The 114,747-nt window shown below is 60.7% G+C and carries 104 protein-coding genes, 1 pseudogene and 1 riboswitch (1 of these 106 only partly in view); of the genes and pseudogenes, 79 read left to right on the top strand and 26 right to left on the bottom strand.

Features of this window, described 5'->3' with window-relative positions; all coding sequences use genetic code 11:
- The 3 genes from BFP92_RS13120 to BFP92_RS13115 form a co-directional block, all read left to right on the top strand.
- Window positions 1-420: the 3' portion of a putrescine utilization regulator PtrR gene (locus tag BFP92_RS13120; protein WP_056861481.1), read on the top strand. The gene continues 474 nt to the left of window position 1, outside the view; 420 of the gene's 894 nt are visible here — the last part of the coding sequence; its start codon lies beyond the left edge, outside the window; its stop codon occupies window positions 418-420.
- A 142-nt stretch (window positions 421-562) separates the two neighbouring features.
- The gene (locus BFP92_RS32280) at window positions 563-685 is read left to right on the top strand and encodes a PA1414 family protein (protein ID WP_017134862.1); all 123 of its coding nucleotides are present in this window, start codon (window positions 563-565) and stop codon (window positions 683-685) included.
- 318 nt (window positions 686-1,003) lie between these two features.
- Window positions 1,004-3,088 (top strand): FAD-dependent oxidoreductase, encoded by a 2,085-nt coding sequence (locus BFP92_RS13115; protein WP_065929803.1) that lies wholly within the window; start codon window positions 1,004-1,006, stop codon window positions 3,086-3,088.
- A 70-nt stretch (window positions 3,089-3,158) separates the two neighbouring features.
- On the opposite strand, the gene BFP92_RS13110 is transcribed toward BFP92_RS13115, so the two are convergent.
- Genes BFP92_RS13110 through speB form a run of 4 tightly spaced genes read right to left on the bottom strand, consistent with a single transcriptional unit; the run spans window position 3,159 to window position 7,479 of the window.
- Entirely contained in the window at window positions 3,159-4,541 is a 1,383-nt protein-coding gene (locus BFP92_RS13110; protein ID WP_056861480.1) for a sodium:solute symporter family protein, read from the bottom strand.
- A gap of 35 nt (window positions 4,542-4,576) precedes the next feature.
- Window positions 4,577-6,088 (bottom strand): purine-cytosine permease family protein, encoded by a 1,512-nt coding sequence (locus BFP92_RS13105; RefSeq protein ID WP_065929802.1) that lies wholly within the window; start codon window positions 6,086-6,088, stop codon window positions 4,577-4,579.
- 21 nt (window positions 6,089-6,109) lie between these two features.
- The gene (locus BFP92_RS13100; protein ID WP_065929801.1) at window positions 6,110-6,529 is read right to left on the bottom strand and encodes a YybH family protein; all 420 of its coding nucleotides are present in this window, start codon (window positions 6,527-6,529) and stop codon (window positions 6,110-6,112) included.
- Window positions 6,529-7,479 (bottom strand): agmatinase, encoded by a 951-nt coding sequence (gene speB / locus BFP92_RS13095; RefSeq protein WP_056861477.1) that lies wholly within the window; start codon window positions 7,477-7,479, stop codon window positions 6,529-6,531. Before speB ends, BFP92_RS13100 begins: the two co-directional genes overlap by 1 nt.
- A 280-nt stretch (window positions 7,480-7,759) precedes the next feature.
- Between speB and BFP92_RS13090 the strand changes: the two genes are divergently transcribed.
- The 8 genes from BFP92_RS13090 (at window position 7,760) to BFP92_RS13055 (ending at window position 21,423) form a co-directional block, all read left to right on the top strand.
- A complete protein-coding gene (locus BFP92_RS13090; protein ID WP_065929800.1) occupies window positions 7,760-8,653 on the top strand; it encodes a LysR family transcriptional regulator in 894 nt (297 codons plus the stop codon).
- A 6-nt stretch (window positions 8,654-8,659) separates the two neighbouring features.
- Entirely contained in the window at window positions 8,660-9,259 is a 600-nt protein-coding gene (locus BFP92_RS13085; RefSeq protein WP_065929799.1) for a tRNA-uridine aminocarboxypropyltransferase, read from the top strand.
- 164 nt (window positions 9,260-9,423) lie between these two features.
- The gene (locus BFP92_RS13080; RefSeq protein WP_239694262.1) at window positions 9,424-15,261 is read left to right on the top strand and encodes an NEL-type E3 ubiquitin ligase domain-containing protein; all 5,838 of its coding nucleotides are present in this window, start codon (window positions 9,424-9,426) and stop codon (window positions 15,259-15,261) included.
- Window positions 15,262-15,368: 107 nt separating this feature from the next.
- The gene (gene cysM / locus BFP92_RS13075) at window positions 15,369-16,271 is read left to right on the top strand and encodes a cysteine synthase CysM (RefSeq protein WP_056861474.1); all 903 of its coding nucleotides are present in this window, start codon (window positions 15,369-15,371) and stop codon (window positions 16,269-16,271) included.
- Entirely contained in the window at window positions 16,271-17,623 is a 1,353-nt protein-coding gene (rlmD, locus tag BFP92_RS13070) for a 23S rRNA (uracil(1939)-C(5))-methyltransferase RlmD (protein ID WP_065929797.1), read from the top strand. The genes cysM and rlmD overlap by 1 nt, the downstream gene beginning before the upstream one ends.
- Before the next feature lie 152 nt (window positions 17,624-17,775).
- Entirely contained in the window at window positions 17,776-20,019 is a 2,244-nt protein-coding gene (gene relA, locus BFP92_RS13065) for a GTP diphosphokinase (RefSeq protein ID WP_017134872.1), read from the top strand.
- Window positions 20,019-20,852, top strand: a complete 834-nt coding sequence (mazG, locus tag BFP92_RS13060; protein WP_065929796.1) for a nucleoside triphosphate pyrophosphohydrolase — start codon at window positions 20,019-20,021, stop codon at window positions 20,850-20,852. Before relA ends, mazG begins: the two co-directional genes overlap by 1 nt.
- A 25-nt stretch (window positions 20,853-20,877) precedes the next feature.
- Window positions 20,878-21,423, top strand: a complete 546-nt coding sequence (locus BFP92_RS13055) for a DUF2058 domain-containing protein (RefSeq protein WP_017134874.1) — start codon at window positions 20,878-20,880, stop codon at window positions 21,421-21,423.
- 67 nt (window positions 21,424-21,490) lie between these two features.
- On the opposite strand, the gene BFP92_RS13050 is transcribed toward BFP92_RS13055, so the two are convergent.
- From BFP92_RS13050 to purM, 7 genes are all read right to left on the bottom strand, one after another.
- Window positions 21,491-23,611: a TonB-dependent receptor gene (locus BFP92_RS13050; protein WP_065929795.1), complete on the bottom strand. Its 2,121-nt coding sequence runs from the start codon at window positions 23,609-23,611 to the stop codon at window positions 21,491-21,493.
- Window positions 23,608-24,834 (bottom strand): MFS transporter, encoded by a 1,227-nt coding sequence (locus tag BFP92_RS13045; RefSeq protein ID WP_065929794.1) that lies wholly within the window; start codon window positions 24,832-24,834, stop codon window positions 23,608-23,610. The genes BFP92_RS13050 and BFP92_RS13045 overlap by 4 nt, the downstream gene beginning before the upstream one ends.
- Window positions 24,824-26,749 carry an IucA/IucC family protein gene (locus BFP92_RS13040; protein ID WP_065929793.1) on the bottom strand — a complete coding sequence of 642 codons (1,926 nt, stop codon included), beginning with the start codon at window positions 26,747-26,749 and terminating at the stop codon, window positions 24,824-24,826. The genes BFP92_RS13045 and BFP92_RS13040 overlap by 11 nt, the downstream gene beginning before the upstream one ends.
- Before the next feature lie 385 nt (window positions 26,750-27,134).
- Window positions 27,135-27,323 (bottom strand): hypothetical protein, encoded by a 189-nt coding sequence (locus BFP92_RS13035; protein ID WP_065929792.1) that lies wholly within the window; start codon window positions 27,321-27,323, stop codon window positions 27,135-27,137.
- Between the two features lie 376 nt (window positions 27,324-27,699).
- On the bottom strand, window positions 27,700-28,413 hold the full coding sequence (locus BFP92_RS13030; protein WP_065929791.1) for a DUF3108 domain-containing protein: 714 nt from the start codon (window positions 28,411-28,413) through the stop codon (window positions 27,700-27,702).
- Between the two features lie 8 nt (window positions 28,414-28,421).
- Window positions 28,422-29,072 carry a phosphoribosylglycinamide formyltransferase gene (gene purN, locus BFP92_RS13025; protein WP_065929790.1) on the bottom strand — a complete coding sequence of 217 codons (651 nt, stop codon included), beginning with the start codon at window positions 29,070-29,072 and terminating at the stop codon, window positions 28,422-28,424.
- Entirely contained in the window at window positions 29,072-30,130 is a 1,059-nt protein-coding gene (gene purM, locus BFP92_RS13020; protein WP_065929789.1) for a phosphoribosylformylglycinamidine cyclo-ligase, read from the bottom strand. The genes purN and purM overlap by 1 nt, the downstream gene beginning before the upstream one ends.
- Window positions 30,131-30,485: 355 nt before the next feature.
- On the opposite strand from purM, the gene BFP92_RS13015 reads away from it, so the two are divergent.
- The 5 genes from BFP92_RS13015 to BFP92_RS12995 all read left to right on the top strand — a co-directional run bounded on the left by BFP92_RS13015 (window position 30,486) and on the right by BFP92_RS12995 (window position 35,103).
- Window positions 30,486-31,526, top strand: a complete 1,041-nt coding sequence (locus tag BFP92_RS13015; RefSeq protein ID WP_065929788.1) for a DUF2066 domain-containing protein — start codon at window positions 30,486-30,488, stop codon at window positions 31,524-31,526.
- Window positions 31,527-31,579: 53 nt separating this feature from the next.
- Window positions 31,580-32,653, top strand: a complete 1,074-nt coding sequence (locus BFP92_RS13010) for an AI-2E family transporter (RefSeq protein ID WP_056861686.1) — start codon at window positions 31,580-31,582, stop codon at window positions 32,651-32,653.
- 203 nt (window positions 32,654-32,856) lie between these two features.
- Window positions 32,857-33,561, top strand: coding sequence for a DnaA regulatory inactivator Hda (hda, locus tag BFP92_RS13005; protein WP_065929787.1), 705 nt, complete (start codon window positions 32,857-32,859; stop codon window positions 33,559-33,561).
- 213 nt (window positions 33,562-33,774) lie between these two features.
- Complete coding sequence (locus tag BFP92_RS13000; RefSeq protein WP_065929786.1) at window positions 33,775-34,419, top strand: C40 family peptidase; 645 nt, start codon at window positions 33,775-33,777, stop codon at window positions 34,417-34,419.
- A gap of 144 nt (window positions 34,420-34,563) precedes the next feature.
- Complete coding sequence (locus BFP92_RS12995; RefSeq protein WP_065929785.1) at window positions 34,564-35,103, top strand: C40 family peptidase; 540 nt, start codon at window positions 34,564-34,566, stop codon at window positions 35,101-35,103.
- Between the two features lie 136 nt (window positions 35,104-35,239).
- Here BFP92_RS12995 and BFP92_RS12990 read toward each other — a convergent pair whose 3' ends face one another.
- A complete protein-coding gene (locus tag BFP92_RS12990; protein WP_065929784.1) occupies window positions 35,240-36,553 on the bottom strand; it encodes a PQQ-dependent sugar dehydrogenase in 1,314 nt (437 codons plus the stop codon).
- A gap of 99 nt (window positions 36,554-36,652) precedes the next feature.
- Window positions 36,653-36,904: riboswitch (cobalamin riboswitch) on the top strand.
- 78 nt (window positions 36,905-36,982) lie between these two features.
- Between BFP92_RS12990 and cobO the strand changes: the two genes are divergently transcribed.
- The 13 genes from cobO (at window position 36,983) to BFP92_RS12925 (ending at window position 48,734) form a co-directional block, all read left to right on the top strand.
- Window positions 36,983-37,594 (top strand): cob(I)yrinic acid a,c-diamide adenosyltransferase, encoded by a 612-nt coding sequence (gene cobO / locus BFP92_RS12985; RefSeq protein WP_010208674.1) that lies wholly within the window; start codon window positions 36,983-36,985, stop codon window positions 37,592-37,594.
- Window positions 37,591-38,988 (top strand): cobyrinic acid a,c-diamide synthase CobB, encoded by a 1,398-nt coding sequence (locus tag BFP92_RS12980; protein ID WP_065929783.1) that lies wholly within the window; start codon window positions 37,591-37,593, stop codon window positions 38,986-38,988. The genes cobO and BFP92_RS12980 overlap by 4 nt, the downstream gene beginning before the upstream one ends.
- A complete protein-coding gene (gene bluB / locus BFP92_RS12975; RefSeq protein WP_065929782.1) occupies window positions 38,985-39,635 on the top strand; it encodes a 5,6-dimethylbenzimidazole synthase in 651 nt (216 codons plus the stop codon). The genes BFP92_RS12980 and bluB overlap by 4 nt, the downstream gene beginning before the upstream one ends.
- Complete coding sequence (gene cbiB / locus BFP92_RS12970) at window positions 39,632-40,540, top strand: adenosylcobinamide-phosphate synthase CbiB (protein ID WP_065929781.1); 909 nt, start codon at window positions 39,632-39,634, stop codon at window positions 40,538-40,540. The genes bluB and cbiB overlap by 4 nt, the downstream gene beginning before the upstream one ends.
- Window positions 40,533-41,522 (top strand): threonine-phosphate decarboxylase CobD, encoded by a 990-nt coding sequence (gene cobD, locus BFP92_RS12965; protein WP_065929780.1) that lies wholly within the window; start codon window positions 40,533-40,535, stop codon window positions 41,520-41,522. The genes cbiB and cobD overlap by 8 nt, the downstream gene beginning before the upstream one ends.
- Window positions 41,519-42,970 (top strand): cobyric acid synthase, encoded by a 1,452-nt coding sequence (locus BFP92_RS12960; protein WP_065929779.1) that lies wholly within the window; start codon window positions 41,519-41,521, stop codon window positions 42,968-42,970. Before cobD ends, BFP92_RS12960 begins: the two co-directional genes overlap by 4 nt.
- Window positions 42,971-43,448: 478 nt before the next feature.
- Window positions 43,449-43,970, top strand: coding sequence for a bifunctional adenosylcobinamide kinase/adenosylcobinamide-phosphate guanylyltransferase (cobU, locus tag BFP92_RS12955; RefSeq protein WP_065929778.1), 522 nt, complete (start codon window positions 43,449-43,451; stop codon window positions 43,968-43,970).
- Window positions 43,967-45,022: a nicotinate-nucleotide--dimethylbenzimidazole phosphoribosyltransferase gene (gene cobT / locus BFP92_RS12950; RefSeq protein ID WP_065929777.1), complete on the top strand. Its 1,056-nt coding sequence runs from the start codon at window positions 43,967-43,969 to the stop codon at window positions 45,020-45,022. The genes cobU and cobT overlap by 4 nt, the downstream gene beginning before the upstream one ends.
- Window positions 45,019-45,594 (top strand): alpha-ribazole phosphatase family protein, encoded by a 576-nt coding sequence (gene cobC, locus BFP92_RS12945; RefSeq protein ID WP_065929776.1) that lies wholly within the window; start codon window positions 45,019-45,021, stop codon window positions 45,592-45,594. The genes cobT and cobC overlap by 4 nt, the downstream gene beginning before the upstream one ends.
- A 2-nt stretch (window positions 45,595-45,596) precedes the next feature.
- Window positions 45,597-46,325, top strand: a complete 729-nt coding sequence (locus BFP92_RS12940) for an adenosylcobinamide-GDP ribazoletransferase (RefSeq protein ID WP_065929775.1) — start codon at window positions 45,597-45,599, stop codon at window positions 46,323-46,325.
- Between the two features lie 42 nt (window positions 46,326-46,367).
- Complete coding sequence (locus BFP92_RS12935) at window positions 46,368-46,772, top strand: MarR family winged helix-turn-helix transcriptional regulator (protein WP_017134898.1); 405 nt, start codon at window positions 46,368-46,370, stop codon at window positions 46,770-46,772.
- Between the two features lie 64 nt (window positions 46,773-46,836).
- Window positions 46,837-48,036, top strand: a complete 1,200-nt coding sequence (locus tag BFP92_RS12930) for an MFS transporter (protein WP_170875838.1) — start codon at window positions 46,837-46,839, stop codon at window positions 48,034-48,036.
- A 149-nt stretch (window positions 48,037-48,185) separates the two neighbouring features.
- Entirely contained in the window at window positions 48,186-48,734 is a 549-nt protein-coding gene (locus tag BFP92_RS12925) for a glutathione peroxidase (RefSeq protein WP_065929773.1), read from the top strand.
- 63 nt (window positions 48,735-48,797) lie between these two features.
- Here the strand turns inward: BFP92_RS12925 and BFP92_RS12920 are convergent, their stop codons facing one another.
- From BFP92_RS12920 to BFP92_RS12905, 4 genes are all read right to left on the bottom strand, one after another.
- Window positions 48,798-50,099: an OmpP1/FadL family transporter gene (locus tag BFP92_RS12920; RefSeq protein WP_056861448.1), complete on the bottom strand. Its 1,302-nt coding sequence runs from the start codon at window positions 50,097-50,099 to the stop codon at window positions 48,798-48,800.
- A gap of 146 nt (window positions 50,100-50,245) precedes the next feature.
- Window positions 50,246-50,728, bottom strand: coding sequence for a hypothetical protein (locus BFP92_RS12915; protein ID WP_065929772.1), 483 nt, complete (start codon window positions 50,726-50,728; stop codon window positions 50,246-50,248).
- A 276-nt stretch (window positions 50,729-51,004) separates the two neighbouring features.
- Entirely contained in the window at window positions 51,005-51,229 is a 225-nt protein-coding gene (locus BFP92_RS12910) for a hypothetical protein (protein ID WP_005790139.1), read from the bottom strand.
- 441 nt (window positions 51,230-51,670) lie between these two features.
- Entirely contained in the window at window positions 51,671-51,976 is a 306-nt protein-coding gene (locus BFP92_RS12905) for a hypothetical protein (RefSeq protein WP_065929771.1), read from the bottom strand.
- Between the two features lie 461 nt (window positions 51,977-52,437).
- On the opposite strand from BFP92_RS12905, the gene BFP92_RS12900 reads away from it, so the two are divergent.
- Entirely contained in the window at window positions 52,438-52,761 is a 324-nt protein-coding gene (locus BFP92_RS12900) for an SEL1-like repeat protein (protein WP_056861445.1), read from the top strand.
- A gap of 175 nt (window positions 52,762-52,936) precedes the next feature.
- On the top strand, window positions 52,937-54,301 hold the full coding sequence (gene rmuC / locus BFP92_RS12895) for a DNA recombination protein RmuC (RefSeq protein WP_163005473.1): 1,365 nt from the start codon (window positions 52,937-52,939) through the stop codon (window positions 54,299-54,301).
- A gap of 123 nt (window positions 54,302-54,424) precedes the next feature.
- On the opposite strand, the gene BFP92_RS12890 is transcribed toward rmuC, so the two are convergent.
- From BFP92_RS12890 to BFP92_RS12880, 3 genes are all read right to left on the bottom strand, one after another.
- Window positions 54,425-57,895, bottom strand: coding sequence for a hybrid sensor histidine kinase/response regulator (locus tag BFP92_RS12890; protein ID WP_065929769.1), 3,471 nt, complete (start codon window positions 57,893-57,895; stop codon window positions 54,425-54,427).
- Between the two features lie 119 nt (window positions 57,896-58,014).
- A complete protein-coding gene (locus tag BFP92_RS12885) occupies window positions 58,015-58,407 on the bottom strand; it encodes a YbaN family protein (protein ID WP_170875837.1) in 393 nt (130 codons plus the stop codon).
- 11 nt (window positions 58,408-58,418) lie between these two features.
- The gene (locus BFP92_RS12880; protein WP_017134909.1) at window positions 58,419-59,006 is read right to left on the bottom strand and encodes a UPF0149 family protein; all 588 of its coding nucleotides are present in this window, start codon (window positions 59,004-59,006) and stop codon (window positions 58,419-58,421) included.
- A gap of 276 nt (window positions 59,007-59,282) precedes the next feature.
- Here BFP92_RS12880 and recQ point away from each other — a divergent pair, with 276 nt between their 5' ends.
- Window positions 59,283-61,412: a DNA helicase RecQ gene (recQ, locus tag BFP92_RS12875; RefSeq protein ID WP_065929768.1), complete on the top strand. Its 2,130-nt coding sequence runs from the start codon at window positions 59,283-59,285 to the stop codon at window positions 61,410-61,412.
- Between the two features lie 121 nt (window positions 61,413-61,533).
- On the top strand, window positions 61,534-61,968 hold the full coding sequence (locus tag BFP92_RS12870) for a MarR family transcriptional regulator (protein ID WP_056861440.1): 435 nt from the start codon (window positions 61,534-61,536) through the stop codon (window positions 61,966-61,968).
- Between the two features lie 49 nt (window positions 61,969-62,017).
- Here the strand turns inward: BFP92_RS12870 and BFP92_RS12865 are convergent, their stop codons facing one another.
- Window positions 62,018-64,207 (bottom strand): patatin-like phospholipase family protein, encoded by a 2,190-nt coding sequence (locus tag BFP92_RS12865; RefSeq protein WP_065929767.1) that lies wholly within the window; start codon window positions 64,205-64,207, stop codon window positions 62,018-62,020.
- Window positions 64,208-64,291: 84 nt separating this feature from the next.
- Here BFP92_RS12865 and BFP92_RS12860 point away from each other — a divergent pair, with 84 nt between their 5' ends.
- A complete protein-coding gene (locus tag BFP92_RS12860) occupies window positions 64,292-64,579 on the top strand; it encodes an Rdx family protein (RefSeq protein ID WP_065929766.1) in 288 nt (95 codons plus the stop codon).
- Window positions 64,580-64,582: 3 nt separating this feature from the next.
- Here BFP92_RS12860 and BFP92_RS12855 read toward each other — a convergent pair whose 3' ends face one another.
- Together BFP92_RS12855 and BFP92_RS12850 are read right to left on the bottom strand one after the other, a co-directional pair.
- Complete coding sequence (locus tag BFP92_RS12855; protein WP_065929765.1) at window positions 64,583-65,467, bottom strand: DMT family transporter; 885 nt, start codon at window positions 65,465-65,467, stop codon at window positions 64,583-64,585.
- 145 nt (window positions 65,468-65,612) lie between these two features.
- Window positions 65,613-65,909: pseudogene (locus BFP92_RS12850) on the bottom strand (hypothetical protein); the annotation flags it as partial.
- Between the two features lie 138 nt (window positions 65,910-66,047).
- Between BFP92_RS12850 and BFP92_RS12845 the strand changes: the two are divergent.
- On the top strand, window positions 66,048-66,857 hold the full coding sequence (locus BFP92_RS12845) for a UDP-2,3-diacylglucosamine diphosphatase (protein ID WP_065929763.1): 810 nt from the start codon (window positions 66,048-66,050) through the stop codon (window positions 66,855-66,857).
- A gap of 130 nt (window positions 66,858-66,987) precedes the next feature.
- On the opposite strand, the gene BFP92_RS12840 is transcribed toward BFP92_RS12845, so the two are convergent.
- From BFP92_RS12840 to phhA, 3 genes are all read right to left on the bottom strand, one after another.
- Window positions 66,988-68,181 carry an amino acid aminotransferase gene (locus tag BFP92_RS12840; RefSeq protein WP_065929762.1) on the bottom strand — a complete coding sequence of 398 codons (1,194 nt, stop codon included), beginning with the start codon at window positions 68,179-68,181 and terminating at the stop codon, window positions 66,988-66,990.
- Window positions 68,181-68,537 (bottom strand): 4a-hydroxytetrahydrobiopterin dehydratase, encoded by a 357-nt coding sequence (locus tag BFP92_RS12835; protein WP_017134918.1) that lies wholly within the window; start codon window positions 68,535-68,537, stop codon window positions 68,181-68,183. The genes BFP92_RS12840 and BFP92_RS12835 overlap by 1 nt, the downstream gene beginning before the upstream one ends.
- Window positions 68,538-68,634: 97 nt before the next feature.
- Complete coding sequence (phhA, locus tag BFP92_RS12830; protein WP_065929761.1) at window positions 68,635-69,441, bottom strand: phenylalanine 4-monooxygenase; 807 nt, start codon at window positions 69,439-69,441, stop codon at window positions 68,635-68,637.
- A gap of 257 nt (window positions 69,442-69,698) precedes the next feature.
- Here phhA and BFP92_RS12825 point away from each other — a divergent pair, with 257 nt between their 5' ends.
- The 37 genes from BFP92_RS12825 to BFP92_RS12645 all read left to right on the top strand — a co-directional run bounded on the left by BFP92_RS12825 (window position 69,699) and on the right by BFP92_RS12645 (window position 106,325).
- Window positions 69,699-71,261, top strand: coding sequence for a sigma-54-dependent transcriptional regulator (locus tag BFP92_RS12825; RefSeq protein ID WP_065929760.1), 1,563 nt, complete (start codon window positions 69,699-69,701; stop codon window positions 71,259-71,261).
- Between the two features lie 328 nt (window positions 71,262-71,589).
- Window positions 71,590-72,330, top strand: coding sequence for a flagellar basal body rod protein FlgF (locus tag BFP92_RS12820; protein WP_017134921.1), 741 nt, complete (start codon window positions 71,590-71,592; stop codon window positions 72,328-72,330).
- A gap of 67 nt (window positions 72,331-72,397) precedes the next feature.
- Window positions 72,398-73,183, top strand: a complete 786-nt coding sequence (gene flgG / locus BFP92_RS12815) for a flagellar basal-body rod protein FlgG (protein WP_056859743.1) — start codon at window positions 72,398-72,400, stop codon at window positions 73,181-73,183.
- 53 nt (window positions 73,184-73,236) lie between these two features.
- A complete protein-coding gene (gene flgH / locus BFP92_RS12810) occupies window positions 73,237-73,932 on the top strand; it encodes a flagellar basal body L-ring protein FlgH (RefSeq protein WP_056859744.1) in 696 nt (231 codons plus the stop codon).
- A gap of 27 nt (window positions 73,933-73,959) precedes the next feature.
- Complete coding sequence (locus BFP92_RS12805; RefSeq protein WP_225933067.1) at window positions 73,960-75,048, top strand: flagellar basal body P-ring protein FlgI; 1,089 nt, start codon at window positions 73,960-73,962, stop codon at window positions 75,046-75,048.
- A gap of 4 nt (window positions 75,049-75,052) precedes the next feature.
- The gene (flgJ, locus tag BFP92_RS12800) at window positions 75,053-76,324 is read left to right on the top strand and encodes a flagellar assembly peptidoglycan hydrolase FlgJ (protein ID WP_056859745.1); all 1,272 of its coding nucleotides are present in this window, start codon (window positions 75,053-75,055) and stop codon (window positions 76,322-76,324) included.
- Window positions 76,325-76,334: 10 nt separating this feature from the next.
- Window positions 76,335-78,371 (top strand): flagellar hook-associated protein FlgK, encoded by a 2,037-nt coding sequence (gene flgK / locus BFP92_RS12795; RefSeq protein WP_065929759.1) that lies wholly within the window; start codon window positions 76,335-76,337, stop codon window positions 78,369-78,371.
- 14 nt (window positions 78,372-78,385) lie between these two features.
- Window positions 78,386-79,969 (top strand): flagellar hook-associated protein 3, encoded by a 1,584-nt coding sequence (locus BFP92_RS12790; protein ID WP_065929758.1) that lies wholly within the window; start codon window positions 78,386-78,388, stop codon window positions 79,967-79,969.
- Between the two features lie 277 nt (window positions 79,970-80,246).
- Complete coding sequence (locus BFP92_RS12785; RefSeq protein ID WP_053257317.1) at window positions 80,247-81,176, top strand: ketoacyl-ACP synthase III; 930 nt, start codon at window positions 80,247-80,249, stop codon at window positions 81,174-81,176.
- Window positions 81,177-81,441: 265 nt separating this feature from the next.
- Window positions 81,442-82,890, top strand: a complete 1,449-nt coding sequence (locus BFP92_RS12780; RefSeq protein WP_065929757.1) for a flagellin N-terminal helical domain-containing protein — start codon at window positions 81,442-81,444, stop codon at window positions 82,888-82,890.
- 75 nt (window positions 82,891-82,965) lie between these two features.
- Window positions 82,966-83,325: a flagellar protein FlaG gene (locus BFP92_RS12775; protein WP_065929756.1), complete on the top strand. Its 360-nt coding sequence runs from the start codon at window positions 82,966-82,968 to the stop codon at window positions 83,323-83,325.
- A gap of 79 nt (window positions 83,326-83,404) precedes the next feature.
- A complete protein-coding gene (gene fliD / locus BFP92_RS12770; protein WP_065929755.1) occupies window positions 83,405-84,808 on the top strand; it encodes a flagellar filament capping protein FliD in 1,404 nt (467 codons plus the stop codon).
- A 137-nt stretch (window positions 84,809-84,945) separates the two neighbouring features.
- Window positions 84,946-85,335 (top strand): flagellar export chaperone FliS, encoded by a 390-nt coding sequence (fliS, locus tag BFP92_RS12765; RefSeq protein WP_017134932.1) that lies wholly within the window; start codon window positions 84,946-84,948, stop codon window positions 85,333-85,335.
- Between the two features lie 23 nt (window positions 85,336-85,358).
- Window positions 85,359-85,655 carry a flagellar protein FliT gene (gene fliT / locus BFP92_RS12760; RefSeq protein ID WP_017134933.1) on the top strand — a complete coding sequence of 99 codons (297 nt, stop codon included), beginning with the start codon at window positions 85,359-85,361 and terminating at the stop codon, window positions 85,653-85,655.
- A gap of 169 nt (window positions 85,656-85,824) precedes the next feature.
- Window positions 85,825-87,300, top strand: coding sequence for a sigma-54 dependent transcriptional regulator (locus BFP92_RS12755; RefSeq protein WP_065929754.1), 1,476 nt, complete (start codon window positions 85,825-85,827; stop codon window positions 87,298-87,300).
- 110 nt (window positions 87,301-87,410) lie between these two features.
- Entirely contained in the window at window positions 87,411-88,622 is a 1,212-nt protein-coding gene (locus BFP92_RS12750) for a sensor histidine kinase (protein WP_065929930.1), read from the top strand.
- A gap of 7 nt (window positions 88,623-88,629) precedes the next feature.
- Window positions 88,630-90,009, top strand: a complete 1,380-nt coding sequence (locus tag BFP92_RS12745) for a sigma-54-dependent transcriptional regulator (RefSeq protein ID WP_065929753.1) — start codon at window positions 88,630-88,632, stop codon at window positions 90,007-90,009.
- Between the two features lie 131 nt (window positions 90,010-90,140).
- Complete coding sequence (fliE, locus tag BFP92_RS12740) at window positions 90,141-90,470, top strand: flagellar hook-basal body complex protein FliE (protein WP_016972029.1); 330 nt, start codon at window positions 90,141-90,143, stop codon at window positions 90,468-90,470.
- A 16-nt stretch (window positions 90,471-90,486) separates the two neighbouring features.
- Window positions 90,487-92,262, top strand: coding sequence for a flagellar basal-body MS-ring/collar protein FliF (gene fliF, locus BFP92_RS12735; RefSeq protein WP_065929752.1), 1,776 nt, complete (start codon window positions 90,487-90,489; stop codon window positions 92,260-92,262).
- Entirely contained in the window at window positions 92,255-93,274 is a 1,020-nt protein-coding gene (gene fliG / locus BFP92_RS12730) for a flagellar motor switch protein FliG (RefSeq protein WP_010208743.1), read from the top strand. Before fliF ends, fliG begins: the two co-directional genes overlap by 8 nt.
- 10 nt (window positions 93,275-93,284) lie before the next feature.
- Window positions 93,285-94,049 (top strand): flagellar assembly protein FliH, encoded by a 765-nt coding sequence (fliH, locus tag BFP92_RS12725; protein WP_065929751.1) that lies wholly within the window; start codon window positions 93,285-93,287, stop codon window positions 94,047-94,049.
- Window positions 94,039-95,397 carry a flagellar protein export ATPase FliI gene (gene fliI, locus BFP92_RS12720; protein WP_065929750.1) on the top strand — a complete coding sequence of 453 codons (1,359 nt, stop codon included), beginning with the start codon at window positions 94,039-94,041 and terminating at the stop codon, window positions 95,395-95,397. Before fliH ends, fliI begins: the two co-directional genes overlap by 11 nt.
- A gap of 3 nt (window positions 95,398-95,400) precedes the next feature.
- Window positions 95,401-95,850, top strand: coding sequence for a flagellar export protein FliJ (gene fliJ, locus BFP92_RS12715; RefSeq protein ID WP_065929749.1), 450 nt, complete (start codon window positions 95,401-95,403; stop codon window positions 95,848-95,850).
- A 105-nt stretch (window positions 95,851-95,955) separates the two neighbouring features.
- On the top strand, window positions 95,956-96,261 hold the full coding sequence (locus BFP92_RS12710; RefSeq protein ID WP_065929748.1) for an STAS domain-containing protein: 306 nt from the start codon (window positions 95,956-95,958) through the stop codon (window positions 96,259-96,261).
- The gene (locus BFP92_RS12705) at window positions 96,258-97,976 is read left to right on the top strand and encodes an ATP-binding SpoIIE family protein phosphatase (RefSeq protein ID WP_065929747.1); all 1,719 of its coding nucleotides are present in this window, start codon (window positions 96,258-96,260) and stop codon (window positions 97,974-97,976) included. The genes BFP92_RS12710 and BFP92_RS12705 overlap by 4 nt, the downstream gene beginning before the upstream one ends.
- A gap of 30 nt (window positions 97,977-98,006) precedes the next feature.
- Window positions 98,007-98,351, top strand: coding sequence for an Hpt domain-containing protein (locus BFP92_RS12700; protein WP_065929746.1), 345 nt, complete (start codon window positions 98,007-98,009; stop codon window positions 98,349-98,351).
- A 174-nt stretch (window positions 98,352-98,525) separates the two neighbouring features.
- A complete protein-coding gene (locus tag BFP92_RS12695) occupies window positions 98,526-99,845 on the top strand; it encodes a flagellar hook-length control protein FliK (protein ID WP_065929745.1) in 1,320 nt (439 codons plus the stop codon).
- A gap of 210 nt (window positions 99,846-100,055) precedes the next feature.
- Window positions 100,056-100,559 (top strand): flagellar basal body-associated protein FliL, encoded by a 504-nt coding sequence (gene fliL, locus BFP92_RS12690; protein ID WP_017134945.1) that lies wholly within the window; start codon window positions 100,056-100,058, stop codon window positions 100,557-100,559.
- A gap of 9 nt (window positions 100,560-100,568) precedes the next feature.
- Window positions 100,569-101,537: a flagellar motor switch protein FliM gene (gene fliM / locus BFP92_RS12685; protein WP_010166091.1), complete on the top strand. Its 969-nt coding sequence runs from the start codon at window positions 100,569-100,571 to the stop codon at window positions 101,535-101,537.
- Between the two features lie 45 nt (window positions 101,538-101,582).
- Window positions 101,583-102,050, top strand: coding sequence for a flagellar motor switch protein FliN (gene fliN / locus BFP92_RS12680; RefSeq protein WP_017134946.1), 468 nt, complete (start codon window positions 101,583-101,585; stop codon window positions 102,048-102,050).
- A gap of 1 nt (window position 102,051) precedes the next feature.
- The gene (gene fliO, locus BFP92_RS12675; protein ID WP_065929744.1) at window positions 102,052-102,492 is read left to right on the top strand and encodes a flagellar biosynthetic protein FliO; all 441 of its coding nucleotides are present in this window, start codon (window positions 102,052-102,054) and stop codon (window positions 102,490-102,492) included.
- Window positions 102,492-103,235: a flagellar type III secretion system pore protein FliP gene (gene fliP, locus BFP92_RS12670; protein WP_056859761.1), complete on the top strand. Its 744-nt coding sequence runs from the start codon at window positions 102,492-102,494 to the stop codon at window positions 103,233-103,235. The genes fliO and fliP overlap by 1 nt, the downstream gene beginning before the upstream one ends.
- A 4-nt stretch (window positions 103,236-103,239) precedes the next feature.
- Window positions 103,240-103,509, top strand: a complete 270-nt coding sequence (gene fliQ, locus BFP92_RS12665; protein WP_003214552.1) for a flagellar biosynthesis protein FliQ — start codon at window positions 103,240-103,242, stop codon at window positions 103,507-103,509.
- 3 nt (window positions 103,510-103,512) lie between these two features.
- Complete coding sequence (fliR, locus tag BFP92_RS12660; RefSeq protein ID WP_065929743.1) at window positions 103,513-104,298, top strand: flagellar biosynthetic protein FliR; 786 nt, start codon at window positions 103,513-103,515, stop codon at window positions 104,296-104,298.
- Between the two features lie 3 nt (window positions 104,299-104,301).
- Complete coding sequence (gene flhB, locus BFP92_RS12655) at window positions 104,302-105,438, top strand: flagellar biosynthesis protein FlhB (protein WP_056859763.1); 1,137 nt, start codon at window positions 104,302-104,304, stop codon at window positions 105,436-105,438.
- A gap of 140 nt (window positions 105,439-105,578) precedes the next feature.
- Window positions 105,579-105,740 carry an acetate and sugar kinases/Hsc70/actin family protein gene (locus BFP92_RS31215; RefSeq protein WP_111452873.1) on the top strand — a complete coding sequence of 54 codons (162 nt, stop codon included), beginning with the start codon at window positions 105,579-105,581 and terminating at the stop codon, window positions 105,738-105,740.
- A gap of 381 nt (window positions 105,741-106,121) precedes the next feature.
- Window positions 106,122-106,325, top strand: coding sequence for a cold-shock protein (locus BFP92_RS12645; protein ID WP_065929741.1), 204 nt, complete (start codon window positions 106,122-106,124; stop codon window positions 106,323-106,325).
- Between the two features lie 135 nt (window positions 106,326-106,460).
- On the opposite strand, the gene BFP92_RS12640 is transcribed toward BFP92_RS12645, so the two are convergent.
- Window positions 106,461-106,718: a DUF6124 family protein gene (locus tag BFP92_RS12640; RefSeq protein WP_065929740.1), complete on the bottom strand. Its 258-nt coding sequence runs from the start codon at window positions 106,716-106,718 to the stop codon at window positions 106,461-106,463.
- Window positions 106,719-107,349: 631 nt separating this feature from the next.
- On the opposite strand from BFP92_RS12640, the gene flhA reads away from it, so the two are divergent.
- The 7 genes from flhA to BFP92_RS12605 form a co-directional block, all read left to right on the top strand.
- Entirely contained in the window at window positions 107,350-109,464 is a 2,115-nt protein-coding gene (flhA, locus tag BFP92_RS12635) for a flagellar biosynthesis protein FlhA (protein ID WP_065929739.1), read from the top strand.
- An 11-nt stretch (window positions 109,465-109,475) separates the two neighbouring features.
- Window positions 109,476-110,792, top strand: a complete 1,317-nt coding sequence (flhF, locus tag BFP92_RS12630) for a flagellar biosynthesis GTPase FlhF (RefSeq protein WP_065929738.1) — start codon at window positions 109,476-109,478, stop codon at window positions 110,790-110,792.
- Between the two features lie 105 nt (window positions 110,793-110,897).
- Window positions 110,898-111,731, top strand: a complete 834-nt coding sequence (gene fleN / locus BFP92_RS12625; protein ID WP_003192912.1) for a flagellar synthesis regulator FleN — start codon at window positions 110,898-110,900, stop codon at window positions 111,729-111,731.
- Window positions 111,728-112,468 (top strand): RNA polymerase sigma factor FliA, encoded by a 741-nt coding sequence (gene fliA, locus BFP92_RS12620; RefSeq protein WP_016973417.1) that lies wholly within the window; start codon window positions 111,728-111,730, stop codon window positions 112,466-112,468. Before fleN ends, fliA begins: the two co-directional genes overlap by 4 nt.
- Before the next feature lie 168 nt (window positions 112,469-112,636).
- Entirely contained in the window at window positions 112,637-113,011 is a 375-nt protein-coding gene (locus tag BFP92_RS12615) for a chemotaxis response regulator CheY (protein ID WP_003192908.1), read from the top strand.
- A gap of 18 nt (window positions 113,012-113,029) precedes the next feature.
- Window positions 113,030-113,818 carry a protein phosphatase CheZ gene (locus BFP92_RS12610; protein WP_065929737.1) on the top strand — a complete coding sequence of 263 codons (789 nt, stop codon included), beginning with the start codon at window positions 113,030-113,032 and terminating at the stop codon, window positions 113,816-113,818.
- Between the two features lie 11 nt (window positions 113,819-113,829).
- Window positions 113,830-114,747 (top strand): Hpt domain-containing protein (locus tag BFP92_RS12605; protein WP_170875836.1); only part of this gene is annotated, 918 nt, incomplete at its 3' end.

Below are 114,747 nucleotides of genomic sequence, written 5' to 3'. Positions count from 1 at the left end.
TGCGAAGAGCGTCTGGTGATCATTTGCGAGGCGGATCACCCGCCCGTGCGTGGCCCCCAGGATGTCGCCGGCCGTTCGGTGTTCACCTTCCGACGCAGTTGCGCCTACCGCGCGCGCCTGGAAACCTGGTTTTCCCACGAGCGTGTGGCCATGGGGCGTGCCATCGAGATCGAGTCTTACCAAGGCATGCTCGCCTGCGTGATCGCCGGCTCCGGCGTGGCATTGATGTCAGAATCAATGCTCGACAGCCTGCCAGGCAAGGACAGCGTGTCCGTTCATCCGTTGACCGGGCCTTTTGCCACTGCCACCACCTGGTTGATGTGGCGCAAGGGCATGCTCGGCGCTAACCTCAATGCATGGATCGATCTGCAACAAGAGGGCAAGGCCGATTTCCTGCAAGACACGCGCGCGATTGCTTGAACGATCCGTCAGGATTCGGATCAATCCTGTAATAGTTCGTTGTGGTTTCGTTCAAGCATTACGTAAGACTTAGAGCTACTATCACTGTAGGAAAAGGCGACAGAATTCCCGCCTAGCCGCATTACCCTCAAAGGGGGCAACCATGAAAGAGAAAATTCAAAACTGGCTCCACGACCTCGGCGTTGCGCTGGGCCTGATTGAACCGCCGCTGCAGCCTATTCCGATTCGCACGGATGACGAGCAGCGTCGTCCGCGTCGCCGCTAAGCTAAGGTAGCAACAGGTTTAGAATGTGGGAGTGGACTTGCCCGCGATACTGGTGTATCAGTCGATAAAAACTTGACTGACACAGCGCTATCGCGGGCAAGCCCGCTCCCACAGTTGTTTTGTGCAAGGTAAAAAAACGGGCGCGACATGCGACGTTTCTTTCGCGACAACAGCTCTCATAACTCTAAGTGTCGGAACCGGACTACCTGTTCTTCAGAATCGGCTGGCTTATTTCAATCCAAATTATGCGCTTAGGTTGCAACCAAGCACGTAGCTTTCCTCGGATTAAAAGTAAGTCAGCGTTCCTGGAGACAAGCAATGAAGCTCTCTTGCGTTCCCCCAGTTGCCGCGTCATTGATCGCCACCACCGGAAATGTTCTGCACATCGCCCCAGTGTCCAGAGGCTGGAAGGCTGATGCGCCCGCCAACGTCGTATTTTTCCCACCTACACTGACCAAGCAAGCGCTGCTCATGCAGATAGGGCTTTTGCGGCCTTCAACCCTCATTGTCGGGGACCAGATTATCGATGCGGACGTCATCGACCAATGGCGCATATCCCACCCATTTGGAACCCTCCATTTAGTCCGCAGGGGAACGAGTCTGGATAAGGTGGCACTTGAACTGTGTGCGCTGAACGATATACGAGTGGTCAATACGCCTGGGGTCAATGCTGCGCATGTCGCAGCCTATATCGCCTATTGGTTGACACTGGCCGATGGTTCCATGCCCCGCGATGTTTGCGTGATGGGATATGGCAATGTGGGAAAAGAACTTGTCCGGTTGTTACTTGATCGAGATCCGGATGTTCGGATCAAGGTTATCAACAGACAAGGGCGAGCGCCGGATAGCAGCGGCAACACCCTGTGCCATTCCAGAGTGTCATTTGTCGCAGACTGGCGCGGGGCATTGCATGACGCTTATGCCGTGGCCATTTGCCTGTCCCTGAACGATGAATCCGCTCATCGCATTGATCGGTCTCTCATCCAGGGTTTACATAAAAACGCTCGCCTCGTCTGCGTCGCCAAGCCGGACGTCTTCAGCGATGACGCTTTGCAGAGCCTGGCAACGGCTGAAGATATGCAGCTGGTATTGGACTACGGCCCTAAGACACTGGACGCGTTTCGAATACGCACCCAAACACTCGGCTGCAATATCTGCACGTGGCGCAAACCGGCGACGCTGACGACCCAGGCGGCAACCACCGAAGCCTGCAAATGCGACCTGGATTACGCGGTCTCTGTTCAGTTGAGCTTGATGGCCCTGCGCGGCGTGGTCAGCCGCAGATTGACGCATTCGATGACGATCCCCGCTGAGCAGGCAGATACAGGTGCGCCGCGCGTATCGATCATCGGCCGAGGAGTCAACGGCCTTTTCCAAGCCCTGATGTTCCGCCTGGCCAATTATGAAGTTATGGTTTACGGAGGAACCCAGTCTAGTGATGGCGCCAGTCATAAGCCTGTGAACATGCGTCATCTGTCAGCAACCGAGACGACGGCAAAGCCGCTGCACAACGCTTATCTGACGCCCGCTAATCAGCATTTAGCCGTTGAGTGCAATCGCGCAGGCATCGAGCTATTCGAAAAGTTCCTGGCCGACAACCCCTCGCTGGCGCAATTCGCGCGGCCAGGGATTGTGCGCGCCTACGGTGATAAGGCCAGTGATGTAGAGGCCGCAATCCGCGAGCAAAAGGCTATCGAACATAGGTGCTGGCCAAGCGGCAAGCGGGGAGGTGAAGCTGTCGAGATCAGTCAACGTCAATTTCAGACAAATTATGGAATTCCAGGGATCGGTCGAGCTATTCAGGTATCGGGCTACGAGCTGGAATTTACCCGGCTAATGGATGAGTTAGTAACGCTGTTGCAGCGCTCTGGGGTTCAGTTTCGACCCGAGTACCTAAACCCTGTCCAAATTGCTGATCTGAGCAGAGAACACTTTGTCGTCACGGCTATGGGCATAGAAGAACCGGAAGCTATCGCAATCATCGGCTGGTTTTTCAAGCTGCGTGCTGTCGGCGGTGAAGGTGCCGAAATGCATGGACTCAAGCTGCAATACGATCTGCCAATTGGCGTCATGAATTGCCGTCTGGACGAGGGCTGCATTCTTGTCTCTGGCGGGCAAGTTCCTCCCGATTCGACGCCGGAATGCAAGGCGCAGATATTGACGGCATGCCTGGACGTTGTTTCTCGGCACTTTCCAGTGTCTTATCGCAGGGCAATCGAAAGAGGCGATTTGCAAATCATCGAATGCGCCAGGCCCGGCACCGCAGACGGTCTCTCAATCGTCCACTGGTCCGCCTACAACCAAATCGTGGCCGGGGCAACGTATGCCGGGGGCACCACGCAGGGATTGTTATGGGCCTCCCTGGTCCAGGAAATCATTCAGACGAAAGCGCCTGATAATTGAAGAATAAAAAAACGGGCGCGACATCCGACGTCGCGCCCGCTGAAGAAACCGCTTTAAATTCCGTTACCTGTCAAATGGCCCGAGCTACCGAAGCCTCTGGCCGGCGCGACAACAAGCTCACCAGCACAAAACTCACCAGCCCAATCGCCAGGCTGTAGTAGATCGGCGTGTTCGCGTCCAGGCCGTCTTTGAACATAAACACCAGCGCCGTCACAAAGCCCAAGGTCATGGAAGCAATGGCGCCGGAGGTGGTGGCGCGTTTCCAGAAAATCGCGCCCATCAGCGGGATCAGCATGCCGCCCACCAACAGGTTGTAGGCCAGGGTCAGGGCGCTGATCACGTCGTTGACCACCAGCGCGATACCCAGCACGGCGATGCCGGTGAGCATCGTGAACAGACGGTTGATGTTCAGGCTCGACTGCTTGCCGCCGCGCAGGCGTGGCAGCAAGTCCTCGGTCAATACAGTGGACGCGGCGAGCAGGCCGGCGCTGGCGGTGGACATCATCGCGGCCAGTGCGGCGGCGATCACCAGGCCGCGAATGCCGTCGGGCAGCGAGGCTTTGACGATGGCGGCGAAGGCGTTGTTGACGTTGTCCAGGTTCGGCAGCAGCACATGCGCGGCCATGCCGATCAGGGCACAGGCCAGGCCGTAGAGGATGCAGTAGAAACCGGCGAACGTGCCTGCGTACTGAGCGACCTTTTCGTCACGGGCGGTGAACACGCGTTGCCAAATGTCCTGGCCGATCAGGATGCCGAAGAAGTAGATCATGAAGTAGGTGATGATCGTGTCCCAGCCGATTTCGGTGAAGCTGAAGTTCGACGCCGGCAGCTTCGCCACCAGTTGATCCCAGCCGCCGACGCGGTACAGGCAGATCGGCAGCAGGATAAACATCAGGCCGACGGTCTTGATCACGAACTGCACGATATCGGTCAGGGTCAGCGACCACATGCCGCCGATGGTCGAATACACCACCACCACGCCACCGCCAAGCAGCACCGAGACCCAGAACGGCAGGCCGAACAGCACTTGCAGCACGGTGCCGATGGCCAGGATCGAGGTCACGCCGATCATCAGCGCGTAGGCCAGCATGATCACCGCACTCGCTTGGCGGGCCATGGGGTTGTAGCGTTTTTCCAGCACCTGGGTGACGGTGAAAATCTTCAGCTTGAGCAGCGGCTTGGCCAGGAACAGGTTCAGCGCGATGATCCCCGCGCCCAGTGCGGCGCACAGCCAGAAGCCCGAGATACCATGTACATACCCCAGGCGCACGGTGCCGACGGTGGACGCGCCGCCCAATACCGTAGCGGCCATGGTGCCCATGTACAGCGACGGGCCAAGGTTGCGGCCGGCCACCAGGTAGTCTTCGTGGGTCTTGGCGCGACGCATGCCGTAATAGCCGAGCACAAGCATGCCGGCGGCGTAGATGAGTACGACGAATAAATCCAAAGCCATGACGGCGAGTCTCCGATTATGGTTTTTATGGGCGATCAGGCGGCTTGTTGCAGCGCCGGGTTAACGTGCGAATCCGTGCGCCGGCTGCGAGGGTCGGCCGGGCCATAAACCGAAGCCGGTTCCGGAAACACACGAAGCAAGCTCAGGTACACCACCGACGCCAGCCCCAGGGTCACTGGCAGGCTGATATCGATGCCATCGGCCAGGTTGCCCAGCGGCCCGACAAATTGCCCCGGCAGGTTGACGAAGCACAGGCCCACCACTGCGCTCGGGATCCAGGCGCCCAGGCCGCGCCAGTTCCAGCCGTGGCTGAACCAGTAGCGCCCGCCGGTTTCACCGCGAGTGAACACTTGCAAGTCGTCCGGGCAGTAGAAGCCCCGGCGCACGATCAGGCCGATGATCATCATCACCATCCACGGCGTGGTGCAGGTGATGATCAGCACGGCGAAGGTCGACACGCTTTGCACCAGGTTGGCGGCGAAACGTCCGATAAAGATGAAGGCAATCGACATTACCCCGATCAGCAACGTGGCCTTGACCCGCGACAGCAAGCGCGGGAACACACTGGACATGTCCAGCCCGGTGCCATACAGCGAGGTGGTGCCGGTGGACATGCCGCCGATCACCGCGATCAGGCACACCGGCAGGAAGAACCAGCTCGGTGATACGGCCAGCAAACCGCCGACATAGTTGTTGGCCGCGATGTAGTCCGGCGCCTTGATCGCCACGATGGTCGCGGTGGCCAGGCCGAACAGGAATGGAATCAAGGTGGCGATCTGCGCCAGCACCACCGCCAGCATGATGCGCATTTTCGGCGTCTCACGCGGGATGTAGCGCGACCAGTCTCCCAAAAACGCCCCGAAGGAAATCGGGTTGCTCATGGCCACCAGTGCCGATCCGATGAAGGCAGCCCAGAAGCCAGCCTGGCCCAAGGCGACGGTGCCGGCGAAGTGGCTGTCGAACGCTGGCGCGAAGGCGAAGATGCCCAGCAGGAACAGCAGGCTCGCCGCCCACACCGCAATGCGGTTGACCCACAGCATGAAGCGAAAGCCGTAGATGCACACGGTCAGTACCAGCAGGGCAAACAGGCCATAAGCCAAGCCCAGGGTCAGGTCGGTTTCCGGCAGGCCAATCAGACGTTTCGCACCACCGACCAGCGCATCACCCGAACTCCACACCGACAGTGAGAAGAAGGCAATCGCCGTCAGCAGCGACAGAAACGAGCCGACAATTCGCCCGTGCACACCAAAATGCGCACCGGAAGACACGGCGTTGTTGGTGCCGTTGATCGGCCCGAACAGGCCCATCGGCGCCAGGATCAGCGCGCCCACCAGCACCCCCAGCACAATCGCCCAGACACCGGCCTGGAACGACAAGCCGAACAGCACCGGAAACGAGCCCAGCACGGCGGTGGCAAAGGTGTTGGCACCGCCGAAGATCAGGCGAAACAGATCCTTGGGCCCGGCGCTGCGTTCGTGGTCCGGGATCTGTTCGACCCCGTTGGTTTCTATTTTGCGAATACTGCTTTCGTTGTTTTTATTATTCATGATCAGCTCCGATCACATTGGCTAAGGGGGCGGCAGCCCTTCCGGCATAGCGGACAAATGTTCGTGACAGGCCAGCCACAGGCCTTGTTGTTCTAGGTGAGACGCTTGCCGTTTGAAGACAATGGTCTCGCGCTCCTGGCTAAAAAATTGCTCCCCGTTCATGCGCAGCTCGGTGGCCACGTCATGAATAAAAATCGCCACGTCACCTTGCAGGCTGACCACGGCATTGCTTGAGCTGCAGGACAGCACCTCAAACCCCTCGTCCGCGCGCCAGCTGTCCCACAACGCCTGGTAGGCATCGCGGCTCAGCAGCGGTTGGGGGAGGGTGTAGAACACGAAGCTGGCATCGGCGCTGAACGCGCCAAAGTAAGCCTCGCGGTCATTCGCGGCGAAGGCCGCCACCAGATCGGCGGCGGCTTTCAACACCTGCTGCGCGCTCATCAGCGGTGCGCCACGCCGGGCAGTACGCAGAGCATCTCGTACAACAGGTTGGCACCGAGCAGCGAGGTGTTGCCGGTGGTGTCGTAAGGCGGCGAGACTTCTACCAGGTCGCAACCAACCAGGTCGAGGCCCTGGCAACCACGGATGATCTCGATCGCCTGGATGGTGGTCAGCCCGCCGATTTCCGGGGTGCCGGTGCCAGGTGCCCAGGCCGGGTCGATGCCGTCGATATCAAAGCTCAGGTACACCGGGCCGCCACCGACTTTTTCCCGCACTTCGGCCATCAGCGGCGCGAGGGAGTGGTGCCAGCATTCTTCGGCCTGGACCACACGGAAGCCCTGTTTGCGGCTCCAGTTGAAGTCTTCGGCGGTGTAGCCCTGGGCGCGCAAGCCGATTTGCACGACGCGGTCGCAATCGAGCAGGCCTTCCTCCACGGCGCGGCGGAAGGTGGTGCCGTGGGCGATTTTCTCACCGAACATATGGTCGTTGACGTCAGCGTGGGCATCGATGTGCACCAGCCCGACCTTGCCGTGTTTTTTGTGGATAGCGCGCAGGATCGGTAGGGTGATGGTGTGGTCGCCGCCCAGGGTCATGGGGATTACGTCGTGCTCAAGGATCTCGTCGTAGGCTTCTTCGATGATGCGCACGGCGTCGAGCAGGTTGAAGGTGTTGATCGCCACGTCGCCAATGTCGGCAACCGACAGTGAGTCGAACGGTGCGGCGCCGGTGGCCATGTTGTAAGGACGGATCATCACCGATTCGGCGCGGATTTCACGCGGCCCGAAGCGGGTGCCGGCGCGCAGCGAGGTACCGATATCCAGGGGCACGCCGACAAATGCGGCGTCCAGGCCCTTGGCCGTCTGCAGGTGGGGAAGTCGCATCATGGTGGCGATGCCGGCGAAGCGCGGCATTTCGTTGCCGCCCAGTGGCTGGTGAAAAATCTTGTCCACGGGAGTGCCTCATCGTTGTTTTGTTTATCAGTGGCCGATTCTGCGAAAAGCCCGTGGCGGGAAGAATCGGCAGAGGCAAATACTTAGTTCAGATTTTTCTAAACTAATGGCTCAGGTAAACTCTGTGGCCCAGCAGGTCTTTCCTGCCGAACGCGGTTCAAAAATGTGGAAGCGGGCTTGCTCGCGAATGCGCTTTATCAGTCTCAGATGTATTAACTGAACCACCGCATTCGCGAGCAAGCCCGCTCCCACAGGTTTTTGTGTGTCCTCTGGAGACCCTATGGCCAACGCCTTGCCCGATCTGAAACTCCTGCGCATCTTCGTCAGCATCGTGCGGCACCAGGGGTTCGCCAATGCCCAGCACGAACTCAACCTGTCGACGTCGGCCATCAGCACCTACATGAGCCAACTCGAATCGGCCCTGGGCCTGGTGCTGTGCCATCGCGGCCGGGGCGGTTTCAGCCTGACCAGCAAGGGCGAGCTGTTCCATCAGGAAACCTTGCGTCTTTTAGGTGAGCTCGAAGGCTTCGAACAATACGCCGCCGCTCTCAAGGGCGAACTGCGCGGCACCCTCAAGCTGGGCGTGCTCGACTCCACCGTCAGCGACAAGGCTTTGCCGTTCGCCGAAGTGATCGGTGCCTATAGCCTCGAACACCCGGCCGTGCACCTGCATCTGTCGGTGATGAGCCCTTATGAGCTGCAACTGGGCGTGCAGGACAACCGCCTGGATTTGGCCATCGGCGCCTTTTCCAACCGCATGAGCGGGCTGGTCTACATGCCGCTGTACCGTGAACAGCATTGGTTGTATTGCAGCACGCGTCACCCTTTGTTCAACGAACGGCGTATCCCCGAGCAGGTGATCACCCAGCAGCGCATGGTCGGCCGAGGCTATTGGAGCCAGGCCGAGCTGGCGCGGCATGGTTTCAAACACAGTGCGGCCACCGTGGAAAGTATGGAAGCCCAGTTGATTCTGGTGCTGTCCGGCGCCTACATCGGTTACCTGCCCGAGCACTACGCCCAGGCCTGGGCCGACAAGGGCGACCTGCGCGTCTTGCTGCCGGCAACCTTCGGCTACCAGGCGCCGTTCTCGATGATCATGCGCCGAGGCCGCAGCCGCGAACCGCTGATCCAGACTTTCCGCGATCTACTCAAAGCCCAGCTCAACCAGGCCTGATAAACCATGTCCAGACCCCAATGCCCTCGCTGCCTCAGGCCGGTTACTCACTGTCTGTGCGCGCTGATCCCCAGCCTCGACAGCCGCACCCGCATCTTGCTCTTGCAGCACCCGAGTGAGGTCAACCACGCGCTCAATACCGCGCGGTTGGCGGCACTGGGCTTGAACAATGCGCAGTTGGTGGTGGGCGAGGTGTTTGACGACCTGGCCACGCTACTGAGCCCGCCGGGTTATCAGGCACGTCTGCTGTTCCCGGCGGACAATGCTGAGCCGTTGCAAACCTGCACGCCGAGCGATCAACCGCTGTTACTGGTGGTGCCCGATGGCACTTGGCGCAAGGCGCGCAAACTGCTGCACCTCAACCCGCTGTTGGCGGCTTTGCCGCGCGTGACCCTGGCGGGTGAACGCGTCTCGCGTTATCGGTTGCGCAAGGCACCCGGCCCGGGCGCGTTGTCGACGGTGGAAGCGATCGTGCAAGCGTTGCAGGTACTCGAAGCCCCGGCTTCATTCGATGCGTTGCTCAAGCCGTTCGATGCATTGATCGAAGGCCAGATTGCGGCGATGGGGGAGGCGGTCTACCAGCGTAATCACGTAGAGCCTACATAGCTACCGCCCGGCATAAGCACCGTTGGATAGGCTCGTCATTTATCACACCCCCCGAGGGAAAAATGACAGAGCCTGACGTGACACCCCCAGCCCCGGATACGTTATCTGCGTATATCGAGGAACAACAAGCGCTAGGGCCGTTGATGTCTGGCGCCGAGTGGTCCATGACGCGCGTCCTGATGCCTTTGCGCAAGTCTCTCGAGCGCTTTTACGGCTGCCTCGATGTGCAGCAGCAGCAAGACTACGTCCGTTTGCAAAAGGCCTGCATCCGCGCGCAAACCGCTTTCGAAGCGGCCATTGATCAACTCGGTGCCGACCTGGAAGCCACCTCGTTGTCGACGCTGAGGGCAGCACTGAAAAAACTCGCCGGTAAAGAGGTCGATCCCAAGGTCGCCCGTATCCATACCCGCTACGTGAAACCGGCTGTTACATCGACGCCAAACAACCCGGCTCTGAGGGTTCCCCGCGTTGCGGATGACCGCGTAGACAGCCCGGGGCTGTCCAGCGTCACGCTGTGGGAGGCCGCGTGCATGAACTACGGCGGTTTGTCGGGATGGGGGTTTGCGGGGCATGTCAGCCTGGAGGAGGCCAGTTACCTGGATTCGAATGTCGGAATCAGCGCGGCGGATTTTATCAAATTGGTGCGCGACCTCAATCTTGGCACGCTGTTGCGCAAGCGCCTGGATAGCGCGCTGCAGAGCTCCACGCAATTGGGCGCGCAGGTAATGGCGCTGGCAACCGCAGAGCTTGAATTTGCGCTGATAGAGGCCTTGAGGACCAGCGACCGAAGCCGCGTTGACCGGGAAAAATACCAGGCTGTGGTGAGTGCGTTGTCAGATAAGTCGCTTTGGGGGGTTACCCAGGAAGTGAAAATGTTCATTCCCCATGGCCCGGACAATACCAATGGGACCGAACGCTATGGCCTGCTCGGCGTCTACACGGACCTGCCAAGAGGCGACTACCTGAGCATTCCCTATGTGATTTTTTCCGTCAAAGACTGCAAAGGTGTGTTCAGCTATTTCCCCGACCGGCCGGGTGGCGCCCTCAGGCACTACGACAAATTTTCGGAGGCGTCCAAAGAGTTTTACGTCGGCTTCAAGGCGTTCCATACGCGTAAAGAAATGGGGTGGTTGTATCAGTCCATGTCGCTGCCGGATTATGCGCGCTTGAGCGCCAGGTCAGCCAAAGAAAGCATGCCGGAGGGGCTAGATGCCTTTGCCCGGTTCTTGTACCGGTTGTTCGGGCGTGCACGCAAGCTTACTCAGGTCGACCACCTCGGCTACAAGCCCGAGAGCGTTTACAACGCACCAACAGTCAGCCTGTATCGGTTTTACATCGAGCGTTGCCGAGCCAACCTCAAGGTATTGGCGCATGAAACGCCGGGCATCATGGCCACCTTGCTGGAGTTTTCCCAGACACTGTTCGGTGAAATCATCAGCCTGCTGTTGATCCCGGTGCCAGGGCCTTTGAAAGGTCTGGGGCGGTTGAGAGCGTTCGCCATGTTCACTTCAATAGGGCAGGCACTTTTCCAGGGGCTGCAGAAGGATGGTCGTGGCGACTTGGTGCAAGCGGCGATGGATGTCGCTGACTTGCTCAGCAGCAGGTTCCTGCACGCACGTTTGGCCCCGACTGTCAGGCGCCGGCATCAAGCGTTGTATGAGCGGTTGGCCCAGCAAAGCAAACCGCTGAGCGCCGCCGAGCGCGAGAGCCAGACTGACGGTCAACTGCTGGAAAAAATGCTGGGCGCCAGCGATGTGCCGCCACAAAAGCTGGAACGGATCGTTACCCTCAGCAACAGCTCGAGAGCCGACCTGGACCAGGTCTGGGAGGGAGCACCGCCCTCGGCATCGCTGGTTGAGGCAGTGCGTCGGTTTAACGTCGACCGGCTGATCGACTGGGCAGTCGAGGGGGCCGACGCCAGACGTCCCGAGGCAATGGGGGCGGTTGAGATTCTCGCTCCGCTGCTCACCCAGCATAAGGATTGGCCGAAAAGCACTGCCTTGAGCATTCAAAATCCGCATGGTGTGGAAGTGCGGCGCTATAGCAAACGTGCGGACCATAAGACCACGGCGGTGGTCACGGTAACCGCGTTGGAAGGCGATCTGTTTGCTCATTCAACGCCACGGCGGATTACCCTGAGTTTGCCTCAGGCCATTGTCGATTTGCTCCCCGAGGTTTTTTTATCGGGCGAGACGACGTTGGCCGAACAACTGGCCGGCAAGGCCGACGCGTTGCGATTGGATCTGTTTGAGGCGCTCACGAAATATGCCAATGCCAGTCGCGCTGCGGCCCCGACCGTGTCTGAGGCAGTGCTTCGATTACTGCCTGACAGTGTGGCCGACGATACCCCTGCGCACGCGGTGATCGAGCAGTTACACACATTGCACCCGCTGTTGAGCCGGGCACGCTTGCTGGAGGTAGTGCGCCAACACCCGTTGTCGGAACATCAGCAGACACAACTCCTGCACTCGCAATTTCAACCCGAAGCGCTTTACACCGCGCTGCGCGCTGCTCGTCAGATAGCACGCGCAGAAGCCATGGTTGACGGCGTACTCCATCCTCGGCGCTTCAATCAAGACACTCAGGGCTGGGCCACAGAGTTTGCCGCCGGGGCACTGCGTGACCTGACCGGCCAGGTACTGGTCATCAGCCCTCAAGCGCAAGCGATACCTTATGTTTCGCGAGGGCCGCTGGACAAAACCATTGTCGTGATCGACCACGGGGGAGGGCAGTTCTCACTGTATGACGCTCAATCGCCCACCCCACGGGCGACCGAAACCGATGATTTATACCAAACGGTCGTGAGCCAAATCTCTGAACACGACCTGCTACGGTTGAAGTGGGACGCGCAGAGCGCCGCCTCTCAGTTCCGTTACGCCGTGGCCCGGACCTTGCTCGACAACCTTACGCCCGATGGCAGGTTTTATCCGTCACGCCGGGAGATCGGGCAGTACGCCAGCGTGGTCGAGACGTCAAATATTGTGCCCGAGCCTGACGCGCTCGGCCTCTACAGCCTGGGTGCCGATCGCTACCTGTTTATCGACGGCGAGTATTTCAAGGTCGTCCAGGGCCAAGGGCTTGAGCCCTGGCGTATTCAACACCCGTCCCTGGAGCAGGCTTATGCACCCGTGCTGACCCACAACGGTGCCGGCGCCTGGCGTCACGAATGGGAAAACCCACTGACCTGGGACGGGCAGAAACCGTTTCAGCGTCTCGGGCCTTGGGTGCGTGAATTGACGCCGGATGCCATTGTGCAGATCCAGCAGATCAGTGGCGTGACGCCGGCTATCCTGCGCCGGGTGCATGTACGTAACGAGCGCCCCCCGCTCATCTTGCGCGAGACGGTTGAGCGTTTCACGATTCATCAGCGGGTCAAATCGGGTGTGGAGGTCGGGCGGGACTTTTACGACGAGCTGCTCGGTGAGGTCGGGCCTGAGGCTGCCGACGCATTGGCCGGGGTGACGGCGGCGTCTCGCGCCGATCAAGTCGCGCTGCTGGAATCCAGGGTGGTCGAGGACAAGCCACAGATGGAGCGGCTTTTTTTCAAGGCGCTGTGTCATAAGGCAGAGCAGTCATCCGAGCCTTTGGCGCAGGTGCTGCAACGTGATTTTCCCAGCTTGTCTGCGGCAGTTGCCGAGAGCCTGGCGCGTCAAGCCTCGGCTGATGAGAGGCAGAGCCTGGAGGCCGGCCGCGTTCCCTTGACCCTTACGCCTTATATCCGCTGGTACCTCAAAGCGTTGCGCAGAGCCAGGGCTGTGGAGGGGGTGTATCTGCCTGCGGCGATGAATGAAGACAGTGCGAAGTTAATCCTGCACACATTGCCGGATATATCCGGGTGGCCATCCCATTTGCGGGTTGAGGTGTGGGAGCGCGCAGTGCTGATCGACAGTATCGGCCCCACCGATGGGCCTCTCAAACGCGTACTGGAGTCAGTGGCTGGTCATTACCAGGCGTATATCCCCCACACAGATGGCAGTCGGCAATCAGTGGGAGTTCCTGGGCATCTCCTGCCTGTTCTGTTAGGCGCCCTGCCGGCCCTGGAACGTCAGGCATTTGGCTACACCCATGCGTCCGGCGTCGAAGAGCTGGTGCAGGAGATTGGTCAGCGCTTGGGACGCAAAGAGGTATTGGCGGACAACGTGCTCAACATCGGCTGGCCCACTTGGCACAACCCACCCAGGCGCGTGGCCGACGGGCGAGTGGGTTATCCGCTGAGCGGCGAGGGCAGGTCAGGCGGCGTGAACCGTGGACAAGTAGCCCGATTTCGCCAGTTGTTTCCGACAAAGTCCGATACCGAGGCCGCCGAGATACTCCAGAACGTGAGTGATTCCTTCCAGGATCGCGAGGACATAATCAATTACTTGTTCAAGGAACAAGACACCTTGAAGGCCAGCCTTGAGCGTTGGTGTTTGTTGGGCGAACCCGCGAACCTTAAGGCCCAACTTGAAGCTTCCGAGCGCATTCTGAAGTGCTGGCGCAAAGAAGACTCTCCTCGAGGTGTGCCATTCGAGTTGTACCTCGACGGCTTGTCTCTCAACGGCCTGCCTGAGTTGAGTGCGCATTTTGGCCATGTGGTGAAATTGAGTGTCAGAAACAATCAGCTGCAAGATTTGCCGGCTAAATTCCTGAGGTGTTTCCCCGCGTTGCGTGTGCTTCAGCTAGACGGTAACCGGTTGAAAAATTTGCCGCGAGGTTTGGGGCAACTGATGTATCTGCATCGACTTACGTTGTCCCATAACCGCATCAAACCCACTATTTCGGATGTCATGAGTCTTCAGGAATTGACCGGCTTGACGGTACTCGATCTGTCCTGCAATCCGATCGGGTTTGGCCAAAGGTTAAAGTTGTATCCCCTCAAACGGCTCAGACAACTGATGCTTAGAGATGCCAGGCTTGATGTGCTGCCCTTGGGGGCAGTGACGCTCGAACAACTGCGCACCTTCGACCTGCGCGATAACCGGTTCGGGGTCCTGACCGATTCTGATCTCTACATCAATGAAAACGTGCTGCGCGCAATGAACCTGCATGGCAATGCTCTTTCTCAGGCCAGCTTGCGGCTGCTCAGCCAATATCGGACGCGGCCGGGTTATCAGAATATTGATTTTGGCCTGTGGCACGACGGTGCCTTGCCGCTCCCTTCGATTGAGCGTTGGCTGACGTCGGTCCCTTTGAACCAAGTGGCGTTGTGGCGGGCTGAGTGGGCGTTGTTGGTGGGTGAGCAGATGGCAGATCGTTTTTTTAACCTGTTGTGGAACCTGTCTTCTCATCCGCTGTTGATTTCGCCGGAGCATCAAGCCTTGCGCCAGGACGTTACGCAGCGAGTCTGGCAGGTGATTGAAGGTGCAAATCACAACCGGGACTTGCAACAGATCCTTTTTCGCACGCCCTTGAATTACATGAGCGGTGGTATTGATGGCTGGTTGTTGTGCCTCAATGACATCGAACTGGCGATGCTGCCGGTGAAGATGCTGGCTGGAAACGTTGACGTCGCAGGCGCGGATTTTGTGAATTATTTTCGGGCTCTGCGCAGGATAAGTTCCATCGCCTATCACCTGTCACGGGAATTTGCGCAGTTATCCGCTCCAGAGCTGTGCGTGCAGATCCTGGCGTATCGAATCGCATTGGCCCCCAGCCTGGACTTGCCTCTGGCATTGCCAGGGCGGTTTGACGCGGCTACGGCAGTACCCAGTGCCAGGTCCGTGAATGAACTGCGTCAACGTATTATGCGTGAGGAGCTGCACCTCAATGAGCCTGAGCGACTCGCAAGTGAGGAGTATTGGGTGGGGTTTCTGAAGCTTAAGTACCCGCAGCGTTTTGACGCAGCACTCAAGCCATATCAGCTTGCGTTGGAGGAGGCGAACGAAAAAGTGGCAACTGGCATCATGAGCGAAGATGCGTACAACAACTACGCAAAAAGCCTGGTTGTGCCAGCGAACAACGCTGAGGCTGACGTGATTAGCGAATTGACCCTTGAGCAATGGAACGCTTTCGGGATCGGGTAACTCACTGCTTATGCCTTTAAGCCATAAGCACCACACTTTGCGTGATATGGCCCGCCGGGCTTTCCCGGTATGATGTTCGCCCCCGCAGTCTGGATTGCGAATACGCCATGACCTTGCAGTACCCTACAATCGCCGATTGCGTCGGCAACACACCCCTGGTCCGCTTGCAACGCATGGCGGGTGAAACCAGCAATACCCTGTTGCTCAAGCTCGAAGGCAACAACCCGGCCGGTTCCGTCAAGGACCGCCCGGCGTTGTCGATGATCACCCGCGCCGAGCTGCGCGGGCAGATCAAGCCCGGTGACACCCTGATCGAAGCCACCTCGGGTAACACCGGTATCGCCCTGGCCATGGCCGCGGCGATCAAGGGTTACAAGATGGTGCTGATCATGCCCGACAACGGCAGCGCCGAGCGCAAGGCAGCGATGACCGCCTACGGCGCCCAACTTATCCTGGTCACCCAGGAAGAGGGCATGGAAGGTGCGCGCGACCTCGCCGAGCGCATGGCCGCCGAAGGCCGTGGCGTGGTGCTGGACCAGTTCGCCAACGGCGATAACCCCGAGGCGCATTACACCAGTACCGGCCCGGAAATCTGGCGCCAGACCAACGGTTCCATCACCCATTTCGTCAGTTCCATGGGCACCACCGGCACCATCATGGGTAATTCGCGCTACCTCAAGGAGCAGAACCCGGCGATCCAGATCGTCGGCCTGCAACCGATGGAAGGCGCGGCCATTCCCGGTATCCGTCGTTGGCCTGAAGAGTACCTGCCGAAGATCTACAACGCGGCGCGTGTAGACCGCATCATCGACATGGCCCAGCGTGAAGCCGAAGACACCACCCGCCGCCTGGCGCGCGAAGAAGGCATCTTCTGCGGCGTGTCCTCCGGTGGCGCTGTGGCCGGTATGTTGCGCTTGTCCAAAGAAGTTGAAAACGCGGTGATCGTCGCGATCATCTGTGACCGAGGCGACCGCTACCTGTCGACCGGCATCTTCGACGAACCCAACTGATGGCCAAGCACGAGAGAGGCCTGCGCTTTCAGCCGACGGGCGGCAGTCGCGCCCCGCAGATTCCGGTGGGCAAGAAACAACGCCTGACCATCGAGCGCCTGGCCAACGATGGCCGCGGTATTGTGTTTTTCGAAGGCCGCACCTGGTTCGTCAATGGCGCGCTCGCCGGCGAAGAAGTCGAAGCGCGGGTGCTGGGCGCCCACGGCAAAATCGTCGAGGCCCGCACCGAGCGTGTGTTCAAGGCCAGCGAGTTGCGTCGCCCGGCACCGTGCGCGCACTTCGGCCGCTGCGGCGGTTGCAGCGTGCAGCACTTGCCCCATGACGAACAACTTGCCCTGAAACAGCGCATGCTCGCCGAGCAACTGTCCCGTGTGGCCGGTGTCGAACCGCAAGCGTGGGCCGCACCCTTGAGCGGGCCGGAATTCGGCTACCGTCGCCGCGCCCGTGTGGCGGTGCGCTGGGATGCCAGGGCCAAACAGCTTGAGGTGGGTTTTCGCGCCGTGGCCAGCCAGGATATCGTCGCCATTGATGATTGCCCGGTGCTGGTACAAGCCTTGCAACCGATCATGCAGCGTTTGCCGAACATGCTGCGCCGCCTGAGCAAGCCTCAGGCGTTGGGGCATGTGGAGTTGTTCAGTGGTTCGGCGATTGCCGTGTTGCTGCGGCATATGGCGCCATTGTCCGAGGCGGACCTGCAGGTATTGAACGAATTTTGCACCTTCCATCAAGCCCAGTTGTGGCTGCATGGCGAGGGCCAGCCGGAGCCGGTAGAACCGGGTCAGGCGCTGGGTTTTAGACTGGCGGCGTGGGATCTGGAACTGGCTTACCGTCCGGGAGATTTTGTCCAGGTCAACGCAGGCGTCAACGATGCGATGGTTGCCCAGGCCCTGGAATGGCTGGCGCCACAGCCCGAAGATCGGGTGTTGGACCTGTTTTGCGGGCTGGGCAACTTTGCCCTGCCGCTGGCCAAACAGGTGCGCGAAGTGGTGGCGGTAGAAGGCGTGCAGACCATGGTCGAGCGAGCGGCGCTGAACGCCCTCAGCAATAATTTGCATAATGTGCAGTTTTTTCAGGCCGATCTGTCCCAGCCTTTGAGCGACGCACAATGGGCCAAACAGGGCTTTTCTGCGGTACTCTTGGACCCACCCCGTGACGGTGCCCTGGAGGTTGTGCGCAAGCTTGCCACTCTGGGAGCCAAGCGTCTGGTGTATGTGTCCTGCAACCCGGCCACGCTGGCGCGGGACACGGTTGAGTTGGTCAAGCAAGGCTACCGGCTAAAACGTGCCGGGATCCTCGACATGTTTCCGCAGACAGCGCATGTCGAGGCCATGGCGTTATTTGAAGCGGGCTAGGATGCCCGTTTAATCCGACTGGCCTGTCGTCTCCTGGGCCGTGACCTGTCAGGGAGTGGGACCTAGCCTAATGGTTGCACCGCTAGGGTTACGCAGCAGGTCAGCGATGATTTTTGGCGCATCCAAGGTGCGTCGTAGGGAAGGTAAGCAAGATGGTACAGGTGAGAGCACACCAGCCGATCAACACCGACGGCAGTATCAATCTCGAGGCATGGCTGGATCATGCCGTCAGTGTCGACCCGGCACTGGACCGTGAAGCCTTGAAAGCAGCCTGCGAGTTCGCTCGTGAGTCTGAACAGCAAGACAATGCGGCCAAGAACCTGTGGGCCGAAGGCACTTCAAGCTTTCGCACCGGGTTGGAAATCGCCGAGATCCTCGCCGATCTCAAGCTGGACCAGGATTCGCTGATCGCCGCCGTGCTTTATCGCGGCGTGCGTGAAGGGCATATCCCGTTGCCGACGGTCAGCCAGCGTTTCGGCGCGGTGGTGGCCAAGCTGATCGACGGCGTGCTGCGCATGGCCGCCATCAGCGCCAGCCTCAGCCCGCGCCAGTCCATGGTGCTGGGTACTCAGGGCCAGGTCGAAAACCTGCGCAAAATGCTGGTGGCCATGGTCGACGACGTGCGCGTCGCGCTGATCAAGCTGGCCGAACGTACCTGCGCGATCCGTGCGGTGAAGACCGCCGACGACGAAAAGCGCAACCGCGTGGCCCGCGAGGTGTTCGACATCTATGCGCCGCTGGCGCACCGCCTGGGCATCGGCCATATCAAGTGGGAGCTGGAGGATTTGTCCTTCCGCTACCTCGAACCCGATCAATACAAACAGATTGCCACGCTGCTGCACGAGCGGCGGCTCGACCGCGAGCGCTTTATCACCGATGTGATGGGCCAGTTGCGTTCCGAGTTGCAGGCCACCGGCGTCGATGCCGACATCAGCGGCCGCGCCAAGCACATCTATTCCATCTGGCGCAAAATGCAGCGCAAGGGCCTGGCCTTCAGCCAGATCTACGACGTGCGCGCCGTGCGCGTGCTGGTGCCGGAAATGCGCGACTGCTACACCGCGCTGGGCATCGTGCACACCCTGTGGCGGCACATTCCCAAGGAGTTCGACGACTACATCGCCAACCCCAAGGAAAACGGCTATCGCTCGCTGCACACTGCGGTGATCGGCCCCGAGGGCAAGGTGCTGGAAGTGCAGATCCGCACCCATGCCATGCACGAGGAGGCGGAGCTTGGGGTTTGCGCGCACTGGCGTTACAAGGGCACCGACGTCAAGGCCGGTTCCAACCAGTACGAAGAGAAGATCTCCTGGCTGCGCCAAGTGCTGGAATGGCACGAAGAGCTGGGTGATATCGGCGGTCTGGCCGAACAGCTGCGGGTGGATATCGAGCCCGACCGGGTCTATATCTTCACCCCCGACGGCCACGCTATCGACCTGCCCAAGGGCGCTACGCCGCTGGACTTCGCTTACCGCGTACACACCGAAATCGGCCACAACTGCCGGGGCGCCAAGATCAACGGGCGCATCGTGCCGCTCAACTACAGCCTGCAAACCGGTGAACAGGTCGAGATCATCACCAGCAAGCACGGCACGCCGAGCCGCGACTGGCTGAACCCGAACCTGGGCTACATCACCACGTCGCGGGCGCGGGCGAAGATCGTTCACTGGTTCAAATTGCAGGCGCGCGACCAGAACGTTGCAGCCGGCAAGACCTTGCTTGAACGCGAATTGGCGCGCCTGGGCCTGCCACAGGTGGACTTCGACAAGCTGGCCGAAAAAGCCAACATGAAGATCGCCGAAGACATGTTCGCCGCCCTCGGTGCTGGCGACTTGCGCCTGGCGCAATTGGTCAATCTGGCCCAGCAACTGGTCGAGCCGGAGCGCGGCAGCGAGCAGCTGGAACTGATCCCACGCAAAGCCACCGGCTACAAGCCCGGCAAGCGCGGCGATATTCAGATCCAGGGCGTGGGCAACCTGATGACGCAAATGGCCGGCTGCTGCCAGCCATTGCCGGGCGATGCCATCGTCGGTTACATCACCCAGGGGCGTGGCGTGAGCATTCACCGCCAGGATTGCGCCTCGGTGCTGCAACTGGGCGGGCGCGAGCCCGAGCGCATCATCCAGGTCAGCTGGGGCCCGGTGCCGGTGCTCACCTATCCGGTGGACATCATCATCCGCGCCTACGACCGTTCCGGTTTGCTGCGTGACGTGTCGCAAGTGCTGCTCAACGAGCGCATCAACGTGCTGGCGGTCAACACCCGCTCGAACAAAGAGGACAACACCGCGTTGATGTCCCTGACCATCGAGATCCCGGGGTTGGACGCGTTGGGGCGGTTGCTGGGGCGGATTTCCCAGTTGCCGAATATCATCGAGACCCGGCGTAATCGCACGCCATGATGTATTCACTTGAAGACCTGCTGCACCTGATGAACCGCCTGCGCGACCCGCAATACGGGTGCCCGTGGGACATCAAGCAAACCTACGCGACCATCGTGCCGCACACCCTTGAAGAAGCCTACGAAGTCGCCGACGCCATCGAGCGCGGCGACTTCGATCATCTGCAAGGCGAGCTGGGCGACCTGTTGTTCCAGGTGGTGTATTACAGCCAGTTGGCGCGGGAAGAAGGGCGCTTTGAGTTTGCCGGCGTGATCGACAGCATCACGCGCAAGCTGATCCGTCGCCATCCCCACGTGTTCCCCACTGGCGACCTGTATGCGCCGCTGGATATTCCCCGGTTGAGCGAAGAACAGGTCAAGGAACGTTGGGAGCAGATCAAGGCCGAGGAGCGCGCAGAAAAATCCGACGCACCCGAGCAATTGTCCCTGCTCGATGACGTACCCACGGCCCTGCCCGCATTATCCCGCGCCGCCAAATTGCAAAAGCGTGCCGGGCAGGTCGGTTTCGACTGGCCGTCTGCCTTGCCGGTGGTCGATAACGTGCGTGAAGAGCTGGATGAAGTGCTCGAAGCCATGGCCGATAACGACTCGGTGGCCATCGCCGATGAAGTCGGTGACCTGTTGTTTGCGGCGGTCAACCTGGCCCGTCACCTCAAGGTCGACCCGGAAACCGCGCTGCGTGGTGCCAACGCCAAGTTCGAGCGACGTTTCCGATTTATCGAACAGGCATTGCGCGACACGCACAAACCCATAGAAGATTGCACCCTCGAAGAGTTGGACGCCCTGTGGGGCGAAGCCAAACGCCAGGAAAAGAATGTGTCCAGCTGCGGTTGAGCAGTTGCCTAAGTGAGTAAGCACCATGAGCCTTTCCCTTCGCGACCAGTTGCTCAAAGCAGGTCTGGTCAACCAAAAGCAGGCCAAGCAGGTCGGCAAAGACAAACAGAAACAGCAGCGTCTGGTCCACAAAGGCCAGATCGAGGCCGATGACACTCAGGCGCGTTTGGCCGCCGAAGCGCACGCCGAAAAGGTCAAGCGCGACCAGGAACTGAACCGCCAACAGCAGGAAAAAGCCGAGGCCAAGGCGCGCACGGCCCAGGTCAAACAGTTGATCGAGACCTCGCGCCTGCCCAAGTTGACCACCGAGGACTACTACAACTTCGTGGATGACAAGAAGGTCAAGCGCCTGTCGGTCAACACGCTGATGCGCAACAAGCTGAGCAACGGCTCCCTGGCGATCGTGCACCACGGTGGCGGCTACGAAGTGATTCCGCGTGAAGCGGCGCTGAAGATCCAGGAGCGCGCACCGGAGCGTATCGTGCAGCTCAATATCCTCACCGAAAGCCAGGTTCCGGATGAGGACGATCCATACGCCGCCTACCAGATCCCGGATGATCTAATGTGGTAAGGCGTTAAAAACAACAAACCCCGCTCAAAAGGCGGGGTTTGTGTTTTTAACCTGCAGCTTCAACCGATCACCAATCCACGGCATAACTCACGCTGAAGGTACGCCCTTCAGCGTTCGGGTACGGCGCACGGGCGTTGGCCTGGGCAAACATGTTCTGGTAATTGCGGTTACTCAGGTTGTAGATCGCGCCTTCCAGGCGACCGACTGGCAACCTGATCGAACCGAGCAGATCGACCAGCGTATAACCTTTGATATCGCGGCCGTTGTTGTCTTTGGCTGCGGCGTCATAGTCGGCCAGTTGCATGCCTTGCAGGCGCAGGCTGTAGTCGCCACGGTCATAGCCGACAAAGGCGGTGGTCTTGGCAGGCGAGATACGTGTGGCGGGCAGGTCGATCCATTTGCCGTTTTGCTGGGTCTCGCCTTTGGCGTAGGCGTAAGTGCCGCCTACCGACCATTGATCGGTGACGTTGTAGGTCAGGCTGGTTTCGATGCCGCGCACGCGCTCTTTCTGGTTGATCAGGCGCAACACACGGTCATTGGCATCATAGAACTGGGTGACGTCCGAGGTGTTTTCATAGGCGGTGACGTTGGCCTGCCACTTGTCCCAGTTGCCACGCCAGCCCAGCTCGTAGCTGTCGACCTTGAGGGCTTGGGCGTTCAGGTCCTGGATGTCGTACTTGCTGTTGACGTCACGCAGGAAGCGCTGGATATCCGGCAGGGAAAACCCCTGGCTGAAATTGACGAACACATCCTGGTTTTCATTCAGGTGGTACACCGCACCCAGGTTGTAGAGCGTGTCATCGTATTTGAGGGTGCCGCCCGGCAGTGTGGCGCGGTTGCCGGTCTGCACGATCTCGCCGTAGGCAATACTGTCGGACACTTCGCTTTCGATCCACTCACGACGTATGCCGCCACGTAAGGTCCAGTCATCGATATCGTAGGACAGCTGACCAAAAATGGCTTTGGTGCTGGTTGCGATGTCCGGGCCCATCTCGAAGGTGGTGCCGGTCTTGGTATAGCTCAGGCCATTGACCCGGTATTGGTCGCCGCGTTGGCGCGAGGTTTCATGGTCATAGTCGGCGCCCCAGACCAGGTTGCCGGTCGCCGGGCCGATGTCCGGCATTTGTGTATCGATCGCCGCCCGCACACCATAGACGTCTTGCACACTGTTGTTGTCGGACACCCCGGCACGGCCGCGAGACAGGTCGGGGAAGAACAGTGCGTCGGCACGCCGCCAGTAACTTTCGACCTGCAAGCCCTGGCCATAGAAGTCCTTGTCGGCGTAATTGAGGTTGACCGCCTGGTTGTGGGTGAAGGGTTGGTCATCCAGGTCCAGGCCTTTTACCGCGACCGCAGTGCTGGTGATGCGTGGGTTCTTGGTGTAGCGGGTGTCCTGTTCATCTTTATAGTCTTGCAGCGACAGGCTGATCTTCTTGTCGTCATCCAGCTCGTAGCCGAAGCGACCTTGCAGGTCGTAGGTGTCGGTGTCCATGTTGCTGCCCTGGGACGTGTCCTGGGGAATGCGTTTGCCGTTACCGTCGAACTGGTCGTTGCGTTGCACCGTATTGCCCGACACGTACCAGTCCACCGGGCCCTTGCGGCCGGTGGCACTTTGGAAGGCTTCGTAGGAGAACCCTTTATGGCTGAAGTTGTTGCCGGCGGTCATGCCTATCTTGCTGCTGAAGGCCAGGTCTTCGCCTTTGTTGCGCTTGGTGATGATGTTGATGATGCCGCCTGACGCGCCGGCGCCGTAGACGCTGCTGGCGCCGGATATCACTTCGATGCGCTCGATGCTTTCCGGTGCCACGCTGTTGAGCTGGCGGAAGTTGTCACGCGTGGCGTTCTGGGACACGCCATCAATCAGGATCAGCGTGTTGCGCCCGCGCAGCGTCTGGCCGAAGTTGCTCATGCCACCGCTGGAGGGCGCTATGCCCGGGACCAGTTGCCCGAGGATATCGGCAACCCGGCGTCCTGCCGCTGTCTGCTGGCGGATCTGTGCTTCGTCGATAACCTGCACCGAGCCTGGGATCGCGGCAATGCTGGTTTCACTGCGAGTGGCTGAAACGACCGTCGCCTGCAATTGCAGGTTGGTAGCCGCCGCTGGCGCGTCTTCAGGTTGATCGGCCCAGACAGGCACGCTTATCGAACCGAGCAGGGGCAGCAGGACGGCCCATTGTGATTTGTTCATGATCTTGCCTTTGAGTTATTAGAAGTATTGACAGAAAAATCGGAAGTCTCAGGTGTTCGGGTGAACGAACGGATGGCGCGGATACCCAGGGCCGCCAGGGCATAGGTCAGTGCCACCAGCCAAAAGCTGTGCGCCAGGCCTACCATTGCCATGCCGACGCCACCCAACAGCGCACCGCACAACGCGCCACCTTTTGCGGCGCTATTGCCCAGGCCCAAGGCAAACCCCTGCTGGCTGGGTGCAACGGTGTTGGCGATCAACGTGTAGGCGACCGGCAGCAGCGCGCCTTGCCACACGCCCCACAGCAGCCGGCTGGCGAGGAACCCCAGCCATTCGCCGGCCATCGCCGTGAAGGCCAGCGTCAAGGCGCAAAGCCAGGTGACCCATTCGATGATGCGCAGCGTGTGCGCCGCCGGGTGTCGGTCAAACAGCCGGCCCCACAGCGGCGCGGACAGCGCGAGCGTCAGTGCGCTGGCGGCGTAGCTGGCGCCGATCAGCCAGGCAGGGGCGTTTAGAACATCGGCGACGTACAGGGCATAAAACGGTTGGGGCATCATCTTGGCGGCCTGGATCAGCACGATGATGGCGAGCATTGCGCCGAGCCAGCCTTTGGGCAGTGCCGTAGGCGTTGAGGCGCGTGCAGGTCTTGAGCGCGGCGCATCGCTGGGTAGAAACAGGCTGATCAGCGCGCACAGCAGGCAAACCGCCGTGGCGCTGTAGCACAGCAATGCAAAGCCGGAAATGTCCATCAGCCAGCCACCCAGCACCGGCCCGGCCAGCGAACCCACGGCGGTGGCCGATTGCAGCCGCGCCAGAACGTGCCCGCGTCCACCTTCGGCGCAGTACGCCAGCGCGTAGGCTTGGGCCGCTGCAATAAAGCCCGCCAGCGCACCTTGCGCCACGCGAATGACCACCAGCAGCCACGGATCGGTGGTGACGGCGGCCAGCGCCTGGCATACCGCCAGGGCCAGCAGCGCGCGAATGATCATCGGCTTGTGGCCGGTACGATCACCCAGGCGCCCCCACATCGGCGTGAGGATCATCGCCGCCATCATCGGCCCGGCATACACCAGCGATGACAGCAGGCCGGTGTACTGGGCGTCGGCAACGCCCAGCAGCTTCTGGATCTGCAACGGCCAGAAGGGGCCGCTCATTTCCATGGCGCCCATCGACACCAGCTGAATCACCACCAACAGGCGCAGTGCCGTGTTGTTAGCCGACATTGGCGGCAGTGCTCAGCGGGTTCGGCAGGCGGCCGACGATATCGGCGTGGCTTTCCATCAGGCGCATGCGCATAAACGACTTGGCCGGCCAGTCCTGCTCCAGCAGCGCGGCACGTTCGGTCTGCCAACGTTGGGGCTCGACCTGGCTGCGCAAATCATCGAAACACTCGCGGACCTGGGCCGACAGTTCGTCCCACAGCAGCCCCTCCGGAATATCGAAGTGGCGCGCACTGAGCAATACCAGTTCGCCCAAGTGGCACATGAACACCGTGTGCAGCAACTTGTCGCGCACGAAGCCGGCATCGTCGTACAAGGTCATCTTCGGGTCGTGCAGTTCGATGTCCAGGCCGTGGGCGTGCAAGGTCTTGCGGTCGATGCGGATATCACCGAAATCACGCAGCAACAGACGGCTTGCTTGCCCGTCGGTGCCCATGACCATAAATGAGTTCTGCTGATGGGCCTCGAAGGCCACGCCATAACGCAGGTACATGCCCAACAGCGCCGGCACTGCGATGGATGCATAGTCTTTAAAAAACGCCTGCATGGCCTGCGCGTCGTCGGTGCCTTTGCTCAGGCGTACCCACTGCTTGAGCAGGGGCTGCCCATGCTGATCGATGGCAAACAGGCTGCCTACCGGAACGGCCATTTCGCCCGGTTCAAGCAGGCTCTGCGGGTTGTCCCGGTAGAGGACGGCCAGGTGCCGGGAGTGTTCGTCATTGGCAGGTTGTGGTTGGAAATGCACGCCGAGTCGTTCGGGCACGATGCTCAGAATTTTTTGAATGTGTGGCTCGCGTGCCAGGATGGTTTGCAGCAAATGGCTGATCCGTGGGCCCATGCGCGCGGAGCGTGGCGACACGGTGCGCTGCACGCTGGTCAAGCGCAGCGACACTGGAAGTTTAACCATTGGCGCGTCGCACCGGCCTTCGGGCAACACGGTCCTGAACGACATGGTGGGGTGGGCGGTGAACGCGACGATGTCGGTCAGCACCAGCAGCCGGTCGCCGATTTCATTGGCGAACAGTTGCGGCAGCTCTTGGCGAGCCTGCCAAGGGTGAGCGGGCATCGGCAGGTAGTCGCCGGCCTCAAGGCCCTGAGCGGTCAGCTGCGCCGTCAATTGGCGGGCGGCCTGCGGGAAGTGGTTTTGCCACCACTGCCAGTAATCTGCAGTACCGGCCAGGCTTTCGACATGGGCGAACTGGCGGTGCAGCGCGCAGAGTAATACCGGGAAGCGCGCCTCGAACTCCGGCGAGAATTCAATAACCTGCTCTGTTCCCAGGCCCAGCTTTGTCTTGTAGTTGGGGTGCCATGGATGGCCCAGCGTGCCCCACTGCTCAAGTACCGATGTCGGGTTGGAAACGCCTGGGTTGTTCCTGAGGTAGCTGAGCAAGTTGTTTTGATGCGCGGGGGCCATTGCCGCGTGCAGCTCGAGAGTCCACTGCTCGTGGAAAGCGAGGCACAGCGTATCGTTGACAACGCTGTCATCGATCTCGCTGTTGAGGCGGCTTAGCACGTCGGGGGCGGCAGGCGACTCGAGGCTGCTGTTGAGTAATGTCAGCAACTGCGAGGGGAACCGGATTTTCTGTTCTGGCTGGCCGGCGCGCAGGACACTCACCGAACCGCGCAAATCCCAACTGGCCATGCGGCCCGGGCGCAGGTGATCAAAGCGCAGGCGGGTGTGGTCGGGTAGCTCCAGCCAGCAACGATCGTGATCGTCATAGGTGCGCGTGGCGGGGTTGAGCAGACCCTCACGGAACAAGGCCTGGATCAAGCGCTGGAAGCTGCGTTCGGCGGCGGGTGCAAGGGTATCGATCAGGGCATCAAGCGTGACGTGCTTAGCCTGGAATTGGCGAGTGGAGAGTGCTTCACCCCAGCGTTCAAGCAGTAGTTTTTCCGGTGTGGCGATGTGTCCGTGCATCAATTCGAACTCCTTATCCGTGGCGCTGAGTGAAAAGCGAACGGATACTATCGAGAATCATTACCAAATGTCTATTTGTTGTTACGCTTTTTGCAGAAACGATTATTCAGGGAGTGAAAGGAGGGCGGGTCGAAGACGGACAGAGCAACCATGCAGGTCTGCAGTCAGGGCTTGAAGCGTCTAAGTCAGGCTAGTTCAGTGTCTTTGAGAGGACTTGTAATACGCGGCCTGAGGTTTTGTAGGATGTGTCTGTTTTCATGCGGTCGTGGCAGAACACAGGAAAACGACGGAAGTGAGAAACGAAAAACCCCGCTCAAAGGCGGGGTTTTGTGTGCAGGCACACCAGCTGCTGTGTGGGGCTGGGTGGCTACCGGATTTCAGCGTTTCAGGAGCCTTGCGCCTGGCGTTTCATTTCTAGAGATTCGAGCTCGTTTTTATAATTTTGGGCTTCGTTCTCATTGTGGAACATGCCGACCAGTTGGTCTTGTTGATGTACATCCCAGATGTGAATCCCATGACCCAGTGCTTCGTGAGACATGTGTGCATCGTCGCGTTCAGTTACTTTTACAGTCATCTGCTTGCTCCAATCTCTGGTTGATCTGCGGCAAGTCGTCGCAGGCCTCTTTTATATGTTTTGTTAGCTTGCTAAGTAAACCGATTTTGCGCGCAACTATTTATTGCAGGAAACGCAACAGTGCTGCAGGCCACGCAAATCGCGACATTGCGTCGCAGGGTGCTGAGTTTTATGACAAAAGTTTCATGTTTGGGTGGGCTTAAAGTCTTGTGGTGACCGTGCTGGCCCCATCGCAGGCAAGCCAGCTCCCACCTTGAAATGCGTTTTCCTGTGGGAGCTGGCTTGCCTGCGATAGCGGTAGTGGGTTCAACACAAAACCTCCAGGCGAAAAAAAGCCCCGCATTTCAGCGAGGCTCTTTTAAATCACATCACGGTATCAGCTACCTTTGATAGCCTGGCCATCAACGGTACCGTCCAACAGCATGATGTTGTATTCCTTGCCGTCGGTTTCCACCTGGCGCAAGGCTACCAAAATACCGCCCAGGTCCTTGGCAAACCACATCTGGGTGATGCGCTTGCTTTGAGTCGGGTCGCGTACACGTTCAACCTTGATCGCATCGATGGAGCCGACCTTGGTCTGGACCTTTTCCGGGCCGATCACGCGGAAGTCGTAGGTGTCGGTGTCGGTGCCTTCAACGACGATGTAGCTCATGCTCTTCTTGCCGGCCGCCACATCGCGTTGCAACGCCAACTGATAGGTCGACTTGTCGAGCATGCCGCTTTGCAGGGGGACATTGACCGGGTCTTTGTTTTCAAAGCCGGTGACTTTCTTGGCCGTCTGGTCAAAGTCCAGGTTGATCTTCTTCGACTTGCCCAGGCCGCCACGCTCGAAGCTGTAGCTCACGGGCTGCAGGGCATCTTTGTCGAGACGGATCACACTGGTCTCGGTGAGGCTGGCGATCATCATGGACGCCTTGAAATTCAGGGTCCACGAGCCGTTGTCATTCTTGACCAGGCTGCGTTCGGCCGAACCGCTCATGGGCAACTGTTTCCAGTCGGCGGTGTAGCTGGCGGAGAAAGGGTGAAGGTCTGCTGCTTGCACGGCGGGCAAGGCGAACAGCGCAAAAGCGAAGAGCAGGGCGCGACGCATAAAATCTCCTAGGTTCGAATCAAGTGGCCGCTGGCCGCGAGTAACTGACCGTCCAATAATGCACCCTGTTCGCCGAGAATCAATCGTCCCTCGGCAAACCAGCGAACAGCCAGCGGGTAAATCCTGTGTTCCTGGGTGTGAACCCGTTGCGCAAGTGTCTGCGCCGAATCTGCAGACTCTACCGGAACCACTGCCTGTACGACCAGAGGCCCGCCATCGAGTTCCTCGGTGACAAAGTGCACGCTGCAGCCATGCTCCGTGTCGCCGGCCTCGAGAGCGCGTTGGTGCGTGTGTAACCCTTTGTATTTGGGTAGCAGGGACGGGTGGATATTGAGCAGGCGCCCTTGGTAGTGCCGCACGAAATCGGCGCTGAGGATGCGCATGAAACCGGCAAGTACCACGAGTTTGGGGTTGAAGGCGTCGATCAGATCGATCAAGGCGCTGTCGAAGGCCTCGCGACCTTCGAACGCCTTGTGATCCAGCGAGCGGGTGTCGATACCCGCGTCCCTGGCGCGTTGCAGGCCGTAGGCGTCGCTGCGGTTGGAGATCACCGCAGCAATGCGCACCGGGCTATCGCCGGTGCGCGTGCTGTCGATCAGGGCCTGCAAGTTACTGCCGGTGCCGGAGAGCAGCACCACGACATCACAGGTCTCAGGCATCAGTGAGCCTTGAGGTTCTTCAGTTCAACCTGGGCCGCGCCTTCTGGAGCGGTCGCGATCTGGCCGATAACCCAAGGCTGCTCGCCCGCTTCACGCAGTACGTTCAGCGCGGTTTCGACGTGTTCTTGCGCCACGCAGATGACCATGCCCACGCCGCAGTTCAGCACGCGGTGCATTTCGGTTTCGTCGACGTTGCCTTGCGCTTGCAGCCAGTCGAACACGGCAGGACGGGTCCAGCTTGCCACGTCGACAATCGCCTGTGCGCCTTTTGGCAGCACGCGCGGGATGTTGTCCAGCAGGCCACCGCCGGTGATGTGGGCCATGGCTTTGACGGCGCCGGTGTCTTTGATCAGCTTGAGCAAGGGCTTCACGTAGATCCGGGTCGGGGCCATCAGCAGGTCGGTCAGCGGCTGGCCGTCGAGTTGGGTGTTCTCGATTTCGGCGCCGGACACTTCGATGATCTTGCGGATCAGCGAGTAGCCGTTGGAATGCGGGCCGGACGATGGCAGGGCGAGCAGGGCGTCACCGGCTGCGACTTTGGAACCGTCGATGATTTCAGCTTTTTCGACCACACCGACGCAGAAACCGGCCAGGTCGTAGTCTTCGCCTTCGTACATGCCCGGCATTTCAGCGGTTTCGCCGCCGACCAGGGAGCAACCCGACAGTTCGCAGCCGGCGCCGATGCCGGTGACCACTTGAGCGGCGGTGTCCACGTTCAGCTTGCCGGTGGCGTAGTAGTCGAGGAAGAACAGCGGCTCCGCGCCACACACCACCAGGTCGTTGACGCACATGGCAACCAGGTCGATACCGATGGTGTCGTGCTTGTTCAGGTTCAGTGCCAGGCGCAGCTTGGTGCCCACGCCGTCGGTGCCGGACACCAGCACAGGCTGCTTGTAGCCGGCCGGGATTTCGCAGAGGGCGCCAAAACCGCCCAGGCCGCCCATGACTTCGGGGCGCGCAGTGCGCTTGGCGACGCTCTTGATGCGTTCGACCAATGCTTCACCGGCGTCGATGTCTACACCGGCGTCCTTGTAGCTCAGGGAGGGTTGCTTGCTCATGATCCAGGCCTTTAGGGGGGATTTCTGGGTAACGACCGAGCCGGCAGGCGCTTTTGATAAAAGGCCCAGCCGCTGACGGTCTGCGAAGGCGCGCGATTTTATCAGGCTTGAGGGGCAGCGGCCATCCTCGGGCCGACGGGCAGGGCCATATAGCTTAAAAAAGCCGGTTAAAAAAATGCTAATCGAGCCGGTAATGGCGTGTATTAAGGTATAGCCTTTAACCCGCTATCGTTATGACAGTACAAAAACTGCCATGACCCTGTGAATGTTTTACCGGCTGCTGTGGTCACAGCCTTGCCAAGCCGAGTTCACGCGGTCTGTTCCAGCCGCTAAATTTGTCGTTCGGGAATCTTCCATGCGTCTGTGTAATGTCTTCTTTGTAGGCTGCTTGTCGTTGGTCAGCCTGGCGAGTCATGCCGAAACCCTCAATGGCCTTTATCAAGTACTTGAACCGGTTGCCAGCCAGTCGCCCCAAGAGCGTGACCAGGCCACCCAACGCGCCGTGCAAACCCTGGTGATCCGCCTGACCGGCGATGCCAAGGCCGCCGAAGGCCCAGGCCTGGCGGCGATCCGCAAAGACCCGCAGCAAATCATCAGCCAATACGGCTACGACGCCGGCCCGCCGGAAAGCCTGCAAGTAGACTTCGACCCCGTGAGCACCGATCGCGCCCTGCGTGAAGCGGGCCTGTCGATCTGGGGCAGCAATCGGCCGTCGATCCTCGGCTGGTGGCTCAACGATTCCACTGACGGCAGCAGCCTGGTCGGTGATGGCCAGGCGATAGCCGGTGCACTGCGCCGTGCCGCGCAACACCGCGGCTTGCCGTTGCGTTTGCCGCTGGGTGATCTGGATGAGCAAGTCGTCGCCACTGCACCGAATCTGGAAAGTGCCGACGCCACGCCCTTGCGCGCCGCCTCCGAACGCTACGGCGCCGACGCCTTGCTGGCCGTGCACGCGCGCCAGGAAGGCAGCCAGTGGCAGGCCAAATGGCGCCTGTGGCTGGGCGACAAGAGCGAGCAGGGCACCGCCCAAGGCGCTGACACTGGCGCGGTGGCCGATGCCGTGATGTTGGCGGTCAGTCAAAAACTGGCCCCACGCTTTGCCGTCAAGCCAGGTGTGAGCACTGAACAGCTGCTCGAAGTGCAGGGCATGAACCTGGAGCGCTATGCCGCTTTGGGCCATCTGCTTGAACCCTTTGGCGCTCAGCCGCAGTGGGTGGACGGCAATCGCATTGTGTATCGGGTCAACGGCAGTGCTGATCAGTTGCGCACGCAGTTGAGCCTGGCCAAGTTGCAGGAAGTGCCTGCGGGCGAAGCGCCGGTTCAACCGCCGGTCGCCGATGGCACGCAGCCGCCGGCGGCCCCGGAGCCGCAGGCGCAGTTACGTTTTCGTTGGTAGGTGATCTTCCTTCTATATAGATAGAAGGAAGCAAATGAGAGATGGAGTGGTTTATGGCGGATACGCGTCGTTGGGTGTGGCTTGGTGGGGTTGTCCTGCTGTGCGTTTTTGTGTTCTTGCTGCATTCGATCCTGACGCCGTTCCTGGTCGCGTTGCTGCTCGCCTATCTGTTCGATCCCGTCGTGGATCGCCTGGAGAAAGCCGGTTTGTCGCGAACCTTGGGCGTGGTTGCGGTGTTTGCACTGTTCACGCTGATTATCACCGCCCTGGTGCTGGTGTTGGTGCCGATGCTGGCCAAGCAGCTGTTTCGCCTCTATGAGCTGGCGCCGCAAATGCTCGACTGGTTGCAGCACACGGCCATGCCGTGGGCCCAGGCCAAGCTGGGGCTGGCGGATGGCTTCTGGAAGTTCGACAAGGTCAAGGCGGCGATCAGTGAGCATATGGGCCAGACCACCGATATTGTCGGTGTGGTGCTCAGCCAGGCCACGGCCTCCAGCCTTGCCTTGATCGGCTGGTTGACCAATCTGGTGTTGATCCCGGTGGTGGCGTTCTACCTGCTGCGGGACTGGGACATCATGATGGCCAAGATCCGCAGCCTGCTGCCACGCAACAACGAAGAGCGCATCGTTTCCCTGGCGCAAGAATGCCATGAGGTGCTCGGCGCGTTCGTACGCGGCCAGCTGCTGGTGATGCTGGCACTGGGGATCATCTATGCCGCGGGCCTGATGGCAATTGGTTTGGAGCTGGGGTTGTTGATCGGTTTGATCGCAGGCTTGGCGGCCATCGTGCCGTACATGGGCTTTGTGATTGGTATCGGTGCGGCGCTGGTGGCCGGGTTGTTCCAGTTTGGCGGCGACCTGTACCCGATGCTTGGGATTGTCGCGGTGTTCATGGTCGGCCAGGCCCTGGAAGGCATGGTGCTGACGCCGCTGCTGGTGGGTGACCGCATTGGCCTGCACCCGGTGGCGGTGATCTTTGCGATCCTCGCGGGCGGTGAGCTGTTTGGTTTTACCGGCATCTTGCTGGCACTGCCGGTGGCAGCGGTGATCATGGTGTTGGTGCGCCACGTGCATGATCTGTATAAGGATTCGGACGCGTATACCGGGGTTGAAGACCCGGATCTGTAACCGCTTCGCAACAAACCCGGCCCAAGCCGGGTTTGTTGTTTCTGGGGCGGGGTGTCAAACAATTTGCGCAAATCGCCCCAAGTTAACGCAAACCTTTGATTTTGCTTGTGGTCTGCTGCATTGTGCGCCCGGCTTCACGGGTATAAACTTTGCAAACTTTACACAGAGGCCACTAACGGTTCGTTTGGAGCCGTTCAGTCAGCATGAAACCGATTCAGCTGCCCTTGGGTGTGCGTTTGCGTGACGACGCCACCTTTATCAATTACTACCCAGGCGCCAATGCCGCTGCACTCGGCTATGTCGAGCGGCTCTGCGAAGCCGACGCCGGGTGGACTGAAAGCCTGATCTATCTGTGGGGCAAACACGGCGTGGGGCGTACCCACCTGTTGCAGGCGGCCTGCCTGCGCTTCGAGCAGATGGGCGAGCCGGCAGTTTATTTGCCGCTGGCTGAGCTGATGGACCGTGGCATCGGCATCTTCGACCACCTTGAGCAATACGAACTGGTGTGCCTGGATGACCTGCAGGCCATCGCCGGCAAGGCAGAGTGGGAAGAGGCGCTGTTTCACCTGTTCAACCGCCTGCGTGACAGCGGCCGGCGCTTGTTGATTGCTGCGTCCACCTCGCCGCGTGAGCTGCCGGTGAAGCTGGCTGACCTCAAGTCACGCCTGACCCTGGCGCTGATCTTCCAGATGCGCCCGCTCTCCGATGAAGACAAGTTGCGTGCCCTGCAACTGCGCGCATCGCGTCGCGGTCTGCACCTCACCGACGAAGTCGGGCACTTTATCCTCACCCGTGGCACCCGCAGCATGAGCGCGTTGTTCGAGTTGCTCGAACAGCTCGATCAAGCCTCCTTGCAGGCGCAACGCAAGCTGACCATTCCGTTTCTCAAGGAAACCCTCGGCTGGTAGCCAGCCCTTGTCCAGCAAGGTTTTCGGCAACTTACAGGCGCCAGAAAACCTGCGTTTGGGCCGGTTTGGCCACGCAACAGGCATAAATAGGGTGTTAAGGGCTTAGATGTCATCGTCCAAACAAGAAGTCACATAGAGCACGATTGAATTTGCAAATCGATGTGATAGAGGGCATAGTCTCGACTTCTTTACACATCAGCCACGGTCGTGCCCATGCTAAATCGCTTCGCACCCCTCGTGCCCCTCGCACTCGTTACCCTGTTGTTTGGTTGCGCCACCCACACTCAAAACGTGGCTGAGCAGCAAAAACCGGCACAACAGTCCCAGGCCAAATTTGTTGCAGCGCAGTCTTCCACTGTTTATGAGGAAGCTCTTTATAAAGAAGAGCAGGCAACCGAAAAAGAACTCGCCGCCTTTGCTGGCAGCAAGCCTTACCAGCTCCCGGTCCTGGCCGACAGCATCCTCGAACGCGGCATGTCCCTGATCGGTACCCGTTACCGTTTCGGCGGTACCTCCGAAGCCGGTTTCGACTGCAGCGGCTTTATCGGCTACCTGTTCCGTGAAGAAGCCGGCATGAATTTGCCACGCTCGACACGCGAAATGATCAACGTGGATGCACCGTTGGTCGCACGCAACAACCTCAAGCCGGGTGATCTGCTTTTCTTTAGTACGGCAGGCCGTGGTCGTGTAAGCCACGCCGGTATCTACCTGGGCGATAACCAGTTTATCCACTCCAGCAGTCGTCGCAGTGGCGGTGTTCGAGTCGACAACCTGGGCGACAGCTACTGGAGCAAAACCTTCATCGAAGCCAAGCGCGCACTCGCCATGGCCCCGACTACGGTTACCGCTAGTAAGTAAAGTTAAAGTGATACTTGAAGTTTGACGTGTAAGCGCTAGAATCCCTGGACATTGTTGTAATCCGTTCGCGCGAGCTTTGCTTGCGCGTTCTGGTTTTCAGCGTTCGGCAGCCAAAGCCGCATCCAGATCAGGATTGTTCTGCCCATGTCGACCTCAGCACGCCTCATTCTTCTTGTTTGCGCCGCGCTCCTCAGCGCCTGCGCAAGCCGTCCACCGCCGCCTGCGCCTGTTGTGGTCAAGCCCAAGCCGGTGTTCAACTATTCCACCCAGAATTTCTCGCCGGCTGCTGAAGACGTGCTCTTCCGTGCGCTGGGCCTGGTCGGCACGCCTTATCGTTGGGGCGGCAACACGCCGGACTCCGGGTTCGATTGCAGTGGCCTGATCGGCTTTGTCTACCGTGACGCCGCCGGCATCAGCCTGCCGCGCACTACCCGCGAACTGATCGTGATGCGCGCTCAGGATGTGAGCGAAAACAACCTGCAAACCGGCGACCTGATCTTCTTCGCCACCGGCGGCGGCTCCCGAGTAAGCCACGCAGGTATCTACGTGGGTGAAGGCCGATTCGTACACGCGCCGCAAACGGGCGGTACGGTGAAGTTGGACACCTTGTCCAAGGCCTATTGGCAGAATGCCTACCTGAGCGCCAAGCGCGTGCTGCCGGCGAGCCTGGCGCGTAATCCGTAACTTGGGCAATTCCAAGTGTGAGAGCTGGTTGTGTGGGAGCTGGCTTGCCTGCGATACAGGCGACTCGGTCTGTCATTAAACCGAGGCGATACCATCGCAGGCAAGCCAGCTCCCACATGAGCCCCATACAAGGCAGTTACTTAGCTGCCGACACCCGCCACACCTTATTCCCCACATCATCGGCCACCAGCAAATCCCCCTGCTGATCAATCACCACGCCCACCGGCCGGCCCATGGCTTTCTCGTCTTTATTGAGAAACCCGGTCAGCACATCCACCGGCTGCCCCTTGGGTTGCCCACCTTCGAACGGCACGAAAATCACCTTGTAACCACTGTGCGGCTTGCGGTTCCACGAACCATGCTGGCCGATGAATGCGCCGTTGCTGAATTGCGCCGGGAGTTTGCTACCCTCCGCAAACGTCAGTCCCAGGGACGCGGTGTGCGGCCCCACGGCATAGTCCGGCGCAATGGCCTTGGCGACCAGGTCGAGGTTTTGCGGCGAGACGCGCACGTCCACATGCTGGCCGTAATAGCTGAAGGGCCAGCCATAAAACGCGCCATCTTTGACCGAGGTGATGTAGTCCGGCACCAGGTCGCTGCCGATCTCATCGCGCTCGTTGACTGCCGTCCACAGCTTGCCGCTCTGCGGTTCCCAGGCCATGCCATTGGGGTTGCGCAGGCCGGAAGCGAAAATTCGGTGCTCGCCCGTGGCGCGGTCCACCTCCCAGATCGCCGCGCGGCCTTGTTCCGCTTCCAGGCCGTTTTCGCCGACGTTGCTGTTGGAACCGACACTCACATACAGCTTGCTGCCGTCCTTGCTGGCCACCACGTTTTTGGTCCAGTGGTGGTTGATGCTGCCGCCCGGCAGGTCCACGACCTTGGTGCCGGCTGCCTTGATCGCGGTTTCGCCCGGCTGATAAGGGAAGCGCAGCAGCTTGTCCGAGTCGGCGACGTACAGGTCGTTACCCACCAGTGTCATGCCAAACGGCGAATTGAGGTTCTCCAGAAACACTGTGCGCGTCTCCGCCACGCCATCATGGTCGGCATCGCGCAGCAGTGTGATGCGGTTCGGGCTCGGCACGCCCGCGCCGGCGCGGCCCATGACCTTCTCCATCACCCAGCCGCGAATGCCGGTGGCGTCGTCCGGCTTGGGCGGCGAGTTCGTTTCGGCGACCAGCACATCACCATTGGGCAACACGTAGAGCCAGCGCGGGTGATCCAGGCCTTCGGCAAACGCCGCCACTTGTGTACCGGCGGCGGCTGTCGGCTTGGCGCCGTCCGGCCAGCCGATCGCCGGGGCGATGTTGACGGTGGGGATCAGGGTTTTGTTCGGCTCCGGCAGTTTGGGCGATGGCCCGGTGCCGTCCGAGACCTGCAAGGTAGAGCTTTCACCGCAGGCGGCGAGGGTGCCAGCGAGCATGATCAGTAAGGCGAGTCTGGTTTTGTGCATGGTTTTCTCCTTAATACCTGTAAAGGTAGAGAAGCACGGCAGTCGGATGGTTCAAGTGCAAGGCCAGCTTTAATTGACGCTCCACCCCCAACCCACTAACCTTCGCCGCTTGTTCCAGGTGCTCTGTGGCCGATGTGCCGACAGAGTGAAACAGGGAAGCCGGTGAGTGAGCGCGCTTGTACACAGCGCAGCCGCAATTCCGGCGCTGCCCCCGCAACGGTAAATGAGTCAAAACGGTGCCTTTTGCCACTGTATCCGCGTGATATGGGAAGGCGCGCCGTTGGCCTGCTCGCGCTATAAGCAGAGCGCCACTTATGAGCCCGGAGACCGGCCTGGATCATCCAACAGCATCACGGTGGGCGATGCTTGGCTGTCTGTTTTTCTTTTTTCCTGCCCGCCGTTTTTGTCCAGCCCCAACGGAGAGCTGCCATGACTGATTCCCCCGACCGCGACGAACGCCACCTGGCGCGCATGCTGCGCAAAAAAGCCGTGATCGACGAGCGTATCGCCAATTCCCCAAACGAGTGCGGCTTGCTGCTGGTGCTGACCGGTAACGGCAAAGGCAAAAGCAGCTCGGCGTTCGGCATGCTCGCCCGCGCCATGGGCCACGGCATGCAATGCGGCGTGGTGCAGTTCATCAAGGGGCGCAACAGCACCGGCGAGGAACTGTTTTTCCGGCGCTTCCCCGAGCAGGTGCGTTTTCATGTGATGGGTGAAGGCTTCACCTGGGAAACCCAGGACCGTCAGCGCGATATCGCCGCCGCCGAAGCCGCCTGGGCGGTTTCCCGCGAATTGCTGCAAGACCCGTCCATCGGCCTGGTGGTGCTGGACGAGCTGAACATTGCGCTCAAGCACGGCTACCTCGATCTGGACCAGGTACTCAGCGACCTGCAGGCCCGCCCACCCATGCAGCACGTTGTGGTGACGGGCCGTGGCGCCAAGCCCGAGCTGATTGAAATGGGCGACACCGTCACCGAAATGGGCATGCTCAAGCACGCGTTCCAGGCCGGTATCAAGGCACAGAAGGGCGTCGAACTTTGAACCAGCCCCGTCATTGCCCAGCCGTATTGATCGCCGCACCGGCGTCCGGCCAGGGCAAAACCACCGTCACCGCCGCGCTCGCCCGCTTGCACCGCAACCTGGGGCGCAAAGTGCGCGTGTTCAAATGCGGGCCGGACTTTCTCGACCCGATGATCCACGAGCGTGCCAGCGGTGCGCCGGTGTATCAGTTGGACATGTGGATGGTGGGCGAGCAGGAAAGCCGCCGGTTGTTGTGGGAAGCGGCGGGCGAGGCTGACCTGATCCTCATCGAAGGCGTAATGGGGCTGTTTGACGGCACGCCCTCGAGCGCCGACCTGGCGCGGCACTTTGGTGTGCCGGTGCTCGGTGTGATTGACGGCACCGCCATGGCCCAGACCTTCGGTGCCCTGGCGCTGGGCCTGGCGCGTTATCAGCCGGACTTGCCATTCGCCGGTGTGCTGGCCAATCGCGTCGGCACCTTGCGTCATGCGCAGTTGCTCGAAGGCAGCCTCACCGAAGGCCTGCGCTGGTATGGCGCGTTGTCCCGTGAAACGGGGATTGAATTACCGAGTCGTCACCTGGGCCTGGTGCAAGCCAGTGAACTCAATGACCTTGATGCCCGTCTGGACGCCGCAGCCCAGGCGTTGGGCAGCAGCTGCGAAGTGGCGTTGCCGCCGCCGGTGACCTTCGCCGCGCCGCAACTGATTGAAGCTGAGCCGCTGTTGGCCGGTGTGCGCATTGCCGTGGCCCGTGATGAAGCCTTCGCGTTCACCTACGGCGCCAGCCTGGATTTGTTGCGGGCAATGGGCGCAGAGCTGATGTTTTTCTCGCCGATCCACGATCGCCAATTGCCCGACGCCGACAGCCTCTACCTGCCCGGTGGCTATCCCGAATTGCATCACCAGGCACTGTCTGAAAACACCCCGATGCTTGCGGCTATCCGCGCCCATCATGCGGTTGGCAAACCGCTGCTGGCTGAATGTGGCGGTATGCTCTACCTGTTGGATTCGCTCACCGACGTGCACGGCACCCGTGCCGAACTGGTCGGCCTGTTGCAAGGCGATGCGGTGATGCAAAAGAAACTCGCGGCCCTGGCCCTGCAAAGTGTCGAGTTGCCCGAAGGCGTGCTGCGCGGTCACACCTATCACCATTCCCTGACCAGCACCGAATGGCAGCCGATTGCCCGTGGCCTGAGCCCCAATGGCGGGCGCGGGGCGGAAGCGGTGTATCGGCAGGGGCGGATGACGGCTTCTTATGTGCACTTTTACTTTCCGTCGAATCCGACGGCGGTGGCCGCGCTCTTTGCGCCGAGCATTGAGACCGCTATCGCAGCGATGCGGCGACCCGACAAGCCAGCTCCCACAGGGGAATGCATTGCAAATGTGGGAGCGGGCTTGCCCGCGATAAGGCCATGACCAACAACGCCTATCCCCAAGCCGACCGCCAAGCCGTCTACCGCGCCATCGCCGAACGCCGCGACATGCGCCACTTCACCGGCGGCACGGTCGCGCCCGAATTGCTGCACCGCCTGCTCCAGGCCGCACACCAGGCGCCCAGCGTGGGCTTGATGCAACCCTGGCGGTTTATCCGCATCAGCGACCGTCAACTGCGTGGGAAAATCCAGCAATTGGTGGAGGAAGAACGCGTGCGCACCGCCGAAGCCTTGGGCGAGCGCTCCGACGAATTCATGAAGCTCAAGGTCGAAGGCATCCACGACTGCGCCGAAGTCTTGGTGGCCGCGTTGATGGATGACCGCGAGCGCCATATTTTTGGCCGGCGCACCTTGCCGGAGATGGACATGGCGTCGTTGTCCTGCGCGATTCAGAATCTCTGGCTGGCCGCCCGTGTCGAGGGCCTCGGCATGGGCTGGGTCTCGCTGTTCGAGCCACAGGCGCTGGCCGACCTGCTGGGCCTGCCGCCCGGCGCCAAACCCCTGGCCGTGTTGTGCCTGGGCCCGGTCGCCGAGTTCTACCCGGCACCGATGTTGCAACTCGAAGGCTGGACCGAACCACGGCCGCTGAGTGACATGTTGTATGAGAATGTGTGGGGAGTGAGTCAATGAGTGTGGCCTTGCTGTGTGTCGCTGCGGTGGCGCTGGATGCGCTGCTGGGCGAACCCAGGCGCTGGCATCCGCTGGTGGCGTTCGGCAATTTCGCCGGGCGCATCGAGCAACGTTTCAACACCGGTGGCCGTGGCTGGCGCAGCCACGGCGTGACCGCATGGTTTATCGCCGTGGTGCCGCTGACGCTGCTGGCCACTGCGTTGTCATGGGCGCCCTATATTGGCTGGGTCCTGGAAATCCTGGCGCTGTACCTGGCGCTCGGCATGCGCAGCCTGGGTGAGCATGTGATGCCGGTTGCGCAGGCGTTGCGCAGCGGTGATCTGGATGAAGCGCGCAAACGCGTGAGTTATCTGGTCAGTCGCCAGACCAGCGAGCTGGACAGCACCGAAGTTGCCCGCGCCGCCACCGAGTCAGTGCTGGAGAACGGCAGCGACGCGGTGTTTGCCGCGTTGTTCTGGTTTGTGGTCGCCGGTGTGCCGGGCGTGGTGTTGTACCGCCTGAGCAACACCCTCGACGCCATGTGGGGCTATCGCAATGAACGCTTCGAGCGCTTCGGCTGGGCAGCGGCGAAGATCGACGATGTGCTCAACTATATTCCTGCACGGCTGGTGGCGCTGACCTACGCCGTGTTGGGCAAAACTCGCCTGGCGCTCAGATGCTGGCGCACCCAGGGCCCAACCTGGGACAGCCCCAACGCGGGTCCGGTGATGGCGGCCGGGGCGGGCGCCCTGGGCGTGGAACTGGGTGGCGCGGCGATCTATCACGGCGAGCTGCATCAACGCCCGCAATTGGGCGAAGGCCCGGCCGCCGATGCCGACGCCATCGACCGTGGCTGGCAACTGGTGCAGCGTGGCGTTTGGTTATGGCTGTTGATCCTCTGCGCGGGGGCGCAATGGTATGCTTGAGCACGGTGGGCGACTGCGTAAGGCGGTGATTGAGTACGGGATTGCCGAGGCCGATTGGCTCGACCTGTCCAGCGGCCTCGCGCCCTGGCCCTGGCCGATCCCCGAGATCCCGTTGCGCGCCTGGGCCCGTTTGCCGGAAGCTGATGACGGCCTGGAAAAGGCCGCCTGCGACTATTACGGCGCCGCCCACCTGCTGCCGGTGCCGGGCTCCCAGGCGGCGATCCAGCTGCTGCCGCGCCTGCGCCGTTCCGGCAAGGTTGGCGTGTTGTCGCCCTGTTACGCCGAGCACGCCGAAGCCTGGCGCCGCGCCGGGTATGTGGTGCGCGAAGTGCAGGAGCAGGAAGTCGACTTCTTTCTCGACAGCCTCGACGTGCTGGTGGTGGTCAACCCCAACAACCCCACCGGCCTGAGCCTGAGCCCGCAACGCCTGCTGGACTGGCACGCGCGGCTGGCCCAGCGCGGCGGTTGGCTGGTGGTGGACGAGGCGTTCATGGACGTCACTCCAGAGCTTAGCCTGGCCGGCCATACCCATCATGTCGGCCTGATCGTGTTGCGCTCGTTCGGCAAATTTTTCGGCCTGGCCGGTGTGCGCCTGGGCTTCGTGCTGGCCGAGCGCAGGTTGCTGCGGCTGTTGGCCGAGCAGGTTGGGCCGTGGGCCGTCAGCGGCCCGACCCGTGTGCTCGGCCAAGTGTGCCTGGGTGATACCGCCGGGCAGGTTCGTCAGCGTGAGCGCTGTATCGAAGCGGGCCGGCGCTTGTTTGACCTGCTCGAACGCCACGGCTTTCAACCCCACGGCGGCTGCGCCTTGTTCCAGTGGTTGATCACCCCACACGCCGAACGCATGCATGAATTCATGGCCCAGCGCGGCATTCTGCTGCGCCTGTTTATCCACGACAGCAGCCTGCGCTTTGGCTTGCCCGATACTGAGGCAGATTGGCTGCGACTCGACGAAGCCCTGGCCGTCTACAAGGAAGCCCCATGAGTACGCTGATGGTGCAAGGCACCACCTCCGACGCGGGCAAAAGTACTCTGGTGACCGCGCTGTGCCGCTGGCTGGTGCGCCAGGGCATCGCGGTGGCGCCGTTCAAGCCGCAGAACATGGCGCTCAACAGTGCCGTGACCGCTGAAGGCGGCGAGATCGGTCGCGCCCAGGCGGTGCAAGCCCAGGCCGCCAACCTCGCACCGCACACCGACATGAACCCGGTGCTGCTCAAACCCAACAGTGACACCGGTTCCCAAGTGATCATTCACGGTCGCGCCGTGACCAGCATGAACGCCGTGGCTTATCACGACTATAAAGCCATCGCGATGCAGGCGGTGCTGGCCTCCCACACACGCCTGAGCGCGGCCTACCCGGTGGTGATGGTGGAAGGCGCGGGGTCGCCTGCGGAAATCAATCTGCGCGCCAATGACATTGCCAACATGGGGTTTGCCGAAGCGGTGGACTGCCCGGTGCTGTTGATTGCCGACATCAATCGCGGCGGCGTGTTCGCCCATCTGGTCGGCACCCTGGAATTGCTTGCGCCGACTGAACAGGCGCGGGTCAAGGGCTTTATCATCAACCGGTTTCGCGGCGATATCGCCTTGCTGCAGCCTGGCCTCGACTGGCTGGAAGCGCGCACCGGCAAGCCCGTGGTGGGCGTGCTGCCTTATGTGATGGACCTGCACCTGGAAGCCGAAGATGGCATCGACCAGCGCCAGATCGACAAGGCTGCCCAAGTGCTCAAGGTGGTGGTGCCGGTATTGCCGCGCATCAGCAACCACACCGATTTCGACCCGCTGCGCCTTCACCCGCAGGTGGATTTGCAGTTTGTCGGGCCGGGCCAGCCAATTCCGCCGGCCGACCTGATTATCCTGCCGGGCTCCAAAAGCGTGCGCAGTGACCTGGCCTATCTGCGTGCCAATGGCTGGGACACTGCCGTGGCTCGGCACTTGCGCTACGGTGGCAAGGTGCTGGGGATTTGCGGTGGTTTGCAGATGCTCGGCGAGCAGCTGCATGACCCGCTCGGGCTGGAAGGGCCGGCTGGTTCCAGTGAAGGCCTGGGGCTGCTGGCGTTCAGTACGACGCTGGAGGAGGAGAAGCAACTGCGCAATGTGCGTGGGCGTTTGTTGCTGGAAGATGCCGAGGTCAGTGGCTATGAGATTCACGCCGGCGTGACATGCGGTGAAGCGCTGGCGAACGCCGCCGTGCGGCTGGATGACGGCCGCAGTGACGGCGCCCAGAGTGCCGACGGGCAGATCCTCGGCACCTACCTGCACGGCCTGTTCGAAAGCCCCGCCGCGTGCAGCGCCTTGTTGCGCTGGGCTGGGTTACAGGACGTGCAGGCGGTGGATTACCACGCCTTGCGCGAGCGCGATATCGAGCGTTTGGCGGACCTGGTGGAAAACCACCTGGATACCGCGTTGTTGCGCAAGCTATGCGGGCTTTAACCGTGCACACACAATCCAACTGTGGGAGCTGGCTTGCCTGCGATGGCGGTTTGTCGGTGTACATATCCGTAAGCTGGGTAACGGCCACTTATGGTTCCGCTCTTACAGCGGGTCACTTTTGTAAAGACACAAAAGTAACCAAAAAGTCTTCGCCCCACCACTCGGCACCTCGCCTGGGCTCGGTGTGCCCGAACGCAGGCTTGAATCCGTGGGCCGCCGCGATGGGCCATCCTTGGCCCAGCGCGGCTAACCCGGCGTCCTGCCGGGTTACCCACGGCTTCAAACCTGCGTTCGGCCAGCGTGGTTTAACGGGGCGACTGAGATCAACATCAAAAGCCAGATCAAAAGCAGATCTGCCTTCCTGTGGGAGCTGGCTTGCCTGCGAAGGCGATGGCTCGGCTACTGCATGCCCATCTGGTTCACCCCATACGCCGCTGCACACTCCAACTTCTCCACCCGCCGAACGAGGTGCTACCCCATGCATCAGCTAATCCTCGGCGGCGCCCGCTCCGGCAAAAGCCGCCTGGCCGAAAAACTTGCCAGCGACAGCACCTTGCCCGTCATCTACATCGCCACCAGCCAGCCGCTGGACGGCGAGATGAGCGCACGCGTCGCGCATCACCGTGAGCGGCGTCCCGATCATTGGGGCCTGATTGAAGAGCCCATCGAACTGGCTCGCGTACTGCGCGAAAACGCCGCTGCCGGTCGCTGCCTGCTGGTGGATTGCCTGACGCTGTGGCTCACCAATCTGCTGATGCTCGAAGACCCGGCGCGCCTGGCGCTGGAGCGCGATCAATTGCTGCACGCACTGGCAGCGCTGCCGGGAGAAATCATTTTTGTCAGCAACGAGACCGGAATGGGTGTCGTGCCGCTGGGCGAATTGACTCGCCGCTATGTGGATGAAGCCGGTTGGCTGCATCAAGCCTTGGCCGAGCGGTGTCAGCGTGTTGTCCTGACGGTCGCCGGCCTGCCCCTGACTTTGAAAGGTACTGCGTTATGACTGACACCTGGTGGCTCAACCCCTGCAAGGCCGTCGACACGGCGGCGCACGAACACGCGCTGGCGCGCCAGCAGCAACTGACCAAGCCGGCCGGTTCGCTCGGCCAGCTCGAAGCTGTAGCGGTGCAGCTGGCCGGCCTGCAAGGCCAGGTCAAACCGTTGGTGGACCACGTATGGATCGCCATTTTTGCCGGTGACCATGGCGTGGTCGCCGAGGGCGTGTCGGCGTTTCCCCAGGAAGTGACCGGGCAAATGCTGCACAACTTCGTGACCGGCGGTGCGGCCATCAGTGTGTTGGCACGCCAGCTGGATGCGCAGCTGGAAGTGGTCGACCTCGGCACGGTGACGCCGTCCCTGAACCTGCCTGGTGTGCGTCACCTGAACATTGGTGCGGGCACCGCCAATTTCGTCAACGGTCCGGCCATGACCGAAGCTCAGGGCCGCCTGGCACTGCAAGCCGGTCGTGACAGCGCACGTCGCGCCTTGGAAAGTGGCGCACAGCTGTTTATCGGTGGCGAAATGGGCATCGGTAATACCACCGCCGCCAGTGCCTTGGCGTGCGCGCTGCTCGATTGCAAGGTCAGCGACCTCACAGGCCCGGGCACCGGTTTGAACGCCCAGGGCGTCAGCCACAAGGTAGCGGTCATCGAGCGCGCACTGGCCCTGCATGCCGAACAGCGCGATGACGCATTGCATACCTTGTTCAACCTCGGTGGGTTTGAAATCGCCGCCTTGGTCGGTGCTTACCTGGCCTGCGCACAAGCAGGTATCGTCGTGCTGGTGGACGGGTTTATCTGCACCGTCGCCGCACTGGTTGCCTCGCGCCTGAACCCGGCGTGTCGCGATTGGCTGGTGTTCGGCCACGGTGGCGCCGAGCCGGGCCATCGTCATGTGCTGCAACACCTTAGCGCCGAACCCTTGCTGCAACTCGGCCTGCGCCTGGGTGAGGGCAGTGGTGCCGCGCTGGCGGTGCCGTTGCTGCGCCTGGCGTGTGCGCTGCACGGGCAAATGGCGACATTCGCCGAAGCGGCCGTGGCAGACCGCCCGGCATGACCTTGCACCTGGACCTCTTGCGCCACGGCGAAACCGAGCTGGGTGGCGGTCTGCGCGGCAGCCTCGACGACGCCCTGACCGACAAGGGGTGGGCACAGATGCGCGCCGCCGTGGCAGAGCAAGGGCCGTGGGATCGCGTGATCAGTTCGCCGTTGCAACGTTGCGCGCTGTTCGCCCAAGAGTTGGGCGCACGCCTCGATGTGCCGGTGAGCCTGGAAAAAGACCTGCAGGAATTGCACTTCGGCACCTGGGAAGGGCACAGCGCAGCGGCGCTGATGCAAACCGACGCCGAAGGGCTGGGCCTGTTCTGGGCCGATCCCTACAGCTTCACACCGCCTGAGGGCGAGCCGGTCAGCGACTTTTCCCATCGCGTGCTCGGCGCCGTCTCACGTTTGCATCAAGCCTATGCCGGTGAGCATGTGTTGCTGATCAGCCACGGAGGCGTGATGCGTCTGCTTTTGGCGCAGGCGCGAGGTTTGCCGCGCGAACAGTTGTTGAATGTCGAGGTCGGCCACGGTGGGCTGTTCAGCCTGCAAGTCGCCGCCGATGGCGTGTTGAGGGAAGGAATCTGATGATGCTGCCGTTCTGGATCGCCCTGCAATTTCTCAGCAGCCTGCCGATTCGTTTGCCGGGCATGCCGCAGCCTCAGGAATTGGGGCGTTCGCTGCTGTTTTATCCCGTGGTCGGGCTGTTGTTCGGCGTGCTGTTATGGGCGCTGAACAGCGTATTGATGGGCGCGCCGTTGTTGCTGCATGCCGCCTTATTGCTGACGGCGTGGGTGTTGCTGAGCGGTGGCCTGCACCTGGACGGCCTGGCGGACAGCGCCGATGCCTGGCTCGGTGGTTTCGGCGACCGCGAGCGCACCCTGACCATCATGAAAGACCCGCGCAGCGGGCCGATTGCCGTGGTCACCCTGGGTTTGGTGCTGTTGCTCAAGTTCACCGCGCTGGTGGCGCTGATCGAGCAACACAATGGCGCGGCATTGATCCTGGCGCCGTTGATCGGGCGTGCTTCGATGTTGGCGCTGTTCCTGACGACACGCTACGTGCGGGCAGGCGGTCTGGGTCAGGCGCTGTCGGACCATTTACCGCGGGTTGTCGGCCAACAGGTGCTGATCCTCAGTGGCCTGGCCTGCATCCTGATCGGCGGTTTCAGCGGTGGCCTGGCGGTTTTGCTGGCGGCGCTGTGTTTTATCGGTTTGCGCCACTTGATGGTCAACCGGTTGGGCGGCACCACCGGCGACACAGCCGGTGCGTTGCTGGAGCTGCTGGAAGTCGCGGTATTGATCGGTTTGGCTCTGTAACACTTTCTTGCATTTCCTTAATCGCGGGTATATACACGTTCCATGCTTGCCTCCCAATGTTTATGCACCAACCTGCGACGTGCCGCCCGTGGCGTCAGCAGGCATTATGACGGCGCTCTCGACGGCTTCGGGATCAACGTCGCCCAGTATTCTTTGCTGTGCAACTTGCAGCGTCTCGACCAACCGAGCATCTCCAGCCTGGCCGACGCCATGGGCCTGGATCGCAGCACCCTGGGGCGCAACTTGCGCGTGCTGGAAGGCGAAGGCCTGGTGCAGTTGGTCGAGGGTGATGACTTGCGCAACCGCCTGGTGCTGCTGACGCAAGCCGGCGAAGAGCGGCTGGCAGCGGCGTTACCGGCGTGGGAAGCGGCGCAGCAAAAATTGATTGATCAGTTAGGCGCCGAAAAGCGCGAAACCTTGTTGGCCTTGCTGGATGAACTCGCCTGAGCGCGGGTTTGTTCGATTACAAGCGGGTATATACCCGCGAGCGGAGAATAAGAACATGACCTCGATGTGGCGCACCAGTGGTTGGATCCTTGTGGGGAGTGCGCTGATCCTGGCGTTGTCCTTGGGCGTGCGGCATGGCTTTGGCCTGTTCCTGGCGCCGATGAGCAACGAATTTGGCTGGGGTCGCGAGACGTTTGCCTTCGCCATCGCCTTGCAGAACTTGATCTGGGGCTTGGCGCAGCCGTTTACCGGCGCCCTGGCCGACCGTTTTGGCGCGACCAAAGCGGTGTTTGTCGGCGGCGTGCTGTACTCCGTGGGCCTGGTGCTGATGGGCATGTCCGATTCGGCGTGGTCATTGTCGTTGAGTGCCGGCCTGCTGATTGGTATCGGCCTGTCGGGCACCTCGTTTTCGGTGATTCTCGGCGTGGTGGGCCGCGCGGTGCCGCCGGAAAAACGCAGCATGGCCATGGGCATCGCCAGCGCCGCAGGCTCGTTCGGCCAGTTCGCCATGGTGCCCGGCACCTTGGGTTTGATCGGCTGGCTGGGTTGGTCTGCGGCCTTGTTGGCACTGGGCCTGATGGTGGCGCTGATTCTGCCGCTGGTGGCGATGCTCAAGGACAAGCCGCTGCCGGTGGTAACGGGCCAGCAAACCCTGCGTGAAGCCTTGAAGGAAGCCTGTTCCCATTCCGGTTTCTGGCTGCTGGCATTCGGTTTCTTTGTTTGCGGTTTCCAGGTGGTGTTTATCGGTGTGCACCTGCCGGCGTATCTGGTCGACCAGCACTTGCCCGCCACGGTGGGCACCACGGTGCTGGCCTTGATTGGTCTGTTTAATGTGTTCGGCACCTACACTGCCGGCTGGCTCGGCGGGCGCATGTCCAAGCCGCGCTTGCTCACCGGCCTGTACCTGCTGCGTGCGGTGGTCATCGTGTTGTTCCTGTGGGCGCCGGTCACCGAAGCCTCGGCCTACCTGTTTGGCATGGCCATGGGCTTTTTGTGGCTGTCCACGGTGCCGCTGACCAACGGCACCGTCGCAACCTTGTTTGGTGTACGAAACCTCTCGATGCTCGGTGGGATCGTGTTCCTGTTCCACCAACTCGGGTCGTTCCTCGGCGGCTGGTTGGGCGGAGTGGTCTATGATCGAACCGGCAACTACGATTTGATCTGGCAGGTGGCGATTCTGCTCAGCCTGCTCGCCGCCGCGCTGAACTGGCCGGTGCGCGAGCGCCCGGTGGCGCGCTTGCAGGCGCAGATGGAGGCGGCATGAGTGTGACGGCACGGTGTTTGACGGTAGTGGCGCTGGTCGTGCTGATGCTGCTGGCCTGGTGGGGCTGGCAGCGTGGTGGGCTGGCGTTGATGCAACTGGGTATGTCGATCTGTTAAGTTCGTGGTCTGGAAATGTTAAGGACTCACGACATGCAGATGCGCTGGCTTGCAGTACCCGTCCTGATGGCCATTGGCAGTGTTGCCATGGCCGCCAATTGCCCGCCGTTGCTTGAGGGCCAATTGCCCAAGCTGCGCGCCAAGGAATCCATCGATCTGTGCCAGCGCTTTGCCGGCAAACCCCTGGTGATCGTCAACACCGCCAGCTTCTGCGGCTTCGCGCCGCAGTTCAAAGGCCTCGAAGCCTTGTACCAGCGCTACAAGGGCCAGGGCCTGGAAGTGATTGGCGTGCCGTCCGATGACTTCAAGCAGGAAGCCAAGACCGGTGAAGAGACCGCCAAAGTCTGTTACGTGAATTACGGCGTGACCTTCACCATGACCGAGCCGCAAAAAGTCAAAGGGCCGGACGCGGTGCACCTGTTCAAGGTCCTGGCACAGCAGACCAGCGCGCCAAAGTGGAATTTCTACAAGTACGTGGTCGATCGCCAGGGCAAGGTGATTGCCAACTTCTCCAGTTTGACCAAGCCGGACAGCCCGGACCTGATCAAGGCAGTGGAAGCGGCATTGGCTTCCAAACCCTGATCGTCGGCCATTAAAAAGCCCCGCCTCCTGTGCAGGAGGGCGGGGCTTTTTATACAGCGTGAATCAGAACTTGTACGTCATGCCCAGGCCGAAGCCGTTGGCGCTGTTTTCGTACTTGGACGCGTAGGTCTGGCCCAGCGCGTTCTGCTTGTTGACCTTGACCGGCTCTTCCTTGAGGTAGGAGTACGCCAGGTCGATGGTCATATTGTCCATCACAGCGTAGCCAAGGCCGACGCTGAAGATGGTCCGGTCACCGGTCGGAATACGCGGCGAACGGTCGGTGTTGTTGGTGGGCGACTGGTCAAAGGTCAGACCGGTGCGCAGTACCACTTGTTTGGTGACCTGGTACGAAGTACCGATAGCATAGGCCCAGGTGTCGTGCCAGTTTTGCGGCTCTTTGATCTGGCCGACGATCTGAGGTGCGAGCGCACCGCCTGCACGGGTCACGCCTTCGTTGTTGACGGTAATGTCTTTCAGGCGGCTCCAGCGTGTCCAGGTTGCACCGCCGTATAATTTCCAGTCGCTGCTCAGGTCTTGAGTGACCGAGGCGTCCCAGGATTCAGGGGTGTCAACTTTCAGCGACGCGTCGTAACGGCCGGCACCCAGGTAGGCAGCTGGAACGCCGGTGCCTGGAGTGACCTCTGTATGGCCCTCAAGCTTGTACTTCACTTTCGAGTGATACGTCAGGCCCACGCGGGTGGTGTCGGTGGCTTGCACCAGGATACCGGCGTTGAAGCCCAGGGCAGTGTCGTCGCCTTTGACTTTGACTTTGCTGTCACCCGTGCCTGCGAGGCCAGGCAATGGCAGCAAACCAAGGTTTGGCTGCGACTCAAGCGTGCCGGAGATGCGGTTGATGGTCGGACCAAAACCGATCGACACTTTGTCGTTGAAGGCGTAGCTCACAGTCGGCTGGAAGGTGATGACCGCCACTTCACTTTTGTTGCCGAATGCTCGGCCCTGGAAGCCGCGTTCATAGTCAGTCTTCAAGCCGAACGGCGCATAAACGCCAAAGCCGATTGCCCACTGGTCGTTAAGTTTGTTGGTGTAGAAACCAAAAGGGACGGCGGTGAACGGCACCATGTCGCCTTTGTTGCTGCCGCGTGAGCGACCGCTGGCGTCCTTGATGTCGGTAGAAGCGTCAATGGCTGCGACACCACCGGTGATTTGCTGGCCTTCAAGGCGAGCCATGCCGGCAGGGTTACCATAGACAGTACTGGCGTTATCGGCAGAAGAAGAACGGCCTGCGAAACCTGTGCCCATACCCGCGACGTCTTGCTCGTTAAGGGCAAAGCCGCTCGCGAACAGTTGGGTGGAGGCCATTGCAACGGCGAGGCTAAGTGTGGTCTTGAGCATTACTTTTTTCATTATTAGAACTCCGTGGTGATCACCGCTGCGGAAAGTAACAATAAATTTAGGTTAGCGCTATAGGCTGTAATGCAGGAGATAGAGCGGTTTTGTAGGACAATCCGACCAAAATCAACGTTTTTAGCCGAACCTTGCGAAACGCCTGATCAACAATTGACCTGATTCATGGGTGAAACACAGGTTTGCCAGGCTTGGGTGAAATCCCGCAGCCGCCCTTGAGGGTGAAATATTTCTTTCCAGATACGCGCCATGGCCAGTACATCGCCCGGCGCCGGCAGGGCAGGGCTGTGTTGCTCCACCAGCAGCCAGGCAATCGCAGTGGCGTAACGCAGGTTGACGGTCAGCTCAAGCTGGGGCGCACTGAGGAACGCATGCTGGCTGGCCAGGCCGCGTACCAGGCTGGCGCGCTCGGGGTCGCGCGCCAGGTAGTGATCCCAAAGTGCGCGGTGGCGCGGTTCCGTGATGCTGTACAGGCCGTGGCCACGGCGGTCGTGCAGGGCGGAGCCGAGTTCCGACTGGCTGGCGGCAATGCCCAGCAGCAGGGCTTCGGCGGTCGCGTCATGGCGGCCGAGGTAAATCAACGTCGGCCGGATCACATAACGACACAATTCGCTGGCGGCGATACCCATACAAGCCTCGGTCCATGAAAGTGGTCGACGGTGCCTGAGAGGGGGCTTGGCAGCTGTGGATCGGATCTCAGGCCCGTCGCAAGCGGATCATGCCGCTTGAGTTGAAGTGTAGTGTCATATTCACGATGTAAAAGACTGTTTTTAAAACATCTTCTTCATTTAGTTATAACGTTTATATCTATTTGAACTTAGGCAAAATGTTTCGATGGCAAATTTCAGGCAATAAAAAACCCTGCTGTTTAAACAGGGTTTTTGTGTTTCAGCGACTCGGGTCGATCAGGCAGTCAGTGCCTGACGGGTACGCTCGATCACGGCCTGCAGCGGCTCTGCGCTGGAGTATTGATCGGGGTACAGGCGTTCGCTGTGACGAGCGATGCCGTGTTCGTTGACCAGGGTGAAGCTGAAGCAGCCTTTGCGAGCGGCCATGATCAGGCAGTTCATTGGTGCAAAAGCGTTGGTGAGGGTGCGAATGGCATCCTGAGTATGGATTTGAGCGTTCATATTATTGGTGTTCCTACAAATGACACGGATAAGAACCGTGCAGCGTTAAAACGTTCCAGTAACGTTGATCACCATTGATCAAACGAAGAACCCGACTGGAACAAAGCAGCCAGTTTGAAGCGCTATTAAGTTGGCGCGCTTGGGCTGGCAGGTAGGTACTTAGGAGGGCAGGCAACACAACAGGGGCAAAGGTTCTGGGCCCAGGGTGAAGATCCTGATCAATTTGCAGGTTGGTTCGGTCAGAGTATTGAGACTTCGCGGCACCCTTTGCATGTTCAAAGGCAGTGTCGTCGCAAGTGATACCTGGAAACCATCGAGGTGGTCGATCCCGTGTTGTTCAGGGGAGTTGTTCGACCAGAATTGACTTTCAGCTTGGTACTAACGCCGCGGATAGTAACGGATCGAAACCGGGAAGGGAAGCGGCTGAGCAAAAAACTTTTATCAGCCGCCGAGCAAGCCACGATAGACCAGTACCGTCACGGCGGCGGCCAACGAGCAACCCAGGCCGTAGGCCGCGAGGGTCAGGCGCCAGGAGCGGCCGGCCTCGATCACCTTCATTACGTCGCGCATGTCATTGACCCGTCCGTCACCCAGCTCAATGCACAGGCTGACGGCAGTAAAGGCCGCCGATAACAGGATGGCGATGGCGAACAACGCGCCGTCAGGCGAGGGCAGCGCTGCATTGATGCCCAGTGAGGTCGCGCAGATGGCGAGCAGCAACACGGCAAACAACAGGATTCCTTTCATCAGCGCCTGCAGGAGAGTTACGTCGATGGGGGCATGAGTGTGGCGAGCCGAGGTGGATTTGAAAAGTCCTCTGTTCCTGCAGGCCGGTAACATTCCCGAGCGGGTTGAAGCAAAAAACGTCGGTGATATAACCAGTGGATGGGTACTTGTGCACATTAGTTGCGCGGTGTGTAACCACTCTGTCAACTGCCCGAAAGCGCCCTTGTTTGCCTGCAACGAAAATTTAAGTCAATGAAAAACATCACTTTTTTTTATTGGTGAAAAAATCGTCAGTTTGACTGCGGCCCCCGTTTCATGGGGCTTTGCGCGGGTTCAAGGTGGGTTGTCCACTGAGTTATCCACAGCTTCTGTGGATTGTCCCGAGCGCTTGCTCTAGAACGGGCGTGTAGGATTTTTCCAGCTTTACCTGCGCGAAAAAAAGAGTAGAGTGGCGCGCCTTCCAATCTGTCCCACAGTGCTTTATGAAGTTTCGCTCAGTATCACCTTCTGTTACCGACACCCCTCAAACTGTTACCGCACCCAAGCGCTTTTCGCTGAAGGTTGCCTTGTGGCTGCTCGACAGCCCGCGGTTGGGGCACAACGCCAACATCAAGCACTTCGCCGGGCGCCTGCTCAAGCAGCCTGCCCGCGATGGCGTCGTCGCCGCCCAAAGCCGCCTGGGCCAGTTGATGTGCCGCGAGTGCGGCAACGCCCGTGACCGCCGCATTGGCCACGACCTGCTGCGCCTGGCCGCCCGTGCCGGTGACCGCCGCGCCCTGCGCGAGCTGGGGCAGGTCGAAGACTGAGCTGTCCTCAAGCCCCGCGCTTGGTTAACCTTGCTCCTTTTGGGTGATGGCAGAAATGGCTATGGTTTTTGACTGGACCAGTATTGCCTTGGGTCTGGCGGGTGCAGCAGTGCCTTTATTGGCCCTGTGCTGGCAGATTCAACGACGACTGACCGCGCGCATGACCGGCTGGGAGCTGCTCGAAGAGCGCCTGGCGACCGCGCAACTGGCCCAGGAAGGGCTGGCGGCGCAACTGGACGCCAGCCGCGATGAAATCAGCGACCTCAGCCAGGCCAATGCCGCGAAACAGGCCGACCTGGCCGCCATGCGCCGCGAAGTCGAACTGCTGCAAATCGACCGCGATAACGCCCGCGACGCCGCTCACGCCTGGAACCTCGACCGCAGCGCCAAGGAAACCGAGCTGCGCCGCCTTGATGCGCTGTCAGCCGCCTTGCGCGCCGAATTGCGTGAACAACAGGACAGCCATCAACAACGCCTCGCCGACCTGCAAGGTTCGCGCGATGAGCTGCGCGCGCAGTTTGCCGAGCTGGCCGGGAAGATCTTCGATGAGCGCGAGCAGCGTTTCGCCGAAACCAGCCAGGAACGCCTGGGCCAATTGCTTGACCCATTGAAGGAACGCATCCAGTCCTTCGAAAAGCGGGTGGAAGAAAGCTATCAGAACGAAGCCCGCGAGCGTTTTTCCCTGGCCAAAGAGCTTGAGCGTCTGCAGCAATTGAACCTGCGCCTGTCGGACGAAGCCACCAACCTGACCCGCGCCCTCAAGGGCCAGAAAACCCAGGGTAACTGGGGCGAACTGATTCTTGAGCGGGTGCTGGAGCATGCCGGCCTGGAGAAGGGCCGCGAGTACCAGACCCAGGTGAGCCTCAAAGGGCCGGACGGCGAGCGCTTCCAGCCGGATGTGCTGATCATGTTGCCGGGCGACAAGCAGGTGGTAGTCGACTCCAAGGTCAGCCTCACGGCGTATCAGCAATACGTCGCGGCGGATGATGAGGTGATTGGCCAGGCGGCCCTTAAGCAGCATGTATTGTCCCTGCGTAACCACGTCAAAGGCTTGGCCGGCAAGGATTACAAGCGCCTGGAAGGGCTGCACAGCCTGGATTTCGTGTTGCTGTTTGTGCCCATCGAGGCCGCATTTTCCGCTGCCCTGCAGGCCGAGCCGAACCTGTTCCAGGAAGCGTTCGACCGCCATATCGTGATTGTCAGCCCCACTACCTTGCTCGCCACCCTGCGGGTGATCGACAGCCTGTGGAAGCAGGAGCGCCAAAGCCAGAATGCGCGGGAAATCGCCGAAAGGGCCGGCTGGCTGTACGACAAGTTCGTGCTGTTTATCCAGGACCTGGACGAAGTGGGCAACCGTCTGCAACAGTTGGATAAGGCTTACAGCGCAGCGCGTAACAAGCTGACAGATGGGCGTGGGAATCTGGTCAGCCGTACCGAGCAATTGCGGTTGCTGGGCGCGCGCGCGAGCAAAAGCCTGCCGGCGGATTTGCTTGAACGCGCAATGACCGATTCAGACGGCGTGGCGCATCTGCCTGAGTAAATGCAATCCGAAATGTGGGAGCGGGCTTGCTCGCGAATGCGGTGTGTCAGCCAGCACATTCGGTGACTGACACTGCGCATTCGCGAGCAAGCCCGCTCCCACATTTTTGACTGAGTACACTGTTTAAAGCGGCAAATGCCGACTCAACAACGCCCGCAACGCCGCCGGTTTCACCGGCTTGGCCAGGTAATCCAACCCCGCCGCGTGTACCTCGGCGACCATCTCCGGTCGCCCATCGGCACTGATCACCACCCCGGGAATCGGCTCCGCCAACTGCGCCCGTAGCCAGCCCATCAGCTCCGTGCCCGTCTCGCCGTGGTCCAGGTGGTAATCCACCAATGCCAGTTGCGGGCGCACTCCCTCGGCCAGCAGCGCCGCGCATTGCGCCTGGTCGGTGGCGGTCCACACTTCGCAGCCCCAGCGCGTCAGCAGGCTGCGCATGCCGATCAGGATGCTTTCTTCGTTGTCCACGCACAGCACCTGCGCGCCGCTTAATGGCAGCCCATTGTCTGGCGCGATCTTGACCGTCGGGCTGGCCTGGTTGCGCGCCAGCGGCACGCGCACGCTGAACACGCTGCCTTGGCCCGGCCACGAGCGCACGCTCAACGTATGCCCGAGCACGCGGCACAGGCCGTCAGCGATGGCCAGGCCCAGGCCCAGGCCTTTCTCGGCACGAGTCTGGTGGCTGTCCAGGCGCTTGAACTCTTCGAAGATGACCTTCTGTTTATCCAGCGGAATGCCAGGGCCACGGTCCCACACTTCCAGGCACAGTTCGCCTTTGCGCCTGCGCACGCCCAGCAACACGGGGCCGTCGGCATAGCGGAACGCATTGGTGAGAAAGTTCTGCAGAATCCGCCTGAGCAGCTTGATGTCGCTGTCCACCCGCAACCGGCTGCCGCGCAGGCGGAAACGCAGGCCCTGCTCCTGAGCCAGTGCCTTGAATTCGGCGCCGAGGGTGTCGAACAGCTCGTTGAGCACAAAGGGCTGGCGCTGCGGGTTAATCTTGCCGTTTTCCAGGCGGGAGATATCCAGCAAATCACTGATCAAGTCTTCGGCCGAACGCAGCGAGCTGTCCAAGTGCTGCACCAATTGCCGGGCCTCGGCAGACAAGCCGTCGTGCTGGTGGGAGAGGGCGGCGGAGAACAGGCGTGCGGCGTTCAAGGGTTGCATCAGGTCGTGGCTGACAGCCGCAAGGAAGCGGGTCTTCGACTGGCTGGCGGATTCGGCCACGCCCTTGGCATCGGTCAGTGCAACATTGAGCTGAGACAGTTCATGGGTGCGCTCGGTTACCCGTTGCTCAAGGCCTTCGTTGGCTTCGGTCAGCGCCTGCTCGGCTTCACGGAACGCTGTGATGTCGGTAAAGCTCATGACAAACCCACCGCCAGGCATCGGGTTGCCGATCAGCTCGATCACGCGGCCATTCGGGAATAAACGCTCGGAAGTGTGCGCGCGGCCCTGGCGCATCCAGTGCAGGCGGCGTGCTACATGCACCTGGGCTTCACCCGGCCCGCACAGGCCGCGCTCGGCGTTGTAGCGAATGATGTCGGCAATCGGCCGACCCACGCTGATCAAACCTTCAGGGTAGTTGAACAGTTCTAGATAGCGGCGGTTCCAGGCCACCAGCTTGAGGGACTGGTCGACCACACTGATGCCCTGGGTGATGTTTTCGATCGCGCCTTGCAGCAACGCGCGGTTGAACTGCAACACCTCGGAGGCTTCGTCGGCGATGCGTACGACGTCCTCCAGCTGCATTTCCCGACCTTCAATCGCGGCTTTCACCACGGCGCGTGTCGAAGAGGCGCCGAGCACACCGGCCAGCAAGCGTTCGGTGTGGGCGATCCAGTCATTGTCGGCATTCTGGTTCGGGTTGAAGCCTTTGCCTTGGCGATAGGCGAAACGGATAAAGCTCTGCTGGGCGCGTTCCTCGCCGACAAAACGTGCGGCGAGGCTGAGCAGGTCGCTGATCTGCACCGAAAGCATTGAGCGCGCATTGGCGCGCTGGCTGATTTCCTGGCCGATAAAGCGCCCGGCCTGCCAATGCTCGGACACCCGTGTGCGCGACAGCATCGACACCCACACAAACAGCGTGAAGTTGCCCGCCAGGGAAAACACAGTGCCCAGAGTCAGCGAGGTGACGGTGAAACCAAAGGGGTGCGAATGCATCCACGTCAGGCCGGGGAAAAGGCTCAACGACCAGCCCAGGCTTTTCGCCGTCACCGGTAGGACCAAGGTGTAGAACCACAGGAAAGTGCCCGCCGCCAAACCGGCAAACACGCCGCGTCGGTTGGCCTGCTTCCAATACAATGCGCCGAGCATCGCGGGCGCCAGTTGGGTAACGGCGGCGAACGCGATCTGGCCGATGGTCGCCAGGCTCGCGCTGGAGCCGAGCAGGCGGTAACTCACGTAGGCGAGCAACAGGATGATCACAATGCTGACCCGGCGCACCGACAGCATCCAGTGGCGGAACACTTCGAACGGCCGCTCGGCGCTGGAGCGGCGCAGCAGCCACGGCAGCAACATGTCGTTGGAGACCATGGTCGACAAGGCAATGCTCGCCACAATCACCATGCCGGTTGCCGCCGAAGCACCGCCGATAAACGCCAGCACGGCAAGGGCCGGGTGCGCTTCGGCCATGGGCAGGCTGATCACGTAGGAGTCCGGCAATACCGAGGCGGGCAAAAGCATTTTGCCGCCGAGGGCGATAGGGATGACGAACAACGCGGCGAGGATCAGGTAGGCCGGGAACACCCATTTGGCCAGGCGCAAATCCTGCGGGTCGATGTTCTCTACCACCGTAACGTGAAACTGTCGGGGCAGGCAGATGATGGCCATCATTGCTACGCCGGTCTGCACCACCATCGACGGCCAGTTGATGGTTTCTGTCCAGTATTCTTCAAGGCGCGGGGCGAGCATGGCCTGGCTGAACAGATCGCCAAAACCGTCGTACAGGCCGAAGGTCACGAATGCGCCGACCGCCAGAAAGGCGAACAGCTTGACCAGGGATTCAAACGCAATCGCCAGCACCATGCCGCGGTGGTGTTCGGTGGCATCCAGGTTACGGGTACCGAACACAATGGTGAACAGCGCCAATACCAGCGACACGATCAATGCGGTGTCCTGGGCGCGGGTGCCGGTGGTGTCGGGGCCGGAGCCGATCAACAGGTTCACGCCCAGCACGATGCCTTTGAGTTGCAGGGCGATATAGGGCAGCACGCCGACCAGGCAGATCAGTGCCACCACCACGGCCAGTGATTGGGATTTGCCGTAGCGTGCGGCGATAAAGTCGGCAATGGAGGTGATGTTTTCCTGCTTGCTGATCAGGATCATCTTCTGCAGCACCCAGGGTGCCAGCACCAGCAGCAGCACAGGTCCCAGGTAGATCGGTAAAAACGCCCACAGCTGCTCGGCGGCCTGGCCTACGGCGCCGAAGAAGGTCCAACTGGTGCAGTAAACGGCCAGCGACAGGCTGTATACCCAGGCACGCATTCGCGGCGGCAACGGCGCGTGGCGGCGATCGCCGTAAAAGGCGATGGCGAACATAATGGCCATATAGGCCAGGGCAACGGCGGCGATCAGCCCGCTGGACAGCGTCATGGTAACTCCGAGCATAAGAACACCCGGGCATTCCGAGCCCGGTGGGACAGTCTCGCATGATGCTGGGGGTTAGTCAGTGTCGACCAAGGTCGTGTGGGATCGAATGTCGCAGTGCGTGTTTATCGCGGTGGCAGGGTTTTCTGGCGCAAGATGTAAACGGTTACCAGCACCGCACTGGTCAGCATAAACCCGCGTGCCCAAGGCAGCGGCACCAGGTAGCAGGAAAACCCAATGCTCAGCCACATCAAACCGATGGCGTAGACCTTGCCCTTGAGCGGAATGCCATTGCCGTCCAGATAGTCTCGAATCCATGGCCCCAGGCGCGGATGTTCCACCAGCCATTGGTAGAAACGCGGGGAGCTTCGAGCGAAGCAGGCGGCGGCGAGCAGCAGGAAGGGGGTGGTCGGCAATACCGGCAGGAAGATACCGATCACGCCGAGCGCTACGCTCAGCCATCCGATGGCCAGCAGCACGTAGCGCAGGAGCAGTGAGCGCTTGCCCATGGGCGTCATGGGCAAACGACTCAGTGGTGACGTGGCTTGAGGATCGCCGGTTTTTCGTCAGGCGCGTTGCACAGCAGGTACAAGGCGGTGAGGGCTTCCGGGATCTGTACGATCATGTCGTCCATCAGGTTGGCATCGGCGGCGATGTCGGAGAATTCCGGCTGGTCGTCAAACAGGCCCGAACCGACCATGATCGGCAGCAGCATTTCGCTGACTTCTTCCTCGGCAGTTTCGAACCAGGCGGCTTCGCGCAGGAACACGCCTTCCATGAAGCCGATGCACCAGCCGCGCAGGTCGGAGTCATCCGGCTCTTCGCCCAGGTCCAGCTCGCATGGCAGCTCGAATTCCTCATCGGAAGCCAGCTGGCGACCAATGTGGGCCTTGAGGGCCAGCAGGGTCGATTCGATTTCTTCGCGCTGGGCGGCGTCGGCGTAGTGCGGTTCTTCGGCGAACAGCGCGTCGATCCATTCACGGTCGGGTACAACGTCGGCGCAGATCGACAGGGCGGTCAGGTAGCCGTGAGCGGCCACGTAGTCCAGCGCCTCGTCATGCAGCTCATCGGCGTCGAGGAAGGCTTGCAGGCGGGTTAGTTGCTCAGCGAAGGACATTGAAGGGCTACCTTGGGAATAAACGATGCGCAATTCTAGGCTTTCTTGAGCCTCCCGGCCAGCTGCAAGGCATATTTGCCGGGTTCTGGAGCGGGATGACTATTCGTCAGTGACGCCCTTTGCCGGGTAACGCTCGGGTATACTGCCGCGTTTTGTGATGCCCCTGCAGGCCAAACGCCAATCCGCGAAAACTTCGCTTACGGATTATTTCCCGTGATGCGGTGTTTTTTCGGCCAGCCTGTACAGAGGGATTTCGGCACCATTTTGGAGTTTTACATGCTCGAGCAGGCTCAACGCGTCCTCAAGGACATCTTCGGCTACGACAGTTTTCGTGGCCGCCAGGGTGCGATCATTGAGCGCGTGGCCAGTGGTGGTGATGCCCTGGTCCTGATGCCTACCGGTGGCGGCAAGTCGCTGTGCTTCCAGGTCCCGGCGTTGTTGCGCAATGGCTTGGCCGTGGTGGTGTCGCCGCTGATCGCGTTGATGGACGATCAGGTCGCCACCCTGGAAGAACTTGGTGTCGCCGCCGCTTCCTTGAACTCCACCTTGAGTGCCGAGCAGCAGCGCGAGCTGGCTGCGCGCATCAAGCGCGGTGAAGTGAAAATGCTCTACCTGGCGCCTGAGCGGTTGGTGCAGCCGCGCATGCTGGCCTTCCTGCAAAGCCTGGAAATTGCGCTGTTCGCCATCGACGAAGCCCACTGTGTGTCGCAATGGGGCCACGATTTCCGCCGCGAATACCTGCAGTTGGGCCAACTGGCTGAACTGTTCCCCGACGTGCCGCGCATCGCCCTGACCGCCACCGCCGACAAGCGCACCCGCGAAGAAATCGTTGAGCGCCTGCACCTGCAAAACGCCGAACGCTTCCTGTCGAGCTTCGACCGGCCGAATATTTTTTACCGCATCGTGCCCAAGGAACAGCCGCGCAAACAGTTGCTGGCGTTCCTGTCCGAACGGCGCAGCGACGCAGGCATCGTGTATTGCCTGTCGCGCAAAAAGGTCGATGAAGTGGCTGCGTTTCTCTGTGAGCAAGGCTACCCGGCGCTGCCGTATCACGCGGGCCTGCCCAATGACACGCGCTCTGCCCACCAGAAGCGCTTCCTCAACGAGGAAGGCCTGATCATGGTGGCGACCATCGCGTTCGGCATGGGCATCGATAAATCCAACGTGCGCTTTGTTGCGCATATGGACCTGCCAAAATCCCTTGAGGCCTACTACCAGGAAACCGGTCGCGCCGGCCGTGATGGCCTGCCGGCGGATGCCTGGATGGTCTACGGCCTGCAAGACGTGGTGATGCTCAAGCAGATGCTGCAGAACTCCGAAGGCGACGAGCGGCACAAGCGCCTGGAACAACACAAGCTCGATGCCATGCTTTCGCTGTGCGAGGAGACGCGCTGCCGCCGTCAGACGCTGCTGGCGTATTTCGACGAGGACATGCCCGAGCCATGCGGGCACTGCGATAACTGCACCGATGGCGTACAGACCTGGGATGCGACCGAGCCGGCGCGCCAGGCGTTGTCGACCATCTACCGTACCGGCCAGCGCTACGGCGTGGGGCACCTGGTGGACGTATTGCTGGGCAAGGACAACGAGAAAGTGCGCAGCTTCGGCCACGAAAAACTCTCGGTGTACGGCGTCGGCAAGGCGCGCGCCGAAGGCGAATGGCGTTCGTTGTTCCGGCAGATGGTCGCGCGCAACCTGGTGGACATCGACATCGAAGGTTACGGCGGCCTGCGCCTGAACGACAGTTGCCGGCCCTTGCTCAAGGGCGAGGTGAGCCTGGAGCTGCGCCGCGACCTTAAGCCGCAGACCACCGCCAAAAGCAGCAGCACAAGCCCGGCCAGCCAATTGGTGCGTGGCGAAGAACGCGAGCAGTGGGAAGCCTTGCGCACCCTGCGGCGCAAACTGGCGCAGGAACACAGTGTGCCGCCCTACGTCATCTTCCCCGACTCCACCTTGCTGGAGATGTTGCGCGAGCAGCCGACCAGCATGGCCGAGATGGCCAAGGTCAGCGGCGTCGGTGCGCGCAAGCTGGAACGCTACGGCCAGGCCTTCCTCGAAGTGCTCGGTGGCCAGGCCGAGGCGCCGAAGGAAGTCGCCGATATCCGCCATGAGCTGATCAGCCTGGCACGTGCCGGCATGACTCCGATCCAGATCGCCGGCCAACTGCAATGCTCGGAAAAAAACGTCTACACCTTGCTGGCTGAGTCCATCGGCAAACAGCAGTTATCGTTGGAGCAGGCCCTTGATTTACCGGAAGATCTGCTCGGTGAAATCCAGGATGCCTTCCTTGACGGAGAAGGCGAATTGCCACCGGTTACGGAGATCGCGCCGCTGTTTACCGGGCGTGTGCCTGAAGGTGTTTTGTATTGCGTACGTGCCGCTTTGCAGTCTGAATTCGAAATTTAGTGTGCCAATTACGACAATGTAACGAATCAGTCCATAGCGCCACTTGCCTCCTGGCATGGCTCATGCTTAGCTGACTAATAATTAGCCACATTTTATTTTCAGTCTAAATCATGAGTTTTTTATGCCGTTAACCGAACAACACCGCTTTGGCATGCAGTTGGCGCAAATGTCCCGAGGCTGGCGCGCCGAACTGGACCGCCGTTTGGCGGGGCTGGGTTTGTCCCAGGCGCGTTGGCTGGTGCTGTTGCATCTGGCCCGTTTTGTCGATGCACCCACCCAGCGTGAACTGGCGCAAAGCGTCGGCGTAGAAGGTCCGACCCTGGCACGCCTGCTCGACAGCCTGGAAGGCCAGGGCCTGGTGCAGCGCCAGGCGGTGCTGGAGGATCGTCGCGCCAAACGCATCCTGCTGTGCGACACCGCCCGCCCGTTGATCGACCAGATCGAAACCATCGCCACGGCCTTGCGCCATGAGCTGTTTGTGGGCGTGGATGAAGACGATTTGCGTGTGTGCATGCGCGTGCATGGGCACATTCTGGCGAACCTGGAAAAGTCCTGAGGTGTGGCGAGGGAGCTTGCTCCTTCGCCACCGTAAGCCTGGCATCCAGCTAGAACGTCTGCCCGAGGTTCAGGTACACCGCCTGCTGCTTGTCATCATTGAACCCATAGCTGAAGTTCAGCGGCCCCAACGGCGTATCAAAGCCGAGGAAAATACTCGCCGCATTGATATAGCCACTGTCGAACTGATTGTCGTTGTTCCACGCCCGGCCGCGCTCCAGCGAAGCCCCCAGGTACAGTGGAAAATCCAGCGGCAGGTACGAGCGCGGCGTCAGGCGGCGGTAGTACACGGCGCGCATCAGGGCGATGTTCTGCCCCGAGATTGAATCTTCGCGAAAGCCCGATAATTGCCGCGCACCGCCGAGCAGGAAGCTGGAAACCACCACGTCGGATTTATCCAGGGTGCGGCCATAACGACCACCGAGTATCAAGGTGTCCGGGCCGTGGCTCATGGCCTTGTCCAGCTTGAACTCCCACTGTCGGTAGCGCTGGTCCGAACCCAGGCCGGGTTCGAACTCGCGATAGGCCAGGCCGATGTCTTCACCGGAATGGGGGAAGTACACGTTATCCAGCGAATCGAACGAATACTTGAGTTCATAGAAACCCTCGCTGAAGCTGACACTTGGCAAGTCGCGCTCGCCAACACGCACATCCGCCTTGCCCCAGGCTTCGCCGACGCCGAAGCGGATCTCGCCGCTGTTGCCGATCTGGCGCCCCACGTTCAAACCAAAACCGTAGCGCTCCAGGCGGTATTCGGCGATAGGGTCGCTGTCCAGCACCAGGTCAACGTTCTGCGCCTGGGCACTGAGATAGGGCGCGACGAAGTAGCGTGAACCCACATCCAGTGGCTGGTAGAACTCGCTGTACAGCTCTTGGCGATCACCAATCTGCACGCGTGTCAGCCATTCGGCGCCGAGGCGGTTGATGCCGTTCATGCGGTAACTGGCGCCGAGGTTGTAGGCGCTTTCGCCGCGCATGTCATCCGACAGGCTCAGGCCCAGGCGCAAATAGTCGGTGCCGCTGCGTTTGCCGCGCGCGCTGATGACCAGGGTATTGTCCTGGCCCTTTTTCACCACGCGGTATTGCACCTGCTCGAAGTAATCGAGGCCATACAACGTGCCCATGTCGGTTTGCAGGCGGCCCAGGTTCAGCGGCTCGCCCAGGGTTTGGCGAATGTAGTAGCGAATCACGTCGTCACTGACTTTCGAGTCGTTTTCCACCTTGATGGCGGTGATCACCGGCGTGCGTTCACCCGGGGTGCGGGCCTCCACCAATTGCGCGTCGATCGGTTCGGCGGGGCGCAGATGCGCCAGGCGCACGTCGAGGGCGCGGGTGGCGCGGTAGCCGGCGTCGATCATGTCTTTGGCGCGGCCGAAGTCGGTCACGCCGTAGGCGGCCAGCGGCGGCTGGATCAACACATCCCTGGGATGCAGGGCCTTGAGTTGTTCTTCGGAGTTGCGCCGGGTCATCAGGGTGATGGACTGGTTGAGCACATCCACCACAGTAGCCAGTTGCTTGCGTGAGCGCAGCGGCGTGCCGATGTCCACGACGATGGCGATATCGACGCCCATTTCGCGCGCCACATCCAGTGGGATATTGTCGGTCATGCCGCCGTCCACCAGCAGCCGCCCGTCCAGCTCAACCGGGGCGAACACTGCCGGGATCGACATGCTCGCACGGATTACCTGGGGCAAGTGACCCTTGCTGAACACCACTTTTTCGCCGGTGGTGATGTCGGTGGCCACAGCGCGGAACGGGATTGGCAGCTTGTCGAAATTACGCGTATTGCTGGAGTGGGCGAACATGCTTTCCAGCAACAGCGCCAGGTTCTGGCCCTGGATCACGCCGAGCGGCAGGCCGAGGCTGCCGTCATCGCGGAAGCTGAGCTTCTGTTTGACGAGGAAGTCGCGGTCATCCTGTTTGCGCCGAAACGGCACGTCTTCGCGTGGTGGGGCATCGGACAATGCCTGTTGCCAGTCGATATTGAGCGCGAGCTTTTCCAGTTCATCGATCTTGTAGCCCGAGGCGTACAGGCCGCCAATCACCGCGCCCATGCTGGTGCCGGCGATAGCATCGATATGGATACCTTGCTCCTCCAGGGCCTTGAGCACGCCAATATGCGCGAGGCCACGGGCGGCACCGCCGGACAGCACCAGGCCGATCCTGGGGCGTGGGCTTTCGACGGCATCGGCGATCAGGGGAAGCAGGCACAGAAACAGGCAGGACAACAGGCGGCGCATCATGAATCTCAAGGCTGGGCGATAAAGGCCGGTATTATAGTCATTCGATCGTCCGTGCCCGTTATGTCAGGAACTTCTCAATTTATGTCTGCCAGCAAACCCGAGATCGTCATTACCTATTGCACCCAATGCCAATGGCTGTTGCGCGCCGCGTGGCTGGCTCAGGAATTGTTGAGTACATTTGCCGATGACCTGTCCCGCGTGGCGCTGGAACCGGCCACCGGCGGGGCGTTTCGCATCACCTGCGACGGCGTGCAGATCTGGGAGCGCAAGGCCGACGGCGGGTTTCCGGAGGCCAAGGTGCTCAAACAGCGCGTGCGCGACCAGATCGACCCGCAGCGCGACCTGGGGCACAACGACCGCAAGGCCTGAAGGCTACGCGGTGGCTGCCGGCTGTTTGGCCTGGCTGGCGCTGCCCATTAAGCCTGAGAGCACGATGGCGACGATGATCAGCGCGCCGCCCAGCAGCATGCGCAAGGTCGGGGTTTCGGCGAACAGCAGCCAGGCCGCGGTGATGCCATAGACCGGCTCCATGGCGAACACCACGGACGCGGTGCGCGCCTTGATCACCGCGAGGCTGGCGACAAACAAGCTATGGGCCAGGCCGGTACAGAACACGCCGAGCAGCCCGATCCACAGCCAGTCAATCCCACGCACATCCGCCAGGCCTGGCGCTGCTACTGGCAGCAGGCAGGCTGCGACCACCACGTTCTGGCACAGCGCGGCCTGCACCGCCGGAATGCGCCCGGAGCTGGCGCGGTTGTTCAGCGACAGCAGCGAGAACAACAGGCCCGAAAGAATCCCCCACAACAGGCCCCCCGTGGCTTGGCTGGCGAGGTCGAAGTCTGGCGTCACCAACACCAGGCCCACTGTGACCAGCGCCACCAGCAGCACTTCGTTGGCGCGGATGCGCTCGCGGAAGATCAGCCCTTCAAGTATCACGGTAAAGGCCGGGAACGCAGTGAAGCCCAGGGTGGCGACGGCCACCCCGGCGACTTTGACGGCAATGAAGAAGGTCACCCAATGTGCCGCCAGCAGCACGCCGCTGACGACGAGTCGACGCCAGTCGCGCATCTCCAGGGTTTTCCAGGTGGTGTTGCTGGCGAATCGCGCAAAAATCGCCAGGGCGATTACGGCAAAGGCGGCGCGGCCAAACACAATGATGGCCGGCGAGGCGGCCGCCAGTTTGCCGAAAACACCGGTGAGGCCAAACATCATTGCGCCGATATGCAGGGCGCCAAGGGCTGAACGGGGAGTCATTGCGATCCTTGAACCAACGGGGTGACAGAATCGCAGTCTAGAGGCTTGAGGGCGCCGGTGTCTGTCGCAGACCTCGCGAATCTTAGCGACAGGCTCTTGTCAGCCCGAGCGACGCAACGTGCCCGGTGAGGCGCCAAACTCACGGAGCATGGCGTTCGATGTGCGCATTGAACGCCGAATACGGCAAACGCTTGCCCGGTATCGACTGGGCCAGCGGATGATTGAGACTGGCCAGCACCAGGCAGCGGCTGCCGTCGCGACTGCCACAGGCATGGTGGGCCGAGAAGGGCAGCACCATCACGCTGCTGGCGTGCACCTGGCTGCCCTGGCCATCGACTTCCAGGTCCAGGTGCCCCGACAACCCGAACACCAGTTGGGCGTGATCATGGCTGTGGGCGAGCGGTTCTTCGAGGTAGTGGCGCAGCGTGAGGGTCGGTCTCATCGCAGTCTCCTGGGCAGCAGGCCTGCAGTCTGCAACGCTTCTGAGGGCTGCGAGCGCTGTCATCAGACTGACGCACAGTTGTCATGGGCTATTAACCGCCTGGGCGCAAGCTCGCGAAAACACCGTCGAGGGATGCCCATGACCAGTGCCGAGTTCGTTAAACCCAGCCGCAAACAACGGGTTCGTACCCTGTGGATCTCCGACGTGCACTTGGGCACCCGGGATTGCCAGGCCGAGCACCTGTCGCAGTTCCTCAAGGGCTACCACGCCGACAAGGTCTACCTGGTGGGCGATATCATCGACGGCTGGAAAATGCGCGGCGGCATGTATTGGCCCCAGGCTCATACCAATGTGATCCGCCGCTTGCTCACCATGGCCAAGCGCGGCACCGAGGTGATCTACGTCACCGGCAACCACGACGAATTCCTGCGCCGCTACTCCAAGCTGATCCTGGGCAATATCCAGCTGGTGGACGAGGCCGTGCACGTCACTGCCGATGGCCGCCACCTGCTGGTGATTCACGGCGATCAATTTGATGTGATCACCCGATACCACCGTTGGCTGGCCTTCCTGGGCGATTCGGCCTACGAGTTCACCCTCACGCTCAACCGTTGGCTCAATCACTGGCGTGCGCGGTATGGCTATGGCTACTGGTCGTTGTCGGCGTACCTGAAGCACAAGGTCAAGACGGCGGTGAGTTTTATCAGCGATTTTGAAGAAGCGATCGCCCACGAAGTGACCAAGCGCGAGTTGCATGGCGTGGTGTGCGGGCATATTCACCATGCCGAGATTCGCAAGGTGGGCGAGGTGGACTACCTTAATTGCGGGGATTGGGTGGAGTCGTGCACCGCGTTGATCGAGCACTGGGATGGCAGTATCGAGTTGTATCGGTTGGCGGATGCGCAGGCCAAAGAGGCGCAGTTGAAGGCCGAGATGGTTGCGGGCTAGAAGGTTCGCACGGTCAAAAATGTGGGAGCTGGCTTGCCTGCGATGGCGGTTGTTCAGTCAGCTTATTCAGTGACTGACACTCCGTAATCGCAGGCAAGCCAGCTCCCACAGTTTGATTGGATTTCTTCAGTTATTTCGAGACGTCGGCGATAGCCTCGGCCAGTAATGCCAGACGTGTGGCATCAATGCCGGCGACATTCGCCCGCCCAGAACTCACCATATACACGCTGTGCTTCTCACGCAGTTGCTTGACCTGTTCGGCACTCAAGCCGGTATAGGAAAACATCCCACGCTGCGCACCAATATGCGCAAACTTCTCGGCCAGCCCGTGGGGCGCCAGCGCCTCCACCAGCCCGGAGCGCAGTTGTGCAATGCGCGAACGCATGGCCTCGACTTCAGCGCTCCAGCGCTTTTTCAGCTCGGCGTCACCGAGGATGGTCGCTACCACTGCGGCGCCATGATCCGGCGGCGTCGACCACAGGTTGCGCGCGATATTCGCCAGTTGGCTGCGCACGTCCGTGAGCTTCTCGGCGTCTGCCGCACACACGATCAGCGCGCCGACACGGTCGCTGTACAGGCCGAAGTTCTTCGAGCAGGAACTGGTGACCAGCACTTCCGGCAGCTCGGCAGCAAACAACCGCACCGCCCAGGCATCCTGCTCCAATCCGTCGCCAAAGCCCTGGTAGGCGAAGTCGATCAGTGGCAGCAACTGCCGTTCGCGCACGATGTGCAACACCTGGCGCCAGTCGTCCTGGGACAAGTCAAAACCGGTCGGGTTATGGCAGCAGGCATGCAACAACACCACGTCGCCCTTGGGCACGGTGGCAAGCGTTGCGAGCATCGCGCCCACGTCCAGGCGGTTATCCGCGCCCACATACGGGTAATGGCTGACCTTGAGCCCGGCCTTGGCGAAGATGGTTTCGTGGATCGGCCAGGTCGGGTCGCTCAGCCAAACGCCACGGCCGGGCAGGTTTTGCGCGATAAAATCCGCACTCAGGCGTAGCGCGCCGGTGCCGCCAGGGGTTTGCGTGGCACCGGCGCGACGCTCGCGAATCAGCGCTGAATCGGCACCCAGTACCAGTTGGCTGATCAGCGCACCGAAGGCCGCATTGCCGTGGCCGCCGATGTAGGTCTTGGTGGTTTGTGTGTCCACCAGACGCTGTTCGGCCAGTTTTACCGAGTGCGGAATCGGCGTCAGGCCCTGGTCGTCCTTGTAGACGCCCACGCCCAGGTCGAACTTGTTCGGGTTGGCGTCCTGGGCATACAGGTCCATCAGCCCGAGGATCGGGTCGCCGGGCACGCGGCCAATGGCATCAAAATGCATTACTTGCGGCCCTCGGCGTCTTTGGCCACTTCGTCAGTGCGCGCAGCCATGATGAAGTCGTTGCGGTGCAAGCCTTTGATCGAGTGGCTCCACCAGGTCACGGTGACTTTGCCCCACTCGGTCAGCAGGCCTGGGTGATGGCCTTCGGCTTCGGAGATTTCACCCATGGCGTTGGTAAAGGCCAGGGCGAATTTGAAGTTCTTGAACAGGAAAACCTTTTCCAGCTGCATCACGCCGTCGCGCACTTCGATGTTCCAGTCGGGGATCTGCTTGATCAGTACCGGCAGCTCTTCGTCGCTGACTTGTGGGGCATCGGCGCGGCAGGCTTCGCAATGGGCTTGGTTCAAGGTGGTCATGGAGGTGTCCTGAATTCGAATGATTGAGATCAGTGAGCGTTACCCTAAAGCAACGCGGGGCCAGGGAACAGATTCACCTGGCCTCAAATTGTAAGGTTCAAGCAGCTTCGGGTTTGGGCGGGACTGCCTTTGGGGTGAAGAGCGGCGCATGCAGACCCAACTGCATACCGCGCTCGACCATGCCCATGATGTCTTCCTGCGCCACCTCAAACAGGCGCTTAAGCTCAGGCAATACGAAGTACAGCGGTTGCAGAATGTCGATGCGATACGGCGTGCGCATGGCTTCCAGCGGGTCGAAAGCCTGATGTTCGGGTTCATCCGACAGGCAATACACGCTTTCTTTAGGCGACGACAAAATGCCGCCACCGTAGATGCGTCGACCTTGCGGCGTGTCCACCAAACCGAATTCGATGGTCATCCAGTACAGGCGCGCCAGGTACACGCGTTGCTCTTTGGTGGCCGCGAGGCCGAGCTTGCCGTAAGTGTGGGTGAATTCGGCAAACCATGGGTTGGTCAGCAGCGGGCAGTGGCCAAAGATCTCGTGGAAAATATCCGGCTCTTGCAGGTAGTCCAGTTCTTCGCGGGTGCGAATAAAGGTCGCCACCGGAAATTGCTTGCTGGCGAGCAATTCAAAGAAGGTCTGGAAGGGGATCAGTGCGGGGACGCGGGCAACTTGCCAGCCGGTGGTTTCGGCCAACACCTTGTTGATCTCACCCAGTTGCGGGATGCGGTCCAGGGGCAGGCCGAGCTTGTCGATTCCGTCCAGGTATTCCTGGCAGGCGCGCCCCTCGATCACTTTCAATTGGCGGGTGATCAGGGTGTTCCACACCGCGTGTTCTTCCGACGGGTAGTGGATAAAACCTTGCGCATCGGGCTCGCGGGCCACGTAGTGCGTCTGCTTCATACGGCTCTCCTGCTAGGCATTCGTTCTTGTTATGTCCTGCGATGAGCCTATTGATAACGCGGAAGGTGCCGGATTCCATCGGGGTCCGGCGCCTGCGCGTAGGAAAAGTCACCGTTATTCGTAAAGTTTTCGTTACGGTATGCCGACCTGTCGGTGTCTTGGGCTGTGAAAAGGTCACAAGCTGTCACATAATCTTGACGACTATCTGCGCTCAGCGGCAAAAAGCCCCGGCGCTTTCCCACCATTTGGGCTTTTTCATGCGTATTAAAGTGCACTGCCAGAACCGTATCGGCATCCTGCGGGACATTCTCAACCTGCTGGTGGAGTACGGCGTCAACGTCGCCAAAGGCGAGGTGGGCGGTGAACATGGCAACGCCATTTACCTGTTTTGCCCCAACCTTGTGAACATGCAGTTCCAGGCATTGCGCCCGCAATTCGAAGCGATTGCCGGCGTTTTTGGGGTTAAAAGGGTAGGGCTGATGCCCAGCGAACGTCGGCATATGGAGCTCAATGCGCTGCTCGGCGCTCTGGAATTTCCGGTGTTGTCGATTGATATGGGCGGCTCTATCGTCGCCGCCAACCGCGCGGCGGCGCAGTTGCTCGGGGTGCGCGTGGACGAGGTGCCGGGCATTCCGCTGTCGCGTTATGCCGAGGATTTCGACCTGCCGGAGCTGGTGCGTGCGAGCAAATCGCGCATCAATGGCTTGCGGGTCAAGGTCAAGGGTGACGTGTTTTTGGCGGACATCGCGCCGCTGCAATCTTCCGAGCACGATGACAGCGAGGCCATGGCCGGCGCCGTGCTGACCCTGCACCGTGCCGACCGTGTGGGCGAGCGTATCTACAATGTGCGCAAGCAAGAGCTGCGCGGCTTCGACAGTATCTTCCAAAGCTCCAGGGTCATGGCCGCGGTGGTGCGCGAAGCCCGGCGCATGGCACCGCTGGATGCGCCGCTATTAATAGAAGGTGAAACCGGCACCGGCAAAGAGTTGCTGGCACGCGCTTGCCACTTGGCCAGCCCGCGCGGGCAATCACCCTTGATGGCGCTCAATTGCGCGGGCCTGCCGGAGTCGATGGCCGAGACCGAGCTGTTCGGCTATGGCCCCGGCGCATTTGAAGGGGCGCGGGCCGAGGGCAAGCTGGGCCTGCTGGAACTGACGGCGGGCGGTACCTTGTTTCTCGATGGCGTGGGAGAAATGAGCGCACGCTTGCAGGTGAAATTGCTGCGCTTTTTGCAGGACGGCTGCTTTCGCCGGGTGGGCAGTGATGAAGAGGTGTACCTCGACGTGCGGGTGATCTGCGCCACCCAGGTGGACCTGTCGGAACTCTGCGCCCGTGGCGAATTCCGCCAGGACCTGTATCACCGGCTCAACGTGCTGTCGCTGCATATCCCGCCGCTGCGTGAGTGCCTGGATGGCCTGGCGCCGCTGGTTGAGCATTTTCTTGACCAGGCCAGCCGGCAGATTGGTTGCCCGTTGCCCAGGCTGGCGCCGGCGGCGATGGATCGGCTCAGTCATTACCACTGGCCGGGCAATGTGCGGCAGTTGGAAAACGTGTTGTTTCAGGCGGTGTCGTTGTGCGACGGCGGCATGGTCAAGGCTGAACATATTCGCCTGCCGGATTATGGGGTGCGCCAGCCGCTTGGGGATTTTTCCCTGGAAGGCGGGTTGGAGAATATCGTTGGGCGGTTTGAAAAGGCGGTGCTGGAGGCTTTGTACGCCGAGCACCCGAGCAGTCGGCAACTGGGTAAGCGCCTGGGCGTGTCGCACACGACTATTGCCAATAAGTTGCGCGATTACGAAATCCTCAAGACCGATAAATAACCCGCTGACACACTGAGGTTAAAACTGTGGGAGCTGGCTTGCCTGGGATGACGGTGGGTCAGTTGGCTCATGTGTCACTGATACACCGCTATCGCAGGCAAGCCAGCTCCCACATTGGTTCTTTGTCATTTTCAAGGCCGGTGCTTGCCGCAGGCGGCAGTAGTCCGCCGTTTTTTCGACTCTATCCCTGCCACCTAATCTCTAAGCCTGCCCGCAAACCCGCGCCGCATATGGACTTCAATCTATTTTCAAAAGTTGGTTCGCAAATTGCTTAAGCCTCATCAGAGCAACGGTGGGCGGCAAGCGTCCGTCAGAAAGAGGATAGAGCGTGGACAAGTACCTTTATGTGGCAATGACCGGCGCCAGCCAGAATGCACTGGCGCAAAAGGCCCATGCCAACAATCTGGCGAACATTTCCACCAACGGTTTTCAACGGGACCTGGAGCAGGCGCGTTCGATGCCGGTGTTCGGTGACAGCTTTCCGGCGCGGGCATTTGCCATGACCGAACGGCCGGGCACCGACTTCTCCCAGGGCGCCATGATTGAAACCGGTCGCGACCTCGATGTGGCGGTCAGCGGTGACGGTTGGATGGCCGTGCAAACCCCGGATGGCGGCGAAGCCTACGTGCGCAGCGCCAGCATGAATGTGGATGCGCTGGGCGTGTTGCGTGCCGGCAACGGCATGCCGGTGATGGGCAACGGTGGCCCGATCGCCGTGCCGCCCGAGCAGAAAATCGAAGTGGGCGCCGACGGCACCATCAGCATCCGCGCCATGGGCGAAGGCCCACGGGTGATGGCTGAAGTGGACCGCATCAAGCTGGTTCAGCCGGACCTCAAGAACATGACCAAGGGCCTGGATGGCGCCATCCATACCAAGGATGGCAAACCGGCCCAGGCCGACGCGAACGTGCGGCTGACCTCGGGTTTCCTGCAGGCGAGCAACGTCAATGCGGTGGAAGAAATGACCGCCGTGCTGTCGCTCTCCAAGCAGTTCGAGCTGCACATCAAGATGATGAACAGCGCCAAAGAAGACGACCAGGCCATGACTCGCGTTCTGTCGATGAGCTGATTGCCGGTTCACTGAAGACTAATTTTGCAGCACAGCGCCAACAAACAGGCGCACGAAGGAGAACACTATGCTTCCGGCTCTATGGGTTGCCAAAACAGGTTTGGCCGCGCAGGACACCAACCTGACCACCATCTCCAACAACTTGGCGAACGTGTCGACCACGGGTTTCAAACGTGACCGCGCCGAGTTTCAGGACTTGCTCTATCAGATCAAGCGCCAGCCGGGCGCCCAGTCGACCCAGGACAGCGAATTGCCGTCGGGCCTGCAACTGGGTACCGGTGTGCAGATCGTCGGCACCCAGAAGAACTTCAGCGCCGGTAACCTGCAGCAAACCAACCAGCCGCTGGACATGGCCATCAACGGCCGGGGTTTCTTCCAGATCCTGCAGCCCGATGGCACTACGTCCTACACCCGTGACGGTACTTTCCACCTCGACTCCAATGGCCAGATCGTCACCGCCAACGGCTTCGCGCTGGAACCGGCCGTTGTAGTGCCGGCCGATGCCAAGACCTTTACCGTCGGCACCGACGGCACCGTGTCCATCACTGTTGCCGGCAACCCGGCGTCGCAAGTGATCGGCAACCTGCAAACCGCCGACTTTATCAACCCGGCCGGCTTGCAGGCCATGGGTAACAACCTGTTCCTGGAAACCGCCTCCAGCGGCGCGCCGCAAATCGGCACCCCAGGTCTCAACGGCTTCGGTACCACCCTGCAACAAACCCTGGAAACCTCCAACGTCAGCACGGTTGAGGAGATGGTCAACATGATCACCACCCAGCGCGCCTACGAGATGAACTCCAAGGTGATTTCCACCGCCGACCAGATGCTTTCGTTCGTAACGCAGAATCTGTAATCAAGTCTATGGGGCGCCTTTTGCGGCGCCTGCAACACCGTGAGGTAAGGGTCATGAATCGCTATGTTTCTGTTCTGGCATTGAGTGGGATCGCCGTGCTCGCGGGCTGTGTCGCCCCGTCGCCAAAACCCAATGACCCGTACTACGCGCCGGTGCTGCCGCGCACGCCGTTGCCGGCGGCGGCCAACAATGGCTCGATCTACCAGGCCGGTTTCGAACAGAACCTGTACAGCGACCGCAAGGCCTTCCGGGTCGGTGACATCATCACCATCACCCTGAACGAGAAGACCCAGGCCAGCAAAAACGCCAACTCGCAGATCGGCAAGACCAGCAAGACCGGCATCGGCCTGACTTCGCTGTTTGGTGGCGGCCTGACCACCAATAACCCTTTGGGCGATGGCGACCTGAGCCTCAATGCCGGTTACAGCGGTGACCGTGCTACCAACGGCAAGAGCGCGGCAGGGCAGGGCAACAGCCTGACCGGTTCGATCACCGTGACGGTGGCGGATGTATTGCCCAACGGCATTATCGCCGTGCGCGGTGAAAAGTGGATGACCCTCAACACCGGCGACGAGCTGGTGCGTATCGCGGGCATGGTGCGTGCCGATGATATCTCCACCGACAACACCGTGCCGTCGACGCGCATTGCCGATGCACGCATTACCTACTCGGGTACGGGTTCGTTTGCTGATGCGAGTCAGCCGGGCTGGTTCGACCGTTTCTTCCTTAGCCCGCTGTTCCCTTTCTAGGTGGCCATTTTGAACCTCAAACAGCTGATGGCTGCCGCGTTATTGCTGGCCTTGAGCGCAGGGGCACACGCCGAGCGGTTGAAAGACATCGCCAGCATTTCCGGCGTGCGCTCCAACCAATTGATCGGCTACGGCCTGGTGGTGGGGCTCAATGGTACGGGTGACCAGACCACCCAGACCCCGTTCACCCTGCAAACTTTCAACAACATGCTCTCGCAGTTCGGCATCAAGGTGCCGCCTGGGTCGGGCAACGTGCAGCTCAAGAACGTCGCGGCCGTGTCGATCAGTGCCGATTTGCCGGCGTTCTCCAAGCCGGGCCAGGTGGTGGACATCACCGTTTCGTCCATCGGTAACTCGAAAAGCCTGCGTGGCGGCACCTTGCTGATGACGCCGCTCAAAGGTATCGACGGCAACGTCTACGCCATCGCCCAGGGCAACCTGGTGGTCGGCGGTTTTGACGCCGAGGGCCGTGACGGCTCGAAGATCACCGTTAACGTGCCATCGGCCGGTCGCATTCCCGGTGGCGCCACGGTTGAACGCACCGTGCCCAGCGGTTTCAACCAGGGCAACAGCCTGACCCTGAACCTCAACCGTTCGGACTTCACCACCGCCAAGCGTGTGGTCGACAAGATCAACGACATGCTCGGCCCTGGCGTGGCACAAGCCATCGACGGCGGCTCGATCCGTGTGACGGCGCCGCTCGACCCAAGCCAGCGTGTCGACTACCTGTCGATCCTGGAAAACCTTGAGGTCGACCCGGGCCAGGCGGTGGCCAAAGTCATCATCAACTCGCGCACCGGCACCATCGTGATCGGTCAGAACGTCAAGGTCTCGCCGGCGGCAGTGACCCACGGCAGCCTGACCGTGACCATCACCGAAGACCCGATCGTCAGCCAGCCCGGGCCGCTGTCCAATGGTCAGACGGCAGTGGTACCGCGCTCGCGGGTCAATGCCCAGCAAGAAGCCAAGCCGATGTTCAAATTCGGCCCTGGCACCACCCTGGACGAGATTGTCCGTGCGGTGAACCAGGTGGGCGCAGCGCCCGGCGACTTGATGGCGATTCTCGAAGCTTTGAAACAGGCCGGCGCCTTGCAAGCCGACCTGATCGTGATCTAAGGCCATGGCCATGGATATGCACAAAAGCGGGTTCACCAGCACGGCGGATTCGGGGTCTTACTCCGACCTCAACCGGCTGAACCAGCTCAAGGTCGGCGCCGACAAGAACAGCGAAGGCAACATGCGCAAAGTCGCGCAGGAGTTCGAGTCGCTGTTCCTGAGCGAGATGCTCAAGTCCATGCGTTCGGCCACTGAGGCGCTGGGCAAGGACAACCCGCTGAACACCCCGGCTGCCAAGCAGTACCAGGAAATGTATGACCAGCAGTTGGCGGTCTCGATGTCCCGTGAAGGCGGTGGTATCGGTTTGGCTGACGTGCTGATGCGCCAGATGCAGAAGAACAAGCCGGTTGAGGCGCAGTCCTCCACCTTGCAAGGCCCGGCGGCGGCCGAGCCGGTCAAGGCCAGGAAGGTTGATGTGCCGACCGAAATTGCCGCCGGTACCCAGGCGAATGGCCCGTTGGGGCGCTCCAATGGCCAGCGGCCGTTGTGGGCTTACCGCGTTGCGGAGCCGCAAGGTACCAGCGCACACACCAACGACATGGAGCTGATGAACCAGCGTCGCATGGCGTTGCCGAGCAAACTGACCGATCGCCTGCTGGCCGGCATCGTACCGAGTACCCAGCCCGCTACGCAGGCCGCGAGTGCGCCACTGCGTAACAGCGCCGCCACCGATAACGTGGTTAACAGCGCCGCGCGCAACTTTGCCGTGCCGAGCGGACGCATGCAGGTTTATGGCCGCGCAATTGCCCAGCCACCGCTGGCACCGGCGAAAAAAGCCTTCAGCTCGCAGGACGAATTTGTCGCCACCATGCTGCCGATGGCCAAAGCGGCCGCAGCGCGCATCGGGGTCGATCCCAAGTATCTGGTGGCCCAGGCCGCGTTGGAAACCGGTTGGGGTAAATCGGTGATGCGCGCCGAGGACGGCAGCAGCAGCCACAACCTGTTCGGCATCAAGGCCGGGCAGAGTTGGCAGGGCGGCCAGGCGCGTGCAATCACCAGCGAGTTTCGTGCAGGGGCGATGGTCAAGGAAACGGCGCAATTTCGTTCCTATAACTCCTACCAGGACAGCTTCCACGACCTCGTAACATTGCTGCAAAGCAATGATCGCTATAAAGAAGTTGTGAAATCAGCCGACAACCCGGAACAGTTTGTACGCGAGTTGCAAAAAGCCGGATACGCAACCGACCCGGACTACGCCAGCAAGATTTCGCAGATCGCCAAAACGATGAACAGTTACCAGAACTTCGCTGCCGCTGGCGCAACCACACATTTATAAGGTCTGAACCATGAGTTTGCTCAGTATCGGGATGTCAGGACTCAATGCCTCTCAAGGCTCGTTGTCGGTCTTGAGTAACAACATTGCCAACGTCAATACCCCGGGATACTCGCGTCAGCAGACCACCCAGAACGCCAGCGCCAGCAACCAGTATGGCGGCGTGTTTATCGGCAGTGGCACAACGCTTGCGGATGTGCGCCGCATTTATAACGACTTCCTGGGCGCTGCCTACCAGAGCAGCACCGCCCTTAACAGCGATGCCAACGCCTACGCGGGCCAGGCCGCCGCCATCGACAAGACCCTGTCGGACAAGTCCACGGGGATGTCGGCTGTGCTCAGCGCGTTTTTTGCTTCTTTGCAGAACGCCGCGGCCACGCCCAGCGACGTGTCCGCGCGGCAGTTGCTGATCACCAACGCCCAAACGTTGAGCAACCGCTTCAACGCGATTTCCACGCAGTTGACCCAGCAGAAAGAAAGCATCAACGGTCAGTTGCAGACCATGAGTGACCAGGTCAACAAACTGACTTCGTCGATTGCCTCGCTCAACAGCCAGATTGCCACGGCCCAGGGTTCTTCGACCAGTGCGCCGGCCAACCTGCTGGATGCGCGCAATGAGGCGGTGCGTTCGCTCAATGAGTTGATCGGCGTGACGGCCACCGAAAAGAACGGCCAGTTCAGCATCACCACCGGCACCGGCCAATCGCTGGTAGAAGGCAGCGTTGCCAATACCATTTCGGCGGTGCCGAGCAAGAACGACAACAGCCAGTACACCATTCAGCTGAACATGGGCGACACGCCGATGGACATCGGCAATGTGGTCAGTGGTGGCAGCATTGGCGGCCTGTTGCGTTATCGCAGTGATGCGCTGATGCCGGCCATCAACGACCTGGGTCGCATCGCCATTGCCACGGCCGACAGCGTTAACAGCCAGTTGGGCCAGGGCCTGGACCTGAACAGCGATTTCGGTTCCTCGCTGTTTGGCGACATCAACAGCGCTGCGGCGATTTCCCAGCGCAGCCAGGCGGCCGCCGGTAACAGCGCAGGCTCGGGCAACCTGAACGTGACGATTGCCGACAGCAGCAAGCTGTCGACCTTCGACTACAAGGTGACCTTCACCAGCGGCAACCAGTACAACGTGGTGCGCTCGGACGGCAAAGCCATGGGCTCGTTCGACACCGCCACCACGCCACCGCCAGTGATTGACGGCTTCACCCTGGCCTTGAACGGCAAGGGGCCAGTGGCTGCCGGTGACAGTTTTAAAGTCAGCCCGACGGCCAATGGCGCCAGTGGCATCAGTGTCGACCTCAAAGACCCGAACAAACTCGCCTTCGCCGCGCCCTTGGCCGGCAATGCCAGCAAGACCAATACCGGCACCGGTACGTTCACCCAGCCGACCTTGACCGTGCCGATCGATATCGACGGCGGCGCCGCCACTGCGCAGTTGCGCACCGGGATCGAAAACTCGATGCCGGTGAAAATGGTGTTCGGCAAGCCGGCGGCGGACGGCACCCAGTCCTATGCGATCAGCGATGCCCAGGGCAACCCGATCGGCACCGGCACCATCATTCCGGGCCAAGGCAACAAGGTCAGCATCAATGTGCCGATGCGTGATGCCAGCGGAGCGTTGATCCCCGGCAAAAGCTTCAGCTTTGACACCTCCGTGTCCGGTTCGCCGGCCAATGGCGACAGCACTACCTTTTCATTCAACAGCGGCGCCAGCTCCGATGGCCGTAATGCCCAGGAACTGCTGGGGTTGCAGACCAAGGCCACGGTGGGTGCGGTGGACGGCAATGCGGGTGTCAGCCTGGTCAGCGCCAACAGCCGGCTGGTGTCCCAAGTCGGCTCCAAGGCCGCCCAGGCCAACACCGACAGCACCGCCACCGGCGCCTTGCTGGCGGCGAACAAGGCGGCCAGCAACTCGGTGTCCCAGGTCAACCTGGATGAGGAAGCGGGCGACATGATCAAGTTCCAGCAGTACTACACCGCGTCTTCGCAGATCATCAAGGCCGCGCAGGAAACCTTCAGCACACTGATCAACGCCCTTTAAAGGAGTCTGGAACGATGCGTATCTCTACACAGCAGTATTTCGACACCAGCTCCAGCAAGTATCAGGACAACTATTCGGGTGTGGTGAAGGCCCAGGACCAGGCGAGTTCCGGTGTGCGTGTGCAAACCGCGTCCGATGACCCGGTGGCCGCCGCCCAATTGCTGATGTTGCAGCAGCAGAAAGACATGCTGGGGCAGTACAACGGCAATATCACGAGCTTGCAAAACTCGCTGACCAACGAAGAAAGTGTGCTGGCGAGCATCAATACCTCCATGCAAGCCGCCCAGGGCCTGGCACTGCAGGCCGGTAATCTCAAGCTCAGCGATGATGACCGCAAGGCGATCGCCAGCCAGATAGGTGCCCTTGAAGACCAAGTGTTGGGCCTGCTCAATACCAAGGACTCCAGCGGCAACTATATGTTCTCCGGGACCAAGACCGACACGCCGCCTTACACCCGTAACAACGATGGCACCTACACCTATCAGGGCGATGAGACGCCGCTGAGCCTGCAGGTGTCCAGCAACCTGACGGTCTCTGCGGGGGATACGGGCAAGACGTTGCTTGAGAGTTCTTCCAATACCGGTCGCACCCAGGCCACGCTGTTGCCGCCTGCGGTGAATGACGGCAAGGTCGCGATCTCGGCGGGCCTGATCACCTCCGGCACCACTTACACCAAGAGTTTTTCCGATGGTCAGCCCTATACATTGACCTTCTCCAGCAGCACCCAATACAGCGTGAGCGACAAGGACGGTAATGACGTTACCGCCGAGATCACCGGTAACGGCACGTTTGACTCCACCAAGGAAGGCGCTTCGAGTGTCAACTTGCGCGGCGTCAAATTCGATATCAGCTTGAACCTGGGGCCGGATGTCGCCTCGGGTGCGCCTGCGGATGCATTGGTGGCGGGCAAGGCGTTCACCTTGGAAAGCAAGCCGGACACGTTCAGCAGCTCGCGTACCGCCAGTAATCCGTCCACGGCGCAACTGACCGGCGGCCGGGTCACGGATCAGCCGACCTACGCCAGTACCTTTCCCAACTCGGGTGCGGTGGTCAAGTTCACCAGCGGCAATGCCTACGACGTGTATGCTCAGCCGTACACGCCGAACAGCAAGTCGATTGCCTCGGGCACCATGGCCACCGGCGCTACCTCGATTACCGCTGCCGGGGTGACGTTCGATGTGAGCGGTACGCCAGGGGCTGGTGACCAGTTTTCTGTTGGTGCCACCAGCAACAAAAATATGAACGCCCTGGATACCTTGGGCCAGCTGCGCAAGGCCCTGCTGGTCCCGGCGGATGGCAACCAGGTCGCCAAGAACAACCTCAAAGACGTGTTGAACACCACCATCGGCAACTTGACCAACGCGTCGGCGCAGATCGACCAAGTGCGCGGCTCGATTGGCGCACGCCAGAACGCCCTGGATATCCAGGGCCAGGAAAACACCAGCCTGGGCCTGGCCAACACCTCGACCATGTCGTCACTGGCCAACGTCGATATGGGCCAGGCTGCCATTGACCTGACCTTGCAACAGACCATGCTGCAAGCCTCGCAATTGGCTTTCGTGAAAATCTCGCAGTTGAGTCTGTTCAGCCGCATGTAATCGGCGGTGATACAAACGGCCCAGCCTGGAAACAGGGTGGGCCGTTGTCGTTTCTGACGCCGGGAATGTTGCCGGGTTTTGCATAAAGCGCACAAAATTGAGTGACCTGTGAGTCATAAAGCGCATCTTCACTGTATCGTGTGAAAAGGATAAGTCGCTTGCGAGTCTTCACACGGCGGCTTTCAGCGATATTTTCATGGGGTTATCCCCTTTATTGTCAGCGCTCCCGGCCAAGCCCGAGGGGTGTTATCCAGCTATTTAGTATTGGGAAGCCACAATGATTGGCATAAAAAGCATCGCCAGTTACGTGCCGGCAGACGGGGTTGATAACTACGCCCAGGGCGCCAAATTCGCCAAGGATGAAGATTTCATCATCGGCAAGATCGGTTCGGCCTTCCTGCCGCGCAAGGATGCTGCGCAGGAAACCTCTGATCTGTGCGTCGAGGCAGTCAACGCCTTGTTTGCGGCCAACCCGGATTTGAAGCGCGAATCCATCGACGCGCTGATCGTTGTGACGCAAAACGGCGACGAAGAGGGGTTGCCCCACACCGCCGCCATCGTCCAGGACAAGCTGGGCCTGCCCACCCACGTGGCTGCGTTTGATATTTCCCTGGGCTGCTCGGGTTACGTCTACGGCATCTATGCGATGAAGGGCTTCATGGAAGCCACCGGCCTGAAAAACGGCCTGCTGATCACCGCCGACCCGTATTCGAAGATCGTCGACCCGGAAGATCGCAACACCACCATGCTGTTCGGCGATGCCGCCACCGCCACCTGGATGGGTGAAGACGCGCCGTGGTTGCTGGGCAAGTCCAAATTCGGCACCGACGGTTCCGGCGCACCGCACCTTAAGGTCAGCGACGGCGTGTTTTTCATGAACGGCCGCCAGGTGTTCAACTTCGCGTTGCTCAAGGTGCCGGCACATTTGCACGAGCTGCTCAATGAGTCGGACCTCAAAGCCGACGAAATCGACGCATTCTGCATCCACCAGGGCAGTGCGGCGATTGTCGACGCGGTCGCGCGGCGTTTCGAAGATGCGCCCGTGGAGAAATTCATCAAGGACATGGTCGAGACCGGCAACACCGTGTCCTCGAGTATTCCGCTGCTGCTGGAAAAGCACATGATCGACGGCGATTGGAAGCGGGTTGCCATCAGCGGTTTCGGCGTTGGCCTGTCGTGGGGCTCGGCGATTCTCTATCGCCCGTAACGCTCTAACAGGCTGCACACAAAAACGCCCAGGCTCAAAAAGCCTGGGCGTTTTTTATTTGGCGCCAGAAAACCCAGCAATTGCGAGTGATTGGGCTATCGTAAATGCTTGAATTACAAAGGGTGGCCCCGTGCTAGTAAAAAAAATCAAAAAAGTCCTCAAGCAACCTGCTTTCACGACGATAACTATTACGAAGGTTCTCTAGGCCACACCCGGCGGTTGCCAGGGCCGGAAGCCGCAGTACACCACCCACGAGGATTTCGTCATGGCTTTAACAGTAAACACCAACCTTGCTTCGTTGACCGTTCAGAACAACCTGAACAAGGCTTCCGGCGCCCTGCAAACCTCCATGCAGCGTCTGTCCTCCGGACTGCGTATCAACAGCGCCAAAGACGATGCGGCCGGCCTGCAAATCTCCAACCGTCTGACCAGCCAAATCAACGGCCTGGGCGTTGCGATCAAAAACGCCAACGACGGTAGCTCCATTGCTCAGACCGCTGAAGGCGCCATGCAGCAGTCCACCAACATCCTGCAAAGCATGCGTACCCTGGCTCTGCAATCGGCCAACGGCTCGCCAAGCGCTGAAGACCGTAAGTCGAACCAGGCTCAATACGCTGCTCTGACTGCTGAATTGACCCGTATCGCTACCACCACCACCTTCGGTGGCAAGAACCTGCTGGACGGTTCTTTCGGTACTACGTCGTTCCAGGTCGGCGCCAACGCCAACCAGACCATCGACATGAGCATCGGTAACGTTGCCGCCAACAACATTGGTTCGCAGCAGCTCAAATCCGTCGGTGTTGCTCCAAGCGCAACTGGCGTTGTCGGCGGCCCTATCACCGTTACCGGTGGTGGCCAGTCCAAGACCCTGACCATCGATCCAGCCGCTTCGGCCAAGACCATCGCTGCTCAAATGAACGGCGCTGTGGGCGGCCTGGCTGCAACTGCCAGCACCACTGCTCAGTTCACCGTTGACGCCACTGCCATCGCCGGTGCAACCCCTGCCAGCGCCAACTTCACCCTGAAAGTCGGCAGCGGTACTGCTGTGCAGTTCACTGGCGTGACCAGCACTTCCGATCTGGCTGACCAACTGAAGTCCAATGCTGCAAAATTGGGTATCAGCGTTAACTACGATTCGACCACCCAAGCCTTGTCGGTCAAGTCCGACACCGGTGAGAACCTGACCTTCAACGCTGGCGATGCTGGCGCAGTTGCGGGCATCAAGGTTGCTACTCTGGATGGTTCGGGTGTTGCCGGTACTGCCGTCGCTCTGGATGCAGGTCCGATCATCGCCACTGGCGCCGTTTCCCTGAACTCCTCCAGCAGCTACTCGCTGAGCGGCACCGGTGTAGCGGGTCTGTTCGCGGCAACTGGCACCAACGCCGCCAACTCCACCAAAACCACCGTCAACAACACTGACATCACCACTGCTGCCAACGCACAGAACTCGATCGACGTGATCACTCAAGCGATCTCCGACATCGACTCCCAGCGTGCCGGTCTGGGTGCTGTTCAGAACCGTTTCGACAACACCGTTGCCAACCTGCAAAGCATCGCCGACAACTCCACTGCCGCTCGCGGTCAGATCCAGGACGTTGACTACGCTGCTGAAACTGCTCAGTTGACCAAGCAACAAACCCTGCAACAGGCTTCCACTGCGATCCTGTCCCAGGCCAACCAACTGCCATCCGCTGTACTGAAGCTGCTTCAGTAATAGCCATCGGCAGATGACTGACGGAAGGGCGCGTTTACGTGCCCTTTTGTCTTTTGCGTGATGAGGAGATTGGGCATGGACATGAGTGTGAAGCTGAACCTGTCTTATCCGGCAGCGGTGCCGCAGAGCGCGCCTGCCCCCGTGAACAACGACCTGCACAAAACCACGGTCGAACCCACGGTAGCCACGGTTCAACCGAAGCAAGACTCGAAACCGTCCGACCTTGAACAGGCCGTTACGGACATTCGCAAATTCGTTCAGGCTGCCCAGCGCAACCTGGAATTCTCCATCGATGACTCCACCCATCAGGTGGTGGTCAAGGTGATTGCAACCGACAGTGGCGAAGTCATTCGTCAGATCCCGTCGGAAACTGCATTGAAACTCGCACAAAGCCTTCACGACGCCAGCAACGTGTTGTTTGACGCGAAAGTCTGAGCTGGCATGAATTTTGTTGCTGTAGCTGCTTGAGGCGTCGTCCGTCAATAAAGCGCCAGCCCCGATCAGGAGAAGTGTCATGGGTGATATCACGGTAAGCGGCCCGGTTACGGGGATTAATACCGAGTCGATCGTTACGGCCTTGGTGAACGCTGAGCAAGCGCCCAAGCAGTCGCAGATCAACAAACAGACGCAGACGCAGACCGCCCAGTTGTCCTCGATCGGCAAGATTCAAGCGGCATTGGATGCGTTCCGTGGCGCCATGGACAACATGGCCAAGGACGCCAGTATCGGTGGCCTGACCGCGACCACCTCGGATGCCAACGTGTCCACTGTGACCTTGGGCGCTGGTGCGTCGGCCGGCAGCTATCAGCTGGTGGTCAACCAGTTGGCGACTGCCTCGAAGATCGCCACCCAGAATTACCCGGGCGGGGCGAAGACCGTCGTCAATACCGGCACCACCGCGACGACTCTGGAAATTTCCCAATCTGGTCAGAGCTATGGGGTGAGTGTTCCACCGGGCGCAACCTTGCAGCAGGTGCGTGATTCGATCAACGCGCAGTACAGCAGTGCGGGTTTGAGTGCCAACATCCTGACTGACTCCACCGGTTCGCGTCTGGTCGTGACCTCGACCAACACCGGCGCGGGTACCGACATTACCTTGGGCGGTAACTCAGGCCTGCAAGCCGGGGCCGCGGTGGTGGGTGACCCGCCGCAAAACGCGAAGTACACCATTGACGGTACGTCTCAAGAGTCCAAGAGCAATACCCTGACTGAAGCAATCAGTGGCGTGAGCATCAAGCTGACGGCTGTTTCGCCGCTGCCGGCGGGTGTTACAGACACGACTAAACCTCGGGTCGCGTCGACCATTACGGTCACTCGCAGTAACGACACCCTCAAAAGCTCGGTAAAAGGCTTTGTTGACACCTACAACGCCTTGATGACTGCGATCGGCACCGAAACCAAAGTCACCACCAATGCCGACGGTTCGACCACGCCTTCTGCGCTGACCGGCGATGCCACCATGCGCTCCCTGCAGCAGGCGCTGCGTAGTGAACTGAACGCGTTGGGCGGCTCGGGCACGTTGAAGTCCCTGGCTCAATTTGGTGTAAACACCGACCAGACCACCGGCAAGCTGAGCATTGACGACAAAATCTTCAGTGCGGCCATCGCCACCAACCCCACCGATATCGGCGGTATCTTCAACGGCGACAAGGGCCTGCTGGCGCGGATGAAAACCGCGACTGACAGCTATGCCCTGAGCAACACCGGGGTACTGGCCACACGCTCCTCCACGCTGACGAGCAACCTCAAGGACCTGCAAAACCAGCAGGACACCCTGACCGCACGCATGGCCGCCCTCAAAACGAGCCTGACCGCCAAGTACACCACCATGAACAACCTGGTCGCCCAGCTCACCAGCCAACGCTCCAGTGTCATGACCACGCTCAACGCGCTGAACAAGTCGAATTCGGACAGTTGATGCCAGCTGAAGCCGCCCGGTGATCCTGCGCCGGGCACGGCCTTGAGCAGATCGTCGGGTTAAAGTTTTTTGTCATCCCGTCGACATATTAGTCAGAGCCCATCCTATTTAGCTGTTGCCTGTCACGAGGTAGAAACATGAATCCCATGAGAGCCCTTCGCCAATACCAGAAGGTCAATTCCCATGCCCAAGTCTCTGAAGCCAGCCCACATCGCCTGGTGCAGATGCTGATGGAAGGCGCGCTGGACCGCATGGCGCAGGCCAAGGGCGCCATGGCTCGTGGTGATATCGCGCAGAAGGGTTTGTTGTTGGGCAAGGCGATCGATATTTTGATCGGCCTGCGTGACGGCCTGAACCCGGAAAAAACCGATGATCCGGCCGCGTTGCAGCAACTCGATAACCTGTATGCCTACATGACCACGCGTTTGCTTGAAGCCAACAGCAAGAGCGATGTCAGCATGATCGACGAAGTAGCCGGCCTGATGATTACGCTCAAGGAAGGCTGGGACGGTATTGCAACACTGTAGGCCTTTGGCCTGAGGATGATGTCATGAGCCACGCCCTGCAACGGATTGACGAGACCCGCGAAGCCTTGGTCGACGCATTGGCGCAACGTAACTGGGACGCCATCGGCGAACTGGACATGGGGTGCCGCGCAGTCATCGACGAAGCGCTCAATAACGCGCCGGTGGACGAGGATGCGCTGCGGGAGAAGCTGGAGAGTTTGCTGGCAGTGTATCAGCAGTTGCTGGAGGTCACGACCGGCGAGCGCCAGGCGATTTTCGAAGAGATGTCGCAGATCAACCGCGCGCAAAGTGCGTCAAAGGTTTACCATCTGTTCGGCTGAACTGGCCCAGTTAATCCGAACAGTGCGTCATATATTTGACTGTGCTCGTATTTTTGACTTAACTAGTGCTGTTTTCAGATCTCAGGCGTCTGTTAGGTAAGAAGTCCTACAGGCGTCTCGATTGCCCTCACTCTGGGGCAGGAAGTTTTACTAGGGAAGTTGCTATTGCATGTGGCGTGAAACCAAAATTCTGCTGATTGATGACGATAGCGTCCGTCGCCGCGATTTGGCGGTGATTTTAAATTTTCTCGGTGAAGAAAATTTGCCCTGCGGCAGCCATGACTGGCAGCAGGCGGTCAGCTCTTTGTCGTCGAGCCGTGAAGTTATTTGTGTGCTGATCGGGACGGTAAATGCTCCTGGCGCCATTTTGGGCCTGTTAAAGACACTGTCGACCTGGGATGAGTTCCTTCCGGTGTTGCTGATGGGTGATATTTCTTCCGTGGACCTGCCGGAAGACCAGCGCCGCCGCGTGCTTTCAACCCTGGAAATGCCGCCCAGCTACAGCAAATTGCTCGACTCCCTGCACCGTGCCCAGGTCTATCGCGAGATGTACGACCAGGCTCGCGAGCGCGGCCGTCACCGTGAACCCAACCTGTTCCGCAGCCTCGTCGGCACCAGCCGTGCGATTCAGCATGTGCGCCAGATGATGCAGCAAGTCGCCGACACCGACGCCAGCGTGCTGATCCTTGGCGAATCCGGCACCGGCAAGGAAGTGGTTGCCCGCAACCTGCACTATCACTCCAAGCGCCGCGACGGGCCATTCGTGCCGGTCAACTGCGGGGCGATCCCGGCAGAGCTGCTTGAAAGCGAACTGTTCGGCCACGAGAAGGGCGCCTTTACCGGGGCGATCACCAGCCGTGCCGGGCGTTTCGAACTGGCCAACGGCGGCACCTTGTTCCTCGACGAAATCGGCGACATGCCGCTGCCGATGCAGGTCAAGCTGTTGCGCGTATTGCAGGAGCGCACCTTCGAGCGCGTGGGCAGCAACAAGACCCAGAGCGTCGACGTGCGCATCATTGCCGCCACGCACAAAAACCTCGAAAGCATGATCGAGGTCGGCAGCTTCCGCGAAGACCTGTACTACCGCCTCAACGTATTCCCCATCGAGATGGCCCCGCTGCGCGAGCGCGTGGAAGACATCCCGTTGCTGATGAACGAGTTGATCTCGCGCATGGAGCACGAAAAGCGCGGTTCGATTCGCTTCAACTCCGCCGCGATCATGTCGCTGTGCCGCCACGGCTGGCCGGGCAACGTGCGTGAGCTGGCCAACCTGGTAGAGCGCATGGCGATCATGCACCCCTACGGTGTGATCGGCGTGGTCGAACTGCCGAAGAAATTCCGTTACGTCGACGACGAAGACGAGCAACTGGTCGACAGCCTGCGCACCGACCTCGAAGAGCGCGTGGCCATCAACGGCCACACGCCGGACTTCGGCGCCACCGCCATGCTGCCGCCCGAAGGCCTCGACTTGAAGGACTACCTCGGTAGCCTCGAACAGGGCCTGATCCAGCAGGCGCTGGACGATGCCAACGGCATTGTTGCCCGCGCCGCCGAACGCTTGCGAATCCGTCGAACCACTCTGGTTGAGAAGATGCGCAAGTACGGTATGAGCCGCCGGGAAGGTGATGAACAGGCGGATGATTGACGCCTGTTTTTTAAGCTACTGAAATTTCAGTAGTTTTTTTTAGGCACGGGTATTGCTACAGCCCTCGCAACGTTCCGTTTAACTGACGGTCAGCCAAGCGAGAGAGCATGATGCCCCACGCCGCCCAACTTTCTTCCGCCCCTGCTATTGCGGGGCTCGTTCCGTCCTCAGAGCCGCTGACCCGGCAGGGTCTTGAACAGGCGTTCTCGCAGTTCAACCAGATGTCGAGCCAACTGACTGACTCTTACAGCTTGCTGGAGGCGCGGGTTTCCGAGCTTAAAGGCGAACTGGCGGTGGTCAGTGCCCAGCGCATGCAGGAGCTGGCCGAGAAAGAGCGCCTGGCCAACCGTCTGCAAAACCTGCTGTCGCTGCTGCCCGGTGGCGTGATCGTCATTGATGACCAGGGCCGCGTGCGTGAAGCCAACCCGGCTGCCGTCGACATGCTCGGCCTGCCGCTGGAAGGCGAGTTGTGGCGCGAAGTCATCGCCCGCTGCTTCGCCCCCCGTGAAGACGACGGCCACGAAATCTCCCTCAAGGACGGCCGCCGCCTGTCCATCGCCACCCGTTCCCTGGACGCCGAGCCTGGCCAACTGGTGCTGCTCAACGACCTGACGGAAACCCGTCACCTGCAAGACCAGCTGGCGCGCCATGAACGCTTGTCGTCGTTGGGGCGGATGGTCGCTTCGTTGGCGCATCAGATCCGCACGCCGCTGTCGGCGGCGTTGATCTACGCCAGTCATTTGACTGATGAGCAATTGCCGGCCGCCACCCACCAACGTTTTGCTGGCCGCCTCAAAGAGCGCTTGCATGAGTTGGAGCACCAGGTGCGCGACATGCTGGTGTTCGCCCGCGGCGAATTGCCGCTGACCGACCGCGTTACGCCCGCCCTGTTGATGCAGTCGTTGCAAGCGGCGGCCGCCACCCATATCCAGGACGCCCAGGTGCGCTGGCAGTGCGACAGCCACCAGGGCGAGTTGCTGTGCAATCGCGACACCCTGGTCGGCGCCTTGCTCAACCTGATCGAAAACGCCACCCAGGCCAGTGGCCCCGGAGCGCGGCTCAAGGTCCACCTGTACACCCGCGAGCAAACCCTGCGCCTGTGTATCAGCGACAGCGGCAGCGGCATCGAACCGCGTGTGCTGCAACGCCTGGGCGAACCGTTTTTTACCACCAAGACCAACGGCACCGGCCTCGGCCTGACCGTGGTCAAGGCCGTGGCACGTGCGCATCAGGGAGAATTGCAACTGCACTCCCGATTGGGGCGTGGCACCTGTGCATTGATGACCTTGCCACTGTTTTCCAGCACGGCAAGCGCGGAGTAAAAGGACTATGGCTATCAAGGTTTTACTGGTCGAAGACGATCGCGCCCTGCGTGAAGCATTGGCTGACACGCTGCTGCTGGCGGGCCATGACTACCGGGCGGTCGGTTCTGCCGAGGAAGCCTTGGAGGCGGTCGAGCAGGAATCTTTCAGCCTGGTGGTCAGTGACGTCAACATGCCCGGCATGGACGGCCACCAGTTGCTCGGCCTGCTGCGCGCGCGCAAGCCGCAGTTACCGGTGCTGCTGATGACCGCCCATGGCGCCGTGGAGCGGGCGGTGGACGCCATGCGCCAGGGCGCGGCGGATTACCTGGTCAAACCCTTTGAGCCTAAAGCCTTGATCGAACTGGTTGCCCGGCATGCGCTCGGCATTGTTTCGAACGCCGAAGGCCAAGGCCCGATTGCCTTTGAACCGGCCAGCGCACAGTTGCTGGAACTGGCGGCCCGTGTGGCGCGCAGCGATTCCACTGTGCTGATCTCCGGCGAGTCCGGCACCGGTAAAGAAGTGCTGGCGCGGTATATCCACCAACAATCGAGCCGTGCCAAACAACCGTTCATCGCGATCAACTGCGCGGCGATCCCTGACAACATGCTCGAAGCCACCTTGTTCGGCCATGAAAAAGGCTCGTTCACCGGCGCCATCGCGGCCCAGGCCGGCAAGTTCGAACAGGCCGACGGCGGCACCATCCTGCTCGACGAAATCTCGGAAATGCCCCTGGGCCTGCAAGCCAAGCTGCTGCGGGTGTTGCAGGAGCGTGAGGTGGAGCGCGTGGGCGCGCGCAAGCCGATCCAGCTGGATATCCGCGTGGTTGCCACCACCAACCGCGACCTTGCGGGCGAAGTGGCGGCGGGGCGCTTTCGTGAAGACCTGTTCTACCGGCTATCCGTATTCCCGCTGGCCTGGCGCCCGTTGCGCGAACGCCCGGCGGACATCATCCCGCTGGCCGAGCGCCTGCTGAACAACCACGTCAAAAAAATGAAGCACGCCCAGGCGCGGCTGTCGGCCGAGGCTCAGGCTTGCCTGATCAGCTACCCATGGCCGGGCAACGTGCGCGAATTGGACAACGCCATCCAGCGTGCGCTGATTTTGCAGCAGGGCGGTTTGATCCAGCCGCAAGACTTTTGCCTGGCCATGGGCAGTGGCAGCGCGCCGTTGCCGAGCCTGGCGCCCGCACCGGTGGCGGCTGCCGATACCGAGGCCGGCGGTGCGCTGGGCGACGACCTGCGCCGCCGCGAATTCCAAATGATCATCGACACCTTGCGTGCCGAGCGCGGCCGTCGCAAAGAGGCCGCTGAGCGCCTGGGCATCAGCCCGCGCACCCTGCGCTACAAGCTGGCGCAGATGCGCGACGCCGGCATGGACGTGGAAGCCTACCTATTCGCCACCTGACCGGTAACAAGGTCGACAAGGTTTGTCGCCTTTTCTTACGAGTTGCTACAGAGCTGGCACCCTTGTTGCTACCTCCCCTGGTAATTGCTGCGTAGTGTCAAAAAATTGCGGGTCGTCGGAGAGAGAAGGTCATGAGCCAGGGTATTGAGTTCAATCGGTTGATGTTGGATATGCGCTCCATGCAAATGGATGCCATGGCTCAACCGAAATCCGTCGCGCCAGCGCCGGAATTGGGCCAAAGCAGTTTTGCCGACATGCTCGGTCAGGCAATCAACAAAGTCAGCGACACCCAGCAAGCCTCCAATCAGTTGGCCACCGCCTTCGAGATCGGCAAGAGCGGCGTGGACCTCACCGATGTGATGGTCGCTTCGCAAAAGGCCAGCGTTTCCTTTCAAGCCTTGACCCAAGTGCGTAACAAGCTGGTTCAGGCTTATCAAGACATCATGCAGATGCCGGTTTAAGGACGAGATTTAAGTCATGGCAGAAGCAGTCTCCGACAACGTACCCGCCAAGGCAGACGGCAAGCCGCCGCTGTTTGGCCTGTCGTTCCTGGAAAACCTCTCGGAAATGACCATGCTGCGGCAGGTGGGCCTGATGGTCGGCCTGGCGGCGAGCGTGGCGATTGGTTTTGCCGTGGTGTTATGGTCGCAGCAACCCGATTACCGTCCGCTGTACGGCAGCCTGGCCGGCATGGATTCCAAGCAGATCATGGAAACCCTGGCCGCCGCCGACATCGCCTACACCGTGGAGCCCAATTCCGGCGCCTTGCTGGTCAAGGCTGATGACGTGGCCCGTGCGCGCATGAAGCTGGCCGCTGCCGGCGTGACGCCGTCCGACAGCAATATCGGTTTTGAAATCCTCGACAAGGACCAGGGCCTGGGCACCAGCCAGTTCATGGAAGCCACCCGCTACCGTCGTGGCCTGGAAGGCGAACTGGCGCGCACCATCAGCAGCTTGAACAACGTCAAGGGCGCCCGCGTGCACCTGGCGATCCCGAAAAGCTCGGTGTTCGTGCGTGACGAACGCAAGCCAAGTGCCTCGGTATTGGTCGAACTGTTTTCCGGCCGCTCCCTGGAGCCTGGCCAGGTACTGGCGATCATCAACCTGGTGGCCACCAGCGTTCCCGAATTGAGCAAGTCGCAAATCACTGTGGTCGACCAGAAGGGCAACCTGCTGTCGGACCAGGCCGAGAACTCCGCGCTGACCCAGGCCGGCAAGCAGTTCGACTACAGCCGCCGCATGGAAAGCATGCTGACCCAGCGGGTGCACAACATCCTGCAACCGGTGCTGGGCAATGACCGCTACAAGGCTGAAGTGTCCGCCGACGTGGATTTCAGCGCGGTCGAGTCGACCTCCGAACAGTTCAACCCGGACCAGCCTGCGCTGCGCAGCGAGCAGTCCACCAGCGAACAACGTACCGCCAGCAATGGCCCGCAAGGTGTGCCGGGTGCCCTGAGCAACCAGCCACCGGCCCCGGCGACTGCACCACAAACCACCGGTGGCGCCGCTGCCACGGCTGGCGCGATCCAGCCGGGCCAACCACTGTTGGACGCCAACGGCCAGCAGATCATGGACCCGGCCACCGGCCAGCCCATGCTCGCACCTTACCCGGCGGACAAGCGTAACCAGTCGACCAAGAACTTCGAACTCGACCGTTCCATCAGCCACACCAAACAGCAGCAGGGCAAGATCAATCGCCTGTCGGTGTCGGTGGTGGTCGATGATCAGGTCAAGGTCAACCCGGCGGATGGTGCCGTCACCCGTGCACCGTGGAGCAGCGATGAATTGGCGCGTTTCACGCGCCTGGTACAGGACGCCGTCGGTTTCGACGCCAGCCGTGGAGACAGCGTCAGCGTGATCAACATGCCGTTCTCCGCCGAGCGCGCCGAAGTGATCGCCGACCCGGCGTTCTACACGCAGCCATGGTTCTGGGACATCGTTAAACAAGTGCTGGGTGTGTTGTTCATCCTGGTGCTGGTGTTCGGCGTGCTGCGCCCGGTGCTCAACAACATCACCGGCAACGGCAAGAAACAGCTGGCTTTGGCCGGTGGCGACGTCGAGTTGGGTGGCATGGGCGGCCTGGACGGCGAACTGGCCAACGACCGCGTCAGCCTCGGCGGCCCGCAAAGCATCCTGTTGCCAAGCCCGAGCGAAGGCTACGACGCTCAGCTGAATGCAATCAAAAGTCTGGTAGCAGAAGACCCGGGCCGTGTGGCTCAGGTCGTGAAAGAGTGGATCAACGCAGATGAGTGATAATCGAGCCGCTGTTGCCAAGCTCACCAAGGTCGATAAAGCCGCAGTTCTGCTGCTGTCCCTGGGTGAAACCGACGCCGCCCAAGTGCTGCGCCACATGGGGCCTAAAGAGGTCCAGCGGGTGGGCGTGGCCATGGCGCAGATGCGCAATGTGCACCGCGAGCAAGTCGAGCAGGTGATGAGCGAGTTCGTCGAGATCGTCGGCGACCAGACCAGCCTGGGCGTCGGCTCCGACAGCTATATCCGCAAGATGCTCACCTCGGCTCTTGGCGAAGACAAGGCCAACGGCCTGATCGACCGCATCCTGCTGGGCGGCAACACCAGTGGCCTGGACAGCCTCAAGTGGATGGAACCGCGCGCGGTTGCCGACGTGATCCGCTACGAGCACCCGCAGATCCAGGCGATCGTCGTGGCTTACCTCGACCCGGACCAGGCCGGTGAAGTGCTCGGCCACTTCGACCATAAAGTGCGCCTGGACATCATCCTGCGCGTGTCGTCGCTGAACACCGTGCAGCCGGCAGCCCTGAAAGAACTCAACACGATTCTGGAGAAGCAGTTCTCCGGCAACTCGAATGCTTCGCGCACCACCTTGGGCGGCATCAAGCGTGCGGCCGACATCATGAACTTCCTCGACAGCTCGGTCGAAGGCCAGTTGATGGACTCGATCCGCGAGATCGACGACACCCTGTCCGGCCAGATCGAAGACCTCATGTTCGTGTTCAACAACCTCTCCGATGTCGACGACCGTGGCATCCAGGCGTTGCTGCGCGAAGTCTCCTCCGACGTGCTGGTGCTGGCCCTCAAGGGCTCGGACGAAAACGTCAAAGAGAAGATCTTCAAGAACATGTCCAAGCGTGCTTCCGAACTGTTGCGCGACGACCTCGAAGCCAAAGGCCCGGTGCGCGTCAGCGACGTCGAAACCGCGCAGAAAGAAATCCTCACCATTGCCCGCCGTATGGCCGAAGCCGGAGAAATCGTTCTCGGCGGGAAGGGCGGCGAAGAAATGATCTAAGGCGCGTCCCATGTCGAGCAAAGATGAGACGCCCAGCGATCTGATTCGCGCGCGGGATGTCGGCGGGTTCGACATCTGGTCGCTGCCCAGCTTCGATCCGCATGTGCCGGAGCCTGAGCCTGAACCGGTGGTTGAAACACCGGTAGAGATGGAAGAAGTGCCGCTGGATGAAGTCCAGCCACTGACCCTTGAAGAGTTGGAGGCCATCCGCCAGGAAGCCTACAACGAAGGCTTTGCGGCCGGCGAAAAAGACGGCTTTCGCAGCACCACCCTCAAGGTGCGCCAGGAAGCCGAAGAGGCGCTCAGCGTCAAACTCGCCAGCCTTGAGCGGCTGATGGGCACGCTGTTCGACCCGATTGCCGAGCAGGATACGCAGATCGAAAAAGCCATGGTCGGCCTGGTCGAGCATATTGCTCGCCAGGTGATCCAGCGCGAACTGGTGCTCGATTCCAGCCATATCGAAAGCGTCATGCGCGAAGCCCTCAAGCTGCTGCCGTTGGGCGTGGGCAATGTGCGCCTGTACATCAACCCGCAGGATTTCGAGCAGGTCAAAGCCCTGCGCGAGCGCCATGAAGAAACCTGGCGCATCGTCGAGGACGCGGCGTTGTTGCCCGGTGGTTGCCGCGTCGAGACGGAACACAGCCGCATCGATGCCACGGTGGAAACCCGTATCAGCCAGATCATGGCCAAGCTGTTTGATCAACTGCATGAACAAGCCCTGCACCCGGCCGAGCCAGACCTGAGTGTGGACCTGGACGCCGCCGATGCGCCTTGATCGCACCAGCTTCGCCAAGCGCCTGGGCGGCTATGCCGAGGTCACTGAGTTGCCCGGCCAGCCGATTCTCGAAGGGCGCCTGCTGCGCATGGTTGGCCTCACTCTCGAGGCCGAAGGCCTGCGCGCCGCCATGGGCAGCCGCTGCCTGGTGATCAACGACGACAGCTACCACCCGGTGCAGGTCGAGGCCGAGGTGATGGGCTTTTCCGGCAGCAAGATTTTCCTCATGCCCGTCGGCAGCCTGGCGGGCATCGCCCCCGGTGCCCGCGTGGTGCCCTTGGCCGACACCGGCCGCCTGCCCATGGGCATGAGCATGCTCGGCCGCGTGCTCGATGGCGCCGGCCGCGCACTCGACGGCAAAGGCGGGATGAAGGCCGAAGACTGGGTGCCGATGGACGGCCCGACCATCAACCCGCTCAACCGCAACCCCATCAGCGTGCCGCTGGACGTGGGTATTCGCAGCATCAACGGTTTATTGACGGTTGGTCGCGGCCAGCGTCTGGGCCTGTTTGCCGGTACCGGCGTGGGTAAGTCGGTGTTGCTGGGCATGATGACGCGCTTTACCGAGGCCGACATTATCGTGGTCGGGCTGATCGGCGAGCGCGGCCGTGAAGTGAAAGAGTTCATCGAGCACAGCCTCGGTGAAGAAGGCCTCAAACGCTCGGTGGTGGTCGCATCCCCAGCCGACGATGCGCCGCTGATGCGCCTGCGCGCCGCGATGTACTGCACGCGTATCGCCGAATATTTTCGCGACAAGGGCAAGAATGTCCTGTTGCTGATGGACTCGCTCACGCGTTTTGCCCAGGCCCAGCGGGAAATCGCCCTGGCCATCGGCGAGCCGCCCGCCACCAAAGGTTATCCGCCGTCAGTGTTCGCCAAGCTGCCCAAGCTGGTGGAGCGCGCCGGTAATGCCGAGGCCGGTGGCGGTTCAATAACTGCGTTCTACACCGTGTTGTCCGAAGGCGATGACCAACAAGACCCGATTGCCGACTCGGCGCGGGGCGTGCTCGACGGCCACATCGTGTTGTCACGGCGGTTGGCGGAGGAGGGGCACTACCCGGCCATCGACATCGAAGCCTCGATCAGCCGGGTGATGCCGGCGGTGGTCACCGCAGAGCACATGGCCCGTGCGCAGCACTTCAAACAACTGTGGTCGCGTTATCAGCAGAGCCGAGACCTGATCAGCGTCGGCGCCTACGTGGCCGGTGGCGATCGCGAAACCGACCTGGCCATCGCGCTGCAACCGCAGCTGGTGAGCTACCTGCGCCAGGGCCTTAACGACAAAATCAGCATGGGCGAAAGCGAAGCCCACCTGGGCTCGATCTTCGCCCCGGCGCCGGGCGGTTAAGCGATGGCCAGCACCCGTTCTTCACGCCTGGCCCCAGTGGTGGACATGGCCGAAAAGGCCGAGAAAACCGCCGTGCAACGCCTGGGGTATTTCCAGGGTCAGGTGCGCCTGGCGGAAAGCAAACTGGGTGACCTGGAGCGTTTTCGCAGCGAGTACCAGCAACAGTGGATCGAGCGCGGCAGCAAGGGCGTGTCTGGCCAATGGCTGATGGGTTATCAGGGCTTTCTCAACCAGCTGGAAACTGCCGTGGGCCAACAGCGCCAGAGCCTGGCCTGGCACCAGAATAATCTCGATAAGGCTCGTGAGGCTTGGCAAGCGGCGTTTGCCCGGGTTGAAGGGTTGCGCAAGCTGGTGCAGCGTTATATCGACGAAGCGCGGGCCATCGAAGACAAGCGCGAGCAAAAGCTGCTCGACGAGCTATCACAGCGACTTCCGCGCCAGTCACAGTACTAACAGCTCCCACACACGCCAGCTCCCACATTTGAGTATCAGTGTTGCTCACATCTCTATCAGCTGCTAAACCTTGTTGCATATTGCCAATGACAAGGAAGCAGTCACATGTCAGTCGAATCAGAAGTGTCCCTGGATGGGACGAAGTTGACGATTAAAGTAAGAGGCCGTTTCGATTTCGGTAACCACCAGACCTTTCGTGAGGCCTACGAACGGTTTTACAAAGTGCCCGAGATCTACGTGGTGGACCTGAAGGACGCCACCTACATGGACAGCTCGGCCCTGGGCATGCTCCTGCTGTTGCGTGACCACGCCGGTGGCGATAACGCCGAAGTGCAGGTCATCAACAGCAACTCCGATGTGCGCAAGATCCTCGCCATCTCCAACTTCGACAAACTGTTCGACATCAGTTGAACACCCTGGCCCCCGTACTCGAGGCGCTGACGATCCTGATCGCCGAAGACAGCGCCGCCGATTTGCTGTTGCTGTCGACGATCATTCGGCGTCAGGGCCATCAGGTGCTCACCGCCTCGAATGGCGCGCAAGCCGTCGAGGTGTTCACCCGTGAACGCCCGCAACTGGTGTTGATGGACGCCCTGATGCCGGTGATGGACGGCTTTGAGGCGGCGCGGCGGATCAAGCAATTGGCGGGTGAGGCGCTGGTGCCGATCATCTTTCTTACCTCGCTGCGCGAGAGTGAAGCCCTGGCCCAGTGCCTGGATGCCGGTGGCGATGATTTCCTGCCCAAACCCTATAACCCGCTGATCCTGGCCGCCAAGATCAATGCCATGGACCGCCTGCGGCGGCTGCAGGCCATGGTGCTGCGCCAGCGCGACCAGATCGCCCGGCACCACGATTACCTGTTGCATGAGCAACGTGCGGCCAAGGCGGTGTTCGATAAGGTGGCGCATTCGGGTTGCATCAATGCGGCGCCGAACATTCGTTACCTGCAATCGCCTTATGCGCTGTTCAACGGCGACCTGTTGCTGGCGGCCTACACGCCCTCCGGCGACATGCATGTGTTGCTCGGTGACTTCACCGGCCATGGCCTGCCGGCCGCCGTGGGCGCCATGCCGCTGGCGGAGGTGTTCTACGGCATGACCGCCAAGGGCTACGGCCTGGCGCAGACCCTGCGCGAGATGAATGCCAAGCTCAAGCGCATCCTGCCGGTGGACATGTTCTGCTGCGCCACCCTGGTGTGCCTGAGTGCCCAGCGGCGCGTGGTGGAGGTGTGGAACGGCGGCATGCCCGAGGGCTATGTGCATGAGATCGCCACCGGCAAGCGCACGCCGTTGGTGTCGCGGCACCTGCCGCTGGGTGTGCTGTCGGCGCAGGCGTTTGATGACAGCACCGAAGTCTGGCCCATGGCCCTGGGCGACCGGGTGTTCTTGCTGTCCGATGGTGTACTGGACACTGCCGACGCCAATGATCAGTTATTTGGCGCTGCGCGCTTGCAGCAGGTATTTGCCGGCAATCGCAAGCCCGACCGCTTGTTTGAGGATATTGAGCAGGCCCTGGCGGCGTTTCGGGGCGAGGCGCGTGATGATGTGAGTATGGTGGAGATCACCTTGCAGGCGGGCCAGCCGTCGCGGGCGGCTGAGCCGCTGTACGCCGACAGTGGCCAGTCGTGCCCGCTGGATTGGTCGGTGAGCTTCGAGTTTCGTGCGCGCACGCTCAAAAGCTACAACCCGTTGCCGTACCTGTTGCAGTTGTTGCTGGAGATTCACGGCCTGCGCGGGCAGAGCGGGGCGCTGTACAGCGTGATGGCCGAGTTGTATTCCAATGCGCTGGAGCATGGCGTGCTGGGCCTGGATTCGCGACTCAAGCGCGATGCCCTGGGGTTTGCCGAGTATTACCGCCAGCGCAACCAGCGCTTGGCGCAGTTGAACAGCGGTTATGTGCGGGTGCATGTGCAAGTGGTGCCGACTGCCACAGGTGGCAAAATGACGCTGCGCATTGAGGACAGTGGCCCAGGCTTTGACGTGGAACAGGTGCTGGCGCGACCGCTGGATATCGACCGCCTGTCTGGCCGCGGGCTGAGCCTGGTACGGCAACTGAGCAGCGATGTACGCTGGACCGATGGCGGGCGCAGTGTATGCGTGGAGTTTTGCTGGGGGGCTCTGGCATAATCCGCCGATTCTTGATCAAGGAGCGAACAAGTGCTTGAGATTCATCTGGACCCTGATGTGCTGACGGGCCTGCAGGAAGTGATGGAAAGCGAGTATCCGAAACTGCTGGAGACCTTTCTGGACGATTCGCAAAAGCGCGTCGAAGCGTTGCGCAAGTCGCGTGATGACGCCAAGGCGTTGGGGCGCATTGCCCATAGCTTCAAGGGCAGCAGTGGCAACCTTGGGGCGGTGCGGTTGGCGCAGTTGTGTCAGCGGCTGGAGGTGGAGTCCGTCGAGCTGACGGCGGACTTGGGTGCGCTGGTTGATCAGATTGATCATGAGTTTGCGTTGGTGCGGCCGCTGTATGAGTCGGAAAGGCAGCGCTTCGGCCTCTGAATCACCAAAGTTGTACCAGTCCTGTGCGGATCAAACTGTGGGAGCGGGCTTGCTCGCACACATTTAGACTGTGTTTTACCTGTCATTTGTCTTTGACCCGCAAACCTGGCCCAACTCTTGCTCTACCTCCCAATACTGCATCCCCGACCCCCAGTGCAGTGGAGACCTTTACCTATGCCAGTCGCCCCCAATTCGCTCCTTCAGGCTGCCCCCGCGGCCAAGCCTCAAGCGCCTGCCGCTACTTCCCCGGTAGCGGTTGCAGCCCCACAGGACAAGGGCCCTGGCTTCGCTCAAGTGTTTGCCAACCAAAGCCCCAAGCCCACGCTGAAGCCCGACGACAGCCCGGCCAAAGTCACGCGTGACAAGCCTGCGGACACCAGCGCCAAGCCTGCCGCCAGTACGCCGGCGGTTGCCGATAGCGGCAATCTCTTGCCTGCCAAGCCGGCCAAGACCGACGACAGCGCCAGCAGTGATGACGACAAGCCCGCCGACCCGGCCCTGGCGCAGCAGCCTCCGGCTGATCCGGTGGTTGACCCGGCATTGGTCGCCGCCGTTACGCCGGTGCCTGTCCCGGTGCCCACGCCAGCGCCGGTCGCGGCCAATGATGACAAGGCCCAGCCGGTGGTCGCGGCGCCGGTTGCGGCAACCGAAGATGCCAGGCAACCGGCCTTCGACCCCGAAGCCGACCCGCTGGATTCGATGCCGGCCGTGCGCCTGGCGATGGAGCAGGGCGGCCATGTGTCGGCCAGCAGCCAGACGCCACAGAAAGCTGCGCCGACCAGCGCTCAGGATCAACCCACCGCCGCGCAAAACTTTGCCGCAGGTCTTGCCGGCATGGTCGACCAGCAAGCCACCAAAGACAGTACTGACCAGGGCGGCGACAAGGCCTTCAGCGGGCTGATCGAAGGCGGCCTCAAGGATTTGAAAGACGCCAGCAGCGACACCCGCGTGGATGATTTCGCCAACCGCCTGGCCGCGCTGACCCAGGCCGCCACGCCGAAAACCGCAAATGCCTTGCCGCCCGTGGCCAATGCGCCGCTGGCCATGCACCAGAGCGGCTGGACCGAAGAAGTGGTCAACCGCGTGATGTACCTGTCCAGCGCCAACCTCAAGTCGGCGGAGATTCAGTTGCAGCCGGCCGAGCTGGGGCGCCTGGATATCAAGGTCAATATGACCGCCGACCAGCAAGCCCAGGTCAACTTCATGAGCGGCCACGCCGTGGTGCGTGAAGCGCTGGAAAGCCAGTCCGGCCGTTTGCGTGAGATGTTTGCCCAGCAGGGCATGGGGCAGGTGGATGTCAATGTGTCCGACCAGTCCCGTGGCTGGCAGGGGCAGGGCCAGGAACAACAGCAGCAGAACCAGGCACGCGGCATAAGCGGCATTGGCGGGCGTGGTGATGGCGGGGATGCGGGTGACGCTGCTGAAGTGGCGGCAGCGGTCGCGCCGGTGAGCCAGACCGTGATCGGTTCCAGCGCCGTCGACTATTACGCCTGACCTGAGCCGTATAAAGATCAAAGTGTGGGAGCGGGCTTGCTCGCGAATACGGTGTGTCAGTCAACAGATTCATTAACTGATCCACCGTATTCGCGAGCAAGCCCGCTCCCACATTTGTTTTGCGCCCGGCTTGCCAGACAACTCTGGCATAACACTTGCTCTTGCCTTCCCGTAGATCTATGAATCCCCGAATAGTGACGGATTATTGGCATGGCGAAGAGCGACGACGCAGCAGCAACCCCACCCGCAGGCAAAGGCAAGCTCAAGCTGATCCTGCTGATTGTGCTGGGCCTGCTCCTGGCCATTGGCGCCTCGATCGGCGGCACGTGGTACATCATGCACAGCAGTGCGAGCAAGCCGGCACCCGCCGCCGAAACCGCCACCAACGTCAAGCAACCGGCAATCTTCGAGCCGATGCTGCCGGCCTTTGTCGCCAACTACAATCAGAACGGTCGCCAACGCTACCTGCAGGTGAGCATCACCTTGCTGGCGCGTAACCAGGCGGACCTGGATGCGCTTAAAGTGCATATGCCGGTGATCCGCAACAACCTGGTGATGCTGTTCTCCGGCCAGAGCTTCGACAGCCTGGCCACCCCGGTCGGCCAGGAAATGCTGCGCCAGAAGGTCACTGCCAGCGTGCAGGAAGTGGCCCAGAAAGAGCTCGGCAAAGTCGTGGTCGAGCAGGCGCTCTTCACTAACTTCGTATTGCAGTAGGATCACGACATGGCCGTGCAAGACCTGCTGTCCCAGGATGAAATCGACGCGCTGTTGCATGGCGTCGACGACGGTCTGGTACAGACCGAAATGGCTGCCGAGCCCGGCAGCGTCAAAAGTTATGACCTCACCAGCCAGGATCGTATCGTCCGCGGGCGCATGCCGACCCTGGAGATGATCAACGAGCGTTTCGCCCGCTACACCCGTATCAGCATGTTCAACATGCTGCGCCGTTCGGCGGACGTGGCGGTGGGCGGCGTGCAGGTGATGAAGTTCGGTGAATACGTGCACTCGCTGTACGTGCCCACCAGCCTCAACCTGGTCAAGATCAAGCCGCTGCGCGGCACCGCACTGTTCATCCTCGACGCCAAGCTGGTGTTCAAGCTGGTGGACAACTTCTTCGGCGGCGACGGCCGTCACGCCAAGATCGAAGGGCGTGAATTCACCCCCACCGAACTGCGTGTGGTGCGCATGGTGCTGGAGCAAGCCTTCATCGACTTGAAGGAAGCCTGGCAGGCGATCATGGAAGTCAATTTCGAGTACATCAACTCGGAAGTGAACCCGGCCATGGCCAACATCGTCGGCCCCAGCGAAGCCATTGTGGTCTCCACCTTCCATATCGAACTCGATGGCGGCGGCGGCGACCTGCACGTGACCATGCCGTACTCGATGATCGAGCCGGTGCGCGAAATGCTCGATGCCGGTTTCCAGTCCGACCTCGACGACCAGGATGAACGCTGGGTCAAGGCCCTGCGCGAAGACCTGCTGGACGTCGACGTGCCGTTAAGCGCCACTGTGGCCCGTCGCCAGCTGCGTTTGCGCGATATTTTGCACATGCAACCGGGGGACGTGATCCCTGTGGAACTGCCGGAAGAGCTGATCATGCGCGCCAACGGCGTACCGTCGTTCAAGGTCAAGCTCGGTTCCCACAAAGGCAACCTGGCGTTGCAAGTGATCGAACCGATCAACCGTCGCTGATCTGCCCCTTCTATCGATGAATTTTTGCTGCGCCGAGGACATGTAATGGCTACCGAACACGAAAACACTTCCGCCGAAGACCAGGCCCTGGCTGACGAATGGGCTGCAGCCCTGGAAGAAACCGGCGATGTCGGCCAGGACGACATCGACGCGCTGCTGGCCGCCGACGCCGCCATGGCGCCGGCCGGCAAGCGTCTGCCGATGGAAGAATTCGGCAGCGTGCCGAAAAACAACGACCCGGTGACCCTCGACGGCCCGAACCTGGATGTGATCCTCGACATTCCGGTGTCGATCTCCATGGAAGTCGGCAGCACCGAAATCAACATCCGCAACCTGCTGCAACTCAACCAGGGTTCGGTGATCGAGCTCGACCGCCTGGCCGGTGAGCCGCTGGACGTACTGGTCAACGGCACCCTGATCGCCCATGGCGAGGTGGTGGTGGTCAACGAGAAGTTCGGCATTCGCCTGACGGACGTGATCAGCCCAAGCGAACGCATCAAGAAGTTGCGTTGATATGAAGTATTCGATGGCGGGACTGTTTCTGGCGCTGCCATTGAGCGCCATGGCGGCGGAGCCGATCGCCCCAGCGGTAACGGCGGCGCCGGTGGTCAGCAGTGGCATCGGTGGGCAATTGACCCAGCTGGTGCTGGGGCTGTTGCTGGTGGTCGGCTTGATCTTCGTGCTGGCCTGGTTGATGCGTCGCGTGCAGCGCATTGGGCCGGGCAATGCCCAGGTGATCGAGATGATCGGCTCGCGCGCCCTCGGCCCGCGTGATCGGCTGGTGCTGGTGCAAGTGGGCGAAGAGCAAATCCTGCTCGGCATCACGCCCGGTCGCATCACCCCGTTGCACGTACTCAAGACGCCAGTGGAAGCGACCAAAACCGAGGCCGCCACGCCGGAATTCGCCCAGCGCCTGATGGAGTTGCTGGGCAAGGACCAGAAGGATAAGAAGTAATGCGCGTTTTATTGACGCTCATGCTGTTGCTGGCCGCGCCGCTGGCGTTGGCAGCCGACCCGTTGTCGATCCCGGCGATCACCCTGGGTACCAACGCGGCCGGCGCCCAGGAATATTCGGTCAGCCTGCAGATTTTGCTGATCATGACTGCGCTGAGTTTTATCCCGGCGTTTGTCATGCTGATGACCAGCTTTACGCGGATCATCATCGTGTTCTCGATTCTGCGTCAGGCCCTGGGCCTGCAGCAGACGCCGTCGAACCAGATCCTCACCGGCATGGCGCTGTTTTTGACCTTGTTCATCATGGCGCCGGTGTTCGACAAGGTGAACCAGCAAGCCTTGCAACCCTACCTGGCCGAAAAACTCTCGGCTCAGGACGCGATCGACAAGGCCCAGGGTCCGATCAAGGACTTCATGCTCTCGCAAACCCGCTCCAGCGACCTTGAGCTGTTTATGCGCCTGTCCAAGCGCACCGACATTGCCACGCCGGATCAGGCGCCGCTGACCATTCTGGTGCCGGCCTTCGTCACGTCCGAATTGAAAACCGCGTTCCAGATCGGCTTCATGATCTTTATCCCGTTCCTGATCATCGACCTGGTGGTGGCGAGCGTGCTGATGGCCATGGGCATGATGATGCTGTCGCCGCTGATTATTTCGTTGCCGTTCAAGATCATGCTGTTTGTGCTGGTGGACGGCTGGGCGCTGATTATCGGCACCCTGGCCAGCAGTTTCGGCGGGGTGTAGGGACATGACGCCAGAAGTAGCGGTTGACCTGTTCCGTGAAGCGCTGTGGCTGACCACCATGATGGTCGCCGTGCTGGTGGTGCCGAGCCTGTTGGTGGGCCTGCTGGTGGCGATGTTCCAGGCCGCGACCCAGATCAACGAACAAACCCTGAGTTTCCTCCCGCGTTTGCTGGTGATGCTGATCACCCTGATCGTCGCCGGCCCGTGGCTGGTGCAAACCTTTATGGAATACATCCTGCAGCTGTACGGCAGTATTCCGCAGTTGATCGGCTGATCGATGCAATCTGTGCTGGCCTTGACCGACACCCAGATCAGCACTTGGGTGGCGTCTTTCATTTTGCCGATGTTTCGCGTCACGGCGGTGCTGATGACCATGCCGGTGTTCGGGACCACCTTGGTGCCGAGGCGCATCCGCTTGTATTTTGCCTTCGCCATTACCATCGTCATCGTGCCCGGCTTGCCGCCGATGCCGCCGGTGAATGCCCTGGACCTCAGCGCGTTGTTGCTGATTGCCGAGCAGATATTGATCGGCGCGATAATGGGCTTCTCGCTGACGTTGTTCTTCCAGGCGTTCGTGATCGCCGGGCAGATCATCTCGATCCAGATGGGCATGGGCTTCGCGTCCATGGTCGACCCTACCAACGGCGTGTCGGTGGCGGTGATCGGGCAGTTCCTGACCATGCTGGTGACCCTGATTTTCCTGGCGATGAATGGCCATTTGGTGGTGTTCGAGGTCATGACCGAAAGCTTCACCACCTTGCCGGTGGGCTCGGGGCTGGTGGTCAACCACTTCTGGGAGCTGGTCGGGCGCCTCAGCTGGGTGCTGGGTGCCTCATTGTTGCTGGTGTTGCCGGCGATTACTGCGCTGCTGGTGGTCAATATCGCATTTGGCGTAATGACCCGCGCGGCGCCGCAATTGAACATCTTCTCGATTGGTTTCCCGCTGACCCTGGTGCTGGGCATGGGGATTTTCTGGATCGGCATGGCCGACATTCTCAATCAGTATCAACCGCTGGCCACCGACGCCTTGCAGTTCTTACGTGATCTGGCACGGGCGCGTTGAGCCATGGCCGAGAGCGAGAGTGGCCAGGACAAAACAGAAGACCCCACGGAGAAACGTAAAAAGGACTCCAGGGAAAAGGGCGAGATTGCCCGCTCCAAAGAACTCAACACCCTCGCCGTGATGCTCGCCGGTGCCGGTGGCCTGCTGATCTACGGCGGTGGCCTGGCGCTGGACCTGATGGAGCTGATGAAGCTCAACTTTTCGCTGCCGCGCGAAGTGCTGCTGAGCCCCGGCGCCATGGGCCAGTACCTGTTGCACTCGGGCAAAATCGCGATTCTGGCGGTGCAGCCGGTGCTGATCACCCTGTTGCTGGCGGCACTGATCGGGCCGGTGTCCCTCGGCGGCTGGCTGTTTGCCGCCGGCAGCATGGCGCCCAAGTTCAGCCGCATGAACCCTGGGCCTGGGCTTAAGCGCATGTTCTCCACCAAGGCGCTGGTGGAACTGCTCAAGGCGCTGGCGAAATTCATTCTGATCCTGTTTGTGGCGTTGACGGTGTTGTCGTCCGACATCGACGACTTGCTGCGCATCGCCCATGAACCGCTGGAATCGGCCATCATCCACAGTGTGCAGGTGGTGGGCTGGAGTGCGTTGTGGATGGCTTGCGGGCTGATCATCATCGCCGCCGTGGATGCGCCGATCCAGCTGTGGGAAAGCCACAAGAAACTGCTGATGACCAAGCAGGAAGTGCGCGACGAACACAAAGACCAGGAAGGCCGCCCCGAGGTCAAACAGCGGATTCGCCAACTGCAGCGGGAAATGTCCCAGCGCAAGATGATGGCGGCGGTGCCCGACGCCGACGTGGTCATTACCAACCCGACCCACTACGCCGTGGCGCTCAAGTACGACCCGGAGAAGGGCGGCGCGCCGATGTTGCTGGCCAAGGGCAGCGACTTTACCGCGCTGAAGATTCGCGAAATTGCCGTGGCCAACGACATTCTGCTGCTGGAATCGCCGGAGCTGGCGCGGTCGATCTTCTACTCCACCGACCTCGACCAGGAAATCCCCGCAGGCCTGTACCTGGCCGTGGCGCAGGTGTTGGCCTACGTGTACCAGATCCGCCAATACCGCGCGGGCAAGGGCAAACGGCCAGACCCGCTCAAGGATCTGCCGATTCCGCCGGAGCTGCGCCGCGATTCCTGAGTTTTTTGTGGCGAGCGGGCCTTCTTACCATATGTCGTCAGCGCCGTTGACCTGTCAACTTTGACAGTATCCATTGCACCGCCTTCACTGTTTGATAGAGCGACGAGGCGCGCCTTCATGCGTGGCTCGGGAGAGCGGTGATGAACAGGGCTACGGTCAGGTGGTTTGACGCGGTCAAGGGCATTGGTTTTGTCGCCCGCGACCGCGAAGGCAACGCGGTACCCGTTCAGGCAACGGGCAATCCCGCCAGCGAAATCGATACGCCGCCCAAGGCGCGAAAACCCCGCAAGCGAAAAAAATAACCTCCGGCTGCTCAGCCAAAAATCCCTACCACTGGTCGTTAATCCCCGGCTACCTGTCAACTCTGACAGTAGCCAGTTCTGCGTTCCCGCGGTTTTATGGTGCCGGACACTGTACGCAAGTAGTAACGAGATGCAGGGGAAGGGCGATGGAAGCGGTAACGGGGACGATCAAGGTTTATAACCGCAAGACCGGTGAAGGGCTGATTGCGTTGGATGGCGATGATGAGCCGGTGTGTTTGGACCGCTTGAGTTCGGCGTATACCCGGTGGCGAGAAGGCCAGCGGGTACAGTTCGCCAGGATTCATCGGCCACAGGGTGTGTTTGCGTTTTGTATCAGGCTTATCTAACGAGATTTTTGAGCGCAATGTCAGGAGAAGGGTTATGGCAACGGGTACTGTGAAGTGGTTTAACGACACAAAGGGGTTTGGTTTTATTACCCCGGATGATGGTAGCGAGGATCTTTTTGCGCATTTTTCAGCGATTCAGAGTGCTGGGTTCAAATCTCTGCAAGAGGGCCAAAAAGTCAGCTATGAAATAACGACAGGGCCCAAAGGCAAGCAAGCGTCCAACATCCAACCCGTATGAAGATCGTTCCCACGCTCCCGCGTGGGAATGCCTCCTGTGACGCTCTGCGTCACCGTTGCGCAAGGATCAAGTCGGGACGCGGAGCGTCCCTGGCTGCATTCCCACGCAGAGCGTGGGAACGATCATCACGATCATTCAGGCAGGTTCTGCCTCTGGTGACGGCGCTCTGTCATCCAGCAGTCGCTCAGCCAACAACCGTCCCACCTCAAGCAGCTGCGCAATACCCAGCGCACCTTCTCGCTGTGTTCCCTCCAGGTCAAAGGCGAAGTCGCAGGTCAGGGCGTGGGCGGATGCCAGGTTTTCGGTGAGGTTGACCAGCAGGTCTTCGGTGCTGATGCCGTCGATTAGGGTGAGTATTACGCTGGGTGGGGGATTTGGGGTGGGTTTGATCATTGTGAGGTTCCTCGGTAAAGGTGGAGCCGCCACTGATCGCCGCGACGCGATGGAGGGTGGCAGCTGTGCGCAGGTTCGCGGACCGGTTACCAAGGAACCCGGCATACCCGAAGGTATCCCGCGCACAGCCGCCATAGCGCCGCACAGTAGACGATAAAAAACCGCTCACTGAAAGGGATATGGTGCTTCTGTTCCGTAGTAAACCGGGCCGCGACGCCCGACCACTGCATTTGCAGCGGTGTACGCAGACTAGGGAGCCCGGTTCCTAGGGGCAACCCGAAAACCTTGTCGGAAATTTCCTCATTAACAACAGGTACACCCCCATCCAACTGTGAAGATGAAGATCGTTCCCACGCTCCCGCGTGGGAATGCCTCCCGTGACGCTCTGCGTCACCGTTGCGCAGGGCTCAAGTCGGGACGCGGAGCGTCCCTGGCTGCATTCCCACGCAGAGCGTGGGAACGATCATCACACCCCCATCCAGCTCCCACATTTGAACCGGTGACCGCTCGACGATCGTCGTCCTGAAACCAAAGTTGGAAGGCTTCTTGCAATACCGCCTCCAGGACGCCCTCCAGCGTCAAAACTTTGCTTCAAGGAACACGAGGAATACCGGTGGTAGATCGCTCTCAAATGCTCAACACGGCCCGTGGCACCCTGACTGATTTGTCGCGGGGCAACCTGGGTGTGCCGTTGTTGTTGCTGGTGATGCTGGCAATGATGATGTTGCCGATGCCGCCGTTCCTGCTCGACGTGTTTTTCACCTTCAACATTGCGCTGTCGGTGGTGGTGCTGCTGGTCTGCGTGTATGCCCTGCGGCCGCTGGACTTCGCCGTATTCCCGACCATTTTGCTGATCGCGACCCTGCTGCGCCTGGCGCTGAACGTGGCGTCTACGCGGGTGGTGATGCTCCACGGTCAGGACGGCCACGCCGCCGCCGGTAAGGTGATCCAGGCCTTCGGTGAGGTGGTGATCGGCGGTAACTACGTGGTTGGTATCGTGGTGTTCGCGATCCTGATGATCATCAACTTCGTGGTGGTGACCAAGGGCGCCGGGCGGATTTCCGAGGTGAGCGCGCGTTTTACCCTCGACGCCATGCCCGGCAAGCAAATGGCGATTGACGCCGACCTCAACGCCGGCCTGATCGACCAGAACCAAGCCAAATCCCGTCGTCTGGAAGTCGCCCAGGAAGCCGAATTTTATGGCTCCATGGACGGCGCGAGTAAATTCGTACGCGGTGACGCCATCGCCGGCCTGCTGATTCTGTTTATCAACCTGATCGGCGGCATGGCGGTCGGTATCTTCCAGCACGGCATGAACTTCGGCGATGCGGGTAAGGTGTACGCCTTGCTGACCATCGGTGACGGTTTAGTGGCGCAATTGCCATCACTGTTGTTATCCACAGCAGCAGCGATCATGGTCACCCGTGCTTCGGGCTCCGAAGACATGGGCAAGCAGATCAGCCGCCAGATGTTCGCCTCGCCCAAGGCGCTGGCCGTGGCCGCCGGCATCATGGCGATCATGGGCATCGTGCCGGGCATGCCGCACGTGTCGTTCCTGAGCATGGCGGCCATGGCCGGCGGTGGCGCCTACCTGTTCTGGCGCAAGCAAAATGCCGTCAAGGTCCAGGCCCAGCAGGAAATCGCCCGCCAACAAGACTTGCTGCCATCGCCGGCTCGCGCCCAGGAAACCAAGGAGCTGGGCTGGGATGACGTGACCCCGATCGACATGATTGGCCTGGAAGTCGGCTACCGCCTGATTCCGCTGGTAGACCGCAACCAGGGCGGCCAATTGCTTGCGCGGATCAAGGGCGTGCGCAAGAAGCTGTCCCAGGACCTGGGCTTCTTGATGCCCACCGTGCACATTCGCGACAACCTCGATTTGGCCCCCAGCGCCTACCGCCTGACCCTGATGGGCGTGATCCTGGCCGAAGCCGAGATCTACCCGGACCGCGAGTTGGCGATCAACCCCGGTCAGGTGTTCGGCACGCTCAACGGCATTACCGCCAAAGATCCGGCTTTTGGCCTGGAAGCGGTATGGATCGAAGTCAGCCAGCGCAGCCAGGCTCAATCGCTGGGTTACACCGTGGTGGACGCCAGCACCGTGGTCGCCACCCACCTCAACCAGATCCTGTACAAGCACTCCCACGAGCTGATCGGCCACGAGGAAGTCCAGCAATTGATGGGGTTGCTGGCCAAAGCCTCGCCAAAACTGGCCGAAGAACTGGTGCCTGGCGTGTTGTCGCTGTCGCAGTTGCTCAAGGTGCTGCAAGCCTTGCTCGCCGAACAGGTGCCGGTGCGCGACATTCGCAGCATTGCCGAGGCCATCGCCAACAATGCCGCCAAGAGTCAAGATACTGCCGCTTTGGTGGCTGCGGTGCGTGTCGGGTTGTCCCGCGCCATCGTGCAAAGCATTGTAGGCATTGAGTCTGAGCTGCCTGTTATCACCTTGGAACCAAGGTTGGAACAAATATTGCTCAATAGTATTCAGAAGGCCGGACTTGGCCAGGAAGAGGGCGTTTTGCTGGAGCCAAGCATGGCTGAGAAACTGCAGCGTTCGTTGATCGAAGCCGCCCAGCGTCAGGAAATGGCGGGCCACCCGGTGATTCTGCTGGTGGCAGGCCCGGTTCGAGCGATGTTGTCGCGGTTTGGGCGCCTGGCAGTACCGAATTTGCACGTTTTGGCTTATCAGGAAATTCCTGACAATAAGCAAGTGACTATCGTCGCGACAGTAGGGCCCAACGGCTGAGGTAGTGGGTTATGCAAGTTAAGCGTTTTTTCGCCGCCGATATGCGTCAGGCCATGAAACTGGTACGTGATGAGCTGGGCGCCGATGCCGCGATTATTGGAAACCGTCGCATTGCCGGCGGTGTCGAGCTGACGGCTGCCCTGGATTACACCCCGTCGGCGCTGGCGCCGCGCGTGCCGAACATGGAACTCGAAGACGAGCTGCGCAAAACCGCTTCGCGCATTGTCTCGGCCCAGGCTGAATTGAGCATGCGTGGCGACAGCGATGCCAGCACCAATCGCCAATTGTTCGCCGGCCTGCCGCTGACCGCCGCCGAGCCGTTGGTAGAACCGACCTTCAAAGAACCGCCGCGCCCTGCAGCGCCAGCCCAGGCTCAAGCCGTCGACCAGCGCGCGCTCGACTCGATGCGTTTTGAACTCAATGGCCTGCGTGAGCTGCTCGAAGTGCAGTTGGGCTCGTTGGCGTGGACACAGCTGCAAGGCAGCAAACCGCAACAGGCCAACCTGTGGCGCCGCCTGCAACGCATCGGCTTGTCCGGCCCGTTGTCGCGCGATTTGCTCGCACTGACGGCTGAAGTCGAAGAACCACGCCAGGCCTGGCGCATGTTGCTGGCCCACTTGGCGCGCATGATCGTCACCCCGGAAATCGAACCGCTGGAAGAGGGCGGTGTGATTGCCATGGTCGGCCCCGCCGGCATGGGCAAGACCACCACCCTGGCCAAGCTGGCCGCGCGTTATGTGCTCAAGTACGGCGCGCAGAACATCGCGCTGGTGAGCATGGACAGCTACCGCATCGGCGCCCAGGAGCAGCTCAAGACACTGGGCCGCATCCTCAATGTGACAGTGACCCACGTCGACCCGGGCCAGTCCCTGGCCAATGCGCTCGACCCGCTGCTGCGCAAGCGCGTGGTGTTGATCGACACGGCCGGCCTGCAAGCCAGCGACCCGGCACTGCGCATGCAGCTCGAAAGCCTGGCCGGGCGTGGCATCAAGTCGAAAAATTACCTGGTGCTTGCAACCACCAGCCAGAAACAGGTTCTTACCGCTGCGTACCACAGTTACAAACGCTGCGGCCTGGCCGGTTGCATCCTCACCAAGCTCGACGAAACGGCGAGCCTGGGCGAGGTGTTGAGCCTGGCGATCAGTCATGAGTTACCGGTTGCTTACCTGACCGACGGGCCGCGGATCCCGGATGATTTACATCTGCCGCGCCGTCATCAGTTGGTCAGCCGTGCTGTCAGCGTGCAAATGCAAGAAGAGCCTAGCGAGGAAGCGATGGCCGACATGTTCGCCGACCTTTACCACAACCCGGCTAAGCGGGTGGGGTGAGGCAGGATGAACACCGTGAAATGTATCTACATCGATGGTCTGCAAGCGATTCACGCGGCCAAGCCATGTAGCCTGCGTCTAAGCAAGACAAGGTAAAGAAATAAAATGGGCAGCATGCATCCCGTACAGGTGATCGCGGTGACCGGCGGCAAAGGTGGCGTCGGGAAAACTAACGTGTCAGTGAATTTGTCCCTGGCCCTGGCAGAGCTTGGCCGTCGCGTCATGCTGCTGGATGCTGACCTGGGCCTGGCGAACGTGGACGTTCTGCTGGGGCTGACACCCAAACACACCCTTGCCGATGTGATCGAAGGCCGTTGTGAGCTGCGCGATGTGCTGCTGCAAGGCCCCGGTGGCATTCGCATCGTGCCGGCCGCCTCAGGCACCCAGAGCATGGTGCATCTGAGCCCGGCGCAGCATGCCGGCCTGATCCAGGCGTTCAGCGACATCGGCGACAACCTCGACGTGCTGGTGATCGACACCGCCGCCGGCATCGGCGAGTCGGTGGTCAGCTTCGTGCGCGCCGCCCAGGAAGTGCTGCTGGTGGTGTGCGACGAACCCACCTCCATCACCGACGCCTATGCCCTGATCAAACTGCTGAACCGTGACTACGGCATGAACCGCTTCCGCGTGCTGGCCAACATGGCCCAAAGCCCGCAGGAAGGGCGCAATCTGTTCGCCAAGTTGACCAAGGTCACGGATCGCTTTCTCGATGTCGCCTTACAATACGTGGGCGCAGTTCCCTATGACGAGTGTGTGCGCAAGGCTGTGCAAAAGCAGCGTGCAGTCTATGAAGCGTTCCCTCGTTCGAAGTGCGCACTGGCGTTCAAGGCTATTGCCCAGAAGGTCGATACTTGGCCGTTGCCTGCCAACCCGCGCGGGCATCTGGAGTTTTTCGTCGAGCGATTGGTGCATCAGACGAGCGCAGGACCGGTGCTATGACATCCAGCGGCTACAACCTTTACAAAAAGTCGGCACGTGACAGCCAGGGCGAACTGATCGAGCGCTATGCGCCCTTGGTCAAGCGCATTGCCTATCACTTGCTGGCACGCCTGCCTGCCAGTGTGCAGGTTGAGGACTTGATCCAGGCCGGCATGATCGGCCTGCTCGAAGTGTCGACCAAATACGACGCGAGCAAGGGCGCAAGTTTCGAGACGTATGCGGGTATCCGCATTCGAGGGGCGATGCTCGATGAAGTGCGTAAAGGGGATTGGGCGCCGCGTTCGGTACACCGCAATACGCGAATGGTCAGTGACGCAATTCGCGCAATTGAAGCAAAAACCGGTCGTGACGCTAAAGATCACGAAGTTGCGGCCGAACTCCAATTGAGTCTCGACGATTACTACGGGATTTTGAACGATACCTTGGGCAGCCGCCTGTTCAGTTTCGACGACCTTTTGCAGGACGGCGAACACGAAGGGCTGCACGAGGACGGCGCGAGTGCACATCTTGAACCGTCGCGCGACCTGGAAGACGAACGTTTCCAGGGCGCGTTGGCGGAGGCGATTGCCAATTTGCCGGAGCGTGAGCGACTGGTGTTGGCGCTGTACTACGACGAAGAGCTGAACCTCAAGGAAATCGGTGAGGTCCTGGGGGTCAGCGAATCGCGTGTCAGCCAGCTGCATAGCCAGTGCGCAGCCCGCTTGCGGGGGCGATTGGGAGAGTGGCGCGCGCGCTGACAGGCAGTGTGGGGACACTGCAGACGCTACCGCAAAGGCTCTACGCTTTTGCGGGTGTGTGCCGTGGTGCCCTGGGCAGTCCTTTTTGTGTAACGCCTGTTGATTGAAATGGCGCGTCCAGGTGCTGGGCGCGTTTAAGACTGCTTGGAGGTCGAATTGGACAAGAACATGAAAATCCTCATCGTTGATGACTTCTCAACGATGCGGCGGATCATAAAAAACCTGTTGCGTGACCTTGGGTTCACCAACACGGTCGAGGCGGATGACGGCCTGACGGCGATTCCGATCCTCAACAGCGGGAGCATCGACTTTCTGGTAACCGACTGGAACATGCCGGGCATGACCGGCATCGACTTGCTGCGTCACGTGCGCGCCGATGAAAAACTGCGCAGCTTGCCTGTGTTGATGGTGACCGCCGAAGCCAAGCGCGAACAGATCATCGAAGCCGCCCAAGCCGGGGTTAACGGTTACGTGGTCAAGCCATTCACGGCGTTGGCCTTGAAAGAGAAGATCGAAAAAATCTTCGAACGCATCCACGGCTGATATCACCACGGGGGAGCTATGGAGCATAAAGAAACGTCACAGGGCGATTTTGAATCGACCCTGAAAAAGCATGCTCACCAGTTGGTCGACAGCCTTGAGAAAGGCCAGTTCGGCGACGCGGTGCAGTTGATCCATGAGCTTAACCAGACCCGTGACCGCGGCCTGTATCAGGAAGTGGGCAAGCTCACACGCGAGCTGCACAGTGCAATCGTCAATTTTCAGATTGACCCGCACATGCCCCAGGCCGAAGAAATCTCGCAGATCACTGACGCCACCGAACGCCTGTCCTATGTGGTCAGGCTGACTGAGGCCGCGGCCAACCGCACCATGGACCTGGTGGAAAACGCCACGCCGCTGGTCAATGGCATGACCACCGAAGCACAAGCGCTCAGCGTTGACTGGGGCCGCTTTATGCGCCGGGAAGTGGGGGCTGAGGAGTTTCGTGAGTTGGCGCGTCGGGTTGACGCTTTTCTGTCGCGCAGCGAACAGGAAAACCGCACGGTGGCCAGCAACCTCAATGACATTCTGCTGGCCCAGGATTACCAGGACCTCACAGGTCAAGTGATCAAGCGCGTGACCCAACTGGTCACCGAAGTGGAAAGCAACCTGCTCAAACTGGTGCTCATGGCCGGCCAGGTCGACCGTTTTGCCGGCATCGAACATGACCGCGCAGCGATCCTCTCGGAAAAAGATCCACAAAAACATCTCGCCAAGGGTGAAGGTCCGCAGATTCATGCCGATAAACGTGAAGACGTTGTGTCAGGTCAGGATGACGTAGATGACCTGTTATCCAGTTTAGGCTTCTAAGGAGCACCCACATGAGCTTCGGCGCCGATGAAGAAATCCTTCAGGATTTCCTTGTAGAGGCCGGCGAAATTTTAGAGCAACTGTCCGAACAACTGGTCGAGCTGGAAAGCCGACCGGATGATGCGAACCTGCTCAATGCAATTTTTCGCGGTTTTCACACTGTAAAAGGGGGCGCCGGCTTCCTCCAGCTCCATGAGCTGGTGGAGTGCTGTCACATCGCCGAGAACGTGTTCGACATCCTGCGCAAGGGTGAGCGTCACGTCGACTCGGAACTGATGGACGTGATTCTCGAAGCATTGGATGCGGTCAACGGCATGTTCAGCGAGGTGCGCGAACGTGCGCCGATCACGGCCGCCACGCCGGAGCTGTTGGCTGCGCTGGCGCGTCTGGCCGAACCTGCTGATACCGCAGTTGCGCCGGTAGCTGCGCCTGAGCCTGTGGTTGAAGCCGAGCCGGATGTGACCGACAGCGAGTTCGAACAGCTGCTCAACTCCCTGAGCGCGGTGAAGGCCGAGGCTGAAGCACCGCAAGCGCCGACTGCGCCGACTGCGCCTGCCGTGCCGACCAGCGAAGACATTACCGACGCAGAGTTCGAATCGCTGCTCGACCAGTTGCACGGTAAAGGCCAATTCGCCCCGGACGCCGTGGCACCTGCCGCCGAGCCGGCAGCGCCTGCCGCGGCTGCAAGCACCGACATTACCGACGACGAATTCGAAGCGCTGCTCGACCAACTGCATGGCAAGGGCACGTTTGCCGCCGACGCCTTGCCGGAAGTCGCCGCCATCGCGGCCGCACCTGCGGCCAGTGCTGCGCCTGCCAGCGTTGAGCCTGCCGCTGATGGCCTGATCTCCGATCACGAATTCGAAGCGTTGCTGGACGAGCTGCACGGCAAGGGCAAGTTCTCCGAAGTGGCCCCGGCCGCCGCGGCG

This window comes from Pseudomonas sp. 58 R 3, assembly GCF_900006605.1.
Taxonomy (GTDB): Bacteria; Pseudomonadota; Gammaproteobacteria; order Pseudomonadales; family Pseudomonadaceae; genus Aquipseudomonas; species Aquipseudomonas salomonii.
The sequence above is the reverse complement of the archived record's forward strand: the minus strand, read 5'-3'. Positions and strand labels throughout refer to the sequence as shown.

Excerpts from the sequence above, each read along its gene's own strand:
- purM (WP_065929789.1), bottom strand. The coding sequence starts at position 30,130 with ATGAGCAAGCAACCCTCCCTGAGCTACAAGGACGCCGGTGTAGACATC.
- BFP92_RS12930 (WP_170875838.1), top strand. The coding sequence starts at position 46,837 with ATGTGGCGCACCAGTGGTTGGATCCTTGTGGGGAGTGCGCTGATCCTG.
- BFP92_RS12905 (WP_065929771.1), bottom strand. The coding sequence starts at position 51,976 with ATGAAAGGAATCCTGTTGTTTGCCGTGTTGCTGCTCGCCATCTGCGCG.
- BFP92_RS13010 (WP_056861686.1), top strand. The coding sequence starts at position 31,580 with ATGGCGGATACGCGTCGTTGGGTGTGGCTTGGTGGGGTTGTCCTGCTG.
- BFP92_RS12755 (WP_065929754.1), top strand. The coding sequence starts at position 85,825 with ATGTGGCGTGAAACCAAAATTCTGCTGATTGATGACGATAGCGTCCGT.
- cbiB (WP_065929781.1), top strand. The coding sequence starts at position 39,632 with ATGAGTGTGGCCTTGCTGTGTGTCGCTGCGGTGGCGCTGGATGCGCTG.
- relA (WP_017134872.1), top strand. The coding sequence starts at position 17,776 with ATGGTACAGGTGAGAGCACACCAGCCGATCAACACCGACGGCAGTATC.
- BFP92_RS12885 (WP_170875837.1), bottom strand. The coding sequence starts at position 58,407 with ATGACGCCCATGGGCAAGCGCTCACTGCTCCTGCGCTACGTGCTGCTG.
- BFP92_RS13045 (WP_065929794.1), bottom strand. The coding sequence starts at position 24,834 with ATGTCGGCTAACAACACGGCACTGCGCCTGTTGGTGGTGATTCAGCTG.
- BFP92_RS12790 (WP_065929758.1), top strand. The coding sequence starts at position 78,386 with ATGCGTATCTCTACACAGCAGTATTTCGACACCAGCTCCAGCAAGTAT.
- fliO (WP_065929744.1), top strand. The coding sequence starts at position 102,052 with ATGAAGTATTCGATGGCGGGACTGTTTCTGGCGCTGCCATTGAGCGCC.
- BFP92_RS12785 (WP_053257317.1), top strand. The coding sequence starts at position 80,247 with ATGATTGGCATAAAAAGCATCGCCAGTTACGTGCCGGCAGACGGGGTT.
- BFP92_RS12645 (WP_065929741.1), top strand. The coding sequence starts at position 106,122 with ATGGCAACGGGTACTGTGAAGTGGTTTAACGACACAAAGGGGTTTGGT.
- BFP92_RS12750 (WP_065929930.1), top strand. The coding sequence starts at position 87,411 with ATGCCCCACGCCGCCCAACTTTCTTCCGCCCCTGCTATTGCGGGGCTC.
- BFP92_RS12920 (WP_056861448.1), bottom strand. The coding sequence starts at position 50,099 with ATGAAAAAAGTAATGCTCAAGACCACACTTAGCCTCGCCGTTGCAATG.
- BFP92_RS12995 (WP_065929785.1), top strand. The coding sequence starts at position 34,564 with ATGTCGACCTCAGCACGCCTCATTCTTCTTGTTTGCGCCGCGCTCCTC.
- flgK (WP_065929759.1), top strand. The coding sequence starts at position 76,335 with ATGAGTTTGCTCAGTATCGGGATGTCAGGACTCAATGCCTCTCAAGGC.
- BFP92_RS12925 (WP_065929773.1), top strand. The coding sequence starts at position 48,186 with ATGCAGATGCGCTGGCTTGCAGTACCCGTCCTGATGGCCATTGGCAGT.
- BFP92_RS12775 (WP_065929756.1), top strand. The coding sequence starts at position 82,966 with ATGGACATGAGTGTGAAGCTGAACCTGTCTTATCCGGCAGCGGTGCCG.
- BFP92_RS12695 (WP_065929745.1), top strand. The coding sequence starts at position 98,526 with ATGCCAGTCGCCCCCAATTCGCTCCTTCAGGCTGCCCCCGCGGCCAAG.
- BFP92_RS12805 (WP_225933067.1), top strand. The coding sequence starts at position 73,960 with ATGGCTGCCGCGTTATTGCTGGCCTTGAGCGCAGGGGCACACGCCGAG.
- BFP92_RS13110 (WP_056861480.1), bottom strand. The coding sequence starts at position 4,541 with ATGGCTTTGGATTTATTCGTCGTACTCATCTACGCCGCCGGCATGCTT.
- BFP92_RS12615 (WP_003192908.1), top strand. The coding sequence starts at position 112,637 with ATGAAAATCCTCATCGTTGATGACTTCTCAACGATGCGGCGGATCATA.
- fleN (WP_003192912.1), top strand. The coding sequence starts at position 110,898 with ATGGGCAGCATGCATCCCGTACAGGTGATCGCGGTGACCGGCGGCAAA.
- flgH (WP_056859744.1), top strand. The coding sequence starts at position 73,237 with ATGAATCGCTATGTTTCTGTTCTGGCATTGAGTGGGATCGCCGTGCTC.
- flhA (WP_065929739.1), top strand. The coding sequence starts at position 107,350 with ATGCTCAACACGGCCCGTGGCACCCTGACTGATTTGTCGCGGGGCAAC.
- fliF (WP_065929752.1), top strand. The coding sequence starts at position 90,487 with ATGGCAGAAGCAGTCTCCGACAACGTACCCGCCAAGGCAGACGGCAAG.
- BFP92_RS12870 (WP_056861440.1), top strand. The coding sequence starts at position 61,534 with ATGCCGTTAACCGAACAACACCGCTTTGGCATGCAGTTGGCGCAAATG.
- BFP92_RS13050 (WP_065929795.1), bottom strand. The coding sequence starts at position 23,611 with ATGAACAAATCACAATGGGCCGTCCTGCTGCCCCTGCTCGGTTCGATA.
- BFP92_RS12840 (WP_065929762.1), bottom strand. The coding sequence starts at position 68,181 with ATGCATTTTGATGCCATTGGCCGCGTGCCCGGCGACCCGATCCTCGGG.
- fliP (WP_056859761.1), top strand. The coding sequence starts at position 102,492 with ATGCGCGTTTTATTGACGCTCATGCTGTTGCTGGCCGCGCCGCTGGCG.
- BFP92_RS12845 (WP_065929763.1), top strand. The coding sequence starts at position 66,048 with ATGACCAGTGCCGAGTTCGTTAAACCCAGCCGCAAACAACGGGTTCGT.
- BFP92_RS12825 (WP_065929760.1), top strand. The coding sequence starts at position 69,699 with ATGCGTATTAAAGTGCACTGCCAGAACCGTATCGGCATCCTGCGGGAC.
- mazG (WP_065929796.1), top strand. The coding sequence starts at position 20,019 with ATGTATTCACTTGAAGACCTGCTGCACCTGATGAACCGCCTGCGCGAC.
- cobC (WP_065929776.1), top strand. The coding sequence starts at position 45,019 with ATGACCTTGCACCTGGACCTCTTGCGCCACGGCGAAACCGAGCTGGGT.
- fliR (WP_065929743.1), top strand. The coding sequence starts at position 103,513 with ATGCAATCTGTGCTGGCCTTGACCGACACCCAGATCAGCACTTGGGTG.
- BFP92_RS13080 (WP_239694262.1), top strand. The coding sequence starts at position 9,424 with ATGACGCGCGTCCTGATGCCTTTGCGCAAGTCTCTCGAGCGCTTTTAC.
- BFP92_RS12745 (WP_065929753.1), top strand. The coding sequence starts at position 88,630 with ATGGCTATCAAGGTTTTACTGGTCGAAGACGATCGCGCCCTGCGTGAA.
- BFP92_RS12940 (WP_065929775.1), top strand. The coding sequence starts at position 45,597 with ATGCTGCCGTTCTGGATCGCCCTGCAATTTCTCAGCAGCCTGCCGATT.
- BFP92_RS32280 (WP_017134862.1), top strand. The coding sequence starts at position 563 with ATGAAAGAGAAAATTCAAAACTGGCTCCACGACCTCGGCGTTGCGCTG.
- hda (WP_065929787.1), top strand. The coding sequence starts at position 32,857 with ATGAAACCGATTCAGCTGCCCTTGGGTGTGCGTTTGCGTGACGACGCC.
- cysM (WP_056861474.1), top strand. The coding sequence starts at position 15,369 with ATGACCTTGCAGTACCCTACAATCGCCGATTGCGTCGGCAACACACCC.
- fliL (WP_017134945.1), top strand. The coding sequence starts at position 100,056 with ATGGCGAAGAGCGACGACGCAGCAGCAACCCCACCCGCAGGCAAAGGC.
- BFP92_RS12855 (WP_065929765.1), bottom strand. The coding sequence starts at position 65,467 with ATGACTCCCCGTTCAGCCCTTGGCGCCCTGCATATCGGCGCAATGATG.
- fliH (WP_065929751.1), top strand. The coding sequence starts at position 93,285 with ATGTCGAGCAAAGATGAGACGCCCAGCGATCTGATTCGCGCGCGGGAT.
- BFP92_RS13030 (WP_065929791.1), bottom strand. The coding sequence starts at position 28,413 with ATGCGTCGCGCCCTGCTCTTCGCTTTTGCGCTGTTCGCCTTGCCCGCC.
- cobO (WP_010208674.1), top strand. The coding sequence starts at position 36,983 with ATGACTGATTCCCCCGACCGCGACGAACGCCACCTGGCGCGCATGCTG.
- BFP92_RS13055 (WP_017134874.1), top strand. The coding sequence starts at position 20,878 with ATGAGCCTTTCCCTTCGCGACCAGTTGCTCAAAGCAGGTCTGGTCAAC.
- fliA (WP_016973417.1), top strand. The coding sequence starts at position 111,728 with ATGACATCCAGCGGCTACAACCTTTACAAAAAGTCGGCACGTGACAGC.
- BFP92_RS12915 (WP_065929772.1), bottom strand. The coding sequence starts at position 50,728 with ATGGGTATCGCCGCCAGCGAATTGTGTCGTTATGTGATCCGGCCGACG.
- fliQ (WP_003214552.1), top strand. The coding sequence starts at position 103,240 with ATGACGCCAGAAGTAGCGGTTGACCTGTTCCGTGAAGCGCTGTGGCTG.
- BFP92_RS13085 (WP_065929799.1), top strand. The coding sequence starts at position 8,660 with ATGTCCAGACCCCAATGCCCTCGCTGCCTCAGGCCGGTTACTCACTGT.
- rlmD (WP_065929797.1), top strand. The coding sequence starts at position 16,271 with ATGGCCAAGCACGAGAGAGGCCTGCGCTTTCAGCCGACGGGCGGCAGT.
- fliG (WP_010208743.1), top strand. The coding sequence starts at position 92,255 with ATGAGTGATAATCGAGCCGCTGTTGCCAAGCTCACCAAGGTCGATAAA.
- recQ (WP_065929768.1), top strand. The coding sequence starts at position 59,283 with ATGCTCGAGCAGGCTCAACGCGTCCTCAAGGACATCTTCGGCTACGAC.
- cobD (WP_065929780.1), top strand. The coding sequence starts at position 40,533 with ATGCTTGAGCACGGTGGGCGACTGCGTAAGGCGGTGATTGAGTACGGG.
- fliM (WP_010166091.1), top strand. The coding sequence starts at position 100,569 with ATGGCCGTGCAAGACCTGCTGTCCCAGGATGAAATCGACGCGCTGTTG.
- fliT (WP_017134933.1), top strand. The coding sequence starts at position 85,359 with ATGAGCCACGCCCTGCAACGGATTGACGAGACCCGCGAAGCCTTGGTC.
- flgJ (WP_056859745.1), top strand. The coding sequence starts at position 75,053 with ATGGCCATGGATATGCACAAAAGCGGGTTCACCAGCACGGCGGATTCG.
- flhB (WP_056859763.1), top strand. The coding sequence starts at position 104,302 with ATGGCCGAGAGCGAGAGTGGCCAGGACAAAACAGAAGACCCCACGGAG.
- purN (WP_065929790.1), bottom strand. The coding sequence starts at position 29,072 with ATGCCTGAGACCTGTGATGTCGTGGTGCTGCTCTCCGGCACCGGCAGT.
- BFP92_RS12835 (WP_017134918.1), bottom strand. The coding sequence starts at position 68,537 with ATGACCACCTTGAACCAAGCCCATTGCGAAGCCTGCCGCGCCGATGCC.
- BFP92_RS12710 (WP_065929748.1), top strand. The coding sequence starts at position 95,956 with ATGTCAGTCGAATCAGAAGTGTCCCTGGATGGGACGAAGTTGACGATT.
- fliD (WP_065929755.1), top strand. The coding sequence starts at position 83,405 with ATGGGTGATATCACGGTAAGCGGCCCGGTTACGGGGATTAATACCGAG.
- BFP92_RS12890 (WP_065929769.1), bottom strand. The coding sequence starts at position 57,895 with ATGACGCTGTCCAGCGGGCTGATCGCCGCCGTTGCCCTGGCCTATATG.
- BFP92_RS12900 (WP_056861445.1), top strand. The coding sequence starts at position 52,438 with ATGAAGTTTCGCTCAGTATCACCTTCTGTTACCGACACCCCTCAAACT.
- BFP92_RS13040 (WP_065929793.1), bottom strand. The coding sequence starts at position 26,749 with ATGCACGGACACATCGCCACACCGGAAAAACTACTGCTTGAACGCTGG.
- cobU (WP_065929778.1), top strand. The coding sequence starts at position 43,449 with ATGCATCAGCTAATCCTCGGCGGCGCCCGCTCCGGCAAAAGCCGCCTG.
- BFP92_RS13035 (WP_065929792.1), bottom strand. The coding sequence starts at position 27,323 with ATGACTGTAAAAGTAACTGAACGCGACGATGCACACATGTCTCACGAA.
- BFP92_RS31215 (WP_111452873.1), top strand. The coding sequence starts at position 105,579 with ATGAACAGGGCTACGGTCAGGTGGTTTGACGCGGTCAAGGGCATTGGT.
- BFP92_RS13100 (WP_065929801.1), bottom strand. The coding sequence starts at position 6,529 with ATGAGCGCGCAGCAGGTGTTGAAAGCCGCCGCCGATCTGGTGGCGGCC.
- fliE (WP_016972029.1), top strand. The coding sequence starts at position 90,141 with ATGAGCCAGGGTATTGAGTTCAATCGGTTGATGTTGGATATGCGCTCC.
- BFP92_RS12935 (WP_017134898.1), top strand. The coding sequence starts at position 46,368 with ATGCTTGCCTCCCAATGTTTATGCACCAACCTGCGACGTGCCGCCCGT.
- bluB (WP_065929782.1), top strand. The coding sequence starts at position 38,985 with ATGACCAACAACGCCTATCCCCAAGCCGACCGCCAAGCCGTCTACCGC.
- fliN (WP_017134946.1), top strand. The coding sequence starts at position 101,583 with ATGGCTACCGAACACGAAAACACTTCCGCCGAAGACCAGGCCCTGGCT.
- BFP92_RS12640 (WP_065929740.1), bottom strand. The coding sequence starts at position 106,718 with ATGATCAAACCCACCCCAAATCCCCCACCCAGCGTAATACTCACCCTA.
- fliI (WP_065929750.1), top strand. The coding sequence starts at position 94,039 with ATGCGCCTTGATCGCACCAGCTTCGCCAAGCGCCTGGGCGGCTATGCC.
- fliS (WP_017134932.1), top strand. The coding sequence starts at position 84,946 with ATGAATCCCATGAGAGCCCTTCGCCAATACCAGAAGGTCAATTCCCAT.
- BFP92_RS13115 (WP_065929803.1), top strand. The coding sequence starts at position 1,004 with ATGAAGCTCTCTTGCGTTCCCCCAGTTGCCGCGTCATTGATCGCCACC.
- BFP92_RS12880 (WP_017134909.1), bottom strand. The coding sequence starts at position 59,006 with ATGTCCTTCGCTGAGCAACTAACCCGCCTGCAAGCCTTCCTCGACGCC.
- flgG (WP_056859743.1), top strand. The coding sequence starts at position 72,398 with ATGCTTCCGGCTCTATGGGTTGCCAAAACAGGTTTGGCCGCGCAGGAC.
- BFP92_RS12610 (WP_065929737.1), top strand. The coding sequence starts at position 113,030 with ATGGAGCATAAAGAAACGTCACAGGGCGATTTTGAATCGACCCTGAAA.
- cobT (WP_065929777.1), top strand. The coding sequence starts at position 43,967 with ATGACTGACACCTGGTGGCTCAACCCCTGCAAGGCCGTCGACACGGCG.
- BFP92_RS12865 (WP_065929767.1), bottom strand. The coding sequence starts at position 64,207 with ATGCGCCGCCTGTTGTCCTGCCTGTTTCTGTGCCTGCTTCCCCTGATC.
- BFP92_RS12860 (WP_065929766.1), top strand. The coding sequence starts at position 64,292 with ATGTCTGCCAGCAAACCCGAGATCGTCATTACCTATTGCACCCAATGC.
- BFP92_RS12990 (WP_065929784.1), bottom strand. The coding sequence starts at position 36,553 with ATGCACAAAACCAGACTCGCCTTACTGATCATGCTCGCTGGCACCCTC.
- BFP92_RS13015 (WP_065929788.1), top strand. The coding sequence starts at position 30,486 with ATGCGTCTGTGTAATGTCTTCTTTGTAGGCTGCTTGTCGTTGGTCAGC.
- BFP92_RS13090 (WP_065929800.1), top strand. The coding sequence starts at position 7,760 with ATGGCCAACGCCTTGCCCGATCTGAAACTCCTGCGCATCTTCGTCAGC.
- BFP92_RS13000 (WP_065929786.1), top strand. The coding sequence starts at position 33,775 with ATGCTAAATCGCTTCGCACCCCTCGTGCCCCTCGCACTCGTTACCCTG.
- BFP92_RS12910 (WP_005790139.1), bottom strand. The coding sequence starts at position 51,229 with ATGAACGCTCAAATCCATACTCAGGATGCCATTCGCACCCTCACCAAC.
- flhF (WP_065929738.1), top strand. The coding sequence starts at position 109,476 with ATGCAAGTTAAGCGTTTTTTCGCCGCCGATATGCGTCAGGCCATGAAA.
- BFP92_RS12960 (WP_065929779.1), top strand. The coding sequence starts at position 41,519 with ATGAGTACGCTGATGGTGCAAGGCACCACCTCCGACGCGGGCAAAAGT.
- fliJ (WP_065929749.1), top strand. The coding sequence starts at position 95,401 with ATGGCCAGCACCCGTTCTTCACGCCTGGCCCCAGTGGTGGACATGGCC.
- phhA (WP_065929761.1), bottom strand. The coding sequence starts at position 69,441 with ATGAAGCAGACGCACTACGTGGCCCGCGAGCCCGATGCGCAAGGTTTT.
- BFP92_RS13105 (WP_065929802.1), bottom strand. The coding sequence starts at position 6,088 with ATGAATAATAAAAACAACGAAAGCAGTATTCGCAAAATAGAAACCAAC.
- BFP92_RS12780 (WP_065929757.1), top strand. The coding sequence starts at position 81,442 with ATGGCTTTAACAGTAAACACCAACCTTGCTTCGTTGACCGTTCAGAAC.